Raw genomic sequence first — 83,898 nt, 5'->3', positions numbered from 1 at the left:
CGGCGCCCTCCAGCCCCAGGTACTTGCGCCAGTGCCGCGGCACTGGCGCAACCCCCATGGACGCCCGCCGGCGCACGCCTCGTTGAGCTACCGCCACCACAGGCCCAGGGTGAGGACCCGGCGGACCCAGCGCCGCAGTTCGCGCCGGGCCCGCTCCGTCTGGAGGTCCGCCAGCGCCCGCCGCCGCCAGCGCAGGTAGCCCTCGCGCTCGGACGGATGTATCGGATACGTATCCGGCGGCAGGGTCAACGCGTACTCCCCGATCAGGGCGATCTCCAACGCCATGATCCGCTCGCGGGTCTTCACCTGGTCGAGCGTCGTGCCCTCCTCGCGCCGCTGGTTCAGCCGCCGCCACTCCACGACCGCCGGCAATCCCCGACCGTAGGAGGCTTCCTCGCCCGGGCGCGGGTCGGCGGTCACCACGCCGAGCCGGCTCGGATCGTCGACCGCCCATGGCGGCTCGGGCGCCGTGGCCTCGGCACCGGCGGCCGTCGCCGTGCCGTGGCCCCGCTCCAGCCGCGCCACCCGGCGGGTCAGCGCCTGCAGCCCCTGCAGCGCCTGCGCGGCGGCGTCCGCCTGGCGGACCGCCGCCCGCAGCTCGTCCGCAGCCGCGTCGTCACCGCGCCGCGCCTGCGCCATCGCGGTCTGCTGGGTCTCCAGTCGCTCGACCCGCTGAGCCAGGGCCTGCATCTCGTCCCGCTGCCGGGTTGCCGCCGCCTCGCCCTCGGCCAGCAGCCGCCGCTCCACCGTCACCCGCATCAACGGGGACAACGCGCCCCGCCGCAGGCTCGCCGCCAGCGTCCGGGGGTCCACCCCCAGATCCGCCGCCGCGCCCTTCAGTTTCCGCTCCCGCACCAGGTCGTGGAGCAGCGCCATCAGCCGCAACTCGTGCACGTCCTCCACGCTCGGGCGCTTGCCCCCGACCGTTGTCCCGCGTTGCATCGATCTCGCCTCCCCGGACAAACCTGTCGTTTTCACCGAGGCCATGGCTCGTCTCCCGTCCGTGCGCCGTTGGCAAACGTGCGTGTCCGATAGGAGGCGCATGCGCTCCGCCGTGCAACCGAGCCTTATGTCGGAGTGCTCGCGGCGATGCAGCCCGCCGCTCGCACTCCTTCCTATCGCACCAGTTCCACAACGCCCGTGCATGTGTGCACGCCACGGCCGTTCTCTGTACACCCCCAGGACATCACATTCGGTCCGCCACCGTGCAGACCCTGGAGGGAGGCCTGTGGACAGGCCCTCCCAATAAGCCATTACGGCGCGACGCGCGGCTGTTCACACTCGCTGGGCACGACCGACGACCCCATCACCGCAAAGGCCCCGCAGTGGAACGATCCGCGCCCACGCCGTCCGGTAGGGCGAGCCGGTGGCGCGCCCTGGCCCGTGCGCTGCTGCTGGCGGCGCTGCTGACGATCCCGTCAAGCACCCCCGCCCTGGCGCAGGACCCGGCCGGCCCTGGCCTGACCCTCGTCAACGCCGACCAGGACCCGATCGAGCGCAAGGACGACGGGCGCTTCATCGCGCGGCCCCTCTTCAATCAGGCGGTCGACGGTCTCCACTACGGCGTGCGCCACCCCGACACCGGCGCCTGGATCACGAGCGTGTATCAGGTGCATGGCGGAGCCACGCGGCGCGCCGACGGCTGGGAGGTCAGCTTCGAGTACCCCGGGCTGGACGAGCAGCCCGAGCTCGACCCGGAGCAGACCTACCTCCTGGTCCTGCTGGTGGCCGGCGGTAGCGGGACGCCCCACGCCTTCCACGCCGTGATTCCGGTCTATCAGCCCACCGGGCTGTGGGACCAGGTGCTCGGCGCCCTGGACCCGGAGCGCTGGGCCCGGGCCTTCGCGCACTGGGTCATCGAGGGGGTCCACGGGACCCTCTGCGGCGTGGTGGAGCGCGCCAGCGACGCGGACGCCGCCGTCTGCGGGGGCGGATGACGCCGGGATGAGCGACATCTTCACCGGCACGCCGCCGGGGCTGACCTACGGGCACCCCCTGGTGATCCAGGCCTGGACGGTCGTCTGGGCCGTGGCCTCCGGCGCGTTGGTCGTCATCCTGGGCTGGCTGGGGCTGAGCCTCATCATGAGCGAGCATCTGGGCCAGGCCCAGGCGGGCTGGCGTGACGCGGTGCCCCGCCTGGTCCTCGGACTGGTGGCCGCCGCCACGTCGCTGTGGTGGTGCGCCCTGATCATTGACATGGCCGACGCCATCGCCGGCTTCGTCGCCACGTCGCTCGACATCACCCCCGGCGACCTGCTCCGAGCCTCGGCCGAGACGTTGCTCACCGCGGTTGCGGCCGGAAGCGTGGGCCTGGCCGTCCTCCTGGCGCTGCTCTACTTGATCTACGGCCTGTTCGTCCTCTACGTCGTGGTGCAGATGCTCCTGCGGCTGGCCCTCATCGACCTCCTGCTGGCGCTGGCGCCCATCACGTGGGGGTTGTGGATCCTGCCGCACACCGCGGGCTGGGCGCGGCACTGGGTGCGCACCTTCATGACGACGGTATTCCAGCAGGCGGTGCAGCTGATCGCCCTGGCGTTGGCCTTCGGATTCCTGCAGGAGTTTGCGGGCATCGCCACCTTCGAGCCGGTCCAGGACCTCATCTGGAAGCTGCTGCTGTCGCTGGCCTTCGTGTACCTGGCGACGCGCGTGCCGTCGTTGCTGGGTCAAGCGGGAACCTTCGACGCCTGGCTGCGCACGCTCCACTACGGCATGGCCCTGCCCGGGTCCCTGGCCCGCTCCGCCCGGGCCGTCGGGATGCTGGCGGGTGGCGCCGCCGGCGGCCCCGCCGGGATGGCGGCGGGCGCCGCGGCTGCCGGATCGGGGCTGGCGTCAGGCGCGACCGGCGGCGCCCGGTCGGCGGCGGACACCGCCACGCCATCGGGCCGTGGCGCGGGTGGCGGCGGAGCGCCCCGGAGCGCCAGCGAGTGATCACCCACGACATCCACCGGCAGGCGCGGGCTCGTGCCGATCACCCGAGGACGCGAGGAGGCGCGATGGGCCAGTAACGCGGCGGCGCCCGCACGCAACGCGAACACGCGAACAACGAAACAGCGAGTGAGGGAATCACTCAACCATGACAAGGAGACACACGAATGGCACAACTGACCCAGACCATCTCGAACTTGGTCGGCATCCTGCTGGGATTGGTCGGCGCGGTGGGCGTCGGCTTCTTCATCTACGGGGCCTACCTGTACCTGACGGCCTCGGGCGCGCCCCACCAGATGGAACGCGGCAAGAGCGCCATGTTGACCGCCGTCGCCGGCATCGTGCTCGCGATGGTGGCCTACGGCATCGTCGGATTGGTGATGAACGCCGTGGTGAGCCCGGCGGTGACGCCCAGCCTCCCCACCCCCATCACGCCCGCGCCCCCCAGCACCGGCGGCTAGGCGGCCACCGGGACGGAGGAAAGGCAACCAGGAGGACACACTCATGCACGAGCACGAAGTGCCGACCCACGTGCAGGCCGAAGACCGCGTCCTGTTGTGGTTCACGTTCCCGCAGATCGTGGCGCTGACGGCGGTGGGCGCCCTCGCCTACGGCGCCTTCCGCGTCCTGCCCATCGGCTCATCCGAGCTGCGGCTCGCCATCGCCGTCGGCCTGGGCCTGCTCGGCCTGGCGGCCGTCGTGGGCCGGATCGGGGGCCGGCGGCTGCCGCTGGTCGTCGCCGACCTGCTGCGGTTCCGGCTGGGACCGCGACGCTACGCCGGGACCCAGGCCGAGCTGCTGCGGCACCAGGCGCCCCCGCCGACGCCGACCGCGGCGGAGCGGCTCCGGCTGCTGCCGCGGCGCGTCCGGCGGCGCCTCCGCCGTCGGCGCCCGCGCAAGGGACGCCGCCGCGAACGGCGGCGCGTGCGGCCCCTCGGATGGTTCGGCAAGCGCTGGCGCACGCGGCGGCGGAAGCCCGGGAACGGCCGGCCACCGGCGACCCGGAAACCGAAGCGTGGCACGGGCTGGGGCATCGCCCTGGCCATCGCCGCCCTGGCGACGGTTCCGATCGCCGTCCCGCCCGCGGCCCTGGCCGACGAGCCCTGGCAGGACGAGATCGAGTTCGAGATGCCCGCGCCGGTCCCCGGCCGGCGGCTCTTCGTTGAGGAGCTGGCGGTGGCGGGTGATCGCGCCACGGTCACCCTGCGCGCGGCCACCGACCTGGACCTGCAGGTGCGAGTCTACGGTGACCGCCGGCAGCCGTCGTTCACCGGCACGGCATCCCTCGCCCAGGGCCAGCGCGTCGTCTACCGCCTGCCCCTCGTCGGCGTCGCGCCGTCCCTCGCCTTCGCCTGGAAAGACGCGCGGGGACAGGCGGGGGCCGTGACCCTGCAAGGGCCGCAGCTGCCCTATCCCCTCCCTGTGGTCGAGGGCGAGATCTGCGACGCCCGCGTCGTCGCCCTCAGCTGGAAACCGGACCGCATCGAGGGCGTGCTGGCCGCCGACTGCGTGTCCGACATTGCAGCGGTGGTGGACCTCCCCACGACCGACGGTCACCATGCCCAGCGCGTGACGGCGGTGCGAGAGGCCGAGGTCACCGCCATCACGGGGACGGTCGCCCTCGTGAGCGGCGGGGCGCGCGCCAGCGCGTCGTTCGTCCCCAACGGCGAGACAAGAGTCCAGCTGCCGGTGGCGGCGGGCCGAACCGTGCACCGCGTGACGCTGGCGGCCGACGTGCGGGCGACGCTGGAGATGGCCCTGCCGCCGCTGATCCACCTCACCCACCACCCCGAACGCATCGAAGCCCGGACCGCAACGGTGCGCCTTGAGCGGCCGGGCACCAGCAAGACCGTCAGCGAGATTGTGACGGTGACCCATGCCGGCGGAACCACGACGCAGCACACGGTCGCGGCGAACCTCGAAATCCCCAGCACGGTCGTCGACCGCGACGTCATCCTGACCATCGTCCACCCCGAGCACGTGCGGGCGGAGGTGGTGGAGCGCGAGCCCATCACGCGCGACCAACGCGAGGCGCTGGCCCTGACGCTGCGCGTCGGGTCCGACGCCCCCTATCGAGTCCTCAACCTGCCGCCACTCCCGCCGGGCCCCGAGCCCGCGGCGCAGACGCGTCTCAGTGATGAGCAGGTGCACGATCTCTTCACCCTCCTCGGCTGGCGGTGGCCGTGGTGAGTCGTCTCATACGCGTTCAGCTCAACCCCAGCCGTGCCCTCGCCGTGCTGAATGCGGCGCAAGCCGAGGAGCAGTCGATGCTGCATGCCTTCGACCAGGTGCTGACCGCGATGGCCTACGCCGCCAGCGGCTGCTGCCTGTTCGCCATCGTCTGGGCGGGCGTCGTCCTGATGGTCGAGGGCGGGGAGGGGCGCGGCGCCGGCAAGGCCCGGAGCGCCGTCCTGGGGGCCGTCATGGGGTTGGTGCTCGTGCTCTCGGCCAAAGGCGTGGCGCTGGCCCTGCTGCGCGGCATGGTCCCCATTCCATGACGCCGAGGAGGCGACGACTGTGAACCCCCTGCGTACGAACCTGCACCGGCTGACCGCCCGCGTCCACCGCCGGAACCCCGCGGCGGCCCCACCCACGCCGCCGCTTCCCCTGCCCGAGGGCTTCCTGCTCTCCCACGTGGAGGAGGACGGCCTGGTGCGGGCCGACGGGGTGAAGGTCGGCGTGCTGGAGGTGCTGGGGCTGGAGCCGGATGAGCCCAAGCTGGGCGCCTTCGCCGGGACCCTCAACGCCCTGGACTTCTCCACGCAGCTGCTCGTGCGCCAGCATCCGCCGCTGCTGGGCGGGTTGCGGACGGCGTTGCGGGACGCCCAACCGGCGAACCTGTCCGACCAGGCCAGGGCCGCCGCCGACTCGCTGCACCGGCTCCTTGAGGACCTGGAGACGCGGGACGGCGTCCTGGACCGGCGCTTTTACGCCATCTGCCAGGTCGAGCGGGCGGACGACCTGCGGGGGCTGCTGGCGCGCGCCGGCCTGACGGTCCATCCCCTGACGGGCCGTCCCTTGCGGATGGTGCTCGTCGCCTCGGCGCTGGGCGGGTCCCCCACCCAGCCGGACGCGGACGCGCCCGCGGCGGTCACGATCAACCGGCGCGACATCCGCGTCGGGGACCACCTGACCCGCTCGCTGCATCTGGGCCACTGGCCCCGGTCGCTCTCGCCAGGGTTCCTCCGAGGCCTCATGGCGACCGGGACGCCCATGGACCTGGCCCTCCACCTGGGGCCGATCCCCGCCGCGCAGGCGGCCCGGACCCTGGAGTGGCAGAAGGTGCGCTTCGAGTCGGCGCAGTCATGGTCGCTGCGCCGGGGCCGCACCATGGCCCCCGAGGCGGCGATTGCCCTGGAGGACGTCACCCGGCTGCGCGACGCGGTGCAGCGCGGCCGGGAGCGACTCTTTCATGCGTCGCTGGCCATCACCCTGCACGCGCCGGACGCGACGTCCCTCGAGGAGGCGACCCAGCGGGCCCGGGCCCACGTCGCCGCCACGCTGGGCATGCTGGACGGGCTGAGCTTCCGCCAGCGCGAGGGTCGCCTGTCCACGCTGCCCCTGGGCCTCAACGCCATCGGCGCGTGGCGCACCCTGGACACCTCGTCCCTGGCCCGCTGCTATCCCTTCGCGCCGCCCGATCTGGACACCCGGCGGGGGACGCTGGTCGGCATCGACCTGCGGGCCGGCGCGCCGGTGGTCTACGACCCCTTCGACGGCACGCATCTCAACGCCAACACCGCCGTGCTGGCCCGCTCCGGCAGCGGCAAGTCGTTCGCCACCAAGCTGGGCGTGCTGCGGGGCCTCGCCCGCGGCGTCGTCGCCTACGTGATCGACCCCGAGGGCGAGTACGCCGATCTGGCCCGCGCCGCGGGCGGGCGGGTGCTGTCGCCCGGCGTCCCCGGCCAGGGCATGAACCCCTTCGTCATCGAGCGGGGCGACAGCGAGGAACTGCTCCAGCGCGTCGGCAGCCTGCGCCGCCTCATCGAGGTGATGATCGGCGAACGGCTGGGCGCCGAGCGGCGGGCCGCCCTGGACCACGCCCTGGCCGCCTACTACGCCGAGTTCCGCACCCGCACAGGCTTCAAGGACTTCTACGCCCATTTGGAACGCAGCGGGGAGGATGGCCTCACCAAGCTCCTGCGGCCCTTCGCCACCGGCAGCCTGCGGCATCTGCTCGCCGACGAGGGCGAGGACCTGCTCGCCACCGAGGCGCTGGTCACCGTCTTCGACCTGCGCCTCTTGGAGCCGGAGTTGCGGCCCGCCGCCGCCATGGTCTGCACCGAGACGGTCTGGGCCGCGGCCGCCCAGAACCCCAAACCTCGCCTGCTGGTCGTGGACGAGGTGTGGTCGATCATGCAGCACCCCGAGGGGGCCGCCTTCATGGTCTCGATGGCCAAGCGGGCCCGGAAGCACCGCCTGGGCTTGCAGTTCATCACCCAGGACGTCCAGGACCTCCTGAGCGAGGATCCGTCCCAGCTCATCACCGGGCATTCGGGCCGCGCCCTGCTGCAGAACGCGGCCTTCAAGCTGTTGCTCCAGCAGGACGCGGCGGCCATCGCCACGGTCGGCGACGCCTTCGACCTGCCGGAGGACCTGCAACGCTGGCTGTTGTCCTGCCCCAGGGGCGACGGCTTGCTCCTGGCCCGCGGGGGGCGCTTCCCCATCCGCGTCGAGGCCACGCCCGAGGAGTGCGAGGTGATCGAGTGGCGGCCCGACCGCCACGGCTAGGCCGACCATCGCGCATCCCAATGCCCGTGGCGATCGACGCGCGCCGTGCCCACCCGCGGCGGCCACCAGCCGCGCGGCGCGGCCCGCCATCCCACTGAAGCGCCGACCACGAAAGGCAGGCATCTCGACATGCCACCCAATCCCCTGGCCACCCTGTGCCGTCGCCAGCACACCGAGCCGGCGCCCGTCCTGCTGGCGGTGACGCCGCCGCGTACCGGGGAACGCACCCTGCTGGGCGTGGAGAACTTCCTCCAGTCCATCGCGGTGCCCGAACCCTTTGCCCTGGAGCTGGCGGGGGATGCCGACGGCGTGACGCTCATGGCCCGCTGCCGCGACGACGCGGTGGTGCGGGGCCAGATCGCGGCCCACTATCCCCAGGCGCGCGTCCACGAGGTGCCGCCGGCGGCGGATCCCCTGCGCCTCGACGCCGGCGAGCAGGCGTGGTCCACGACCCTCCGGTCCAGCGGCCCCGAGTACGTGCCGCTGCGGGTCTTCCGCGACGACGACCTGCTGGACCCCGGCTCGGATCCGCTCATCGCCCTGCTGGGTGCGCTGTCGGCCCTGCGCCCCGGCGAGCGCGTCGTGGCCCGACTCCTGCTGCGCTCCCTGGGTCCCGACTGGTCGGAGCCGCACCTGGCCAAAGCCCAGGCGCGCCCGAGCGCCGCGCGCGACGACCCGACCTATACCTACCAGACCAAGCCCCTGCACACCGACGGTGTGACCATGGCCGTGATCGGCGTGGTGGCGCTGGCGGCCTATCGGGGCTACCTCTGGGTGCAGGCCGGGGACACGTGGACGGCCATCGGGCTGGGGCTCGGCGTCGTGGGTGGCGTGGCCCTGGCGGGCTGGGTCCGGCAGCGGTGGCAGCGGGCGCGCACCCGTCCCGACGACCCGCGGCTGATCCAGGAAAAAGTCTCGCGCGTCGCCTTTGAGGCCGAGGTCCAGATCGTCGCCATCCTCCCGCAGGGCGACCACCGCCAGCGCGCGCAGGAGGTGGTGGCGCCGGTGATCGCCGCCTATGGGCACTACGACCACCCGGCCGGCGCGTGCTTCATGGCGAGCGACGTTCGGCCCGTCGCGCCCGGCCCGTCGCGGCTGCATCCCGCCGGTCCGGGGCTCTTCGGCCGGCGCAGCGTCTTGGGCGTGCGGGAGGCGGCGTGTCTGTGGCACCCGCCGAGCGCCGGCGATGAGACGCCCCTCGTGGAGCGGTCGGGCGCCCGGGCGCTCATCCCCACGGCGCGCGGCGTCAGGGGCGGCGCCCACATGGGCGCCACCACCGCGGGCAGCCCCCGTCCGATCCGCTTCCCCGCTGACCTGCTGCGCCGGCACCACCTCTACGTGGCCCGCACCCGCATGGGCAAGTCCACCCTCATGCACCACCTCGTCGCCCACAAGCTGGGCGAGAAGGCCGCCGGGCGCGACGGCGACGCCATCGTCGTGGTCGATCCCCACGCCGACCTGGTGGACGCCCTGGCGGCGCAGGTCCCCGCGGAGCTCGTGGATACGGTGCGCCTCATTGATCTGGCCGACGCTTCGGGCGCGCCTGGCATCAACCTCCTCGACACCCGCATCTTTGCCGACCGCGATCGCACGGCGGACTCGGTGGTGCGCATCGCCCGCGGCCTCTGGGACCAGTGGGGACCCCGGATGCAGTCCATCCTGGAGCAGATGGTCAAGAGCCTGCACGAGGCCAACGCGCACCCCGACACGGACGCGGGCGACCAGTACACGATCCTCGACGGCCTGCGGCTGCTCGCGGACGGCAAGTTTCGAGGCCGCGTGCTGGGCAAGGTCAGCGACCCCTACCTGCTGGAGTGGTGGGCGCGGGACTTTGCCTCCTGGCACCGCCAATATCGCGCCGAGGCGCTGGCGCCGGTCCAGACCCGCCTCTCCTACTACGCGTCCTCGAAGCGCGCCCGCGCCATCCTGGGCCAGTCCCGCTCCACGATCAACCTGCGCCGCGTCATCCTGGACGGCGGGGTGTTGTTGGTCTCGACCGCGCAGGGCGAGGCGGGCCGCGACGTGGCCGCCCTGGTGGGCGCGTCCCTGCTCAACCTGGTGGACGCCGTGATCCGCGAGCAGGGCAGCCGGCCGCCCGAGCAGCGGCGCGGTGTGCTGGTCGTCGTGGACGAATTGCAGGCCATGCCCGGCGTGGACTATGAGTCGATGCTCAGCGAGCTGGGCAAGTTCGGGGCCAGTTTCGTGCTGGCCACCCAGAGCCTGGCCAAGCTGGACGACCTCTCCCCCACGCTGCGGGACACGCTGCTGGCCAACGTGGGCTGCCTGGCGGTGTTCCAGGTGGCCGGCGCCGACGCCCGCCAGTTGGTCTGGGAGTTGGGCAAGGACCGGGTGTCCGAAGACGACATCACGTCGCTGCCGGTGCACCACTGCTACGTGCGGGCCACCGTGGGCACGGAGCGCATGCCCGCCTTCTCCATGCTGGTGCGCAAGCCCGAGCCCGGCGACGCCGCGATCGCCGCCCGCATCCGGGCCGCCGCGGCGGGGTACACCACCAGCGCCACGGAGATCGCCGCCGGGGAGCTGGCGTCGCAGCAGCGGGTGGAGATGTTCCGCAAGGAACTCACGGCCATCACGGCCGGCGAGGCTCCGGCAAAGGCGCCGGCTGCACCCCAAGCCCCGCGGCGGCGCACGCGACGCGTCCGCACCCGGCGGCAGCCGAAGGCGGACGGCGCCGCTGCGCCCGGCCGCACCGAACCGTGAGTCCAGGCGACCGCCGGGTCCAGACGCTGCGGCGACTTGTCGCGATGCCGTTTCTCGACCGGTTGGAACTGGCCGCCGTCTCGGGAATGGCCGACCGCGCCGCCTATCACGCCGTCGCCGATCTGGAACAACGGGGCCTGGCCGCGTCGGTCGCCCACGCCACCGATCTGCTGCGGACGACGCGGCGCTGCGTTCCCACCGTCGCCGGCCTGCGCCTGGCGGCCCGAGCGGACGGCCTCAGCCTGGACGACTTGCTCCGGAGCCGTCCCGTCTCCGCCCAATGGCGGCGGATCCTGCTGGCACGCCTCGACGCCGTGGCGGTCGTCTACCGCCTCGCGGCGTCCATCGCGGCGCTCAAGGGCCCCGTGGAGGTTCGCTGGTACCGGGCCCAGCCCCTCGATGCCGCCATCATCCTCCCCGGCGGGTGCACTGTCGGCGTGGTCCGGCAGGGCCGCACCGCCGACCGCACCGGCTTCGCCAAGCGCCTCTGGCGACTCCGGGAGGACCCGCGCCCCGGCGGCGTCCTGCTGCTCATGCCCGACGAGGTGCGGCTGCGCCACGCCCGCCGTCGGCTGGCGGACGCCCCGCTGGCGGCCTTTCTGGCCCTGGAGCGGGATGCGATCTGGGGCGGTCCCGACCATCGCGCGTGGCGCCCGCGCACGATCAACGCGATCGTTGACCTGCCGTCGGCGCTCGCTGCCCTGGATCCGGGCGGCACGCTGCCCGCGGAGCCGACGCCGGCGCGGGCGACCCTGCCTGAGGCGATCAACGTCGACGCGCCGCGACACGACACGCCCGACTGGCTGTTGCCCGTCCGGCTGCGGCCCGCCGAGACGCGCGCCCTCGACCTGCTCGCCGACTGGCCCTGGATCAGCCGGGACGACCTGCGCGGGCTGCTGGGGGTCTCGCAGGCGCGCGTGTCGCAGCTGCTGACCAGACTTGAAGGGTTCGGCTTGGCGACCCACGTCTCCGCCGCCGGCCGCCGCCTCGTCCTTACCGAGCGGGGGCTGGCGCTGCTGGCCCGGCGGGACCGCGCAGCCGTGGGCGCCGCCAAGACGCGCTGGAGCGCCGCGCCGCGGGACGCGGCTCGCCCCCTGACCTGGCGCAACGTCGCCGGCGCGCGCAGCCGCCAGTTGCTCCGCAACGTCGCGCACACGGCCGCCGTGCACGCCTTCATCGCGGCCTTGGCCCGGCAGGCGCACGCCCTGGGCTGGGAACTCGCACAGATCGACCCACCCCACCGGGCGTCACGATATTTCTGGCACGGTCATACGCGGCGCGCTGTGCATCCCGACGCCTTCGGCGTCCTGCGTCGCGGGACGACGACCTGGGCCTTTTTCCTCGAATGGGAGCGCCGCGCGGTACGGCCAGCCACGATGGCGGCGCGCCTGGCGCCCTACCTGCGCTACTACGCCTCCTCCCGACCCACCGACGACCATGGGGCGCCGCCCGCCATACTCATCGTCGCCCATGACGATCTGGCGGCCATCCACTTCCTCCGCGTGGCTCGGACGGAGATCGACCGGTCCGGGGTCAACGTCCCCCTGTGGGTCACCCACGCGCCGGCGCTGGCGACGCACGGACCGCTCGGGCAGGTCTGGCGCACGCCGGGCTGCTGGAAGGTCGTCAGCGCCATTCCCGACGGCTGACGGCGGCCGAGTCGGGGACGGAGCGCGCGCGGCTGATGGTCAGCCGCTGATCGGGCCATCCGGCCCCGCCAACCTGAACAGGCGAAAGAGCCTCCACGCTGAGGATCGACCTAGACCTGCAGTCAGGCACTCGTCCAACCCTCGTGGCGACAAGCCCGTCACGCATCGCAATCCCGCTAAAGTTCGCCGCACAAGATAGGCTGTCCACCGCAGCAGCTCAGCGAGCGGCCAGCATTCTGAGAATTGCCATCCGCCTGTGGACGGGGCTGACCTGGGTAGTGGGTCACTCTGATGTTGCACTGCGGTATGGTGACCAGTGGTCCGCTGGCGCAGGTGGGACCCCCTCGATTCGGAAGCTGACGGATGGGGATGGATTCCCGCGCGCGCGAGAATCCAGGGGCAAACTGACCTACCACCCTGACCTGATCTGGTGAAACAATTCACTTTATCTGTGCTACCGTCTGGTCAGGCACACGGCCCGCAGGAGTTTCCTTCATGGGTGATATCGGCGTATGGGCGGTTGTAGTCGTCATTCTCAGTGCGATGTTCTGGCTCTCCGTTGCCAGTCTGACGCACTATATCGCCCAAGCCAAAGGGCGTGGGTCGATTCTGTGGTTCATCTTTGGGTTGTTCTTCCCCGTGCTGTCCCTGATTGTGGTCGTGCTCATGCCAGCGCGAAACTCCATCGTACGTGTGCAGCTGGATGATGGCCAAACGGTTGAAGGCAAAGTTATCGATGTAAAGAGCGGCAACACGTAACATTCCCCCAAGTATTCGGCCTATCGTGTGACCTTTACAGGCGTTTGCGTTTCGCCTGAAGAAATTGCGTCGCTTGCCACAGGAAACTAATCAGCAAGATCATCACCGTAATCGTGATGATAGTTCGCAGGACATTCAGTAAACCACTATCGCCAGCCCCTATCTCCTCAGCGGGTTGCTCCGCTGCGATGGCGGCGCTGGAGGCAATGGGCGTACGATCTGTCGATTGTTCGGATGTTTGTGTTTCAGTAGTTGGTTCAGGACAGACGCATTCGTCACTTTGAAATACAGCCACAAAGACCGACATGGCGGTAATCACTGCCATGAGGGTGAACAGGACTGTCCAAACTGTCTTCATCTGGCACCTCCCTCTGCGAGAGAATATAGGGTCGGAAGCGGACAGACATTCGCAAGCGCCTAAGCACAGCCCGCTTCAGGCGTAGTATAGTAGCTTTGGGTCGTGGATCGCGTTGACTTGTGATCTGCTATTGCCATGCTGGTACAGGATCGGTGACCGGTGTCGAGTTGACGTGACCGAGCCGCTGGGGTTGACCGCCCAGCGGCTCGGTATGCGCCAATGAAAGTGAGAACGCCACGAGACACAGGAGAGCGCATGGTGCGCATTCTCGTCCCGCTGACCGCCGTCGTGATCGCCGGAGCCCTGTCCGTGACGGCGGCTGTCGCCGTGCTCGACCACCGCCGAACCGCCGAATGGAACACCTTCATCTCGAACGCCATGCGTGCGGACTCGTCTGGACCTATGGTGACTTCGGAGATCGTTCGGGAAGTACCAGTCCATGGGTCGCACCTGAGGTCAGACGCCCCACAGGAATTCCTCTATGTCAACGGTGTCGGCCCTGAGCCGACGTCCCCCATCAACCTGGTGTCCGAGGGGTTGTGGCTTGTCCGGATTCGCTTCGCGGACGACGAGCCGCCGGATGTTGACACGATCCCGAGCGTGAGCCTTACCAGCGTCAGCGGTTCCGGCGGCATCGCGTGGTCGGGAGACTGGTGGAATCACATCTACGTCACGGCTGACAGCGATTGGGCGCTGATCCTGGGCGAGCGGATGGCCGTATTCGCGCCTGGTGAGGTCGTGATGCACATCTCGGACCTCCCCGACGACGTCGCCTGGTGGGCGGAGTTTGAGCGGCTTGGCGAGCTCAAGCCGCCGTAGGCACGTCCGGTCCTCGTCCACCACAGGTCGTAACCGACCGTCGCAGCCCGGCACTTGACGTGCTGGGCCTGGAGGCCTTTCAGCAGCTGCACCTGCTTCGCCGTGTGGCTGGCCAGCGTGCGCATCTTGCTGGGACTCTGGGTCCCGTGGCACGACATGCGGGGAGGTTGCGTGCTGGCGATGCTGGTCGGCGGGCAAGCACGCTCGCCGGCTCGGGTCGTCTACACCATCCGGCCATCGTCACAATCGTCAGAAGCTTAGGAGTTGCACTGAACTCCGTAGGGTACACGGCTGCTCGGACCATGCACAGGGGGTAGGCAGGACGACGGTGATGACGCAGACCACTGCAGAATTTGTCATTCTCAAGGTGGCGGGTGACGCTGCGCCAGGCAATGGGAGTCACCACCCGGCTATAATATGGCATGACTGTACAAGGGGATATGGCTGGTAAGGGCAGGATGAAGACGACGATTGACATCCAGGACGAGTTGCTGGCGCGCGCCAAGCGGCACGCGCAACGGACCGGACGCCCGTTGCGTGCCGTGGTTGAAGACGGCCTTCGCCGGGTGCTCTCGACGGCAGCTCCGCGTCAACGCTACTGTCTGCCCGACTACAGCGTAGGCGAAGCCGGGGTGAGTGATCCCTTGGAGGCGTAGTCTTGGCAGGACCTCCGAGAGGTCATTTACTCGGAGCCTGAACGCCGATGATCGCCGTGGACACAAACCGGCTAGTTTATGCGCACCGGCGCGAATCGAGGCACCACGAGGCGGCCTCCTCGTTGCTGCGCGAGTTGGTGCAGGGTGACGATGCTTGGGCCATTCCCTGGCCCTGCTGCTACGAGTTTCTCAACGTGGTGACCAACCCCCGCATCTGGAGGGACAACGCCACCAGCCCGGAGCAGTCGTGGCGTCAACTCGCCGCTTGGACAGCGTCCCCTTCACTGCGGCTGATAGGGGAGACCGAGGACTTTCCGGAGGTATTGGAGAGGTTCGTGCGACGGCCCCGAGTGATAGCCGGAGTTGTCCACGACGCCAGGATCGCGGCCATATGCCTGGCCCATGGAGCCGAAGCGCTACTGACCCGGGACCGCGACGTCTCGCTATTCCCGGAACTCAAGACGCGGGACCCAATCGCCGGGTGAACCCTCGATAGATTGCCGAGAGCAACCTGTAGGGCTGAAACTCTCGAAGAGAACGGACGCACGCCAAGTCCGCGGAGCAACCGTGTTGGGGTGGCAACTCCTAGGCCGACATGGGGATCCAGGTGCTTGTTCGCGACTGGACTTTGCTTGAGGACGAGCAGTTTGCGCAGGCTGGCCACGAGGGCGACCTTGGGCCGCTTGCCCGCCGCGAGAAGCCGCGGTCGTGGTCAACGAACCGATGACGTATTCGCAGCTTATCGGGAGAGCCGCCGAGATGTGGTTGGACCGGCTTGTCTCCGGTCTTCCCCTTCTCATCCTCGCCCTCGTCACCATCGACTGGTGGCTTTCCATCGCCTTCGTTAGTCTGAGTGCGGTAGTCATTGGATCAATTCTCTGCCGGGCATTCCTCAACATCATGGAGCGCCACTACAACGGCCGGAGGTGGTAGTTATATGAATACCGCAGAACTCGCCTGTGCGATTCGGAGCGTCCTTGGGCGCGAGATGCCAACTCGTGACGTGCGGCAATTGCTCCGAGCGCTATTTCCTGCAAGCCGGCCCGGGCGCGGACGGCCCTGGATGCTGAGTAAGCGACAAGTCGACATCGTACTAGCGTGCATGAAGCAGCTCAGAAACTACGAAGACGAAGTGCTGCGCCGCGGGTAGGCGCACTCGACGATGATGGCTACACGGTACGGCATCGGTATCGTGCCCTTGCCGTGTACCGACGGGTTGTTGCCGAACACGTAGCTGACACTTCCGTACACCGTGCTCGCTCCACATCGCCGTCTGACCGGTGTCGTCTCGAAACAGGATGCGATAGGCCGTATCCAACTCGACGACGTGATGCACGGGCTCGCCAGTGAACACCACATCCGTCAACTCGCCCGGCCTGAGGGGCAACGCGTTCCATTCTGGCTCGCCACCTTCGTCGCCATCGGGTGAAACTTCGCCATAGCGCATGAGGATGCCGAATGCCCACACTTGGACGGCAGGGATCCGCTGCCACGGATCCCGGACCATCCCCAGCACGACCAGCAGGCCGATCAGCAGCGCGTTCTCGATCACCTGAAATAGTCGCTCCAGCAAGAAGCCTCCGAGAAGCGCAAAGCTATAGCCCGTTGCTTCCTACATCCAAAGCAGGAGCCGGTCAACCACGCGGGGTTTCGCCTTCACACCACGAATCTATCCCATTGAATCAAGTATGCAGCTGCCGATCGAACTGGGGTTCTTCGCCGATATCCGATCGACCGCGGATGGCGAATTCTCGGTCAAACCAGAGTTTTTCGACGTACCGCTTGCCGAGGCGGTCGTTGTCCCGGTCACTGAGGCTGATCCACGAGTTGTCGTACCCCCTTCGACATTCGGTAGCGACGCTCGTGCGGCGAACTTGGCTTTATTTCAGATGCCAGATTGGCGCGTTTCACCGTCTCTCACAATGGCCCAATATGCCACTTTGACAATAAACGAATCCGATGCTAAATCGGAAATGGCGAGCATGCAATCAAGCTGGACATCGACATCCGTGGTATGTAAGAAATCCGTCAACTTGGAATACGAACGCGCATCAAGTCCGTCCTCACGTCGCTGCGCATCGGTGGGCTTCCCGGTCGTTGCGTTGAGTTCCTCCGGGTGGGTGTTAATCCGGGTAAGGACGCCACTCGCACGCCCACGCTCGCTATTGAACGAGTCACCGAGCGTGACTGTGGTCCGCTTCCGCGTCGCCGGCTTGAATCGGCTGTAGGTGTCGCGGCACGGGATCGCAGTGACGTCTCGCAATGACATCGAGTCCGTGGACGCCGGAGCGCCGTGTTTCGACAGAACGTCCGGGTTCTCGCGGTGCTTGGCTCGGCCGGGAAATCGTCGCGCGAGTTTGATCCGGTCCACGACAATGGACCTAAGCATCCCCTTGCCCGTTTCGAGCGAAGCCTTGAATCGGCCTTCCGGTTCCCCGCAAGCGCGGGGATAACCCCATGATCAGCTCGGCCCAGTTGATGTCCGGCGAAGTTCCCCCGAAGGCGCGGGGTAGACGCCGCCCTGCCGCGCCGTCCCCGGAGACTGACCATAAGCGAGACGGCGCATCCGGCGGACACTGCCGATGGTCAGGGAGCCGGCGGCCCGCCCGGCTCCATCCCGGGGTCTGGCAAGTCCCGCTCGGGACACATCAGCACCTCTATGAGCCCCAACTGGTCGGCAAGGGTCAGCAGGACGAAGAGATGCGGTGCACTCGGCACCGTGCCGCGCCGCCATTCTCGGATCCGGTAGGGGCTCACGCCGAGGCGGCGAGCCAGGGAACGCCAGGAGAATCCACCGGCCGCCTTGAATCGCTCCAGCCGTGTGGGGAAGTCCGGCGGAAAGACAGGGGTGATGGGACGGTGGATCCGACGCTGGCGGCCCATATCCTTAGCTATCCAATGGCTGGCTGGCGTCGTCCCCGAGCAGCAGGTCGAGGCCGCCGGGCACACGATCCGCCAGCCGAAAGAGCGCGAACAGCGCGCCGCCGCAGGGCTCCGTGCCCCGCCGCCAGCGCTGCACTTGGCGCACGTCCACGCCGAGGCACATCGCCACGCCCTCCCACGAGAGGCCCGTGGCCTGCTTGAGACGGTCGAGGCGCTGGGGAAAGTTCTCCGGCAGGAAGGGCCAGCCCAACACGAGGTGGGACGGCGGGACGGGCCTAGATCGCATCGCCACGCTCCACGATGAACAGGTCATCGAAGCGATCGATGTCGAGGGCCCGCTGGAGCCGCCGTCGCATCCGGGGCGAGGGGTGCCGCTGTCCGGTGATCAACTGCGAGAGGTAGCCCGAACTGATGCCCATCTGGCGGGCGAGCTCGTTCTGGGAGAGGTTGGTCCGGTCGAGCCGACGCCAGACCGCATAGGGGTTGAGCCGGACCTTGGGTCGGGGGCGCTTACCGGGCACGGCGGTCGGCCTCCCGCGACGACGCTGGCTCGACGTCGGATGGTGCGGCATCACGACCAGGCCCGGTGGCGGCCGTGCGATCCTTCAGGTAGGCGCGGACGATCAGACGCGCCAGGAGACGCAGCCCCTGGCGCCGGAGCGCCTCTTGCGCCTGGGGGAGCCGCAGCTGGCCGGTGGTCGTGGGCAATGGTGCGACCTTCCGCGGAGACGCCACGGTGCAGGCGGAGGCCGGGCACACGGACGCCGGGTAGAGGACTGGTTCTGATACTATGCAGAAGTATAGCAACAGGATAGGGATTTGGTCGGATCAATGGGCTTATATCGAGGGCGTCAGGCGGCATATGCTTGCTATCGTCCAGCAAAACGTCGTATGCTGGAGATATGACGAATGGCGAGCGGACCGACACAGGCATTGGCGCTTACCTGCGCGAACTGCGTGGGACTCGGAGCCTGCGCGAGGTCTACCGCCGCACCGGCATCTCCGACCCCTACCTCTCCAACATCGAGAAGGGGCACCGGCGTCCCGGTCCGCGGGTCCTTCAGAAGCTGGCTGCCTTCTATGGAGTTTCGCTGCAGGACTTGCTCAAGCGTGCCGGGCACCTGGACGCCGGGGACGACGCGGGCGCCGAGGCGGAGGCGAACGTCGACCGGGCCTTCGACTTCGTCCTGGCCGACCCCAAGTTCCGGTTCGGTACCCGACCCGACGGACCACTGAGCCTGGCCGCCAAGCGCTTCATCGTGGAGATGTACGAGATGCTCACCGGGAAGCGGCTGCTGGAATGACGCGCACGCTCGACGACTTCTGCGACAGTCTCGTGGACCAGGGCCCCGACCAGTGGCGGCCGGCCCCGGCCGCGCTGGCCGACGCCTTCGTCAGGTACTTCCGCCTCTCGGGGGCGTCCAACCCTCGACGAGGTGACCCGGGTCCTGCGAGACGCCGGGATCGCCGCCGTCGTCGGCACCCACTTGCCCGGCGGCCTGCGGGGCTTCCACTGCGGCCTGGCACCCGGCGCGTACGCCATTCACTACTCGACCGATCAGTGGGCGGGCGCCTGGGAACACACGGTGCTTCACGAGACCTACGAGATCATTGACGAGATGCTCCAAGACCGCGCCGCGGACCCCGCCCCCGTCCGGAATCTCTGTCGCGAAGCCGACCAGTTTGCCGCGGCGGTCCTCATGCAGCCGGCAGCGTTCACCGGGCTGGCCGTGGCGACCGGGCTCGACGTGCTGGCCTTGCGGCAGCGCTACCGCCGGTCCTATGCCTCGGTGACCCTGCGGCTCGCCGAAGTGCTGCGCCAGCAGCCGTTGCTGGCGGTGCTGTATGAGCGCAGGGAATCCGGCGTACCCGCCGCGTGGACTGAGCGGCCGGCGCCCGGCGCGTTTCGAGCCACGGTCGTGGCGCGCACGCCCGGGTTTGGGGCGCGCAACGCCGGCCTCCTCAGCGGCACGCGGGGCGGCATGCCCCGGCGGGGCCGCCCGCCAGCCGCGGACGCGTTGGTGGCGCAGGTCGTGCGGAGCGGCCGGGCGAGCTATGCCGAGGAAGAGCCGGCGGGCAATGATCTTGGCACGGGCGACGTCGCCGTCGTCGTAAGGCCCGTCGTCTGGCACCGACGACTGGCCAAGATCGCGCTCGTCGCCGTGCCGTATCGCGACCGAAGCGCCCTTCAGCCACAGCTCGCCAGCGCCGATTTCGCTGATACGAGTGGCCGCAACCTCGCGACAGCGCAGCACGAAAGGACATCCGCATGACGCAGCCGCCTGACGTCCGACTGGTGGCCCTCTACGCCCGCGTCTCCAGCGACCGTCAGGACGTGGACCTGTCCGTCGCGGCCCAACTTCGGGCGCTCCGCGACTACGCCGCGAAACACGGCTACGTCGTGGCGCGGGAGTACGTCGACGAGGCCGAGAGCGGCCGCGTCGCCGATCGGCCGCAGTTTCGCCGGATGCTGGAAGCGGCCAGCCAGCCGGACGCCCCGTTCCAGGAAATCCTGGTCTGGAAGTTCTCCCGCTTCACCCGCAAGCGCGAGCACGCCGTCGCCTTCAAGTCGATGCTGCGCCGCAGGGGCGTGCGCGTCGTCTCCATCACCGAGCACGCCGACGACTCCCCCACCGGCAAACTCATGGAGGCCATCATCGAGAGCGTGGACGAGTTCTACAGCGAGAACCTGGCGCAGGAGGTCACCCGCGGGATGCGGGAGGCCGCCGCCCGGGGCTTCTGGATACCCACCTACGCGCCCTACGGCTACCGCAAGGTCTATGTCCAGGACGGCGCCAAGCAGCGCCCGAAGCTCGCGCTGGCCCCGCCCGCCGACGCCGTGGTTCGGCGCATCTTCGAGCTGGCGCGCAGCGGCCAGAGCGTGCTTGGCATTACCCGGATCCTCAACGCGGAGGGCATCCCAACCACGAACGGCAAGCGCTGGCTAAAGACCACGATCCACCAGATGCTGACCAATGAGGCCTACGCTGGCACGTTGATCTGGGGGCGCAACGCCAAGGACGGCGGACCGCCAATCCGGGTCGAGGCCGCCGTTCCCGCCATTGTGTCCCGCGCAGCGTTCGACCACGTCCAGCGGCTGCTCAAGTCGCGGGCGCCCAAGCAGGTGAATCCGCGCCGCATCGCCAGCCGCTACCTCCTCAGCGGGTTGGTCCGCTGCGCGCCCTGCGGCACGTCGCTCACCGCCTCGGAGGCGAAGAGTGGCAGGTACACCTACTACGTCTGCCAATCGAAGATCAAACGAGGTGCCGAGACCTGCACGACGCCGAGGCTCAACGCGCCCAGGTTCGAGCAGTTGATCGTCGAGCAGCTGCGCGATCACATTCTCACCGAGCGCAACATCCGCGCGTTGGTCGCGCTCGTCGACGAGGAGATGGATGGGCTCGCCCGCGAGCAGCGCGACAAGCTGGCGACGATCGAGCAGGAACTCGATGAGCTCAACCGCGCGCTCGACCGTATCTGGCGAGTGATCGAGACCACCGACCTAGAGGTTGCCGTCGCCGCCGAGCGGACCCGTGAACACCAGCAGCGCAAGGATCAGCTGGAGCTGGCGGCTGACGACACTCGCCGAGCGCTCGCCGAGCGGCGGCAGCTGCTGGACAGTGCCGACGTGATCGCCGAGTTCGCCAAGGACATGAGCCGGTTCCTCCTGACCAGCGACATCATGGAGACGAAGGCGTTCATCCGCTCCTTTGTGAAGCGCATCACGGTGCGACCTGGCCGGGCCGTCATCCGCTACACCATCCCGATGCCAGACGACAGTCCAGTCGGGCGCACAGACGCCTCCGAGGTGGCCCTCGACGGCGACTTTATGAGTTCGGTACGTGCTGGTGGGCGCGAGGGGACTCGAACCTCTGACCTCCACGATGTCAACGTGGCGCTCCAGCTAGTTGCGGTCTGCGCCCGCGGCGCAACCCGCCCGCCGCTTAGATTGCGAGGGCGCTCATCCCGCCTTCAAGCGAAGCTGAGAATGCGCTTCGGATTCTCGATCAGGATGGTGTCGATCTGCTCTTGGTCAAAGCCTCGTTGCCGCATCATCGGCACCACATAGTTCAAGATGTGGGGAAAGCCCCAGCCGCCGTAGCGAACCCGCGTCGACTTGCGGCAAATGTCCTGTGAGACCAGGATCTGCTCGAGGTGGCCCGCCTCCATCAGCGCCTGGATTTCGTAGATGCGCTGGGTATCGTTGGGGATATCCATGTAATCGTCGGCGGTCCAGTAGGAGGGGAAGTGGCCCTCCCAACCAAAGACGTCGTACTCGAGGTAGCACCCGGACCGCGCCAGCCGCAGGCGCTCCTCGGGAGTGCGCAGGCGGACGTCGATATGGCACATGATGACGCGGCTCAGATCGGCGCCGGCGGCGGCGATGATATCCACTATTTCGAAGGGTGCGGCGCGGTTGCGGCCCGGATGAATGCTGAGGCATGCGCCGGTGTGCTGCTGCGCCCGGGCGGCGGCGCGTAGCACCTTGCGCTCGTTGTCCTCCAGCGGCCAGGAGCAACCGATCTCGCCGACGATGCCGGCCTTGACGCCGCTGTCGCCGACGCCGATTTCGATGTCCCGGACGATCTCCGCATAGACCTCGTCCTCGCTCTTCGCGGCAAGCACGGGGGGATGACTCGGGGCGGTGTAATAGCCGGATCCCATGACAATGTTGAGCCCGGTGGAGCGGGCGATCCGCGCCAGGCCTTCCGGGTCGCGGCCGACGCCGTTGATGGTGCAGTCGACGATGCTATTGCCGCCCGCCACTTTGAAGAGCAGGGCTTCGTCGATGGCTTCGCGCTCGTCCAGCAGGCGCAGGTTGTCCAGATTCTCGAAGGAGTGGTAGCGCAACCAGCCCAGATTCTCGATGCCGACCGGCTCGTAGGCTCGCCCCCGCTGGCTTGCCGCGGCGGGCAGCGCAAAGGCGCAGGACAGATCGACGAGCAGGTGCTCGTGAGGCAAGGTAATGCCCAGCTCGCCGCCGCATATCAAGCCCAGGACAGTCTGGACTCTTCCAACTCGTGAGGCATTGGCCATATCTGCACGCCTCCGCTATGTGTCCGCGAACTTCGCGAAGCCGGCGCGAAATACCGCCTTCATAGCCGACGTTTTCAGGGTATTGGGTCTGTCAAAGGTGGTGGGCCTGAGTTGACGGTAGGCAGAACTTTCTTCGAGTTGTGGCTTGGGGACTGTAGTATCTCGTAAGCTGTCGCGGCACAATTGCGGCTAGCCTACTGCGTCCACCGAGCAAGACTAGTCTACCACTCAATGCCCATCGCTGGCCCACCACCCTTGCCGGATTCGTGGGCCAGCCAACGGGCGATAGCGCCATTGAGCACCCCCGTGAATTCGGGTGCGGGTCCACCCCAGGCGGATTGACATACATAACCACAAGGGTTATATTCGTGCAATGTATCCAGTGGTCTTCCATAAGCGGCGCAACGGTGCCATCCCCTATGAGGAGTACGTACGGAGCGTCTATCACGCGGGGCAGAAGACGGAGGCGGCGAGAATCAGGGCATTCGTTGAACGCCTCGGGCAGGAAGGTTCACAGCGTCTCGTTGCGAGGCGATGGGCAGAGAAGATGAACGACGTATGGCAGCTTCGCGCCGGCCAGCACCGGATATTCTACTTCTGGCATTCAGAGGCCGAGCGGTACGTCATTTTGAATGGCTTTCGAAAGAGGTCGCGAAGGACTCCACGCTCGGAACTGGCAAGAGCCGAGAGCTTACGAGATGAGCATCTTGGAGGATGAGGAGAAGACCATGAGACGGCATGAGGTTGAGGACAGTCACGCCGAGTGGCTGGAAGACATTGAGTATCGACAGGAGTTCGGTTCGGAGGCCGCCAAGCTTGAGGTAGCGGCGGCGCTTGCAGACGCAAGGGAGGCCGCCGGGATGACTCAATCGGCCCTGGCGGAGCGAGCAAGGGTGTCCCAGGCGTACATCGCAAAACTGGAAAGGGGCGACGCCAATCCCACCATCGGCCACATCGGACGACTGTTGGCCTGCATGGGGTTGAAGCCCTCCGTTAGCGTCGCTCCCATGGCACCTGCCGCTTCCTCCGAGCCGGTTCATGTAAAGAGCGAAGGAGCTTCCAAGCTTGAAGCTGTCTCCTCCAACGGCCCTCTGGCTGAAGTCGCCGGTTCTTCCGTCGAGCAACCGTCGCCAGCAGTCTGAAGTCCCGACGCGGGTATGGGCAGTACATGACTACAGAACGAGTTCCACACATCACCGCGGAAGACCCTCGCGGCGCTCAGGCCGCCGCAGAAATACTGCGCCGACACGCAGATGGCGAGCTTGAGGCGAACATCACCAGTGCCGTGCGGAACTTCCTCACCATCACCGGACTGGTACAGGACGAAGAAGTAGTCGAGGAAGCTCCGCCAGCGGAGGGCTTGCGCCAGGCCGTGGACCTGACGGCGCTGGACACCTTTGTCGAGTTCAGTTGAAAGCGATAGCCAAGATTGTCGGGGCACGTCTGACGACTGAGTAATCTCCTACAAAGCACTTGAGACAAGTGACCACAGCGGAAGGAGAACAATGGGGAGTAAGAAGACGGGAGAGGGCCTAGAGAAGGTATACGTAGCGGCGGCTATATGGGTCAATCGTGCACTTCGGGCCGACGATTCGCTATTCACACCGGGTAGACCAATCTGGTCGAGCCAGTGGCTTGGGGAACTGCGGAAGCGGTTCCTGGACAGACCGGATGAGGGAGAAGGCGGCTTCTATGACAAGCTGAAGACTCAGTTGGAAGACAGTCCACCGGAGGTCTACCAACTGATGGCAGAGGCGCTTTTTGCCCAGTTCCTCGTTATCTGGAAAGGAGGAATGGGAGGAGAGACTAAGAAGAGCCAGGTTGAACAGGTGCTGAGTTGGGGGGCACCAGTCTCGACTATTCCTGACGAACTCGTGGGTGGCCTATCGCCAGGCATCGCCCGGAGCCAAGCCCTCACACAACATCGCCCTTATCAGGTGGCATTCGTCATTGAATTCGTTGAGCAATGGAAGGAACAGGCGCCGAGCGAGCGCGATAGTCGGTTGTGCGATCCGTGGGCCTTCAAGGAATTCGCGACGGGTGTCAGCTTTCGCAGTCAACTCCTCCGCGGTCACCCAGACCGTCCGAGTGCCCAGCGGGAGGCTTTGCTCCATCTGGTACACCCCGACACTTTCGAAGGGACCGTTTCCGTCAAGCAAAAGGAGGACATTGCCAAGGCAGGGGCATTTGCACACTTCACCTCAGATGAAACGGCAGACGTTGACCGAAGGCTGGTGCAGATTCGCCGAGGCCTTGAGGCCGGCCTTGGGAAAGATCTGGATTTCTACGATCCGGACATACGTCGCCGATGGGAACGCTCGACGCCCGATCCTTGGGATGAGTACCTCAGACACGCCTCGGAGTATCTGGACACCGGGAGGCTCGAAAGCTGGGAACTGAGCTACAAATTCGAAATAGGTCGAAAACTTGCGGGCGCCCGAGAAGCTGTTCTCGCCGGTGGCGACGACTGGGGCGACTTGGTAAAGAGAGGCATCTCTGGCAACATCATCCACTTCACACAGCAAGACAACTTCCGTCGTTGGATAGATGGGTCTCCAGACGACGCACAGCGAGCGCTTCTGGCTCTGTGGACGAGGGATGCTTCATCCCTTGAAGACCGCGTGCGCGCCTTTAGCACGCTTTTCCCCAAATCAGTGACAAGCGGGGCGGGGACCCGCATGAACGTCATTTCCCAGTTGCTGATGGGGTTGGATGCTGAGCAGTATCCACCGTTCAGGGTCACCACATTCGCGAATGCGTACGCTCGTACTGGATACGACCAATCTGAACACAACGCGGACGAGGCAACCCTGTACGAACATGCCCTTCAATTTCTTGATCGGTTCATAAGCGAGGCGCAGATACGTGGACTGCCTGTCCGCCACCGGCTCGACGCTCAGTCACTCGTCTGGGTAATCCCCGACCACAAATCCGAGACAGGCGGACCAAATGGTCGGTCTGAGAACCTGCACGAGCTTGCACAAGAATTGTTGCTTGCCGACCCCGATGATTTCCTCGACAAGATCGAGGCGCTGCTCTACGACAAAGGGCAAGTCATCTTCCAGGGGCCGCCGGGCACGGGAAAGACCTATGTCGCGCGGAAGCTAGCTGAGCATCTTGCGGGATCGGAGGAGCGGGTTTCGCTGGTGCAGCTACATCCATCCTATGCCTACGAGGACTTCGTGCAGGGCTTCCGCCCCACTCTGAAAGGTGGGGTTGCTGGCTTCGAACTGAGAGACGGGCCGCTCCTACGAGCTGCCAAGCTCGCACGTCAGGAAGAAAACGAGAAGCACTTCTTGGTCATAGACGAGATCAACCGGGGCAACATCGCCAAGGTGTTTGGAGAACTTTACTTCCTGTTGGAGTACCGCGACCAAAAGATACGCCTCCAGTACCAGAGGGATGATGAAGAGGATTTCTCGCTGCCTCCCAACCTATACATCATCGGGACGATGAACACCGCAGACCGGTCCATTGCGTTGGTGGACCTGGCGCTGCGCCGCCGTTTCTACTTCGTCGAATTTCACCCAGACGACGAGCCGATAAGGGGCGTACTCCGTCGCTGGCTCCAGCTGAAGGCACCTGGCATGGAGTGGGTGGCCGACGTCGTCGACCGCGCAAACCAGAAGCTAAGCGATGACCGGCACGCGGCCATAGGGCCGAGCTACTTCATGAAGGCTGACCTCAATGAAGAAAGAGTCGAGCGCATATGGATTCACAGCATCCTCCCTTACATTGAGGAACGCCTCTTCGGAGAAGGCGACCGCCTCGGCGAGTTCGATCTCGGCGACTTGCGCGGATCAGACGGTTCAGACTCGATAGTGGATGACGGCGAGGTGCAGGAAGCAAGCCGCGAGGAGGACGAGGGCGGTACTGAGAACGGGGACAGGGACTTGTAGCGATGCGGGAGATCAACCTAAAGGAGTACGCCACTAGCGAGCATGCGCTTTCGGCCACCGAACGTGATGCGCTCCAAGAAACCCTGCCATCGCTCGTGTTCCAGCCTGTTATTGGGACGGACCGCACGTACCGAATTACGTCCGGCTCAATTGTTGGAGCTGTGGATATTGGCGACTTGTCGGTGCTCATCGAGCCGAAGATCCCCATCCCCCAGTTGCTTTCGCTTGTGTGCTACGCGATGGGCGCGTTCAGGCCCCAGCGGCAACTGTTCGACTACCCACACGAATACGCACTGCCGGATGTACTGGCTCTCTCGCTTGCCTCGGCCGCCCGGCGGGCGTTTTCTCGCGGGCTGCTGCATGGATACCTTGAAGAGGAGGAGGCTTTGCAGACCGTGCGTGGTCGCGTCAGGTTCGGCGAGCAGATGCGGAGAAGGTTCGGCACCGCCCTGCCGGTCGAGGTCCGGTACGACGAGTTCACGGACGACATTCTGGCGAATCGACTGGTCAAGGCAGCAACTGCGAAACTTGGTGGGATGCGGCTGCGATGGAAGGCTGCACGGAGTGAGTTGGGGCGGATTGTGGGGACGCTCGACAACGTATCACTGGTTGAGTTCTCGCCGCTCTCCGTGCCGGATGTCCGTTTTGATCGGCTGAACGAGCATTATCGTGAGGTAGTCGCGCTGTCGCGGCTGGTCCTACGTCACAGTGCGTTCGAGTCTCGCCGGGGAGAAGTGCGGGCGTCCGGGTTTCTAGTTGATATGAACGTCGTCTTCCAGGAGTTCGTGACTCAAGCACTGCGGGAGCAGCTTAGTGTCTCAAGGAGCTTGTTCCTCGAAAGATACATTCCAAGCCTTGATAGGAGAGGCAATGTGAAACTCAGACCTGACCTCACTTGGTGGCATGGTAGGGACTGCCTGTTCGTGGGTGACGCCAAATACAAGGTGGCTGAGGGGCGAGTACACCACGATGATCTGTATCAGTTGCTCGCCTACGTAACGGCCCTTGATCTGCCAGGAGGGATGCTTATCTACGCGCAGGGCGAGACTAAGCCAGTGGTCCACGAGGTCAGACGTTTCCACAAGCGGCTCGAGATTGCCGCTCTCGACCTGTCCGGGACACTCGATGTGGTGCTCAATCGCGTGGTCGGAGTGGCTCGCAGGGTGGAGGAACTCCGGGACGAGGCGAAAGCACTGCGCCGTAGTAGGTCCGCAGCTTGATGGCCCGCAACGTGGTGATATCAGTTCAATGATAAGGGGCACGAAGCATGAGAGTCGTAGATTCTAGGTGTCAAAGGATATCAAGCATAGATCAGTGGCGAAGTCGAATCTTTGATGGGACTTCGAAGATCAGGCATTGGAAGAGGGGACGGAGCGCCTATTCACTCGCCGAGTTCATTATGGACCGGAATGGTGCTGCATATCTGGAAGAGCGTATGTCTCAAGTCCTATCACGGCACATAAAGTTGGAGAAGGCCAAACCGGAGTATCTGGCAAAGTTCGACCCCTATCCAGGAAACCCTAGCAACTTGGATCTTGGAGTCACGGGTGAGGTAGGTCAACTGAACCTCAGGGAAAGCCTGTTTGTGGGAATAGAATCCAAGGTAGACGAATCCTTTGGGAATACGGTGGGGAGCAGGTTCTCATCGGCAATGAAGTCACGGGAGGCAGGGAGGAACACCAACGCGCCAGAGCGGGTGAGGGACCTGTTAGCGAAATATTTTTCGGCTAAAGGTTCGCCGAACTCTTCTCGGTTTGCAGATGTTCGCTATCAACTCTTGACCGGAACCGCTGGAACGGTTGCCGCACCGGGAAAGGTCTCCGTGTTCTATATCTTGGTCTTCAAGACTTCAATGTACGATGCAGGGAAAGGCTCGGCGAATCAACAGGACTATGCCGAGTTCATAGAAGCCGCCCGCGGTAGAACTCTCTTGCGCGAAAGCGAGAGCTTTAGGGCTGACGAGCTCGTGCTCGACGGCAAGAAGTTGGTCTGCGTCTATGACCATGTGAGCCTATGATGCCACCTTTCTGCGTCAGAAAGAAGTTTCTCGCTAGCAACTAGGAGGATTGACCAATGTCCAACCAGTTAGTCGTGGGGAGGAAGACTTGAGCACAAAGGCCCGCCGGGAGTTAAACCACGCGGGTGTATACGTCTCACCGCTTAGATAATGTTGCTCACTATCACGACGACGCATCAACCTGCGACCGACCTGGGATTCCTGGTGCACAAGAATCCCAGCCGGTTCCAGTCCTTCAGGCTGCCCTTCGGGAGGGCCGATGTCTTCTACCCCGAAGCTGACGTCCACCGCTGCACGGTCCTATCATAATGAGTCCAATTCCGCGCAGTGAGTGAGTGGTTGGGCGGTACATAGGAGATTTCTTCGTGTCTTACGGCAAGAAACTGGGATTGGGACGGCGGACCGAATTCACGCCCCGGATCATCATGGGTGGACTGGTACTGCTGCTATTGGCGGCCACGGGAGGATGCTCCGACGCTCAGCCCAGTACTGGCAACGAGCCCACCGTTTCCACATCAGCACAAGCCGCCACTCCCCAGCCTTCCGTTGCTGCACCTCCCTCGCCGCTGCCTGTCGACGCTAAGGACGTTGAGGTCGTCTATGCGTCTCCTTCATATAGATATCCCATTCGCTGGGACAAGGGAAAACATGACCCTCTGTGGGGGGACCTGGACGCCCACGCACCGACCATCGACCAATTGCTCCGTGCGATAGAAGGTGGCGCTCTTGTGGACGTGGTGCAGATGAATGAGGATGGCGAATCCACATGGACCTCGTATTCCGGGCTGGTCATAAACCTCAGGTTTCTCAACGGCACGACTTGGTCGGTACAGCAGTTGCTAAAATGTGACCTCACGTCGGAAGGGAGGGAGACGAACTGCCTGCCTGTACCGGACCACTGGGAGCTGCTCCACCGCAACGAGGTAGTCGTGTCCACGGCGCTAACCGAGTGGTTCCAGCGGGTCGAAGAATACATGCCCAGTGTCGAGTATTACGCGTTACCCGAACAGATACGCTTGGGTGAGCCGTTCTCCATCTCCGGGGCAGGCTATCACGACGGCGATAGAGTCGAACTGGGCATCGAGTTCGTCGACCAAAGTAAGCTGCCTCTCGGCGAGGTGTCGCTGGACCACGGGGCCTTCCGTTGGGATGGGGAGTTGTTTCAGACAGCCCCCACTGGCTACGCTATCGTTTCCATGGTGGTCTTCGAGGGCACCGAACGCGTTGGGGGCCTGACCGTGTCGACCACCGTCGCAAGATCGACTGCTGCAACTGCCACGACTCCGTTACCTGCGTCGGCAGAGGAGGAATACAGTGCGGCCGACCTGACCAGGTGGTATGAGCGACTCGTAGATGTCAAGAATGTCCCCGGCCTTGCGTGGACCGACCTGAACGAAGTCGAGAACCGCATTGAAATAGGTGTGTACCCTCTGCGCGGGGCTCGTGAGGAGTGGGAGACTGCCCTGTCGACACTGGATGTCCCGCGGGAGGCTATTGTGATCCACGTTGGATGCGCAGGCATTAGTCAATGGCCTCTCGACCCTGGTGAGCCTGCGGACGAAGCGTTCCTCAGCGCCATCGACTATTCGCTGGAGGTGGTGCCCCAGACCCCATACGGCGAGACGGTGTGGATGAAGCTGAGATTGCGAAACATTAGTGACAAGCCTGTGAGCTTTTCTCTCGGTGGCAGACCCCCCCATGACTTCGTGGTCTCCACATCTGGCGGAATGCAAGTATGGCACTGGAAGTGTGCCAAGATAACCCTCCAGCCACTGGACAGCAGAACTCTGGAACCCGGTGAGGAGCTGGAGTTCGTCGGGGAGTGGGAGCAGGTGGACAACCGTGGGGAGCCAGTTTCCCCAGGCACCTATCTGGTGCGTAGTATGCTGAATCTGGACTCATTCAAGAAGCTTGTAACCGAAGCCCATGCGTTGGAGGTGGTCAAGTGAGGTCTACCGTCCCAATTGGGCCGCTGATCATTCTCTTGTTCCTCGTGGCTGCCTGCGGCGGCGGCGATCCCGACCCAGACCTGGCTGGAGAAGGCACATGGGTCCTCGAATCGTTGGACGGTCGACCGGTCATAGAAGAATCTACGATAACGCTGAGGATTGGCGACAACTCGATCAACGGCATCGACGGATGCAACTCTTACGGCGGGCGGTCCGAGGAGGGTACGCTTGTCGCCGGAACGGATGGCGTGCTCTCGATCCCACCCTTCGGGGCCACCGAGATGTTGTGCCAGGAGCCCGAGGGCGTCATGGCCCAGGCCGATGCATACGTGGCGGCCCTGTTGCAGGGGGAGAGGTTCCGCATTGCGGACGATCGGCTTGAGATCCTGGACAGCGGCGGCGCGACCAGGCTCATCTTCGTCAAGCGGGCGCCGCTGCCGGGGAGTCCCATCGACCTTAAGGGCACGGCGTGGCGGCTCCTCATGGAGGGCGATGCGATGGACGGCGTTGGCGCGCCAACCCTGGCCTTCCTGGACCACCGCCTGGTCACCGGAGCGACCGCCTGTCGCAGCTTCGCAGCGACGTACGGAACATCCGAGGGTGCTCTGAGGTTTCGGGGGACAGGAATGTTAGGGAGCTCTCAGTCATGGCAGTCGTGCGCAAAGAACGAGCGGATTCTGGAGGGCGAGTTCACCGACTCCCTGACGTGGGCGAGGGAGTACTCGATTGACCAGGAAGGGGGATCGAGCCGCCTCACAATCTGGAGCATCAGGGGCAATACGCTGACCTTCGAGCCGCTGCCGCAGGCCGTCGAGGACATCACCGACACTGATTGGTCCCTCACGGCCTTCGTCGAGCTCAGACTCGACTCCGGGATGTGGCACCACCGGACCACCGAGGTGGCCCAGGGAACCGAGGTGACGATAGAGTTCGACGGCCACGGCATCAGCGGGTTCATGGGGTGCAACTCTTACGGGGGTTCGGCAAAGGTCGAAGACGGAACGGTCACGGTGGATCGACAGTCCTTCTTCTCTACGGCGAAGCTATGTGAGGAGCCGGATGGCCTGATAGGGCAGGAGAAGCGCCACTTCTCTCTGGTGCAGCAGGCAACGCGGTACGGCATCTACGGCGACGGTCTCTTCATGCAGACGGACGACGACGTTTTCCTGCTGTTCCAGTCCCGTCCGCCGTAAGAGGCGTCACCTCCACCTGAGCCGAGTGCAACTCAGGCTCGCCTTCGCGGGCCTCCGCCCACAATCTTCGGACAAGGGTGGAAGGCAGATATGAGTCTCATAGTGCCCGGGGAGCCGGTCACAGTCACCCTGGATCTTACATGAAGGCGTACTCGGCTCCCCCCGGCCTGCTGGAGAAGTTCCAGAATGTCATCGTGCACGCGGTGGACAACCGGGACTTCTTCGAGTGGAGCTTCCCCGCCAACGGCATGATCTCGCCCCTTGAGCGCATCTATCTGCGGCAGTCGCAGTGAGCGGATTGGGAACCTGCGAAGGAGTACCGGAATGCCCGCCTGCGCCCGTCAAGCGATGAAATCGCGGCGGCCCGTCGTGGCTGCTGACCCGCATGGCGTGGTACTGCGGCAGAAGCGGGAAGAGGTGAATTGATGTGGGGCATGGAATCCGCCGAAGTGGAAGCCTTGAGGGTAAACCTGTTCTTCTATTTTGTCTTCGGTCTCGCGCCGACCATGACCATGCTCACCAGTCTGGCAGCCGGATGGTTCCGCAGGAATATGGGTTTGGGGTGGATGTGGGGTCTCGGAACGGCTCTGGTAAGTTCTCCTGCGGGGCTTTTGGTGCTCATTCTCTTCATGGCGACGACGGCAGGCAAAGACGTCTCAATCCCGTCATGGGGCGCGTGGGCTATCTGGGTGGTTCCATTCGTCTTGAACGGCCTGATGTTCTCCGCCTTCGCTGCGCTAATGATTGGGAAATGGGCCAAGAATGACAAGTCCTCAACGGGGACTCAACACGCGAGTGACTAAACTGAAGAAAGATGCGATGGCGATGCTCAGAGCACTCGCTTAACCGTTCCGCATCCACACGGTGTTCCCTTTCTCACCAACCCGCCCGTCGTCCGCAAACTTGCTGCTCTCCGCTGGCGCGCTTGCAGCCGGATGTTCGATTCTGCCTACAAACTTGTGGGTTTCACCTAGCGGCTTTGCTCCTTCCGTCGCAACCAGCCCCTGACACAAAGCGTTCGCTGTTTTAAGTTCGGTAGAGAATTCCTGCCCTTCCCGCTCCAGCTTTGAAACGGCGTGAAGGTGCAGCTTGCAGCGAGCTTCCTTCCGTGTACTGCTCCTTGGCATCGCGGAGGACCCTCGCGGGGTCATGTGCTGACGCATCAAGCGCCTAGCAGTCCCATATTACATCGATGTAGTCCCTCGAAAGGGATTACAGGCGCGTAGTCCTCTCCGAGGGATACCGCTCGCTCTCCTAGGCCCGCAGACTGGTCTAACGACGCCCGAGATTCGGCGTCAACGGCGGAGAGATCAGCTTGCATCCCGCCGAGACCGGCACGGAGGAGCGGGATGAGAAGGGCCGATAGAAAGAGACCGTCAAAGAGCGTCACCACGTCCGCGAACGCATCGGCGGCGTACACCCCCAAGCAGCGGGAACAGATGCGACACGGGCTGCGCATCCTGGCTCGCATGATCGTCCGCGCTCACCTGCGGCGAGAGGCATTCCAGGCCGTCTCAGCATCGCCGGAGACGCCGCCCGAAGGGTAGGCTCGCGGATGAGCCGCTCATGGGCGGCGGGCAATGGGGATAGTGTCGTACGCGTCACCCGTTATGGAGCGTTGGCAAACCCTCCCCACTTCCCCAGACTCGACGGAGCGGCGATGACCGGCGGCACCAGGGAAGCCAAGGCAAGGACGCAAGAGAGGCCGCTACGCCGCCTGGAGAACCTTTCAGAGCCCTCTCCGAGTGCATCGCCATCTACCACAAATCTCGTCCCATAACAACGTCCTGCGAGGCATTACATGCGAGCAATTTCCCGTTCAAGATGAGATGTTGGGACGTTAGCGAGTTGGAGCATCCGATTGGCAGCCACGAATCCACAAGCACAAGCATCGAACGGCGCGGCGCAGGCCGGAGCAGACCTGGACGAGGCGGTCCGGGACTACGTGCGCACCTACGCCGTGCTGCACGGCAAGCCCAAGGCGGCCAAGGCCCTCGGCGTCTCCCGCCACACCCTGTGGCGTTTTCTCCATCGAGGCCAAGCGGGGCGAGCCATCCCACGTGCGGTGCTGGAGCGTGTTGGCGGCAGCGCAGAGGCGCTGGAGGAGGCCGAGGAGCGGTTGATACTCCAGGCGCAGGCCAGGCGACGGCTGAAGGACGGCGGAACGGCGGCAAGCTCGGTAACCGCTTCCAAGCGGCTCTCCGAGGCTCTTGAGGACGCCCTCCGGCTGCTGTGCGCCGCGCCCCTGGCCACCGTGGACGAGCTGGCCCGCTTCGGGCGCGTCCCTGCTTCCACCCTCCGCGCCCGGTTGGGAAAGCTCGCCAAACGGGGCTTGGTGGACTCCGTGCCGCACCACCTGAGCGTTCTCGGCTCCCGCCCCCAGCGCCGCTACTTCCCCACAAAACAGGGCATCCTCACCGGAGGGCGGATCGAGCACGGCACGGACCACTTCCTCAGCGAGTACCCGGTGTCCAGGCAGTGGTTCCGGCTGCTGGCCGAGCGCATGGACGCCGTGGCCGTGCACTACCGCGTGGCCGCCATGATCGCCGATGCTGACCCGCATGAGAAGCCCGTGCGCGTGGACCACTACCGCAGCGGCCCCTACGACATGCTGGTCACCATGTCCGGTGGACGCTCCATCGGCGTCATCCGCCAGGGAGCGACCCTGCCCACCTCCAACCTGCGCTACCGCCTCAGGAGCGTCGAGCGCCTCCCCAGCCGCGAGAGGCCATTCGCCACCCTGGTGCTGACCCATGCAGACCAGGCCACCCGCAGGGCCATCCGGTCATTGAGCGACCCCTCGGAGCACCGCAGGACCTTCGCGGCGACGGAAGGGGAGCTTCTGGCCGTTGCCCACACCGGCGCCGTCTGGCAGCAGTGCGGCAGCGGCCTGGGCAACGACCCTCCCGTGCGCATCGACCCCAGCGCATCCCTGAGGAGCATCCTGGCCTGGATGGACCGGCTGCTGGACTCGTCCCACTCCTTCTTCCGCGACAACCCGAGGCCCGACCTGGAAGACCTCTACTCCTCCCGTGTGAAGGCCGCCATGCCGGAGCCCACAAAGCAGATCACCTACTCCCTTGCAGTCCAACTCACCCGCGCCGAGAAGGACGCCCTGGATCTGCTGGCCGCCTGGCCCCTGTGCACCCGTGAGCAGCTCGCGGGGTTCATGGGCGGCGTCACCCTGCGCAGAGTCAATCAGGTGCTCCGCTCCCTCCGTGAGCGCGGTCTCATGCGGGAGGACGGCTCCCTGCTCATGCTCACCGACGAGGGGCTGACGTATCTGGCCCGCCGGGACCGGGCCGCTGTCGGCCTCACCCTCGACCGCTGGAGCCCTGAACCAACGGACGCAAACCCTCCGGTCTACGCAGGGACCGCCCTGCGCGCCCTGAAGTCCCAGCTGCGCCACCACGCCGGCGTCGTAGGATTCGCTTCCATGCTCTCAGCCGAGGTCGCCAACTCCCCGGACCACGACCTGTTCGACCTGCTGCCCACCCACCGCTCCAGCATCGGCTACCGGCACGACCAGACCACCTACGCGATCCACCCCGACGCCTCCTTCACCCTGGAGTACAAGGGCGAGTGGCGTCCCTTCCTGCTGGAGTTCGAGCGGAGGGCCACCACGCCGAAGCGCATCCCCAAACGCCTGCGGTCCTACCGCCGGTACTTCCTGAGTGGATGGGCGAAGCGTGACCACGAGGGACATCTGCCCTATGTGCTCTTCGTCTTCGAGTCCCATGACAACGAGGCCGCCTTCCTCGACATCGCCGACGGAGAGGACGACGTGCCCATCATCACCAGCAACGCAGAGGCCATCGCCGAGCATGGCGTCCTGGGCGACGCATGGATGTTGCCCCCGCCGTACTCCCTCGACAGACGACCCCTGGCCCTGACGTACCAGGTGCAACAGTGACCACACCCGCCGAATTCCCTCCACAGAAGGCCCCTGACCCTGATGCATCAGGTACAACAATGACCGTCTTTTCGGTTCCCGACGCTTCCAATAGGGGTCGTCCCAGCAGCTTTGCTGGGACAACTTGCAGACGCGACCGGTCACGCATCTCCGCTACCGCCTGCAAAAGTACAATCGTTGCAGAACCGACCGGTCAGCCCGTTTTCGCCGCCACGTCACGCACCCCCGCTTCCCTCGCTTCTCAGCTACGGCTTATAGCTACGCAGCCCTGCCCGCAACCCTCAACCTACCGACGCCGAAGCTCTCGCAACTTGCTGCCAACTTGTCGCCAAAGCCGTTCCCGACACTTCCTATAGGGGACAAAAGGGCATTCCCCTTACTTACCGTGTCAGCCCCCAACAGCTCCCAAAAGTACAATTCGTTGCAGAACTGGCGGGACCGCCGATCATCCCATACTCGACCTGTTGGACGCTCTGGACGGGGTGACCGGTCAACAATCTCTCTGTCGCAGTCTCAGAGTGCGTCGGCATCGCTTGCTCCGATGTGGCTCCCATGTGGCTGTCTTGCCGACTTGCATTTCTGCAACTCCGCCCTCATGCCGTGGAACACGCCCCGACCAAACATTGCTTGCTCACCTGCCAACCTCCCCTCCCGTTCATCCGGTTTCAGGTTCAAAACAGCCCCAACTTGCATTTCTGCAACTGACGCCGATCCCTGTACACCCCCACGACATCGAGACAGACCGGGAGCAGCCTGTACCCGAAGCTCTGGCACGCCTCCCTTGACGGCGAGGTTGCGGTTGCGAGATGATAAGAGTAAGACTCAGTGCGGTAAAGGCAGGCCGTGGACCCATGCCCACCAAATCCAGAAACACTGATACTGTGACTTTCTCCTTGCCGCCGGAGACGGCGAAAGAGCTTAGGGAAGTGGCGACAGAGGAGCAGCGTACCGTGAGCGAGTTGCTCCGTGAGGCCATACGACTCTACATGGAGGAGCGGGAGTGGCGAATACAGGAACGGATGCAGCGGCGGCGCTCACGCCAAGAGAGACAGACCGAAACCAAGGGAGGATAGAGATGAACGAAAGGACTGACATGACCCCCGTCGCCCTCTACGCCAGGGTGTCCAGCGACCGGCAGGACGTGGACCTGTCCGTGGCCGCCCAGCTGCGGGCATTGCGGGACTACGCCGACAAGAACGGCTACGTCGTGGCAAGGGAGTACATCGACGAGGCCGAAAGCGGCAGGATCGCCGACAGGCCGGAGTTCCGCAAGATGCTGGACGAGGCCAGCAAGCCGGAAGCCCCGTTTGCGGAGATTCTTGTCTGGAAATTCAGTCGATTCACCCGCAAGCGGGAGCACGCCGTCGCCTTCAAGTCCATGCTGAGAAGGAAGGGAGTCCGCGTCGTCTCAATCACCGAGCACGCCGACGACTCCGCCACCGGCAGGCTCATGGAGGCCATCATTGAGTCGGTGGACGAATTTTACTCGGAGAATCTTGCCGAGGAGGTTCGCCGGGGGATGCGGGAGGCCGCATCAAGAGGCTTCTGGGTCGCCAGCAGGGTGCCCTACGGCTACGCCAAGCGCATGGTGCAGGACGGGGCCAAGAAGCGCCCTACCCTGGAACCCGATCCCGCCACTGCTCCCGTGGTGCGTCGCATCTTCGACATGGCCGAGTCGGGCAGGGGCATCCTGGACATCGCCCAGACCCTCAACGCCGAGGGCATCGCCAACCCCACGGGCAGGCTCTGGTCTAAGAACGGCGTCCACATCATCCTCCGCAACGAAGCCTACACGGGAACCCTCCTCTGGGGCGTCGGCGGGAAGGGCAAGGATGAGCCGGTCAGAGTGGAGAAGGCGTTTCCCGGCATCGTCACCAAGGCCCAGTTCAAGAGAGTCAACGGGCGGATGCGCCGACGCGCCCCCAAGAAGACGCATCCGCGCAGGGTGGGGAGCAGCTACCTGCTGAGCGGGATGGTCAAGTGCCGGACGTGCGACGGGGCGCTCTCCGGCCAAGACGCCAAGAGCGGAAAGTACGCCTACTACGTCTGCCAGTCCATCATGAAGCGGGGCAGGCACGCCTGCGAGACCCCCAGGCTCAACGCCCGTCGCTTCGAGGAGATGGTGGTGGGGAAGATACGGGAGAACGTGCTCACCGAGTCCAACATCCGGGAGCTGGTTCGGCTGGTGGACGAGGAGATGGACGGCATCGCCAAGGAGCAGCGCCAGAAACTTCAGACCATCGAGTCGGAGCTTGAGGACGTGAAGCGCAGGCTGGGACGACTCTACGACCTGGCGGAGACCACGGACCTGGACATCGAGGACTTCAAGCCCCGCATCAGGGACCACCGGGAGCGGCAGGAGAGGCTGGAGGCGTCGGCGCAGGAGGCCAGGGGCATCCTCTCCCAGCGCAGGGAGGTCTTGGACGACGTGGAGACCATCACGGCCTACGCCCGGGACCTGAGCGTGTTCCTCAACGAGAGCGAGCTGACGGAGCGTAGGGCCTTCATCGAGAGCTTCGTGAAGGAGATCGTCGTCATGCCCGGCAACGCTCTGCTGCGTTACAGCATCCCCATGCCGGAGGATGCTCCCATAGGGGGAAGGGACGCCGAGGAGGTGGCTCTCCACGCCCCGGTTCTGTCTACCGTCAAGTCTGGTGGGCGCGAGGGGACTCGAACCTCTGACCTCCACGATGTCAACGTGGCGCTCTAACCAGCTGAGCTACGCGCCCGCGGCCCAATCCGCCCGGCGGGTGCGCGTAGCATACTCCATCAGTTTCAGGCGCCCGAGATGCGCGCGGCGCATACTTGGGGTCTGCGAAATCGGGATACTCCACCCATGAACACCCGCGACCCGGTGCCGGTGTCGGTGGCCGACCTGCGACGGCGGATTGCCGCATTGCCGCGCTTTCACCTCACCGATCTGCCCACGCCGTTCGAGGAGCTGACCAATCTCCGCCAGGCCATCGGCGGGCCGCGGGTCTTCATCAAGCGCGACGACTTGACGCACAGCGCCCTGGGCGGCAACAAGAACCGCAAGTTCGAGTTCGAGGTGGCCGACGCCCTGCAGCAGGGCTGCGACGTGATCGTCTGGGGCGGCGGCGTGCGCCAGTCCAACCATGCGCGCCAGTGCGCGGCGGCCGCGCGCAAGGCCGGGCTGGACGTGGTGCTGGTGCTGAATCGCGGCATCCACGGCGACGACCGGCAGGGCAACCGCCTGCTCACCGAGCTGCTGGGCGCCGACGTGCGGCAGGTGGACAGCGACGAGATGTTTGGCGTGGAGGACGAGATGCAGCGGGTCGAGCGGGAGCTGCGGGACCAGGGTCGTCGTCCCTACATCGTGGGTTACGGGCCGCTCACCGCCGTCGGATACGTCGAGTGCCTCATTGAAACCGTGGAGCAGGCGACCGAACGCGGCGTCTCCCTCAGCCACGTCTACGTCGCGTCCGGCGGGGGCACGCAGGCCGGGCTGGAGCTTGGAGTACGCGCGCTTGGTCTGGACCTCCAGATCCGGGGGTTCACGCCGCTAAGAGTGCCCGGCGGCCGCACCCCCGAGCAGGCCCGGATGGCAAACATGACGGCCGAGCTGCTGGGGCTGGACCTGACGCTCGACGCCGCCGAGATTTCGAATACCGACGCCTACATGGGACCGGTCTATGCGGGCGCCACGCCCGACGGCATCGAGGCCATCAAGCTGCTCGCGCGAATCGAGGGCGTCTTCCTGGAGCCGGTCTACACGGCCAAAGCCTTCGCCGCGCTGCTGGACGACGTGCGCAGCGGCGCGCTGAGCGAGCAGGACGCCGTAGCCTTCATGCACACCGGCGGCACGCCGTTGATCTTCGCCTACGCGGAGGAGTTGACCTCCGAATAGCGCCGCCGGGCTCAGCCCTACAGCCGCTCGGTGAACTCGATGACGTTGCCCTCGGGATCCTTGGCGTAGACGACGCGCTTCCAAGTGTCGGGCCAGTCCTGCGGCGATCCCCAGTAGTCCAGACCCAGGCCCTCGAGCGCCGCGAGAATCGGATCCAGGTCGTCGACGATGAAGTGAATGTGGTTCATGCCGTGGCCATTGGGCCCCTTGGGCACGATGGCCGAGGGGTGATTCGGATACTTGATCAGCTCGACGCCGTTGGGATGCTCGGGCGTGCCCAGGATCACGGCCTGCAACACAACGCCGGTGAGACCCGTGATGCCGTCGATGAACGGTCCCTCGCGGACGACGCGACGAGTTTCCTGCAAGCCCAAGATCTCGCCGTAAAACCGCTCCATGAGCGGCAGATCGCGCACGACGACTCCGGTATGCCCTATCGTGATTGCCACAGCGTTCCTCCTGCGCCCGTCTGTCGACCATCGCTCCGGTGATTTCCGGCTACCCGAATAGCAGCTCTTCACACGCCGCGACGGACGGATCACCCTCGATCTCGATCTCAATCTCCCGGGTCACGACGTCGGGTTTCACCGGGATCGGTGGCTCACCAACCCACAGGCGCCAGTCACCGACGGCGGCGACCTCAAACACGTAGTCCCCAGCCATTGGGGCGCGGAACGTAAAGGCCCCGCTGTGGTGCACGGGGCCGTCGTGAACCACCACCGGCGACCCATCGTGTCCCGTGGCCGTCACCATCACGTCACCGAGGTGCCAGCCTTCAAACTCAAACGCCACGGTGTGTATCCCCGGCAACAGGTCGAGTGTGCCACGGTCCTGGCCATACCCGGCCGTCGCCTGGTAGGTGATGGCCGAGGGGGCGACGACCGCCAACGTTGGTTCCGGCGGTTCCGGCCAGGCAAATTCTCCAGGGCCGAACACCGTGTAGCCCAACTCCCGCAGCCCGCGCACGGCGGAATAGCGTTGGTCAAGCGCCCACAGGTCACAGGGGTCGCGCCCAACCTCGGCCGCATAGCCCCGGTAGACATCGACGTGGAAAGGATGCATCTGGCCGAGATACGAGCCGCTGGGCCAAGACTGCGCATGCTGGCAGAAGCTCTCGCCCTCGTACGCGACAGCGAAAACGGCGCTGGTCGTTACCCCGGCGAGCACCACCAAGCCAAAGATCGGCAGTAAGACACGAGCCATCGAACTTCCATCCCGTGCCTCCCTTTGGCAGCCCAACACGATGCTGGGAATATTGGATTCGCGGGTACTGTAACAGGGAATGCCTAATGGCCCTTTCGCGCGCGCACTTGCAGCTTGCCGTCGAGGCGGCGGACCGCGCGAGCGGCCGCCTGCGCCGGGTCATCGACGCGCAGTTCAGCCAATTCTGCGTCGGCGCTGTGGCGCCCGACGCGCGCGAACGCAACGAGACGGGTCGGGCGGCCACCCACTTCTTTGAGTTTCGCGAGCCCGGAACGTGGGGACGCGCGACGACGGAGCTATTCGCGGCCCGGCCCGCGCTGGCTCGCCCGGACGCCGTGTCGGACCCGCAGGCCGCCTACGTGGCGGGCTACCTGGCGCACCTGGCCGTGGACGAAGTCTTCGTCCTCGTCTGCGGTGAGCATGCACGGCGCGCGGACCGGGCAGCGACGGTGGGACTCACCTACGCGCTGGAGCATGGCTGGAACGATCCATCGGGGGCGCTGGCGCGCGCGGCGGCGGCGGTGCATCCGTTCGATCCGGGCGGGATGGACCTGATCGTTGCGGCGGAGCCGCTGGGCAGACTGACGCGGTGGGTGCATCTGCTGGCGCTTGCGACCAGCCCGGCGGAGATCGTGGGCGTGTTCGCCCGCGCCGACGGGCGACCGGACGACCCGGCCGAAGCCGAGCGAATCGCCGCGGAGCGCGTGGCCGCCGGGCGGACGCTGTTCGGCGATGACGTGGCCGAGCGCTTCGCGACGCTTGCCGCCGATGAAATCGATCGCCGACTCGCGGCCTACGAGCGCGGCGACGGGGCGCGCTACGATTCGCCATCCCTCCGGGCCGGTTTCGAGACCGCGCCACCAGCCGCATCCGGAGATGCCTGTGCATGACCTGGTGATCCGCAACGCGAGCATCGTCGACGGCACGGGCGCGCCCGGCCACCGCGGCAGCGTCGCCATCGATGGCACGCGAATCGCCGCCGTCGGGCTGGTCCCGGATCAGGGCGCACGAGAGATCGAGGCCGACGGCCGCGTGGTCTGTCCGGGATTCATTGACGTGCACACGCACTCGGACCTGATGCTGCTGGCCGAGCCGGCGCATGAGCCCAAGGTGCGCCAGGGCGTCACGACGGACCTGCTGGGGCTGGACGGGATCGGCTACGCGCCGCTGGCCGACGAGTTGCAGCCCGCGTTTCGCGATTATTTCGCCGCCCTCAACGGCGACCCGCCCATCAGCCACGACTGGTCCACCGTCGCCGGCTGGCTGGACACGTTCGAGGGCGCGGCGGCCTGCAACGCGGCGCATCACGTGCCGCACGGCTGCGTGCGGGCGGCCCTGATCGGATGGGAGGACCGTCGCGCGACGCCCGAGGAGCTGCGGGCCATGCAGCAGATCACGCACGAGGCGTTCCGGGACGGGGCGATCGCGCTCTCGACCGGCCTCGACTACAAGCCGTGCGCCTTTGCCGACACCGATGAGCTCGTGGCCCTGAGCGAGGTTGCCGCCGAATTCGACGCGCCGTACGTGCCGCACATGCGCTACATCCTCGGCATGCGCGACGCCATTCGTGAAACCATGGCCATCGGGCGGCGCGCGGGCTGCCCGGTCCACATCTCGCACTACATCAGCAGCGGTCAGCGCTGGTGGGAGAACCTGGACGAGGCGGACCGCGGCATTCGCGCCGGCGTGTCGCTGTCGTTCGACACCTATGCCTATCCCGCGGGCAGCTCACTGCTGCACTTCTCGTTTCCCGATTGGGCGCTCGAGGGCGGGCCGCAGGAAATGCTGCGTCGCCTGGAAGACGCGGATACGCGGGCGCGGATCGCGACGGAAATGGCCAACCGCGCCGGCGACAACGCGCTTGAAGTCGACCGCGCGCTGCTGTCGAGCATGCCGATCGGTCCCAACCGCCACCTGGAGGGCCGCATGCTCGGCGAGGTGGCCGACGAGCGGGATCTGGAGCCGCATGCATTCCTGGTCGATCTGGTGCGGGAGGAGCGCGGGCGGGCCGCGTCGGTGTTCTTCAACGACCAGACGGACGACGACTTTGCGCAGATCATGCGTCACCCAAGCCACATGGTGGGCAGCGACGCCATCCTGCTGGGCGACGCGCCGCACCCGCGCACCTACGGCACCTATCCGCGCTTTCTGGGCCGCTGGGTGCGTGAGCTCGGGGTCGTTCCGCTGGAGGCGATGGTGCGGCGCATGACGGGCATGCCGGCGGCGCGCTTTGGGCTGGTGGACCGCGGAGTCCTTGCCCCCGGCATGGCGGCCGACGTGGTGGTGTTCGATGCGGACACCGTGATCGACAACGCTACCTTCGAACAGCCGCGGCGCCTGCCGACCGGCATCGACCACGTGATCGTGAACGGTACCGCCGTGATCGACGACAGCCGGCACACGGGCGCAACGCCGGGTCGGGGCTTGCGTCGGGGCCGTCCCGCCGAGTGAACGACTCCGCGCCGGGATATAAGGGCGGCGGTTGGTTCATGGGCCTGTGGTGGGCCGTGTGGCGGCGGCTGCTTTCGCGCCGCTGTTCCGTCTGCGACGGAGGGGGTCTTGAGGCCGGCCATACCGGCCCGCTGCCCAGCGGGCGTCCCCACCGCTGCCCCCGCTGCTACGGCACGGGACGCGTCGCCTGGCCCTAGATCGCCCCGGTTGCCGGCGACCGCCGGCGATGCGTGCGGGTTCGGCGCGCGGGCCGGTTTGAAACCGGCCCCTACCGGCCATCCAGGCAGCCTGACCACAGTAGGGGCGGGTCTCCGACCCGCCCGTCCGGCTCTACGCCAAGCGTAGGGGCGACGCATGCGTCGCCCGGCCGTAGACCCCAGATTGCGGGATCGTCACGGCCTGGGTGTCCGTTAACGTTGTTCAAGCGACCCATCGGACGGTATAGTTGACATAACCGCGCCTGCTGGCGTGGCTTCCCTGGAGCATGCGGATGTGCGGCATCGTCGGGTATCTCGGCCACGAGCCCGCCTCCGGCCACATTCTCACCGGCCTGCGCGCCCTCGAGTACCGGGGCTACGACTCGGCCGGACTTGCCGTGCTGGGTCCGGACGGCGTCAGCGTGCGTCGGCGGGCGGGGCGCCTGCACGACCTCGAGGCCCTGGTCGAGGCCCAGCCCGTCGAGGGGACCATGGGCATCGGCCACACGCGCTGGGCGACCCACGGCGCGGCGACCGACGCCAACGCGCATCCGCACCGCGACGGGTCCGGGCGCGTGGTCATCGTCCACAACGGCATCACCGACAACTTTGCCGATCTCCGCGACGGGCTGCTCGCGTCCGGCCACGCGTTCACCTCGGAGACCGACACCGAGGTCATCGCCCACCTGATCGGACTTGAGCTGGATGCGGGCGCCGATTTGGCCAGCGCCGTCGGAGCCGCCGTGGAGCAGCTCGAAGGGGCCCACGCCATCGTGGCGCTTTCGCCCGACGTGCCCGACTTGCTCGTCGCGGCACGCCGGGGCGCGGCCGGGGGACTCGTCGTGGGACGCAACGGGGAAACTACCTGCATCGCCTCGGACCTGGTGGCCGTCATTCGCCACACGCACAAAGTCCAAGTCCTCGAGGCCGACGAGATGGCGGTGGTGCACGCCGACCGAGCGGCGCAATTCACCGACCTGCGGCTGCGGCCGCGCACGCGATCCACGATCGACATTCCCTGGGACCCGCTCTCGATCGCCAAGGCGGGCCACAAGCACTTCCTCGCCAAGGAGATCCACGAGCAGCCGACCACCCTGGCGTCCGTGATTCGCCCACGCATCACGCTCGATCCCATCGAGTTGAGGTTTCCGTCCTTCCGGCTGCCCATGCCCGCCGCCGAAATCGAGCGCGTGGTGTTGGTTGGCAGCGGCACGGCCTGGCACGCCGGTTTGATTGGGCGGGACTACATCGAGGACTTTGCCGGCCTGCCGGCGACCTGTGAGATCGCCTCGGAGTTCGCCTATCGCGCCGGCCCGCTGAGCCCGCGCACCCTGGTCATCGCGATCACGCAGTCCGGTGAGACCGCGGACGTGCTGGCCGCCATTGGGCGCGCCAAGCGGGGCGGGGCGACGGTGGTGGGCATCGTCAACGTGGTGGGCAGTGAGGCGACGCGTCAGGCGGACGCGGTGATGTATATGCACGCGGGTCCTGAAGTCAGCGTGGCCGCGACGAAGACCTTCACCTCTCAGCTGGCGTCGCTGCATTTGCTGGCGTGCCAGCTGGGCCTCGCCCGCGGCGTGCTCAGCCGCGAGCAGCTGCGGCACCATCTCGCCTCGTTGGCGCACGTGCCGGAGCACGTCGAGCGCGCGCTGACCTGCGAGCCGCAGATCGAGGCCCTGGCCCGCCGCTTCCACCGCTTCTGCGACTTCCTCTACATCGGGCGCGGTCAGGCGTTCCCGCTGGCGCTGGAAGGCGCGCTGAAACTCAAGGAAATCTCATACATCCACGCCGAGGGCTACGCCGCCGGCGAGCTCAAGCACGGCCCTATCGCCCTGGCCGAATCCGACGTGCCGGTGGTCGCCGTCGCCACCGCGGGTCCCCTGCGGGACAAGACGCTCAACGCCGTCGAGCAGGTCCGGGCGCGCGGCGCCCCGGTGATCCTGATTGCCACGGAGGGCGACGAGCAGGCGGGCGCGACGGCCGACGAGGTGGTGTACGTTCCCAAGACGGCGGAGGCGGTGGCGCCGATCGTGACCGCGATTCCGCTCCAGTTGCTGGCCTATCACGTGGCCGTATGGCTTGGAGCGGACATCGACCAGCCGCGCAATCTCGCCAAGTCCGTGACGGTCGAGTAGCCGCCGTGCGAACGCAATGCACCCGGACCCGCGTCCGGCCCCCTTTCCCCTGGCGGGAGAGGGCTGGGGTGAGGGGGCAGTCCCCGTGCGTCCATGGCAGATCAACCCACGGCCGAACGTCGCCGGTCGGGCCGTACGCCGAGCTGGATCGGCGGGCCTGAGTGGCCTCTCGAACGCAATTCCTGCTCCGGTCGCTGGCGATGCTGGCGCTGATCGCCGTCCTGGTGGTGATCATCCAGGAGGCCAGCGGTTCATCCACCCAACAGGTGGCGCAGCAGCGCGTCGAAGAGTTGCGGCAGCGGATCAGCGCCGCCGAGCTTGAGAATCAACGCCTCGACGAGCAGTTGCAATACGCCCGCTCGCTGCCGGCGTTGCGGGAGATGGCCAAGCGCGAGCTTGGGCTGGTGAACCCCGGGGACCAGGCCGTCGTGCTGCAGGGCCAGGTGGAGGACCGCCCCAGACCGGCGCCGTTGCCGATACCGACGGTTCCGCCGCCAGAGCCGGAACCCATTGAGATCGGATATCTCAGCGGCTGGATCGCCCTCCTATCCGGCGGCGATTGAGCGGGGCAGCCCCGCTAGACTGACCGACTATGCGCGTGCCCATTGCGCGGGTCGATCCGACGCTTCCCCTGCCCCGCTACGCCACCGAAGGTTCCGTCGGCTTCGACTTGATCACCCGCGAGACCACGCGCATTGAGCCCGGGGCGATCGGCCTCATCCCCGGCAACGTCATCATCGCCGCGCCCCCCGGATGCATGATCCTGGTGGTCGCCCGCAGCAGCACGGCCCGGCGCACCGGGCTGGTCGCGGCTCACGGCGTCGGCATCATCGACCGCGACTATTGCGGGCCCGAGGACGAGATTCAGGTCCAATTCTGGAACCCCACCGACAACCCGATAGAAGTCGAGCGCGGGGCGCGCATCGCCCAGGCCATACTGGTCCGGGTTGAGACGGCGGAGTGGGTGGAAGGCGAACCGGAGGGTACGACGAGCCGTGGAGGATTTGGCAGCACGGGCGAGTAACAGGTCCCCGGAGCCCGCGATTCATCCCCGCCGAGACGTTCGCCAACTGCAGGATCGGGTGTTCCGTGCCTTGGGGCGCGCCGGACTGCATTCGGACGACGTGGTCGTCGCGGCCGTTTCCGGCGGGCCGGATTCAATGGTGCTGCTCGACAGTCTAGTGGCCGCGCGGCGCCGAGGCGGACCGGCCGTGCACGTGGCGCACTTGAACCACGGACTGCGCGCCGAAGCCGGGCAGGTGGCGGAACGCGTGGTCCGGCACGCACGCAACGCCGGCCTTCCGGTGACCGCCGGCACGCCCCGCGACTATCCGGTCGGCGGGACGGAGGACGCACCGTCCGAAGACGCCGCCCGCCGCGCCCGGTGGACGTTCCTCAGAGACGTTGCGCGGCGCGAGAGGGCCGCGCGCATCGCCACCGGCCACACCCGCAACGACCAGGCCGAGACCGTGATCATGAATCTGGCTCGCGGATCCGGGCTGCGCGGGCTTGCGGGGATGCGGGCGGACGACGGCGAGATTCTGCGGCCGTTGCTCCCGGTCTCGCGCGACGACATCGCGGCCTACGTGCGGGCCCGTGAACTCGTCGTCGACCGTGACCCGCTGAACGAGACGCCGCAGTTCCGGCGAAATCGCGTCCGACACGAAGCCCTGCCGCTGCTGGACGACATCTATCCCGGGGCGGTGAACGCCATCGCTCGCGGCGCCGAGGTTCTCGCCGGCGAGGTCGACGGGCTTCCGCTCTACGTGCAGCCCGCCGACGGCCTTCGCATGCCGCTGCATCCGGAGCGCGCGGCGGTGCCGGAGGGATTGTTCCCCACGACGTTCGTCGCCGCCGTTCGTGCCCTGGGCGGCAGGCGACAGCTTGGGGCGGCGCAGCTCGGCGCCGTGGCCCGCGCGCTGCGCGACGACACGCATGGGCGATGGGTCGATCTGACTGACGGAACGCACGCCTTTGTGCGGGATGGGGCGGTGGTGCTGTACCCGGAGCGCGTGCGCGATCCGACATGGCGGCCGCCTGTTTCGGTGACCGTACCGGGCGAGGCGCGAGTGCCCGGCGGATCGGTCATCGCCGAGTTGATCGAGGGCGGCTCGCCTGTGGGGCATGGCGTGGCGCTGGACGGATGCGCGCTCGACCATGAGCGGCTGCAGGGCCGCACGCTCACCCTGCGCGCCCCGGCGCCGCGTGAGCGCGTTCGCCTGGCTCGCGGCCAGGACACGCGCGACCTCGCACGGCTGCTCCGCAGCCGCGGGGTGGCCGCCGACATCGCCTCGAGCATGCCGGTGCTCGACGTCGACGGCTCGGCCGTCTGCGTGCCCGGCGTATGGCGGGACGAGGGCTTTGCGCCGCGTCCAAACGCACGCATGGTCGTGGCGCTGCATGCGCGCTGGGATGCGATCCGCCCGCCGGATGCACGGGCGTGAATCCTACGGATTGCAGCCCTGGACTGCGCGAGACTCGAACCGTGGTGACCGCGCCGGGCACAATGCCGCGAGGCCCTACCTTGATATACTGGCCGTTCCGCCGGCAACTCGCGTCTTTATCGCGGCCCGTCGCACTCCCGCACGAAAGATCCTCGATTCATGAATAACCGGCTCGTGCGCAACGGGTTCATGTATCTCGTACTGGCCGTGGCGATTCTGGTTGTGCTGTTCGTCATGTTCAACCCCGGACAGCCGAATCAGCAGGTCGTGCCGATTAGCGAGCTGCTGAGCCGGGTCGAAGCCGCGGCCGACAGTGGCTCTCAGCCCGAGATCTTGGTGAGCGCCAACCGCATCGTGGCCAGAGTCGGCGGCTCCGCCGTCAGCGCCGTGGTCAACGATCGCTTTGACATCGACCAGGCGCTCGCCAACCGGGGGCTCAACGTCAATGGCCAGCAGGTCGCCGTCCAATTCGAGGCGCCCAGTCCCGCCCCAACCATTATCAGCATCCTGACCTCGATCTTGCCGCTGCTGATTTTCGTTGGGTTGCTGGTGTTCATGATGCGGCAAGCCCAAGGCTCCAATTCGCAGGCGCTGAGCTTCGGCAAGAGCCGCCCCCGCATGGTGACGGGCAACCGCCCGCGCGTGACGTTCAAGGACGTGCAGGGCGTGGACGAGGCCAAGCAGGAGCTGGCCGAGGTGGTGGAGTTCCTCAAGTACCCCGAGAAGTTCACCAAGATCGGCGCGGAAATCCCGCGCGGGGTGCTGCTGGTGGGCCCGCCGGGCACCGGGAAGACGCACTTGTCGAAAGCCGTCGCCGGGGAGGCCGGGGTGCCGTTCTTCAACATCAGCGGCTCCGAGTTCGTGGAAATGTTCGTGGGCGTGGGCGCCTCGCGGGTGCGCGACTTGTTCGAGAAAGCCAAGCAGAACTCGCCGAGCCTGGTGTTCGTGGATGAGATCGACGCCGTTGGCCGGCAGCGGGGCGCGGGCCTGGGCGGCAGCCACGACGAACGCGAGCAGACGCTGAACCAAATCCTCGTCGAGATGGACGGCTTTGACACGGATCAAACGGTGATCGTGCTGGCCGCGACCAACCGCCCGGACGTGCTGGACCCCGCCCTCCTGCGGCCCGGCCGTTTCGACCGCCGCGTGGTGCTGGATCTGCCGGACATTCGCGGACGCGAAGCGATCTTGCGCGTGCATGCGCGCGAGAAGCCTATCGAGCAGGACGTGGACCTGGGAACCATTGCGCGGCAGACGCCCGGCTTCTCGGGCGCCGACCTGAAGAACTTGCTCAACGAGGCGGCCATTCTGGCCGCCCGCCGCAACCGCACGACCGTGGGCATGTTCGAGCTGGAGGAGGCCATCGACCGAGTGATCGCCGGTCCCCAGCGCAAGAGCCGGGTGATGAGCGAACACGAGAAGCGCGTCACGGCCTTCCATGAGATCGGGCACGCCTTGGTGGCCCATCTGCTACGGCGCGCCGACCCCGTCTACAAGGTCACGATCCTGCCTCGCGGCCAGATGGGGGGCTATACCCGGTTCTTGCCCTCGCAGGATCGCCACCTGTTGTCCAAGTCGGAGTTCGAGGACCAGCTGGCGGTGGCGATGGGCGGCCACGCCGCCGAATTGCTGGTGTTCGGGGAGATGACCACCGGGCCCAGCAACGACATTCAGATGGCGACCGAGATCGCGCGCCGCATGGTCACGCAGTACGGCATGAGCACCAAGCTCGGTCCCCGGGCGTTTGGTCGCCGGGAGGAGTTGGTGTTCCTGGGGCGGGACATCGCGGAGCAGCGCAACTACAGCGAAGCGGTTGCCGAGACGATTGACCGTGAGGTTTCGCATCTGATCGATGACGCACATCACCGCGCCCAGGACATGCTGGCGCGAAATCGTGGCCTGCTTGAGAAGCTCTCGGAGACCCTGATCGAGGTCGAGACTCTCGATGCGGAGGCCTTTGAGCGCTACGTCGACGAATACCAGGGGCGTACGCCCGCGGCGCAAAGCGATCCACAGCCCGCGCCGCCAGGTCCGACGACGGCGCCGGCAGCGCCCACGACCAGCCCGAACCCGCCGACGGAGCCCACTCCCGCGCCCAAGCAGCGGCCGGCGGAGGGCGCCGCCGGCTAGCCGCCCGGCATCGGGGCACGGGCAGGCGGCCCGCGCCGGACTACGCCGCGCTTGCTCGACGGCGCCAGAGCAGCCACATCAACCCGTTGGCCAGCGCGTAGCAGGCGGCGGTGACCATGACGGCGACCGCCAGCGCCAGTTGCTCGGCCAGCACGCCGCCGACGGCGGCCGCGCCGGCCCAGGCTAGGTTCCACGCTAGCAGCAGGCAGGCGTTGGTGGCCGGACGCGCGGCCTCGGTGACCCGCTCCATGTACAGGGCGCCGCGCACTGGGGCCGTCATGTTCATGAGTGCGCCACGAGCAAGAAACGCGAGGGAGCTTCCCAGCGGCCACGGCAGCAAGCCCATGGCCAGCAGCAGCGGAATCGAGGCCGACTGGGCAACCACGATGGCCGTCACCTTGCCCAGATGCCGCGCCGCGATAGGGCCGAACACCGACGCGCCCAGCCGGGTCATGAGTCCGGCGCCCGCGAGCAGTCCGAACTGGGCTTCGCTCAAGCCCAGCTGTCGGGTGAAGTACACGTTCAGGAACGGAATGGTGAGGCCGGCCCCGACGGCGATGACGACGTGCACGATGAGCAGGCGGGCGATCGCGTTGACCTGGCCGCGCAGGGCGCCGAACGCCGATCGATCGATCCGAGCCGACGGCGCGCGCAGCCCCAACAGCGGAAAGAACCCCAGCCCGCCGTAGAGCGCCGCCGCGCTGAGCACGGCGAAGAACCCCACCCACACCGGCCAGCCCGTCGCGTCCGCCAGCGCGCGCGGCGCCCACCCGCCGACGGCGTTCCCGGCAAAGCTCATGCCGAGGAACACAATCGCCGCCACGGTGAACAGATAGCTCCGACCCTCGTCGTCGGCGCTGCCCGCGTATAGCGGGGCGATGACGACGTTCCACAGCGCGCCGCCCAAGCCTCCGAGAGCCGCGCCCGCCACCAGGTAGCCGTAGCCGAACGGCGTCACCTGCAGCGCCGTCCCGACGCCAAGGAGCACGGCGCCGCCGAGGATTACCGGCTTCGCGCCCACCCGAAGCGCCAGGAGTCCGGCCGGAATCGCCGCCAGCCCGGCGGCCAGGCTGGCGCTCGTGACCAGACGACCGGCATCCGCGGCGGTGAAGCCCAGCTCCAGCACATAGAGGTTGTAGGCCACGCGGAAGACGCCGGCGCTGAATGCCCCAAGCAGGGTGCTCAGCAGCAGGAGCCGCGCGTTGCGTGAGAAGCGGCGCATCTCCCGCGCGTACACCGCGCCGTCCGCGGCCAGGGCGCGCCAGGAGCGCCCGACGTGCGCCGCCAGCCGCCGGGGCGGCGGCGGTGAGGCTAAGGGCCCGTTCCGCGGCGCTGACGCCATAGCGTGCGGGCGCGCATGACCGGCAGCTTGACCAGGCTCCGGAATTGATTGCGCCCGTGGTCGGCCAACGCCGGGCGTGGGTACTGCAGGCCGCCGCGCGCGGGCAGCGTGGCGCGTTCGCCGATCGCCGCGCGAAGCTCGGCCGCCGTGTGGCCGGGAAAGAGGGTCAGCGCCCGGCCGAGATCTCCGAAGTGGGCATCGGTGGCGCCCACGGCCGCGCCCACCCGCTCGGCGTGCGTCTCCTGAAACCGGCGCGCGTCGGCGCGGGTGCGTTCCCGAAAGTACTGGTTCTCGGTCTCGATGCCGTCAAACCGCACTCGTGCGAGCGCGCGCAGGAGTCTCTTGGCGGAGATGGACGTGGGCACGCCCAGAAACGGGTGCGCCACGATGGCCAACCCGCCCTGCGCCTGAATGGCCTCCACCGTCTCGACCAGCGGGCGGAAGATCGGCACCGGATGCTCCAGAAACAGCCCCACCACGTGATCCTGCCGCCGAGTGGTGACCTCCATCCCCACGATGACCTCGACCCGCGCGTCGGTGGCCGCCGCGATGTCGCGCGCTCGCAGCGCGCCGTCGATCGTGTCGTGGTCGGTGACCGCCAGCACGTCCAAGCCAAGCTCGTCGGCCCGGCGGACCAGGGCGCCCGGGGACGGCACACCGTCGCTGGCGGAGGTGTGCGCATGCAGCTCGGCGAGTCCCCAGCCCCGAGAGGGGGAAGGGGGCGCGTCCCGCGGGAAGATGGGCCGCGGATCGGCAGGACGTGAGTTACCGGCCACTAACGTACGATCCCCATGTCGCGTTTCGCCCAGGTCGCCGCCCTTCTCATGACCACCATGGAGCCCGGACCCCCTTGGAACGTCGAGGATTGTCCCGGCGCATATAACGGCACGCCCATTGCGTGGGATCCGGAACGGTATGACACCGCGGCGATGCCCTTCATTGTGGCGATCAAGCAGCATTTCTGGTCGTGGCGCATCCGACAATTCGCGGTTCGCACCGGCGTGCTCGAAGTCGAGGTGGACCTGCCCAGCGTAGCGCCGGATGGGATGACGATGATCGCCTTCGAGGCGGGCGACGCCACCCCGGCGGATGTGAGTCAGGAATTCGCGAAGGTCGTGGAAGCCATTGGCGGAGTGCTGCTCGACCATGTGTGGAGATTTCGACTCATCTTTTCGGACGGGACGCGCACGGACGAGTTCAACTGGCGTGTCGGTGGGTGAGCCGCCCATAGCCACAAACTAGCCGCCCGGGTTTCTCGCGAGCGAGTACGATGCCCTTGCTCGCATCGTGCGGGTGATGCCTCGTGCGGGGCCGGGTGAAGGCACGTCGCGCGCCGTCGGCGCCCTTGGGTCGTGTTACCGCCAGGGTTGGGCGCGCGCCGCTGCGCCTGCCGGGCATCGCCGAGTTGAACGCGGGGCTGGCCCCGGACGTGCGGCGCAATTTCCGCGCCACCCTCATTCACTGGTTGCTGGCGGGAGTCTTCGTCGGCAGCGTCGGAAGCTACATGGCGGTCGTCGTCCGCCGCATCGGCGGCGACGAAGTCACCGTGGCACTGACCGTCGCGGTGCAATTCATCGGCGGCATCGTGGCAATCGCCGGTCCCTATGTCCTCCGAGCCGTCCAACCGGAACGAGCGGTGGCTGCGCTCTGGACCATCGGGCGGCTGGTGCTGGTCGCCGCGCTGTTTATTGACGAGGCAGGACCGTTTTTGATCATGCTCCTGGTGTGGTCGATCATCGCCATGATGGGCGTCCCGATCTACGTGGGGGTGACGCAGTCGGCGTTCCCTCGGCGCGTGCGGGGCAGGCTCATTGGCGCGGCGCAGGCCGCCATGGCGGTGGTGGTGTTGCTGGTGTCGCCGCTCGCCGGGGGCCTGATGGACGCGGTGGGCTACGGCCCCGTGTTCGCCGGCGGCGCCGTTGCCGGCGCGTTGGGGGCCCTGGCGCTGTTTCGAATCAGGGCGCCGCCCCGTGCCCCGAAGGTCCGCCCACCGCCGTGGCGCATGTTTCGGCAGACCCTGGCGAACCGACGGTTTCGCAGCTATACCGCGAGTTCGAACGTCGCCTTGTTTGGCGACTTGCTCATCCAGCCAACCATCGCGGTGGTGCTGGTGGACACGTTTGACGCCTCCTTCACCATCGTCGGCGTGCTGGCGCTGATCCAGAGCGTCACCTGGGCGGCGGGATATCTCCTCTGGGGCGCCGTGAGCGACCGGCGTTCCGGGCCATTCGTCGTCTGGATGTCCAATCTGCTCAAGCTGGTGGTCGCGGCGCTGTTCATCGTGGCCATCCAGGCGGACAGCCTGTGGCTGCTGGCACCAGCGTATGCGGCCATCGGGTTGAATTTCGCGGCCGGGGACGTGGGCTGGCAGACGTCACTGGCGTCGCTGGCTCGACCCGAGGATGTGGATGCGTTCGCAACCAGCTTCTGGCTCATTCTCGGCATCCTGGGCATCGCCGGCCCGCTCGTTGGAGCCGCCGTTCTGGTGGCCGGCGGACCGGTGGCGGCGTTTGCCACGGCGCTGGGTCTGGCCGCGGTGGGCAGCATGCTGATGGCTCGCGTGGCACGTGGGTTCGTGCCTGTCGACGAGCCGCCGTGCGAGGCGGCCGCCAGCGCCGAGGATTCGCGGCTGGCACACTGAATCGGCCCGCTGCTCAGCCCAACAGCCAGGCCCCGGAGGCGCCATGACCACCATCACAGACCTGAAGCAACGCGTGGCGGACGCGATCGACGACCGACAAGACGAGATCATCGCGATCGGCGAAACCATCATGGGGCGGCCCGAGTTGGGCTTCAAAGAGTTCGAGACCGCGGCGCTCGTGGCGCAGACGTTTGCCGAACTCGAGCTGGACCACCGCACGGGCCTGGCGATCACCGGCGTATCCGCGCGAATCGAGACCGGGCGTCCGGGTCCCACGTTGGCGCTCATTGGCGAGCTTGACGCGCTGACGGTACCGGGACACCCGCGAGAAGATCCGGCCACCCACGCCGCGCACGCCTGCGGGCACAACGCGCAGATCGCGGGGCTCATGGGCGCCGCCGCGGCGCTGAGCGACCCGCGGGTTCAGCGTGAGTTGAGCGGCACGATCGTCCTGATGGCCGTGCCGGCGGAGGAGTATGTCGAAGTCGAATACCGCTACGGCCTTCAACTCGCGGGCGAGTTGGAGTTCTTGGGCGGCAAGCCCGAGCTGATCGCCCGCGGCGAGTTCGACGATGTCGATCTCGCGATGATGATTCACACCCACGCCCAGCCCGACGCAAACGGCATGGCCGCCGTGACGGCCTCGAACAACGGCTGCGTGGTCAAGCAGATTCGCTATGTCGGGGTGGCGTCGCACGCCGGCGCCGCGCCGGAACGGGGTGTGAACGCGCTCTACGCCGCCCAACTTGGCATGGCCGGCATCAACGCGCTGCGCGAGACATTTCGCGATGAGGACGCGGTGCGCGTGCACCCAATCATCACGCACGGCGGCGACCTCGTGAACGTCATTCCCGCCGACGTTCGGCTGGAAACCTATGTTCGCGGCAAGACGACCGACGTCATCGACGCCGCCTCGGCCACGGTCGACCGCGCCCTCAGAGCGGGGGCGATGGCCCTAGGCGCCGAAGTCGAGATCCGAAACTTGCCCGGCTATCTGCCGCTGGTGAACAACAGCGCCATGGCCGACCTGTTTCTCGCCAACCAGCGAGATGTTCACGGCGATGACGGGATCAAGCGGCTGGGCCACCGCACCGGATCGACGGACATGGGCGACGTGTCGCACATCATGCCGGCCTTGCATCCCAGCATGGCGGGCGCCACCGGCACCAATCACGCCACCGATTGGGACATCGTCGATTCGCACATGGCCTACGTGGAGCCGGCCAAGGCATTGGCGTGGATGGCCGTGGATCTGCTGGGCGACGGCGCGCGCACCGCGCGGCGCATTGTGGACGACTTCGAACCGCTCATGACGCGCGACGAATACCTCGCGTACCAGCGTGGCGTGATGCGCGAGGAGCACTGGGCCCACCACGCATAGCCACCCGCCCGGCCCCGCGCCCGCAGGCGCGGGGCCGGCGAGGGCTGATCCCCTCACTCGCCGACCGCTGCCGGCTCGTTAGGTCTTGTGGAAGGTGATGCGGTGCAACACGTTCCCGTTCGTCCAAATCACCCAGAAGCCGTCGCTTTTGGCCAGGCCGGGATAGTGCACGGCGCGCAGATTGAACGACGGGCACTCGAACCTCGCCCGGTAGTAGCCGTCAACCTCTTTCCACTTACTACTCGTGCTACAGCCGGACGCGGGCACGTCGACTTCCGCGAGTTCGTCGACTGTCGACGCGGCCTCAACGCCGACCCAGAGCCGCCAAGCGCCCTGCGCGTCGACCTGAATACCGTGAACTCCAGCCTGCGCAACACTAATCGGCACATTCGTCCGATACCCAACCCGTGCACCGTCAAGCGGGCGGGTCTGCGCGCCGTTGGGCGAGTTGATGACCAACGTGATCGGAGCCTCGGACCAGTTGCCGTACTCGATCATGATGGTGACGTTGCCCACGGGCAAGCTCAGCTCGCCGGCGCCGCCGTTGTATCCCCTGAGGATTTGAAACGGAATCGACGCATCAGTAGCCGTGAAACTGGCTCCCGTCGACGTCACGGCAAAGAATTTCTTGTCGCGGAACCAAACCGCCCAGAATTTGTCTTTGGTGTTGATGTCGGAATATGACGTGCCGTCCACCTGGGAACTGCCACAGCTGAAGCTGGCACGGTGAATGCCATTGCCGGCCCGGTGCCACTGCACCGTTGTCCGACAGCCTTGCATCGGCAGGGGCACGGATGGGAGTCCGGGCTCAAGGCCAACCCAGACTCGCCAGTCTCGGGGGGCGGTCACTCGAAAGGCGTAGGTGCCGGCCTGCGGCACGTTGATGTCTATTTCGCTGTAGTAGGGCACTCGAGCGTTATTGAGCAAGTGGGTCGTCGCGCCGCCCTCGAGCCCATAGGTCACCGTCACCGGGCCAACGCCCCAGCCGCCGAACTGGAGCCTGAGCGTGACCGTGCCCTGCGGCAGGTTCATGGTTCCAGCTCCGACGTCGAAGCCGTTGATGCGCTGGTAGGGCAAGGCGGACGACGCTGGGACCGTGGGCGTCGTGGGCGTCGTCGGCGTCGTGGGCATCGTGCCGGCGCCAGGCACGGCCGCCGGCAACTCTGCTCGCTGGAGGCTGGCCACGGACATGCCGTACCGCGCCTCCCAGGTCGGAACGTCGAGGACGAACTTGCCATAGTTCGACTCATTGATGCCAAAGATCTCCACGTCGGCGATGGACTGGATGTGGAGTAGGCGCGGCTGCGGCCATTCGGTCTCCCATTTGACCAGATAGATCGGATCGCCCTGTTTCAACAGACCGGCCGAAAGCCACGGATCGCCCTTGGGCAGCGCGCGCAATCCCGCCAAGCTGACCTCGGTGCGGGCATTCCAGTTGATATGCCTGCCGGACAAGGCGCGGGTGTCGCCGCCCAAGTGCAAGACGCCCTGGTCGTCGGCAATCCACAGATGCGGCGTGCCCTCCAGCGCCACCACGGCGCCGGACACAAACACTTGCTGCGCGTGCGCGACCGGCAGCGCCATGAAAGCGCCGACCGAAATTGCCAGGACAATAAGGCTCCTGCGCCACCACCTTGGCTTCCGCATGCCAATCTCCTTTTCGCTCGGGTTCGAAAGAGCAAAGCCGCGCGCTGGCCCACGATCAGACTGATGGTGGAAATGCATCAGGTCGCTTCTCACTCGCACGGCACCGCCCTCGCCGCTTCAGTAAACGCGAGGACACCTTGGTAACGTTCTAAGGCAACAGTTTATACAGCAGTCAAACTACCACACGGAAAACGCGACGCCGCGAGACCCAAGTCTTCAGAAGCGACGTCCTGACAGGTCCGGGCAGCCCAGCACAAACGGCTAGAATCGCCGGAGTGAACCGAAGGCTGCGGAGGGCCCGTGAGGAGCATCGTCCGCAGCCTGCTGGCGCTTGGAGTGCTCGCCGCAGCAGCCTGCGGCCAGGCCGAGGCGCCGCCCGCGGGCGACTCCGAACCGTTGCCCGAAACCCAGGAGCGCGTGTTGACCTACGACGCCTATCCAGAGATCCAGATCGATTCCGAAGAGTCGTACACGGCCGTCGTGACGACCAATCTGGGCGAGATGACCTTTGAATTGCTGCCGGCGGAAGCCCCGCTGGCCGTCAACAATTTCGTGGTCTTGGCGCGCAACCAGTACTACGACGGTGTGGTGTTCCACCGGCTGATACCGCGGTTCATGGCGCAGAGCGGGGACCCCACCGGCATCGGAACCGGCGGGCCCGGGTACACGTTTGCCATTGAGCCGCCCCAGCGCCCCTATGTCCGCGGGAGCCTCGCGATGGCCAACACGGGTCGGCCAAATTCGAACGGCTCCCAGTTCTTCATCGTGTTTGACGATCTCACGGCCCTGGATCGCCTTTCGCCGGACTATTCGCTGTTCGGGCAGATGGTGGAGGGCGAGGACACGCTGGCCAAGATCGAGGCGGTCCCCGTTGGCGTGGCCGGCACCGGCGAACGATCCAGGCCGCAGGAGACCATCACCATCACGTCCATCGAGATTCGCGAAGGCTAGGGCGGCCGCGCTGGCATCGATTGCCGCCAGATGCCCGGGTCGCCAGCCGCACCCTCACGAGAGACCAGCGGCGCCGCCGATGGACGATGACGAGCGAAGGACGGTACTCGGGCTGGAATCGCCGCGCGGCGACGCAGCGGAGGGACCGAATGGCTAGTCGCGCCTACGCGAGGCGTGCACGCCTGGCGACATTCGGCCTGGGTCTTGTCGTGACCGGCGTGGATCAGGCCATCAAGCTCATCGTGGACGCCGTGCTCCCGCGCGGTGGGGCCACGATCTGGCCGGTGTTCACCCTGCAGCGAGTGAGCAATCCCGGCGTCAACTTCGGGCTGTTCAGCGACCATCCCGCGCCTATCCTGATCCTCACCGTGGCGATTGGCGTGGGCTTCGCCGCCTACGTCGCCGCACGCCCGCCGCGGCGGTGGTGGCTGGTTGCCGCCTTTGCGCTGCTGCTCGGCGGTGCATTCGGGAATGTGATTGACCGTCTGCGCTTAGGCGCGGTCTTTGACTATCTCAACATTGCGCCGTTCGTCGGCTTCTTGAACTTCGCGGACCTGGCCATTGGCGCGGGACTGATCGTGCTGGTGGCGGATAGCCTGCGCGAACGCCGGCCGACGGCACGCCCCCCGGGCGACGACGACGGCGCGGCCCCACCCGGCTAGGCTGTGGGTACCCCCGGCGCGATTCGAACGCGCGCGCCCGGCTCCGGAGGCCGGCGCTCTATCCACTGAGCTACGGGGGCTGCGCTGTCATTCTAGACGGCGCGACTCGTGACGAAAGGGTCCGGAGGGCATGGAGACGTGGCGGCTGCTCGCTGACCCGGCGGCGACCGGTGCGCGGAACATGGCGGTCGACCAAGCCATCGCGGAGGCCGTGCAGCGCGGCGACGCTCCACCCACGCTGCGCTTCTACAGTTGGCGGCCGCGTGCGCTTTCCCTCGGCTATCACCAGCCGCTGCACCTCGTGGACCGCTCGCTGGCGCGGCGTCGCGGCATCGATGTCGTGCGCCGGATTACCGGCGGCGCGGCCCTGCTGCACAGCGACGAGCTCACCTATGCGATGGCCGTGCCGCGGCGGCATCGATTGGTGCGAGGCGGGGTGCGGGCATCCTATGCGGCACTGACGCAGGGGCTTGCCGCCGGACTGGAAGCCTTGGGGCTGGCGCCAGAGACCGGCGCCCCCGCACAAGCGGCCGAGGAGACGCTGCCGGGCCTCTGCTTTTGGTCACCGAGCGGACACGAGCTGTGGGTTGGCGAACACAAGATGGTTGCCAGCGCCCAGGGCCGCGTGCACGGCGGCGTGCTGCAGCACGGCAGCCTGGTGATGTCCCACGATTTGGACATTCACCCGCTCACCCACACGTCCGCGCCCAACGCTTGCCCGCCGGGCCTGCGCGACGTCTTGCCGCAGCCCGCGACGATTGGCGAACTGGTGCAGGCCCTCACGCAGGGCGTTGCCGAGCGGCTGCGCATTGCGCCGCAGCCGGGCGCGCTTTCGCCCGCCGAGCGCAATCGCAGCGACGAGCTGGTCAAGGTACGGTACGCGCACGATGCCTGGCTCGCCCGCTGCTGATTCGGGATCTCAAGTGTCGGTGCTCGCCCGCGGGATGGCGGTGCTCCGCCCGGCGCGTCTCATTCTGGATGCGGGCTGCGGCGCCGGTCGCGCCTCCGTCGAGCTAGCCGCCGGTGCTCAGGTGATTGCCATGGATCGCGACGCCCAGGCGCTGGCGCATGCGCCGCGGCATCCCAACATCTGGTACGTGCGGGCTGACGCCGACCGGGTGCCGATCGCCACCGACGCGTTGGACGCCGTCTTCAGCTTCGGGCTGCTGCAAGTGCTCGGCGTCGATGGCAACGAAGACATCCGGCGCGCGCTGCGGGAGTTTCAGCGCCTGCTGCGACCCGCGGGCGTGGCGGTGATGGGCACGCTGGCGGACTTTAGAACCCATGACTCCCCATTTCGCAGCCTCACCGGCGCCGAGGTGTCGCAGGTCATGCGCAACACCTTCAACCTGCGCGAGCTCATCGGCCTGATGGATAGCGACGCCGCGGGGGTTCGCTCGCGCTATTGGTACATCCACGCCGTACCGATCACCGACCCGGCGCCCCGACGGCGGCCGGCGAGTCCGCATCGGGTCCGCGCTGCCGCCAAACGGCGCCAGTAACCGCGTCGCAGATCCACAACCGGCCGTGCCGCATCGTGAGCCCGTGCGGCTCGAATGACTCGCCATCGAGATCCAAGCGCTCGAGCACGGCGCCATCCTGCTCGCTGAGCCCCAGCACCATTCGATCGGAGGTGAAGGCGCACCACAGCGCGTGCCCGTCCCACCCCAGCCCGTGGGCGCGGTCCATGGGCACGGGAATGGTGCGGCGCGGTGCCAGCGATTCGGCGTCAACCAGCGTCAGGGCGCGCTGATCCAGCGTCGTGAGCCACAGGCCCTCGGAAGTCCACTCCAGGCCGTGCACGTCGCTATCGCCGGGCGCGCGGAATTGGGCCAGAATTGCCCCCGTATGAGGATCGGTCTTGACGATCCGCGTGCGCACCGTGTCCGTGGCTGTCGGCGGGCGCGTTGTCGGCAGTCCGTTGGAGCACATCCACAGCGCGCCGTGGCCGAAGGTCACCCCGCTCGACTTCCCGGCTCCCGTGGCGAATGACCGGATGACCGCACCGTCGTCGGGCGCGACGAGAAAGGCGCGGCCCTCGTCCTGATCGGCGATCCACAGGCCCTCGTCGGTGGCCTGCAGCCCGTTGGGGTGCGCCACCGGCGCCTGGAACGCGTGGTCGAAACGCCCGGTCACGGCGAAGCTTCGGCGGCCAGCGCCTGGATGGCGCGGCGTCCGAGGATGCGCACGTCGTCGCTGATGTGGCTGGCCCCAAGATCCTTGGACGAGAACCAGCGCTGCTCGCTGTGCTCCGCCGCGGCCAATCGAGGCTCGCCGCCCACGGCGTGACCGAAATAGATCAGGTCGATGTGAAAGTGCCCGGGTTCGATGGTTTCCAACAGGATCGTTTCGGGTCGCGGCAGGCCTCGCACGTCGTCGTCGTCCACAGGCAGGGCGTCCCCCACGATTTCGATGTCGAGGCCGACTTCCTCGCGCACCTCGCGGCGCAGGGCCTGCGTGGGGTCTTCTCCGGCCTCGATGTGGCCACCGACCGGGAGCCACCGTTTGAGCTTGCGGTGGTTGACCAGCAGCACCTTGCCGTCGCGCACCAGGAATCCGGTGGCGGTGAAGTGCTTGTCCGGACGGGCAGGGCGGCTCACGCCGCGATTGTAGGCAGCCGCCGCCCCGCCATGGTGGAGATGGGGGCGAGTCGAACGCCCCGTCCAGAGGCCGTCACCCCGCCGCGTCTACAGGCTTAGCCGATCGCTATGGTTCTCGCCGGCTTGCCCACCGCTCGGCCGCGGGCAACCCGACCAGTCCGCGTGTCTTAGCCGGCATATGCGGACGCCTCTGCCGGCGCAGCCTAGGGTGTTGGCGCCTGGTCCGGCCCGCTAGGCACGAGCCGGGCAGACGTCGCGGCGCTTAGGCCGCGAGTGGGAGCGCTTCTTGCTCGCCAGTTACTAGGTTGCCGTCTCTTTTTTCGAGCGTGACGGCGTGCTCGACCTGCAGCAGCGGACCTCGGACTTCTGTCGAAACCCGGCATCCCCAGAGATTCAATGCTAGCGCATGCGCCGCGCGATCTCACGCGCATCGTCGCGGGCGCGAATCTTCTCTCGCTTGTCATAGGCGCGCCGGCCACGCACCAGGCCAATCTCGACCTTGGCCCACCCCTTGTCGAGGTACAGCCGCAACGGCACGGCGGTGTAGCCCGCCTGGTTGGTGTGGCGCGCAAGCTCGTCGATCTCCGCCCGGTGGAGCAGCAGCTTTCGGGGACGATCGGGATCGTGATTGGCGTCGGCGGCCGGCTTGTAGCGCGCGATGTGCACGTCGCGCAGGAAGGCCTCGCCATCCTGCAGTCCAACATAGCCCTCGCGCAGCGAGACCGATCCGGTGCGCAAACTCTTGATTTCGGTGCCGCGGAGCTCCAGGCCGGCATCAAAGGTGTCCAGCACCACGTAGTCATAGCGGGCGCGCCGGTTCACGGCGAGGGTGCGATTCCGGCTGGTTGGGGGCGGCGTCGCCTGTCGTCGCCGGCGTTTGCGCGCCACGCTAGCCCGTGCCGGACCGCGCGCGGACGTCGCCCCGCGGCGGGCTGGGCGCCGGGTTAGCCGGCCGCCGAGGCGCTTCCGACCGGGACCATGCCCTCGAGTAACTTCTCGAGCGCCATGGTGTGGCTGCACGTCTGCCAAACCATGAAGAACTCGCAGTCACAACTCCACGCACCGTCGGCCAGCCTGATCACATGATCGTTGTTGTCGCCATCGAACCGCACGGTCAACGCCTCGAAATGGATGCGATGCGGCTCTTGCGCGTACTTCTGGGCTTTCTGGACCTTGCTGATCAGACTCGACTGCACGCGAGACCTCCTTAAGCCGCCCCACTCCAATGAAAAAGCGCCCGGACGTGACCGGGCGCCCAAGGCTCAGCGGCTCGGTGCGTTGGCAAACCCACGCAAACCAAGCGTTGCTGATGCATGAATCATTATAGCGCCGAGCCTTCGCGCCGTGCCTGCTACCACCCATATTGCAGGCGAATGGATAGCCGCTCCGGCAGGCCAAGGGCCTCCATGCGGCGCTGGACCTGGGCGACGTCGTAGGTCGCGCGTTCGACCTGGAGGGTGCGGGCCTCGGGATCGAAGAGGGCAAAGGCCGCCCGCGGATCGCCGTCCCGCGGCTGACCCACGCTGCCGGGATTGACGATTAGTCGATCGTCGTCAACCACGATGCGTTGCCCCGGCGTCGGGACCTCGGTGGTGAAGGCCTCGCTGCCGGTGGCTCCGCTGCGCCAACGAAAGACCAATGGCACGTGCGTGTGCCCCACGAGGCAGATGTCGCTGGCGAAATAGCCGAAATTGGCAATCGCGATGCGCGCGTTGGTGATGTATTCCCACACCGGGTCCTGGGGGCTGCCGTGGGCAACCGCCACGTCGCCGAACATTCCGGCGGGCTCGAGGTCGGCGAGATACTGCCGGTTGACCGGCATGAGCACGCCGCCGGTCCACTCGCAGGCCGTGCGGGCGTCGGCGTTGAACCTGACCAAGTCGGCCTTGCCGATGGACCCCCAATCGTGATTCCCGACCAGCGACCGCAGGGGAAGCTCCCGCAGGCGCTCGACGACCTCGTTCGGCGAAGGCCCATAGCCCACCAGATCGCCCAGGCACCAGACCTCGTCAACGCTGCCGGCCGCACGGAGCACGGCGTCGAGGGCCGTGAGGTTGCCATGCACGTCGGCAATGACCAGGATCGTCAGGAGCGCGCTCCGTCATTCGGTGCGCCCGAGGCGGCGCTGGGGCCATTATGCGCGGGGCTCCCCGGTGTGCACGGCGCACGGCAGATGGCCCATACTGACGGCGCTGCCGTCACGCGCGGCAGCCCGCGTGGAGGTGGCGCCGTGCGACGCAATTCAGGGCAAGTCCTCATCGGGCTGGTCATCATCGCGGTTGGGCTGGCCCTGCTGCTCGACAACCTCGACGTTGGCGGCAGCCCCTGGCGATTCTTTCCCTCGGTCATTGTCGTGATTGGGCTGTGGGCGCTCGCGCGCACCGGCTTTCGCCAGCCCGTCGCCCCGCTCCTGCTGATCGCGGTCGGCGTGACCGTGCAGCTTTCCATTTTGGACGAAGTGCCGGACGGGGTGCGATCGGCAATCTGGCCGGTCCTGGTCATCCTCTTCGGTCTGTTGCTCATCTTCTGGCGCACGTCGCGCAGAAGTGCCGTCACCGGCGACGGTAGTAGCGGGAGCTATGTCGCCATTTTCCACGGAGTGCAAGACCGGGTGAACGGTCCCCTTGGACAGCTTCAGGCCACGGCGGCATTTGGCAGCGTGGAACTCGACCTGCGCGAGGCCCGCATCGAAAACCCGCCGGCGATCATCGACGTCTCGTGCCTCTTCGGCGGCATCGAAATCCGCCTGCCGCCGGATGCGGCCGTGCAAAACGACGTGCTGGCGCTGTTTGGCGGCGTCGAGGATCAGCGTCCGGCCGGCGCCGCCGATGTCGTCTCTTTCAACCTGCGGGGGGCCGCCATTTTCGGCGGGCTGCGGATACTCGACTAGTCGCCTGCCGCCTGGACGAGCCCTGGCTCCGAGCCGGAGGCGTGAGTCCGCGGGCCTCCACCGCCGCAATGAACTGCGCCCCGCGGTCGAACTCGTGGGCGAATATTCCAAACGAGGCGCACGCCGGTGAAAGCAGCAGCGCGTCGCCGGGCTCGGCGATGTCGAGCGCGGCGGCGACGGCGGCGTCCATGTCGTCAACCGCCACCGGCGCCAATGACCCCAACTGCGGCATCAAGCGGTCGGTGCCGGCGCCCGGAAGCAGCACCACGCCGCGTAGGCCGGCGTCGCCCTCCAGGCGCCGCGCCAGCGCGCTGAAATCGAGCCGCTTGTCCGATCCGCCGGCGATAAGCACCCAGGGACCCGGAATGGTGTCGAGGGCCGCCAGGGTCGCGTCCGGAATGGTGGCCGTGGTGTCGTTGTAGACGCGGACGGAGCCGATCGTCCCGAGGAAGTCCTGACGGTGCGCCACGCCTGTGAAGCCGGCGACGGCTTGGCGCACCGCCGCCTCGGGCACGCCGAGCTCGTGGGCGGCCAGCGCCGCCGCCGCCAGGTTCGCGCGGTTGTGCGCGCCGCGCAGCACGGCCTCGCTCCAGCCCGTCGGCTCGGCCCCGGCGGGCACGCGGACGACGCGTCCCCGCGCGCGGTCGGCGAACCAATCGCCCCAGCCCGGGCCGGCGGGCAGCACGGCCCAATCGCCCGGCTGCTGGGCGCGGAGCAGCTCGGCCTTGGCGGCGGCATAGGCCTCCATTGAGTCATAGCGATTGAGGTGATCGGGGAGCAGGTTGGTGACGATGGCGCCCGACGAGCGCACGCCGGCCCCCGCCAGACCCTCGGTCTGCCAGCTCGACATCTCGAGCACCACCACCTCGTCCGGCTCAATCTCGTCGAGTTGGGTCAGTGCCGAGACGCCCATGTTCCCCGCGAGCCGCGTGGGACGTCCGGCGGCGTGCAGCATGGCGTGCAAGGCGGCGGCGGTAGTCGTCTTGCCGCGGGTGCCGGTCACGGCCACCACCCGCGACGCGGGACACCAGCGCAAGAACATGGTGAGCTCCATCTCGATGCGCGCGCCGGCCGCTCGCGCCACGGCCAGCGCCGGTGCATCCAGCGGGACCGCGGGGTTGCGCACCACGATCTCGGCGTCGCGAAAGTCCTGGAGGTCGTGGCGCCCGAGGACGTAGCGCACGCCCTGCGTGCCGAGCTGCTCCAGGCTTGGCGCCAGTTGGGACGCGTCGCGCAGGTCCGTCACCACCAGCGACGCGCCATGGCGCCGCAGAAACCGGGCCACGCCAAGCCCTCCGCCGTGCAGCCCCAAGCCCATGACGACGACCCGCCGACCGGCCAGCAGGCGCGGGCTGTCGATCGCCGGCGGTTTCGGCTGGTCGGTCATGACGCACGTCCGACCGGACGAAGTCCATAGCCGGACGGCAGCCTCGAATTCGGGCTGTCACGACAAACGCTTATGACAAGTCGCGCGGCGCCTATCTGAAACGGTAGGGACGGGGAGCATGCACGGCGGACAATGGTCGAACAGTTTGACGTATTTTGATCCTTCAAAATAGATCGACGTCCTTGATGTCTGACTCGCGAGCCGCCAACTTTTGACCTTTCGCGAAGGTGAACTATTGACATTGGCGTAGTAAGGCTTACAGTTGAAGCAGCTTACGGCCCCGGCCGTAACGTTGCTGCATTTTCGGGCTTGGGGAGGCTCGCTCGTGGTCCGCCATTCCGACCGCTTCGAATAAGGCACCGCCGTCGCCCATCCATTTTGGATGGGCGATTGTCTTTATGTGGGCAGTCGGCCAGGGCGAGGTCCGCGGGCACAAGTTGTCAGGGGGAGGCAATCGATGGCAGCTGAGTGCACGAGTTTTGGGACCGCCCTCGCATGGTATACGGAGCAGCTCAGTCGGCGTCGGCGCCTGCCCGCGCGCGACGTGCGGCGCCAGATCGGGTGGATTGACGACTTTCGCACCTGCCTGCCCCGACGAACCAGTCCCATCGAGGTCAGCGTGCGGGACATCGTGCTCTACTTCGCCGACCACTGCGACTCGTTCGACGACCCGGTCGAGTGGTTCCATCGCTACAAGGCCATTGAGTCGTTCTACGAGGAAATGACCCGCGAGTTCAACCTGCCATCCAATCAGATTCGCGGCCTCTACGACGAGTCGGACCTCGATCCCGAGCTGCTGACCCGCATGCCAACCAGGCCGAGCTTCGCGCCGGTGGATTGGTCGCGCGAGGAGCGCTACGCCTACTAGCGACCGCGGCCCCTGCCAAGGGCGTACCATCAACTCATGGCGCACGAGGCAACTTCGAGTGAGCCGCCGCTAACCGCAAGCGGTTTCCGAGCCCGCAAGGGCGGGGCCCCGCTTGTGTGCGTCACGGCCTACGACGCCCCGTTTGCCCGTCTCGCCGAACAGGCCGGCGTCGACGGAATTCTCGTCGGCGACAGCTTGGGACCCAACGTGCTGGGTCACGCGCGAGAGTTGCACGTGACCGTCGATGACATCGTGCACCACGCCGCCGCGGTCACCCGCGCCGTTGCCGCCACCCTGGTCATCGGCGACCTGCCGTTCATGTCCTACGCCACACTCGACGACGCCCTGCACAACGCCGCGCGGCTGGTGCGCGACGGCGGCGCGACGGCGGTGAAGCTGGAAGGCGGGGCCGAAGTCGCCGGCATCACCGAAGGGTTGACGGCCCGCGGCATCCCCGTCATGGCGCACGTGGGCCTCACCCCGCAGTCCGTGCTCGCAACCGGCGGTTATGTGGCGCAGGGCGTCAACCTGGCGGGAGCGCAGCGCGTGGTGGACGGCGCGCGAGCCCAAGAGGCCGCGGGCGCGTTCGGCGTGGTCCTGGAAGCCATTCCGGCGCGTCTGGCCGCCGTCGTGACGGAAAAACTGGCGATTCCGACGATCGGCATCGGCGCGGGCCCAAACTGCGACGGCCAGATTCAGGTCCTGCACGATCTGCTGGGGCTGACCAGCCGAACGCTCCCGCGCCACGCGCGGCGCTACGCCGACCTGGCCGGTGCCGCGCGGGAGGCGTTGACGCAATACCGCGACGAGGTCACGCAGGGCGCGTTCCCGAACGCCGAGCACGGATTCAAGATCCGCCGCGGAGTAATCGACCGCCTGTCGTTCGACTAAGCCGGCTCAGCCGGCCAGCAGAATCCCGGCGTCGCGAGCAATCCGACGCCGCAGCCCGCGCACCCACGGACCATAGGACGCCGCGTCGGCCACCACCGCGTTCGAGGTGACGATCATCACCGCCGCGCTGGCCGCATAGCGCAAGGCCGCGCGCACCACGGCGACCGGGTCCACGATGCCGGCCGCCAGCGGGTCGACATACTCGCCGGTGGTGACGTCAAACACGCGCGCCGGATCGGCCGCCGCCACGGCATCGGCCACGACGGCGCCCTCGAATCCGGCGTTGCGGGCGATCGTCGCCACCGGCGCCGCCAGCGCGCGCTGCACCACGCGCCAGCCGTCGGCCTCGTCCGGGTGCGCGTCGGGCGGCGCGGTAAGGTCCCGCGCGGCGCGGGCCAGCGCGGCCCCGCCGCCGGCCACGATTCCCTCCTCCAGGGCCGCGCGGGTTGCGGCCACGGCATCCTCGGCGCGCTGCCGCGATTCCTGGCGCTCGGCATCCGTCGGCGCGGCGACCTGAATCTCCGAAACCGCTCCGGAAAGATTCCGAATGCGCTCTTCCAGCTTCTCGCGGTCGAACTGATTCTTCGCGCGGTCGCGGTAGAGCCACAGCAGCTCGGCGCGATCAGCGACGGCCTGCGGCTCGCCCGCGCCGCCCATGACCAAGGTTTCGCTGGTATCGCTGCGCACCCGGGCGGCGCGTCCCAGGACGCTCACAGGCACCGATCCCCATGGGTCGCCCGACTCGTGCGCCACCAGCGTGGCCCCGGTGAAGATCGCCAGGTCTTCGAGCATGGCGCGCTGGCGTTCGCCGAAGACCGGCGCGCGCACGGCGATCACGGACATTCGTCCGAGACGGTGGTTCTCGACGAGCGTGGCCAGAGTCTCGCCGCCGATGGATTTCGCCACGACGAGCAGGCGCTGTCCGCCGCCGGCGACATAGTCTTCCAGGAACGGGAGGATGGGCCCCACGCCCCCGAGCTCCCGGTCGGTCACGAGCACGTCACAGTCTTCGAGCTCGGCGCGCATGCCGGCGCCGGCCGTGGCCAGCTGGCGCGAGGCCAGCCCGCGCTCCAACCGCATCCCCTCGACGGTGCGCGCCTCGGTATTGAGACCCTGGCCAAGCTCGACGGTGATCGCCGCCCCCAGCCCAAATCTGTGGAAGATGCCGGCAATGATCTCCCCGAGATCGGCATCGTGCGACGCCAGCCCGGCCACCCAGGCCGTCTCGCGCATGGTGGTGATCGGCCTGGACTGCTCGCGCACAGCCTGGTCGACGCTCAGGACCGCCGCCGCAAGCCCCCGCCGCAAGCGCATTGGGTCCGCGCCCGCGGCCACCAGCCGCTGAGCTTCATGCGTCAAGGCCTGCGTGAGCACGGCGGCCGTCGTCGTGCCGTCGCCGGCGGCGGTGTTGGTGAGCCGGCACGCCTCCGTGACGATCGCCGCGCCGGTCTGTAGGAATCCGTTGCGAAGCTGGATGTCCCGCGCGACGGATACCCCGTCATGCGTGATCTTGGGAGGGCCAAGCTCGCCCCGGTAGGCCACGTTGCGCCCTCGCGGGCCCATGGTGCACTTGACGGTGTTGGCGACGATATCGACCCCGGCCGTGAGCGCCAGCCGCGCCTCGAGGTCGTGGAGGATCGCGACGTCGCTCACGGGAGCGCCTCGGTGGCAGCGTCGGGCCGGTCGAGATCGAACTCGGCCAACTGCCGACGCTGCGTATCCGTAAGGTCGCGTTCGGACAGCAGATCGGGCCGCCGGTCGAGCGTGCGCCGGAGGGCGTGCGCCCGCCGCCAATCCGCCACGCGCCCGTGGTCGCCGCTAAGCAGCGTCGCCGGCACGCGCCGACCGCGGAACTCCTCCGGGCGGGTGTACTGCGGATGCTCCAGCAAGCCCGCGGCATGGGACTCGTCCCGCACCGAGTCTTCGCATCCGACGACGCCCGGAATCAGCCGCGAGGTTGCCTCGATGAGCACCAGGGCCGGCACCTCGCCGCCGGCAACGATGTAGTCGCCGATGCTGATTTCTTCATCGATGACCAGGTCGCGCACCCGGTCATCGACGCCCTCGTAGCGCCCGCAGACGAGGATCAGGTGTGGCCGCTCGGCCAGGCGCCGCGCGGCCGGCTGCGTGAGGGGCGGAGCCTGTGGCGAGAGCAGCACGGTCCATGAGTTCTCGGTACGCAGTTCCTCGACGGCGCGCACGATCGGCTCGGGCTTCATGAGCATTCCGGGCCCGCCGCCATAGGCATAGTCGTCAACCTGTCGGTGGGGCGGGTCCGCCCAGCGCCGCAGGTCGTGAACGTGGATGTCGATCAACCCGCGTTCGCGCGCCTTGCCCAGCAGGCTTGCCTGCAGCACAGGCTCCAGCATGCCGGGAAAGATGGTGACGACGTCGAATCGCACGGACGCTCTCCGGCTTTCTGACCGAGCGGCGGTCGGTCAAGCGTACGCCGGAATCCGGTTGCGCCGCGACGCGCCTCGGGCGGGCGTCCCAGCGCCGACGACGCTCGCGGCTAGCTGGCTTCCTGGATATCGAGCGCCAGCCGTCGTCCCTGGCTGATGGGCGCCGCCTGCATGACGGCCCGGATCGCGATGGCCACCCGGCCCTGCCGCCCGATCACGCGTCCCATGTCTTGCGGGTCGACAAACAGCTTGTAGACGTGCAGGTGGTGGCGCCGAAAGCGCTCCACGCGCACCTCGTCGGGCACCGTGGCCAGGTTCCGGCCGATGAATTCGATCAGCTCGTCCACCGGTCCGGTCTATTCGCCGTTGCCGGCAGGCGCGGCGGCCGCAGCCTCGCGCGCAATCGCCAGCAACTTGCGCACGCGCTCGGTGGGCTGGGCGCCCTTGCGGATCCACTCCTCGGTGCGCGGCACGTCCAGCACCACGGTGGATGGCTCGGTGAGGGGGTCATAGTGGCCAAGCTCGTCGACGCGGCGGCCGTCGCGACCCGAGCGGCGTTCGGCCACGACCACCCGATAGTGCGGGCGGTTTCTCCGACCAAGCCGCGCCAGGCGGATTCGCAACATACGACCGTGCTCCAAACGTGAAGGCGAGAAAAATCGAGCAGCCGCAAGGCTGCCCTCGGCCGCCATTATGCTACACGGCGGCTAAGACTGGGCGGACGACTCTCCATTGTCGGCCGGCGCCTCGCCGTCGTCCGGCGTCTCGCCTCCGGGCGGCACGTAGTCGGGAATCTGGCTCGTGTCCAGGGTGCCGTCCTCGTTCGGTCCGACCTCCCACCGCTCGGGCCAGGCTCTGAAGAGCGACGCGAACTGGTCCTTGAACAGCACCTGGTTGCCGAGCGCCACGTGGCGGTAAATCACCGTCTTCATGCCCTCGCGGGCTGAGTCCGTTTGCTTGACCTCGCCAGGTTCCAGCTCAGGGTTGGCCACGACCACCGGCGGCGGCGGCTCGGCGATCTCCCCGCGTGCCGAATCGAGCGTGACTTTGCGCCCGATGGGCGCGCCGGAAATCTTGAATCGCAGGATCAGGTTCACCGGGTCGAACTCGCGTCGAATCAAGAGGTAGTGGGGCGTGTCGTTCGTCGCCCGCAAGTCCTGTCGCGGTTGCCAAATCGCGGCGTCGAATCCGGGCGGGCTGTCTTCGCCCAATTCATAATACCCAACCCGATAGACGTGCTGCCAGCGCTCGTCGATGGGCAGCCCGGCCCAAAACAGCGCCCGGAAGAGCGTGGTGGATACCTGGCAGATGCCGCCACCGACGCCGGGCTCGGTGCGCGTGGGCGCGATGATCAGGCCCTCCACGAATCCGTTGTCAATCGTGATCGGCCCGACCGTTTCGTTGAGGGAGAAAGACTCGCCGGGCGCGATGATGGCGCCGTCGATGAGCCGGGATCCGTGGTCGATGTTGTGGATCCGGTTTTCCTCGGAGCCCCAGAAGATCGACTCGCCGACGGCGATGACGTTGTCGAACTGCAGCTCCTTGGCCGTCAGCCGACTGACGTCAGGCTTGACGATGACGATTGGCGCCTGCACCGCGGATTCGCCGCTGGCGAATGCGGTCTGCACGCGCGTCCAGAGATTTTCGACGTCGACATGCCGGCCCGCGCGGCCCTCGTCGAGCGGGACGACTTTGCCCGACGCGCTCATGCGGATGCGCGGGTCGGCCGGAGTGACACAGAGACGATCTGCAATCTGCCGCGCGAGGCGCTCGAAGGACGCATAGTCCAGCAAGATCTTGATTTCCGGATCGGCGGCGGGGCCGTCAATCGCGACATTGGCGACCAGCGAGTCCCGAGCGACCTTCCAGCTCGCCCACGGCGTATTGATCCCGATGTTCCCGTCGAGCAAGCCGGCGGCATCGGTGGCGATTGGTTCGAGCTGATCTTCAACCACGGCCGGCGCGACGACCTCGGACGCCAAGTCGACGACCAACCGCGTCGGCGGCCGCAGATTGGCGGCGACGCTCTCCGCATAGCCAGCGGGCGCGAGCTGTCGGCCCTCGCGCGACGGGTCGACGACCAGGCGGCGCCGGCCGGCCTGCTCCTCGATCCGCAGCACACTGTCCACCGGGTCGAGGTGCACGGAGACGGCGATGCGCTCCACGTACGCCTGGAATACCGTCGGGTCAAAGTTGACGACCGTGTGCCCGGCATAAGCAGCCGGCCCCCCGGCCGCGCGGCCGAGCACCTGGTCGGTCAGCGCCGCCTCGCGACGCCAGGCGTAGGCCTCGCGAAGGGGCGTCATGAAGTCCACCGAAATGCCGATCTGGTCGGCAGTCGGCGTCCAGGTGCGCCCGCCAAGCCGCAGGACGATGGGACTCTCGATGTACGGCGCCCACCGAGCCCGCGCGCGCGCCACCGCCTCGTCGAACGTCAGGCCGGCCAGATCCTCGCCGTCAACAACCGCGCCCGGGCGAAACTGGCCCGCGAGCTTCGCCTCGCGCACGGCCACAAACGCGGTCCAGCCCGAGGCGGCAGCGGCGGCGGCGCCAATGCCACCGGCAGCGGTGGTGATGAGCATCTGGCGACGGGTCATTGAGCAAGCAAGCTCACAGCGCCATGGATGAATTCAGTATAGGAACGATATCGGCGTTTGCGGCGTGATTGAGGTCATGGATCCTCCAGTGGATGCGCGCTCCTGTGGCTCGGTCCGGCCCCCTCTCCCTCGAGGGAGAGGGCTGGGGTGAGGGGGATCCGGCCGGTGACCCACGCTGCGTGCAACGTGGGACTCGCCGCGAATGAATCGCCCCGGCACATCGTCTTCTCCGACCAGGGTCCGGCTCTCTCTCCCTGGAGGAGACTTTTGCAATATCCAGCCGGGCTTGGGGATGACCGGGCGCATCCTGTCCGCCCCCAGGTTCAGGGGTGAGTGGATTCCCGCCTTCTCGGGAATGACGAAAGGACACGCCAAATTCTTCTGGGGGGAGCGGGTCGGGGTAAAGGCGTCCATCCGTCGGCCCTGGACCCCGGCCTCCGCCGGGGTGACGAGTTGGTCCGGCTCCCTCTCCCACGGGGAGAGGGTCGGGGTGAGGGGATCCGGCCACCGCCCAAGTCACCGCCACTAGCCCGCCTTGTGGTAACGTGGCGTCCCGCGCCCACCATGGGCGCAGCGGGTTTTTGCGCTATCTCCCCGGTGGGCAGATGGCGTCCCGGCGAGTAGCAATCGCATGGCAAGCCTCATCGACGAGTTCGAACGCGCCCAACTGCGGGACGAGACTCCCGAATTCCAGGTCGGGGATACGGTCCGCGTCCACGTCACGGTGCGCGAAGGCGATAACGAGCGCGTGCAGGTCTTCGAGGGCACGGTGATTCGCCGACGCGGCGGCGGGGTGAACGAAAATTTCACCGTGCGTCGCGTGACGCACGGCCTCGGCGTCGAGCGCACGTTCCTGCTGCACTCGCCGATCGTGCGGGACATCGAAGTAACGCGCCGGGGCAAGGTGCGCCGGGCCAAGCTGTACTATCTGCGCGACCGCGTCGGTCGCGCCGCTCGGGTCAAGGAGCGGCGCGCCTAGCAACGTCCGAGGGGGTGAGTGGTTCCCGCCTCCTCCCAGCCTCGGATCCACGACCTTCCCCACGAGCGTGCGCTGTTGCAGCGCGGCCTCCGGCGCATTGCCGGGGTCGACGAGGCCGGGCGCGGGGCCTGGGCGGGGCCGGTGACGGCGGCCGCGGTGATCCTGCCGCCAACCGCCTACGCCGACCGCCGCCTGCTGTGGGGCCTGACCGACTCCAAGCAGCTGAGCGCAGCCGAACGTCGCCGCTGGAGCGCCCGCGTGCACGCCACCGCCATCGCCGCCCGCGTGGCCTACGCCTCACCGCGCCTGATCGACCGCATCGGCATCGCCGCGGCCTCGCGCCTGGCCATGCTGCGAGCGCTGGACGCGCTGCCGGTGGCGCCCGACCACGTCATCGTGGACGCCTTTCCCTTGCCCGCCGATTGCCGCTACGCGAACGCGCAAGACGCCATCGTTCGCGCCGACGCCACCTGCCTGGCGGTCGCCGCCGCCTCGGTGTGCGCCAAGGTCGCCCGCGACGAGCTGATGCGGCGCCTGGGCATGCAGCATCCGGCCTACGGCTTCGGTCGGCACAAGGGCTACGGCACGGCGGCGCACCGCCAGGCGCTGGCCGCCGAGGGGCCGTCGCCGCTGCACCGGGCCAGCTTCCGCCCGGTGGCCGAATGTCGGCGCGTCGCCCCGGCCGCATAGCCGACGTCGCGCCCCCGTGAACGCCTGGGCCGCCCGTCTATTCGCCAAGCTGCGTCGCGTCTTGCCGGCCCGCCGGGCGCCCGTCGAGGACCGTGCTGCGCTGGGCCGCTGGGGCGAAGACCTCGCCGCGCGCGAGCTCCGGCGACGCGGGTATCGGGTGCTCGCGCGCAACCAACGCGTCGGCCGAGGCGAGGTGGACCTGGTGGCGCGCCAAGGCGAGACCGTGGTCCTCGTCGAGGTCAAGACCCGCCGAACGGGCGCGTTCGGCGAGGCGCAGGACGCCATCTCGACCGCCAAGGCCCGCCGGCTCGTGGCCCTAGGGCAGCGCTATGCCCAGTCCGTCGGCGCGACCGATTGGCGGATCGACGTGGTCGCCATCGACGTCGCGCCCGACGGCAGCCATACGGTGGAGGTGATTGAGAACGCGGTCGGCGACTAGCCCGAAAGGGCGGTTCGCGAACCGCCCCTACGTTTCGGCCGCTCGCCTGGCGGCTCCTCAGGGTTAGGGGCGGCCCTTGTGGCCGCCCGCGGCACGGCCGGGCCAAGCACCCGCCGCCTGCGGCCTGATCGAATCATACTTCGGAGTCGAAGTTAAACGCCGAACATGCCAAAAAACTCGCCCGCCCACAGGCAAGTCGCCGCCGTTGTACACGCCTCGTTTACGATCCGGTCGTTACCATCGCGGCATGGTCCGGGCGAGAGTTGCGCGCTGGTGGCGTTTGGGGGCCGTGATCCTGGGCCTCGCGGTCTGGGACACGGTCGGCCCGGCGCTTGCCCAGGACGCGGACTACGCGGTGCCCGGCGGTCACGTCTACACCCAGGCCGCGGGCGACGCCCCGCCGGGCGCCGGCTACCTGGTGAGCGACGCCGACGGCATTCCCTTCTGGACACGCTTCCAGGAACTGGGCGGCCCGCACGTCGTGGGTTACCCCGTGAGCCAGCGCTTCGAGTGGCTCGGCTTCACCGTCCAGGTGATGCAGAAGCTGGTGTTCCAGTGGCATCCGGCCACGTCCGAGGTGATGTTCATCAACATCTTTGACGAGCTCCATCGCGCGGGCCTCGACGACGAGTTGGCTCGGCTGCTCGTGCCCCGGCACCAGACTTTTCCCGAGGAGCAGGGGCTGTCCTGGAACGAGGTCATCGGCCGCCGCTGGGGCTTCATGGATGCCAGCCCGCCGATACGGGATGCGTACTTCGGACCCGACGACCCCCTGCGCTGGTTTGGCCTGCCGACGTCCGAAATCGTGCACTACGACGGCATGAGCGCCATCCGCGCGCAGCGGGCCGTGATCCAGCTCTGGCACATCGACACTCCCTGGGCGCGGGCGGGCGAGGTGACCATCGCCAACGGCGGCGATCTGGCAAAACAACTTGGCCTGTTCCCGGAATCGGTCTTGCAGACGCGACGCGAGGGGAGTGCTGAACCCACCCCAATGGCGACGCCCGCCCCAACAGCGACACCTACCCCAACGGCCACACCTGCTCCAACGGCCTCACCTACGCCAACAGCCTCGCCCGCCCCAACGGTCAGTGTCAGCGGCGACGCGGTCGTGGACCGCATGAACGAGGTGCGCGCCGACCTGGGGCTGCCGCCGCTGACGGCGCACCCGGCGCTGATGCAGGCCGCCCAGGCCCACGCCGACTACTACGTGATCAACCGCAACGACCCCAACTCCGGCGGCCTGCACACGGAAGTGGCCGGAAAGCCCGGATTCACCGGACGCACCATCGGCGACCGCGCGGACGCCGCCGGATATCCGCTGGGCTGGGTGGATGAGACGTTCGGCTTCCTGCCGCCCGCGCGCACGCTGGAATGGGCCTTGATCACCGTCTTCCACCGCTACATGTTCGTGCACCCGTCGGCGGTCCACGTCGGCTACGGCTGGGCCTCCGCCGAGGGCACCCGCGCCGCCGTGTTCAACGTGGGGCTATCGCCGCGTCACACCGCCGACGTGCCCCTGCCGTCGGTGATGCCGCGCAGCGCCGCCGTCGGCGTGCCCCACACGTGGGATGGGGCCGAATGGCCCGACCCCGCGCCCGGCGTGCCCCGACCGGTTGGGCCGCCCATCACCCTCATCTTCGGCCTCGGCGACCGCGTCGCGTGGGGCGACGCCACGGTGACGCCGGACGGCGGCGCGCCGGTCGCGGTGACGCGCTCGATCAGCGAGTGGCGGCGCGCCCTGGCCCTCATTCCCAACGACCCGCTGGCCCCAAACACCCTCTATCATGTGCGGGTCACCGGCCAGCGCAACGGCGAACCGTTTGTCGTTGCGACGCACTTCACCACCACGTCCTGAGGACCGCGCCATGCCCTGCCTCCGCCATCCGGCACGCCCATGCAGCTGATTTCCGACCTCGGCCATTGGGTGCTGGACTGGGCGGACACGCCCTGGGGCGCGCTGGCGCTGCTGGTGCTGGCGTTCTGGGAGTCGAGCTTCTTCCCCATTCCTCCCGACGGCCTGATGATCGCGCTGATGGTGGGCAATCTGCCGTTCACGTTCGGCTTTGCCGCCATTGCCACCGTCGGCTCGCTCACCGGCGCGATGCTGGGCTATTGGATCGGACTCCGGGGCGGGCGGCCAATCCTGAATCGGCTGTTCGCGCAGGACCGCATTCTCTACGTCGAGCGCCAATTTCAGCGGCGCGACGTGTGGGCGGTATCCATCGCGGCGTTTACGCCCATTCCCTACAAGGTCTTTGCCATTGGGGCCGGTGCGTTCCGGCTGGACTTCAAGCGGTTTCTGCTGGCCTCGCTGATCGGACGCGCCGGCCGGTTCTTTCTCGTGGGCGGGCTGATCACCCTTTTCGGCGACCCCATCGAGGCCGCGATCGATGAGTATTTCGACGTGCTGGCCCTGGCCTTCGTCGTGGTGCTGTTCGCCGGCATCATCGTGCTGCGCCTGGTCACACGGCGAAGCAGCACGGCTTCAGGCCGCGCCGAGTAGCGCCGTGCCGCCGCCGCCCCGCTATCCCGTCGGCGCCGACGCAGTGATCATCGCGCCGTTCGAAGACGGCGATCGCGTGCTCCTGGTGCGGCGCGGCACTCCACCGCCGGGATGGGCTATTCCGGGCGGGTTCGTGGAGCCGCACGAGGACCTGCCGGACGCCGCGCGCCGCGAGCTGCGCGAGGAGACCGGCATTGCGCTGGACTCGCTGGTGCATATCGGCGCTTACGGCCACCCGGACCGCGATCCCCGCGGACGCATCATCGGCATCGTGTTCGGCGCCCGGCTGGACGCGCCGCCCGCGGTCACGGCCGGCGACGACGCCGCCGACGCGCGCTGGTTTCCGATCAACCAACTGCCCGACGACATCGCCTTCGACCACCGCGACGCGCTGCTGGACGCGATCGAGCAGCTCGGCTGCGAGTGCTGCGGCCCCTAGTCCGCCGGCTGCTCCCCCGGGGCGTCCACGTGCGCCAGGAAGGCCTCGCGCACTCGAATTCGGCGCGTGGCATCCGTGTCGGCGTCGCCGGATCGCAGGACGTAAAGCCGAGCGAGGCGTTCGGGCTGGCCGGCCGCCCCCTGCAGCGCCGAGCCGGGCGCCTCCGTAATCGGTCGTAGATTTCCGCCCGGGTCGCCCACGAGCGGCGGCTCGCCGCCCGACAGGCCGGTGACGACCTGGTCGGTGAGGAAGATGTCCGCGGCCTCCACGCCGGCGTCGCGGGCAATCGCGCGCCTGGTCGCATTGAACGTCTCCAGCAAACCTGATTGCGCCTGCAGACCGCGAGCGCGCTGCTCCCAGACCAGCAGTGGGGGCTGCCGATCGACGAGGGCCGTGGCGATGCGCGCGGTCATGCCGCGGCCGGCCGGATCGGCGCGGCGGGCGGCTTCATTCCAGAGCCAGTGATCGTCGAAGCTCCGGAACGTTCCGTCGTCGAGTGCCTGGTGGAGGCCGGCCAGTGAGGTGAACGGCGATCGGTCGCGAACGGCCAGCGATATCCAAAACGCGGCGACGAGCACCGAAAACGCGGTGACGGTCTTGTGAAAGATCACCTGGCTGTACATGAAGCGCCGGGCCAGCAGGTAGTGCTCGAGCGCCGGCTGGCCTCGCGTCTCGACAAAGACCACGTGGTTCCCCGCGCCGTCAGGCCCCAGCCGCATGCGGCGAATCAGGTGCTCGAGCTCGACCCCGCCGTAGCGCACGCCGGCGTTGTGCGCGTCGCGCAGCAGATAGTCGAGGCGGTCGACGTCGAAGTGCGACGCGACGAGCTGGCGGCGGTAGCGCGGCCTGCTGCAACCTTGCAGGAGCGCCCGCACCTCCGCGGCGGCGCCGGGCCGGCCCACATACGTGTCGATGCCGCGCTGCAGCGCAGGATCGCGCCTGATGATCTCGGCGGCCAGGCGCTCGTGGTGCATGTCGGTCATCGGGGTCGGGTGTGAGGCGGCTGCCGCCGCCAGCTGCAGCCAGTCCGACTCGCAATCGGAATCCAATCCGAGTTCAAGGTCGGGGGACGCTGACTGGTGCAGCCGCGCCGCGATCGGCTCGACGACGTGCGATAGCGGGTAGTGCCCCAGGTCGTGCAGCAGGGCCGCCGCGCGGAGCAGCCGGCCTTCGGCGTCGAGGTCAACGCCCGGCGGTGGCTCCGTGGCCTCCAGCCGCCGCCACACACGGCGCATGATCTCCTGCGCCCCGATCGAATGCGCCAGGCGCGTATGCCGCGCGCCGGGGAAGACCAGCGACGCCGTGCCCAGCTGCTCCAGCCGCCGGAGGCGCTGCACCGCCGGGTGATCCACCAGCGCCAGCAACGGCGCCTCGAGCTCGATTGTTCCGAGCACGTTGTCGTGAATGACCGTCGCCATCGCGTGCAGCAAATCCCCAGCCGGTACCGCGTCCGCGCCAGGATATCGGCTGCAACCCCTGTGCCCAGCCCCAGCCTCGCGATCCCGCGTTGGGCAATGGATCGCTCTGCTTGCTTCGGCATGGGTATGGGGAAAGCGATTGTCGCCGGCACCCTCACCCTCACCCTCTCCCGTCAAGGGAGAGGGGACCGGACCGCTGCCGGGAAGCGGCAATCCCCGACTACCAACCAAGGTGACCCACTGCTAAGCGTTGCGGGCCGGGCCGGGTGGTCGTAGCGTAGGGGAACCATGGCCACCGCGACTTCGACCTTCAGCGTGGGCCGGATTGCCCTTGCCGGCGCCTTGCGTCGCGCCCTCGGCGACGACTGGGTCATGTCCGAGCCCGACGAGGTGGCGATTTACGCCTACGACGGCTCGGTGGAGCACGCGCTGCCCGACGCGGTCGTCTTCCCGCGGGACACGGCCGATGTTCAGGCGGTGGTGCGCATCGCCCACGAGCTTGGCGTGCCCATCATTGGCCGCGGGGCGGGCACCGGGCTGAGCGGCGGGGCGATCGCCGCGTGCGGCGGAATCGTGGTGAGCACCTCGCGCATGAACCGCATTCTCGAGGTGGACTACCGCAACATGCGCGCGGTGGTGGAGGCCGGCGTGGTGAACGCGGACCTGAGCGCGCACACCTCGGGCTACGGGTTTCACTACGCGCCTGATCCGTCGAGCCAGGCGGCCTGCACCATCGGCGGCAACATCGCCACCAACGCCGGCGGCCCGCACACGCTGCTCCATGGCGTGACCACCAACCACGTGCTGGGGGTCGAGTTCGTGACCCTCGATGGGCGAATCGTCACGGCCGGCGGCGGGGCGCTGGATCATCCCGGCTACGACCTGGCGGGGCTCTTCTGCGGCAGCGAGGGCACGCTGGGCGTCGCCACCAAGGCCGTCGTGCGCCTGGTTCGCACGCCGGACCAGGTGCGCACCATGCTGGCGTCCTTCGACGAGGTCGCCCAGTCCAGCGCCGCGGTTTCCGGGATCATCGCCGCGGGCATCGTGCCGGCGGCCATGGAGATGATGGACCAGATATCGCTGGAGGCCATCGCCCAGTACGTGCCGGCGGCAAACCTGCCCATCGACAAGGCCGCCGTGCTGCTGATCGAGCTGGAAGGCGTGGCCGCCGAGCTGGAGCCGCAGGAAGCGGCGATCCGCGGCGTGTTCGCCGAGCACGGCGCGCACGAGGTGCGCGTGGCCGCCGACGCGCGCGAGCGCGCGCTGCTCTGGCTGGGGCGCAAGAGCGCGTTCGGGGCCATGGGACGAATCTCGCCGAACTACTACGTGCAGGACGGCGTGATTCCGCGCACGACCATTACCGACGTGCTGGCGCAGATCGCGGCCGTGAGCGATTTCTTCAAGATCACCATCGCCAACGTGTTTCACGCCGGCGACGGGAATCTGCACCCGCTGCTGCTGTTCGACGACCGCGAAAACGGCGCCCTGGACCGCGTGATCGAGTGCGGCACGTCCGTGCTGAAAGTGTGCGCCGACGCAGGCGGCATGCTGAGCGGCGAGCACGGCATCGGGATGGAGAAGCACCGCAACATGGGGCTCGTGTACAGCGACGCCGACCTGGAGCGCATGCAGTGCCTGCGGCAGGTCTTCAATCCGCGCAACCTGTTCAACCCGGGCAAAATCTTCCCCACCGCGGTCTCGTGCGCCGAGGTGAACAACCTGCGCCGCGGCGGCTCCGCCGACGCCCACCCATAGGCACTCCGCCCGCGCCCAGGAGACCCTTGCATAAGTGGTCGACACCCCACGTCCGAGCCTCGGATCCCCCTCACCCCAACCCTCTCCCTCCAGGGGAGAGGGGGCCGGACCTGCGCTCCAGGCTCCACGGGAGGGATTACGCGAGGGTCTCCCAAGGCTCTGCGCGGTGGTGCTGGCCGCCGGGCGCTCGGAGCGCTTCGGCTCGCCCAAGCCGCTGATCCGGTGGGGCGACGTCACGCTGGTGGCGCACCAGGTGCGGACGCTCGCGGCGCTCGATGAGGTCGCTGAGGTGCTCGTCGTCACCGGCCATCGCGCCGAGGACGTGCGAGCGGCGCTGGACGGCCTGCCCGCGCGGACGCTGCACAACCCGGACTACGCGCAAGGCCGGGCAACGTCCGTGGCCTGCGCGGCGCGCGCCCTGCCGCCGGACTGCGACGGCATCCTGCTAGTCAGCGTCGACCAGCCGCTGCATTCGCTCGCGCTCGCCGACCTGGTCGCCGGCTGGCGCGCCGCGTCCGGCGACATCGTGCGGCCTGTTCACGAGGGCCGGCACGGGCATCCAGTCATTTTCCCCGGCGACCTGCGCGACGAGCTGGCCGCCGTGGACGACTCCACCGAAGGCCCCCGCGCCGTGGTCCGCCGTCACGCCGCCCGCCTGCGGGACGCGCCCACCGCTTACCCACACGTCCTGCTCAACCTGAACACCCGCGCGGCCTACGACGCCGCCCTGGACGCGTTCGGGTTGCGGTAGTGGGTGAGTTTGCTTTCGTCGGTGTGTGAGGCGCAATGCGCTTCTCACCCGACCCCTCACCCCGACCCTCTCCCGACGGGAGAGGGAGACGGACTCGCCCATCGAGGAGGCCTTTCCAGAGTCGGGTAGGGGCGGGTCTCAGACCCGCCCGACGCCTAGCGTCCGGCGCGCGCCCCAGGTTCAGTGAAGGTAAATTCCCGCTCCCCGCCTGCGCGGGGACGTGCTTCGCGGGAATGACGGAGGGTTGCGCAAGTGTCTCAATTCCTAGGAGAGTGAACCCGCCGCCCGATTTGCCAAATCCCGACGCATCGCCCGGCAGCGGGGCATAATGTCGGCCCCGGGGCCCATAGCTCAGTTGGAAGAGCGCCTCAATGGCATTGAGGAGGTCGTCGGTTCGAGTCCGACTGGGTCCACCACACCGGCGAAGTCAGGAGCCTTTCCTTTGAGATGCAAGCTGGCGGTGTTGCCTGAAACGGTGCGCCGCAAGCTTCAATCCGCCGCCTCGGCCTCCGAATGGGCCTGGTGAGACTCTTGAGACAGACGAGCGTCTGGTTGTTGCTGCTGTTTGCAACGGCGGCTGCGCTTGTGGTCGCGGCGGCCTGTGACAGCGCTGATGAACAGATGGAGACTGCACCGGTCGCACCGACCACTGCGCCTGACGTCCCCACGCCCCCATCCGACGCGCCCACGCCGACTGACAACGAGCCCACAACTGGAGAAGCACCGAGCGAAATCGAGGTTGCGGCTCGGCGGCTCCTGGCGGAAGAAGTGGGCGAGGGAGACTACACGCTCACCAGCTCCGAGGCGGTGGATTGGTCGGACGCCAGCCTCGGTTGCCCGAAAGAGGGCTTCGGCTACGCCCAGGTCATCACTCCGGGCTACAAGCTGGTCTTCAATCTGGCGGGTGCGTCCCATGCGGTGCACTCGAACGCCGACGGCTCCCACATGCTGTTCTGCCCGGACGCACCTGCTCGCTAGCTGATCCGCCCCGCGCCGGGCATCAGCGAGCCTGTGACCAGAAGACCGAGGGCACTGCCGTGGCCCGCCAGCCAACGGGGCCTAGTGTTGGCCCCGGGGCCCTCAGCTCGAAGAGCGCCTCGATCGCATTGAGGCCGTCGTCGGTTCGAGTCCGACTGGATCCACCACACGTGACGGCAGACCGTACCGAGCCGTCAAGCGCCAACTCCCCGGCGGTGCTCTCCAGTGATGTGCGACTGGAAGCCGCTAGATGTCCCGGATGGTCGTACTACAAGGTCGCCTAGCCTGCGACCCCACTCGATGGTCCGATCATCTCGATGTTTCTTCACTTTGTAGGCGGCATGACCGCTTCGCCGGCAATTCCAATTGTGAGTTTCTTTCCATAAAAGTCATTGCCCGTGGTATTCTCTGCCGCTCTCGGGCGCCGAGAAGCCGCATGGCACACGTCTGTGTGACTAGGGCTGCGCAGTCGTTCCCGCGCCGGCGGCCGATGGTCGGCCACACCTTCACCCAGACCATGGTCGAATCCAACCTGTCCGCCCAGAGCGTTGCCGTGCTGGCGAACAGCCTCGAACTCAACGGCGCCCGGACTAGAGCGATTTGGCCGATCCATGACGCCGGGCCGTCGCATTCGGGGCTAAACCGCAACCCGGTCCACAGAGTCGAGGGAATGGAGAAGTAGGCAAGATGGACCACCAATCTCACCCGTACGCACCCAGGCCTGTGGGCCTATCGGCGCCAGCCTCATTGCGTTGGGTCCCGTCGCTGCTTTTCCTGATTGCGCTGGTCACAGCGACGCTTGCGGCTTGCGGCGAAGACCCTGGCGTCCCCGCGACCGGACAAGCTGCAAATGCGGGGGCTACGGACGGTGCTCCCGAGCCTGCTCCGGATGTTCAGGCGCCGATGGGCGGGGAGCTCACGACCGAGGCATACGCGGAAGCCATGGAGGCGATCGCTGCCGCCCGTGAGGAGAAGATTGAAGCTGCGGCTGAAGGTGTCCTGTTCGGCGCCCTCTTTTCTGCGGACACGGTCGAGCGGCTAGATTCACTTGAGACCAGCGAGTCCTGGTCGGATGAAGACGCGGAGTTCGCGAGCGATGTCGCGGAAACCATGCTGCGGGCGCTCACCGGCCTTTATGGTGACCTCCTTAGGATCACGAGAGACTCTTTCGACGAGATTTCAAGCCTGCAACCCCCGGAACATCTATCCGACCTGCACGGCGACTACGTAGCGACATCCAGGGAAGTCCTTCAACACGTACAGGAGTTCGTGGATCGCGTACAGGACACAGACACCACCGTAGAGAACCAGGAACAACTTGCCAGCTTCTATGAGGCTGTCAACTCCCTGGAATTCGGCCCGTCGAATGCGGAGAATCTGGAAGAGCGGGCTGAGAGGGCATGCCTGGAGCTTGAGGGCCAGCTGGCAGCGGAGTTGGAGCGCGGCGTCAGCATCTGCGATGCGGAGCCGGCGGACGCGACCTCCACAGGACCGGCTCTTGAGCCCGCGCCCGCCGAGAGTTCGCCCACCGAGACGCCGACCGCCCCCGCCCAGGGGACGACGAAGGCCTCTACTGAGGAGTTCATCTCCGTCAGCGCCGGCTCGTACCACACGTGCGGTGTGCGAGCCGACGGATCGGTCGTGTGCTGGGGCTATGACTACACGTGCCAGGACGTGGCCCGCGGAGGCGTTGTCTGCGTAGGCGCGCGAGACAAGCCGCCGCCGCCGGCCGGCGAGTTCCTCTCCG

At 67.3% G+C, this 83,898-nt stretch carries 82 protein-coding genes, 4 tRNA genes, 1 other RNA gene and 1 pseudogene; 56 read left to right on the top strand and 32 right to left on the bottom strand.

What is annotated here, in order from left to right; all coding sequences use genetic code 11:
- Window positions 1-87: 87 nt before the first annotated feature.
- Entirely contained in the window at window positions 88-942 is an 855-nt protein-coding gene (locus OXG33_11955; GenBank protein ID MCY4114628.1) for a hypothetical protein, read from the bottom strand.
- A gap of 383 nt (window positions 943-1,325) precedes the next feature.
- On the opposite strand from OXG33_11955, the gene OXG33_11950 reads away from it, so the two are divergent.
- The 9 genes from OXG33_11950 (at window position 1,326) to OXG33_11910 (ending at window position 12,785) form a co-directional block, all read left to right on the top strand.
- On the top strand, window positions 1,326-1,937 hold the full coding sequence (locus OXG33_11950; protein ID MCY4114627.1) for a hypothetical protein: 612 nt from the start codon (window positions 1,326-1,328) through the stop codon (window positions 1,935-1,937).
- 7 nt (window positions 1,938-1,944) lie between these two features.
- Entirely contained in the window at window positions 1,945-2,928 is a 984-nt protein-coding gene (locus OXG33_11945; protein ID MCY4114626.1) for a hypothetical protein, read from the top strand.
- Between the two features lie 164 nt (window positions 2,929-3,092).
- A complete protein-coding gene (locus tag OXG33_11940; protein ID MCY4114625.1) occupies window positions 3,093-3,386 on the top strand; it encodes a pilin in 294 nt (97 codons plus the stop codon).
- A 43-nt stretch (window positions 3,387-3,429) separates the two neighbouring features.
- Entirely contained in the window at window positions 3,430-5,115 is a 1,686-nt protein-coding gene (locus tag OXG33_11935) for a hypothetical protein (GenBank protein ID MCY4114624.1), read from the top strand.
- Complete coding sequence (locus OXG33_11930; protein MCY4114623.1) at window positions 5,112-5,423, top strand: hypothetical protein; 312 nt, start codon at window positions 5,112-5,114, stop codon at window positions 5,421-5,423. Before OXG33_11935 ends, OXG33_11930 begins: the two co-directional genes overlap by 4 nt.
- 19 nt (window positions 5,424-5,442) lie before the next feature.
- Window positions 5,443-7,656, top strand: a complete 2,214-nt coding sequence (locus OXG33_11925) for a hypothetical protein (protein MCY4114622.1) — start codon at window positions 5,443-5,445, stop codon at window positions 7,654-7,656.
- Window positions 7,657-7,785: 129 nt separating this feature from the next.
- Window positions 7,786-10,377, top strand: a complete 2,592-nt coding sequence (locus tag OXG33_11920; protein ID MCY4114621.1) for a type IV secretion system DNA-binding domain-containing protein — start codon at window positions 7,786-7,788, stop codon at window positions 10,375-10,377.
- On the top strand, window positions 10,374-12,026 hold the full coding sequence (locus OXG33_11915) for a MarR family winged helix-turn-helix transcriptional regulator (protein ID MCY4114620.1): 1,653 nt from the start codon (window positions 10,374-10,376) through the stop codon (window positions 12,024-12,026). The genes OXG33_11920 and OXG33_11915 overlap by 4 nt, the downstream gene beginning before the upstream one ends.
- 495 nt (window positions 12,027-12,521) lie before the next feature.
- The gene (locus OXG33_11910) at window positions 12,522-12,785 is read left to right on the top strand and encodes a hypothetical protein (protein ID MCY4114619.1); all 264 of its coding nucleotides are present in this window, start codon (window positions 12,522-12,524) and stop codon (window positions 12,783-12,785) included.
- A gap of 34 nt (window positions 12,786-12,819) precedes the next feature.
- On the opposite strand, the gene OXG33_11905 is transcribed toward OXG33_11910, so the two are convergent.
- A complete protein-coding gene (locus tag OXG33_11905; GenBank protein ID MCY4114618.1) occupies window positions 12,820-13,143 on the bottom strand; it encodes a hypothetical protein in 324 nt (107 codons plus the stop codon).
- 258 nt (window positions 13,144-13,401) lie between these two features.
- Here OXG33_11905 and OXG33_11900 point away from each other — a divergent pair, with 258 nt between their 5' ends.
- The 4 genes from OXG33_11900 (at window position 13,402) to OXG33_11885 (ending at window position 15,551) form a co-directional block, all read left to right on the top strand.
- Window positions 13,402-13,962: a hypothetical protein gene (locus OXG33_11900; protein MCY4114617.1), complete on the top strand. Its 561-nt coding sequence runs from the start codon at window positions 13,402-13,404 to the stop codon at window positions 13,960-13,962.
- A gap of 458 nt (window positions 13,963-14,420) precedes the next feature.
- The gene (locus tag OXG33_11895) at window positions 14,421-14,618 is read left to right on the top strand and encodes a type II toxin-antitoxin system VapB family antitoxin (protein MCY4114616.1); all 198 of its coding nucleotides are present in this window, start codon (window positions 14,421-14,423) and stop codon (window positions 14,616-14,618) included.
- A 47-nt stretch (window positions 14,619-14,665) separates the two neighbouring features.
- Entirely contained in the window at window positions 14,666-15,103 is a 438-nt protein-coding gene (locus OXG33_11890) for a PIN domain-containing protein (protein ID MCY4114615.1), read from the top strand.
- 238 nt (window positions 15,104-15,341) lie between these two features.
- Window positions 15,342-15,551, top strand: a complete 210-nt coding sequence (locus OXG33_11885; protein ID MCY4114614.1) for a hypothetical protein — start codon at window positions 15,342-15,344, stop codon at window positions 15,549-15,551.
- A gap of 160 nt (window positions 15,552-15,711) precedes the next feature.
- Here OXG33_11885 and OXG33_11880 read toward each other — a convergent pair whose 3' ends face one another.
- From OXG33_11880 to OXG33_11860, 5 genes are all read right to left on the bottom strand, one after another.
- A complete protein-coding gene (locus OXG33_11880) occupies window positions 15,712-16,191 on the bottom strand; it encodes a hypothetical protein (protein ID MCY4114613.1) in 480 nt (159 codons plus the stop codon).
- A gap of 312 nt (window positions 16,192-16,503) precedes the next feature.
- Window positions 16,504-16,989 carry a hypothetical protein gene (locus OXG33_11875; GenBank protein ID MCY4114612.1) on the bottom strand — a complete coding sequence of 162 codons (486 nt, stop codon included), beginning with the start codon at window positions 16,987-16,989 and terminating at the stop codon, window positions 16,504-16,506.
- A gap of 215 nt (window positions 16,990-17,204) precedes the next feature.
- Complete coding sequence (locus OXG33_11870) at window positions 17,205-17,501, bottom strand: helix-turn-helix transcriptional regulator (GenBank protein MCY4114611.1); 297 nt, start codon at window positions 17,499-17,501, stop codon at window positions 17,205-17,207.
- Between the two features lie 4 nt (window positions 17,502-17,505).
- Entirely contained in the window at window positions 17,506-17,787 is a 282-nt protein-coding gene (locus tag OXG33_11865; protein MCY4114610.1) for a hypothetical protein, read from the bottom strand.
- The gene (locus OXG33_11860; protein ID MCY4114609.1) at window positions 17,777-18,022 is read right to left on the bottom strand and encodes a helix-turn-helix transcriptional regulator; all 246 of its coding nucleotides are present in this window, start codon (window positions 18,020-18,022) and stop codon (window positions 17,777-17,779) included. The genes OXG33_11865 and OXG33_11860 overlap by 11 nt, the downstream gene beginning before the upstream one ends.
- Window positions 18,023-18,403: 381 nt before the next feature.
- Between OXG33_11860 and OXG33_11855 the strand changes: the two genes are divergently transcribed.
- Both OXG33_11855 and OXG33_11850 read left to right on the top strand, forming a co-directional pair.
- On the top strand, window positions 18,404-18,805 hold the full coding sequence (locus OXG33_11855) for a helix-turn-helix transcriptional regulator (GenBank protein MCY4114608.1): 402 nt from the start codon (window positions 18,404-18,406) through the stop codon (window positions 18,803-18,805).
- A gap of 132 nt (window positions 18,806-18,937) precedes the next feature.
- Window positions 18,938-19,774 carry a hypothetical protein gene (locus OXG33_11850; protein MCY4114607.1) on the top strand — a complete coding sequence of 279 codons (837 nt, stop codon included), beginning with the start codon at window positions 18,938-18,940 and terminating at the stop codon, window positions 19,772-19,774.
- A gap of 121 nt (window positions 19,775-19,895) precedes the next feature.
- Here OXG33_11850 and OXG33_11845 read toward each other — a convergent pair whose 3' ends face one another.
- From OXG33_11845 to OXG33_11835, 3 genes are all read right to left on the bottom strand, one after another.
- Window positions 19,896-20,147: a hypothetical protein gene (locus OXG33_11845; protein MCY4114606.1), complete on the bottom strand. Its 252-nt coding sequence runs from the start codon at window positions 20,145-20,147 to the stop codon at window positions 19,896-19,898.
- Between the two features lie 1,200 nt (window positions 20,148-21,347).
- Window positions 21,348-21,440 (bottom strand) — tRNA-Val (locus OXG33_11840).
- Between the two features lie 33 nt (window positions 21,441-21,473).
- Complete coding sequence (locus OXG33_11835; protein ID MCY4114605.1) at window positions 21,474-22,493, bottom strand: aryldialkylphosphatase; 1,020 nt, start codon at window positions 22,491-22,493, stop codon at window positions 21,474-21,476.
- Window positions 22,494-23,236: 743 nt separating this feature from the next.
- On the opposite strand from OXG33_11835, the gene OXG33_11830 reads away from it, so the two are divergent.
- From OXG33_11830 to OXG33_11780, 11 genes and pseudogenes are all read left to right on the top strand, one after another.
- Window positions 23,237-23,680 (top strand): helix-turn-helix transcriptional regulator, encoded by a 444-nt coding sequence (locus tag OXG33_11830; protein ID MCY4114604.1) that lies wholly within the window; start codon window positions 23,237-23,239, stop codon window positions 23,678-23,680.
- A gap of 26 nt (window positions 23,681-23,706) precedes the next feature.
- Complete coding sequence (locus OXG33_11825; GenBank protein MCY4114603.1) at window positions 23,707-23,952, top strand: hypothetical protein; 246 nt, start codon at window positions 23,707-23,709, stop codon at window positions 23,950-23,952.
- A 91-nt stretch (window positions 23,953-24,043) separates the two neighbouring features.
- Entirely contained in the window at window positions 24,044-26,437 is a 2,394-nt protein-coding gene (locus OXG33_11820; protein ID MCY4114602.1) for an AAA family ATPase, read from the top strand.
- A gap of 2 nt (window positions 26,438-26,439) precedes the next feature.
- Window positions 26,440-27,657 (top strand): hypothetical protein, encoded by a 1,218-nt coding sequence (locus OXG33_11815; protein MCY4114601.1) that lies wholly within the window; start codon window positions 26,440-26,442, stop codon window positions 27,655-27,657.
- A gap of 179 nt (window positions 27,658-27,836) precedes the next feature.
- Window positions 27,837-28,454, top strand: a complete 618-nt coding sequence (locus tag OXG33_11810; GenBank protein MCY4114600.1) for a hypothetical protein — start codon at window positions 27,837-27,839, stop codon at window positions 28,452-28,454.
- Window positions 28,455-28,604: 150 nt separating this feature from the next.
- A pseudogene (locus tag OXG33_11805) lies at window positions 28,605-28,751 on the top strand (3' terminal RNA ribose 2'-O-methyltransferase Hen1).
- 431 nt (window positions 28,752-29,182) lie between these two features.
- Window positions 29,183-30,403, top strand: coding sequence for a BsuPI-related putative proteinase inhibitor (locus OXG33_11800; GenBank protein ID MCY4114599.1), 1,221 nt, complete (start codon window positions 29,183-29,185; stop codon window positions 30,401-30,403).
- Window positions 30,400-31,596, top strand: coding sequence for an META domain-containing protein (locus OXG33_11795; protein ID MCY4114598.1), 1,197 nt, complete (start codon window positions 30,400-30,402; stop codon window positions 31,594-31,596). The genes OXG33_11800 and OXG33_11795 overlap by 4 nt, the downstream gene beginning before the upstream one ends.
- 140 nt (window positions 31,597-31,736) lie before the next feature.
- Entirely contained in the window at window positions 31,737-31,889 is a 153-nt protein-coding gene (locus OXG33_11790; GenBank protein ID MCY4114597.1) for a hypothetical protein, read from the top strand.
- A 141-nt stretch (window positions 31,890-32,030) separates the two neighbouring features.
- Window positions 32,031-32,399 carry a hypothetical protein gene (locus OXG33_11785; protein ID MCY4114596.1) on the top strand — a complete coding sequence of 123 codons (369 nt, stop codon included), beginning with the start codon at window positions 32,031-32,033 and terminating at the stop codon, window positions 32,397-32,399.
- Window positions 32,400-33,457: 1,058 nt separating this feature from the next.
- Entirely contained in the window at window positions 33,458-35,509 is a 2,052-nt protein-coding gene (locus OXG33_11780; protein ID MCY4114595.1) for a replication-relaxation family protein, read from the top strand.
- Between the two features lie 1,200 nt (window positions 35,510-36,709).
- On the opposite strand, the gene OXG33_11775 is transcribed toward OXG33_11780, so the two are convergent.
- From OXG33_11775 to OXG33_11765, 3 genes are all read right to left on the bottom strand, one after another.
- Window positions 36,710-36,961 (bottom strand): hypothetical protein, encoded by a 252-nt coding sequence (locus OXG33_11775; protein ID MCY4114594.1) that lies wholly within the window; start codon window positions 36,959-36,961, stop codon window positions 36,710-36,712.
- 82 nt (window positions 36,962-37,043) lie between these two features.
- Window positions 37,044-38,135, bottom strand: coding sequence for a hypothetical protein (locus tag OXG33_11770; GenBank protein MCY4114593.1), 1,092 nt, complete (start codon window positions 38,133-38,135; stop codon window positions 37,044-37,046).
- Between the two features lie 26 nt (window positions 38,136-38,161).
- Window positions 38,162-38,238 (bottom strand) — tRNA-Val (locus OXG33_11765).
- 107 nt (window positions 38,239-38,345) lie between these two features.
- Here OXG33_11765 and OXG33_11760 point away from each other — a divergent pair.
- Window positions 38,346-39,377 carry a D-cysteine desulfhydrase family protein gene (locus OXG33_11760; protein MCY4114592.1) on the top strand — a complete coding sequence of 344 codons (1,032 nt, stop codon included), beginning with the start codon at window positions 38,346-38,348 and terminating at the stop codon, window positions 39,375-39,377.
- A 17-nt stretch (window positions 39,378-39,394) separates the two neighbouring features.
- Here OXG33_11760 and OXG33_11755 read toward each other — a convergent pair whose 3' ends face one another.
- Both OXG33_11755 and OXG33_11750 read right to left on the bottom strand, forming a co-directional pair.
- Complete coding sequence (locus tag OXG33_11755; protein MCY4114591.1) at window positions 39,395-39,826, bottom strand: VOC family protein; 432 nt, start codon at window positions 39,824-39,826, stop codon at window positions 39,395-39,397.
- 49 nt (window positions 39,827-39,875) lie between these two features.
- On the bottom strand, window positions 39,876-40,580 hold the full coding sequence (locus OXG33_11750) for a hypothetical protein (protein ID MCY4114590.1): 705 nt from the start codon (window positions 40,578-40,580) through the stop codon (window positions 39,876-39,878).
- A gap of 86 nt (window positions 40,581-40,666) precedes the next feature.
- Between OXG33_11750 and OXG33_11745 the strand changes: the two genes are divergently transcribed.
- The 7 genes from OXG33_11745 (at window position 40,667) to ftsH (ending at window position 49,937) form a co-directional block, all read left to right on the top strand.
- Entirely contained in the window at window positions 40,667-41,470 is an 804-nt protein-coding gene (locus tag OXG33_11745; GenBank protein ID MCY4114589.1) for a zinc dependent phospholipase C family protein, read from the top strand.
- Window positions 41,457-43,031 carry a D-aminoacylase gene (locus OXG33_11740; GenBank protein MCY4114588.1) on the top strand — a complete coding sequence of 525 codons (1,575 nt, stop codon included), beginning with the start codon at window positions 41,457-41,459 and terminating at the stop codon, window positions 43,029-43,031. Before OXG33_11745 ends, OXG33_11740 begins: the two co-directional genes overlap by 14 nt.
- Window positions 43,032-43,521: 490 nt before the next feature.
- The gene (gene glmS, locus OXG33_11735) at window positions 43,522-45,363 is read left to right on the top strand and encodes a glutamine--fructose-6-phosphate transaminase (isomerizing) (protein MCY4114587.1); all 1,842 of its coding nucleotides are present in this window, start codon (window positions 43,522-43,524) and stop codon (window positions 45,361-45,363) included.
- A 161-nt stretch (window positions 45,364-45,524) separates the two neighbouring features.
- Entirely contained in the window at window positions 45,525-45,926 is a 402-nt protein-coding gene (locus tag OXG33_11730) for a septum formation initiator family protein (protein ID MCY4114586.1), read from the top strand.
- Window positions 45,927-45,955: 29 nt separating this feature from the next.
- The gene (gene dut / locus OXG33_11725; protein ID MCY4114585.1) at window positions 45,956-46,387 is read left to right on the top strand and encodes a dUTP diphosphatase; all 432 of its coding nucleotides are present in this window, start codon (window positions 45,956-45,958) and stop codon (window positions 46,385-46,387) included.
- 58 nt (window positions 46,388-46,445) lie between these two features.
- The gene (gene tilS / locus OXG33_11720; GenBank protein MCY4114584.1) at window positions 46,446-47,807 is read left to right on the top strand and encodes a tRNA lysidine(34) synthetase TilS; all 1,362 of its coding nucleotides are present in this window, start codon (window positions 46,446-46,448) and stop codon (window positions 47,805-47,807) included.
- 159 nt (window positions 47,808-47,966) lie between these two features.
- Window positions 47,967-49,937 carry an ATP-dependent zinc metalloprotease FtsH gene (gene ftsH / locus OXG33_11715; protein ID MCY4114583.1) on the top strand — a complete coding sequence of 657 codons (1,971 nt, stop codon included), beginning with the start codon at window positions 47,967-47,969 and terminating at the stop codon, window positions 49,935-49,937.
- A gap of 40 nt (window positions 49,938-49,977) precedes the next feature.
- Here the strand turns inward: ftsH and OXG33_11710 are convergent, their stop codons facing one another.
- Window positions 49,978-51,279: an MFS transporter gene (locus OXG33_11710; GenBank protein ID MCY4114582.1), complete on the bottom strand. Its 1,302-nt coding sequence runs from the start codon at window positions 51,277-51,279 to the stop codon at window positions 49,978-49,980.
- The gene (locus OXG33_11705) at window positions 51,249-52,055 is read right to left on the bottom strand and encodes a PHP domain-containing protein (protein ID MCY4114581.1); all 807 of its coding nucleotides are present in this window, start codon (window positions 52,053-52,055) and stop codon (window positions 51,249-51,251) included. The genes OXG33_11710 and OXG33_11705 overlap by 31 nt, the downstream gene beginning before the upstream one ends.
- 15 nt (window positions 52,056-52,070) lie before the next feature.
- On the opposite strand from OXG33_11705, the gene OXG33_11700 reads away from it, so the two are divergent.
- The 3 genes from OXG33_11700 to OXG33_11690 all read left to right on the top strand — a co-directional run bounded on the left by OXG33_11700 (window position 52,071) and on the right by OXG33_11690 (window position 55,301).
- The gene (locus OXG33_11700; protein MCY4114580.1) at window positions 52,071-52,499 is read left to right on the top strand and encodes a hypothetical protein; all 429 of its coding nucleotides are present in this window, start codon (window positions 52,071-52,073) and stop codon (window positions 52,497-52,499) included.
- Between the two features lie 95 nt (window positions 52,500-52,594).
- Window positions 52,595-53,920 carry a hypothetical protein gene (locus OXG33_11695; GenBank protein ID MCY4114579.1) on the top strand — a complete coding sequence of 442 codons (1,326 nt, stop codon included), beginning with the start codon at window positions 52,595-52,597 and terminating at the stop codon, window positions 53,918-53,920.
- Between the two features lie 43 nt (window positions 53,921-53,963).
- The gene (locus OXG33_11690) at window positions 53,964-55,301 is read left to right on the top strand and encodes an amidohydrolase (protein MCY4114578.1); all 1,338 of its coding nucleotides are present in this window, start codon (window positions 53,964-53,966) and stop codon (window positions 55,299-55,301) included.
- A gap of 78 nt (window positions 55,302-55,379) precedes the next feature.
- Here the strand turns inward: OXG33_11690 and OXG33_11685 are convergent, their stop codons facing one another.
- Window positions 55,380-56,885 carry a hypothetical protein gene (locus tag OXG33_11685; GenBank protein MCY4114577.1) on the bottom strand — a complete coding sequence of 502 codons (1,506 nt, stop codon included), beginning with the start codon at window positions 56,883-56,885 and terminating at the stop codon, window positions 55,380-55,382.
- Window positions 56,886-57,248: 363 nt separating this feature from the next.
- Here OXG33_11685 and OXG33_11680 point away from each other — a divergent pair, with 363 nt between their 5' ends.
- Both OXG33_11680 and lspA read left to right on the top strand, forming a co-directional pair.
- Entirely contained in the window at window positions 57,249-57,899 is a 651-nt protein-coding gene (locus OXG33_11680; GenBank protein ID MCY4114576.1) for a peptidylprolyl isomerase, read from the top strand.
- A 149-nt stretch (window positions 57,900-58,048) separates the two neighbouring features.
- Entirely contained in the window at window positions 58,049-58,561 is a 513-nt protein-coding gene (gene lspA / locus OXG33_11675; GenBank protein ID MCY4114575.1) for a signal peptidase II, read from the top strand.
- An 8-nt stretch (window positions 58,562-58,569) separates the two neighbouring features.
- Here lspA and OXG33_11670 read toward each other — a convergent pair.
- A tRNA-Arg gene (locus OXG33_11670) sits at window positions 58,570-58,641 on the bottom strand.
- A 101-nt stretch (window positions 58,642-58,742) separates the two neighbouring features.
- On the opposite strand from OXG33_11670, the gene OXG33_11665 reads away from it, so the two are divergent.
- Both OXG33_11665 and OXG33_11660 read left to right on the top strand, forming a co-directional pair.
- Complete coding sequence (locus OXG33_11665; protein ID MCY4114574.1) at window positions 58,743-59,471, top strand: biotin/lipoate A/B protein ligase family protein; 729 nt, start codon at window positions 58,743-58,745, stop codon at window positions 59,469-59,471.
- 13 nt (window positions 59,472-59,484) lie between these two features.
- Entirely contained in the window at window positions 59,485-60,063 is a 579-nt protein-coding gene (locus OXG33_11660; GenBank protein ID MCY4114573.1) for a class I SAM-dependent methyltransferase, read from the top strand.
- Here the strand turns inward: OXG33_11660 and OXG33_11655 are convergent.
- The 6 genes from OXG33_11655 to OXG33_11630 all read right to left on the bottom strand — a co-directional run bounded on the left by OXG33_11655 (window position 59,990) and on the right by OXG33_11630 (window position 63,241).
- Window positions 59,990-60,697 carry a hypothetical protein gene (locus tag OXG33_11655; GenBank protein ID MCY4114572.1) on the bottom strand — a complete coding sequence of 236 codons (708 nt, stop codon included), beginning with the start codon at window positions 60,695-60,697 and terminating at the stop codon, window positions 59,990-59,992. The genes OXG33_11660 and OXG33_11655 overlap by 74 nt on opposite strands.
- The gene (locus OXG33_11650; protein ID MCY4114571.1) at window positions 60,694-61,161 is read right to left on the bottom strand and encodes an NUDIX domain-containing protein; all 468 of its coding nucleotides are present in this window, start codon (window positions 61,159-61,161) and stop codon (window positions 60,694-60,696) included. Before OXG33_11650 ends, OXG33_11655 begins: the two co-directional genes overlap by 4 nt.
- 31 nt (window positions 61,162-61,192) lie before the next feature.
- Window positions 61,193-61,548: a transfer-messenger RNA gene (gene ssrA, locus OXG33_11645) on the bottom strand.
- Between the two features lie 12 nt (window positions 61,549-61,560).
- On the bottom strand, window positions 61,561-62,049 hold the full coding sequence (gene smpB / locus OXG33_11640; GenBank protein ID MCY4114570.1) for an SsrA-binding protein SmpB: 489 nt from the start codon (window positions 62,047-62,049) through the stop codon (window positions 61,561-61,563).
- Window positions 62,050-62,105: 56 nt separating this feature from the next.
- Window positions 62,106-62,357: a hypothetical protein gene (locus OXG33_11635; protein MCY4114569.1), complete on the bottom strand. Its 252-nt coding sequence runs from the start codon at window positions 62,355-62,357 to the stop codon at window positions 62,106-62,108.
- A 155-nt stretch (window positions 62,358-62,512) separates the two neighbouring features.
- Window positions 62,513-63,241: a metallophosphoesterase family protein gene (locus OXG33_11630; GenBank protein ID MCY4114568.1), complete on the bottom strand. Its 729-nt coding sequence runs from the start codon at window positions 63,239-63,241 to the stop codon at window positions 62,513-62,515.
- A 150-nt stretch (window positions 63,242-63,391) separates the two neighbouring features.
- Here OXG33_11630 and OXG33_11625 point away from each other — a divergent pair, with 150 nt between their 5' ends.
- Window positions 63,392-64,051 (top strand): LiaF-related protein, encoded by a 660-nt coding sequence (locus OXG33_11625; protein ID MCY4114567.1) that lies wholly within the window; start codon window positions 63,392-63,394, stop codon window positions 64,049-64,051.
- Here the strand turns inward: OXG33_11625 and OXG33_11620 are convergent.
- A complete protein-coding gene (locus OXG33_11620) occupies window positions 64,002-65,438 on the bottom strand; it encodes a Mur ligase family protein (protein MCY4114566.1) in 1,437 nt (478 codons plus the stop codon). The genes OXG33_11625 and OXG33_11620 overlap by 50 nt on opposite strands.
- A gap of 457 nt (window positions 65,439-65,895) precedes the next feature.
- Between OXG33_11620 and OXG33_11615 the strand changes: the two genes are divergently transcribed.
- Together OXG33_11615 and panB are read left to right on the top strand one after the other, a co-directional pair.
- On the top strand, window positions 65,896-66,306 hold the full coding sequence (locus tag OXG33_11615; protein MCY4114565.1) for a hypothetical protein: 411 nt from the start codon (window positions 65,896-65,898) through the stop codon (window positions 66,304-66,306).
- Between the two features lie 36 nt (window positions 66,307-66,342).
- Window positions 66,343-67,197, top strand: a complete 855-nt coding sequence (panB, locus tag OXG33_11610) for a 3-methyl-2-oxobutanoate hydroxymethyltransferase (protein ID MCY4114564.1) — start codon at window positions 66,343-66,345, stop codon at window positions 67,195-67,197.
- Window positions 67,198-67,203: 6 nt separating this feature from the next.
- Here the strand turns inward: panB and groEL are convergent, their stop codons facing one another.
- From groEL to OXG33_11585, 5 genes are all read right to left on the bottom strand, one after another.
- Entirely contained in the window at window positions 67,204-68,850 is a 1,647-nt protein-coding gene (groEL, locus tag OXG33_11605; protein ID MCY4114563.1) for a chaperonin GroEL, read from the bottom strand.
- Window positions 68,847-69,599 (bottom strand): tRNA (guanosine(37)-N1)-methyltransferase TrmD, encoded by a 753-nt coding sequence (gene trmD, locus OXG33_11600; protein ID MCY4114562.1) that lies wholly within the window; start codon window positions 69,597-69,599, stop codon window positions 68,847-68,849. Before trmD ends, groEL begins: the two co-directional genes overlap by 4 nt.
- 110 nt (window positions 69,600-69,709) lie before the next feature.
- Window positions 69,710-69,946 carry a KH domain-containing protein gene (locus OXG33_11595; protein MCY4114561.1) on the bottom strand — a complete coding sequence of 79 codons (237 nt, stop codon included), beginning with the start codon at window positions 69,944-69,946 and terminating at the stop codon, window positions 69,710-69,712.
- Between the two features lie 9 nt (window positions 69,947-69,955).
- Window positions 69,956-70,225 carry a 30S ribosomal protein S16 gene (rpsP, locus tag OXG33_11590; protein MCY4114560.1) on the bottom strand — a complete coding sequence of 90 codons (270 nt, stop codon included), beginning with the start codon at window positions 70,223-70,225 and terminating at the stop codon, window positions 69,956-69,958.
- A gap of 81 nt (window positions 70,226-70,306) precedes the next feature.
- The gene (locus OXG33_11585; protein ID MCY4114559.1) at window positions 70,307-72,196 is read right to left on the bottom strand and encodes a VanW family protein; all 1,890 of its coding nucleotides are present in this window, start codon (window positions 72,194-72,196) and stop codon (window positions 70,307-70,309) included.
- A gap of 631 nt (window positions 72,197-72,827) precedes the next feature.
- Here OXG33_11585 and rplS point away from each other — a divergent pair.
- From rplS to OXG33_11555, 6 genes are all read left to right on the top strand, one after another.
- Window positions 72,828-73,175 (top strand): 50S ribosomal protein L19, encoded by a 348-nt coding sequence (gene rplS / locus OXG33_11580; protein MCY4114558.1) that lies wholly within the window; start codon window positions 72,828-72,830, stop codon window positions 73,173-73,175.
- An 18-nt stretch (window positions 73,176-73,193) separates the two neighbouring features.
- Window positions 73,194-73,865 (top strand): ribonuclease HII, encoded by a 672-nt coding sequence (locus OXG33_11575; GenBank protein ID MCY4114557.1) that lies wholly within the window; start codon window positions 73,194-73,196, stop codon window positions 73,863-73,865.
- A gap of 16 nt (window positions 73,866-73,881) precedes the next feature.
- Complete coding sequence (locus OXG33_11570) at window positions 73,882-74,304, top strand: YraN family protein (GenBank protein ID MCY4114556.1); 423 nt, start codon at window positions 73,882-73,884, stop codon at window positions 74,302-74,304.
- A gap of 289 nt (window positions 74,305-74,593) precedes the next feature.
- On the top strand, window positions 74,594-76,162 hold the full coding sequence (locus OXG33_11565; protein MCY4114555.1) for a CAP domain-containing protein: 1,569 nt from the start codon (window positions 74,594-74,596) through the stop codon (window positions 76,160-76,162).
- Between the two features lie 39 nt (window positions 76,163-76,201).
- Window positions 76,202-76,810: a VTT domain-containing protein gene (locus OXG33_11560; protein MCY4114554.1), complete on the top strand. Its 609-nt coding sequence runs from the start codon at window positions 76,202-76,204 to the stop codon at window positions 76,808-76,810.
- A 4-nt stretch (window positions 76,811-76,814) separates the two neighbouring features.
- On the top strand, window positions 76,815-77,249 hold the full coding sequence (locus OXG33_11555) for an NUDIX hydrolase (protein MCY4114553.1): 435 nt from the start codon (window positions 76,815-76,817) through the stop codon (window positions 77,247-77,249).
- Here the strand turns inward: OXG33_11555 and OXG33_11550 are convergent.
- Window positions 77,246-78,667: an HD domain-containing protein gene (locus OXG33_11550; protein ID MCY4114552.1), complete on the bottom strand. Its 1,422-nt coding sequence runs from the start codon at window positions 78,665-78,667 to the stop codon at window positions 77,246-77,248. The two genes, OXG33_11555 and OXG33_11550, sit on opposite strands and share 4 nt — an antisense overlap.
- 288 nt (window positions 78,668-78,955) lie before the next feature.
- Between OXG33_11550 and OXG33_11545 the strand changes: the two genes are divergently transcribed.
- From OXG33_11545 to OXG33_11520, 6 genes are all read left to right on the top strand, one after another.
- Window positions 78,956-80,422 carry an FAD-binding protein gene (locus tag OXG33_11545; protein MCY4114551.1) on the top strand — a complete coding sequence of 489 codons (1,467 nt, stop codon included), beginning with the start codon at window positions 78,956-78,958 and terminating at the stop codon, window positions 80,420-80,422.
- Between the two features lie 166 nt (window positions 80,423-80,588).
- Window positions 80,589-81,173: a nucleotidyltransferase family protein gene (locus OXG33_11540; protein ID MCY4114550.1), complete on the top strand. Its 585-nt coding sequence runs from the start codon at window positions 80,589-80,591 to the stop codon at window positions 81,171-81,173.
- Window positions 81,174-81,513: 340 nt separating this feature from the next.
- Window positions 81,514-81,589: transfer RNA gene (locus OXG33_11535), tRNA-Ala, on the top strand.
- Window positions 81,590-81,728: 139 nt separating this feature from the next.
- Window positions 81,729-82,151, top strand: a complete 423-nt coding sequence (locus tag OXG33_11530) for a hypothetical protein (GenBank protein ID MCY4114549.1) — start codon at window positions 81,729-81,731, stop codon at window positions 82,149-82,151.
- A gap of 436 nt (window positions 82,152-82,587) precedes the next feature.
- The gene (locus OXG33_11525; protein ID MCY4114548.1) at window positions 82,588-82,833 is read left to right on the top strand and encodes a hypothetical protein; all 246 of its coding nucleotides are present in this window, start codon (window positions 82,588-82,590) and stop codon (window positions 82,831-82,833) included.
- A gap of 221 nt (window positions 82,834-83,054) precedes the next feature.
- The coding region (locus OXG33_11520) for an RCC1 domain-containing protein (GenBank protein ID MCY4114547.1) at window positions 83,055-83,898 on the top strand (844 nt) is incomplete at its 3' end.

The organism is Chloroflexota bacterium, from assembly GCA_026708035.1.
GTDB lineage: Bacteria > Chloroflexota > UBA11872 > UBA11872 > UBA11872 > JAJECS01.
The sequence above is the reverse complement of the archived record's forward strand: the minus strand, read 5'-3'. Positions and strand labels throughout refer to the sequence as shown.

Coding starts and splice junctions, on each gene's coding strand:
- OXG33_11955 (MCY4114628.1), bottom strand. CDS start 942: ATGCAACGCGGGACAACGGTCGGGGGCAAGCGCCCGAGCGTGGAGGAC.
- OXG33_11945 (MCY4114626.1), top strand. CDS start 1,945: ATGAGCGACATCTTCACCGGCACGCCGCCGGGGCTGACCTACGGGCAC.
- OXG33_11940 (MCY4114625.1), top strand. CDS start 3,093: ATGGCACAACTGACCCAGACCATCTCGAACTTGGTCGGCATCCTGCTG.
- OXG33_11935 (MCY4114624.1), top strand. CDS start 3,430: ATGCACGAGCACGAAGTGCCGACCCACGTGCAGGCCGAAGACCGCGTC.
- OXG33_11920 (MCY4114621.1), top strand. CDS start 7,786: ATGCCACCCAATCCCCTGGCCACCCTGTGCCGTCGCCAGCACACCGAG.
- OXG33_11910 (MCY4114619.1), top strand. CDS start 12,522: ATGGGTGATATCGGCGTATGGGCGGTTGTAGTCGTCATTCTCAGTGCG.
- OXG33_11905 (MCY4114618.1), bottom strand. CDS start 13,143: ATGAAGACAGTTTGGACAGTCCTGTTCACCCTCATGGCAGTGATTACC.
- OXG33_11895 (MCY4114616.1), top strand. CDS start 14,421: ATGAAGACGACGATTGACATCCAGGACGAGTTGCTGGCGCGCGCCAAG.
- OXG33_11890 (MCY4114615.1), top strand. CDS start 14,666: ATGATCGCCGTGGACACAAACCGGCTAGTTTATGCGCACCGGCGCGAA.
- OXG33_11885 (MCY4114614.1), top strand. CDS start 15,342: ATGACGTATTCGCAGCTTATCGGGAGAGCCGCCGAGATGTGGTTGGAC.
- OXG33_11870 (MCY4114611.1), bottom strand. CDS start 17,501: ATGGGCCGCCAGCGTCGGATCCACCGTCCCATCACCCCTGTCTTTCCG.
- OXG33_11865 (MCY4114610.1), bottom strand. CDS start 17,787: ATGCGATCTAGGCCCGTCCCGCCGTCCCACCTCGTGTTGGGCTGGCCC.
- OXG33_11855 (MCY4114608.1), top strand. CDS start 18,404: ATGACGAATGGCGAGCGGACCGACACAGGCATTGGCGCTTACCTGCGC.
- OXG33_11845 (MCY4114606.1), bottom strand. CDS start 20,147: ATGAGTTTGCCGGTGGGGGAGTCGTCGGCGTGCTCGGTGATGGAGACG.
- OXG33_11830 (MCY4114604.1), top strand. CDS start 23,237: ATGAGCATCTTGGAGGATGAGGAGAAGACCATGAGACGGCATGAGGTT.
- OXG33_11825 (MCY4114603.1), top strand. CDS start 23,707: ATGACTACAGAACGAGTTCCACACATCACCGCGGAAGACCCTCGCGGC.
- OXG33_11820 (MCY4114602.1), top strand. CDS start 24,044: ATGGGGAGTAAGAAGACGGGAGAGGGCCTAGAGAAGGTATACGTAGCG.
- OXG33_11815 (MCY4114601.1), top strand. CDS start 26,440: ATGCGGGAGATCAACCTAAAGGAGTACGCCACTAGCGAGCATGCGCTT.
- OXG33_11810 (MCY4114600.1), top strand. CDS start 27,837: ATGGACCGGAATGGTGCTGCATATCTGGAAGAGCGTATGTCTCAAGTC.
- OXG33_11790 (MCY4114597.1), top strand. CDS start 31,737: ATGAAGGCGTACTCGGCTCCCCCCGGCCTGCTGGAGAAGTTCCAGAAT.
- OXG33_11785 (MCY4114596.1), top strand. CDS start 32,031: ATGGAATCCGCCGAAGTGGAAGCCTTGAGGGTAAACCTGTTCTTCTAT.
- OXG33_11775 (MCY4114594.1), bottom strand. CDS start 36,961: ATGAGCCTGCCGGTGGCGGAGTCGTCGGCGTGCTCGGTGATTGAGACG.
- OXG33_11760 (MCY4114592.1), top strand. CDS start 38,346: ATGAACACCCGCGACCCGGTGCCGGTGTCGGTGGCCGACCTGCGACGG.
- OXG33_11750 (MCY4114590.1), bottom strand. CDS start 40,580: ATGGCTCGTGTCTTACTGCCGATCTTTGGCTTGGTGGTGCTCGCCGGG.
- OXG33_11745 (MCY4114589.1), top strand. CDS start 40,667: ATGGCCCTTTCGCGCGCGCACTTGCAGCTTGCCGTCGAGGCGGCGGAC.
- OXG33_11740 (MCY4114588.1), top strand. CDS start 41,457: ATGCCTGTGCATGACCTGGTGATCCGCAACGCGAGCATCGTCGACGGC.
- glmS (MCY4114587.1), top strand. CDS start 43,522: ATGTGCGGCATCGTCGGGTATCTCGGCCACGAGCCCGCCTCCGGCCAC.
- dut (MCY4114585.1), top strand. CDS start 45,956: ATGCGCGTGCCCATTGCGCGGGTCGATCCGACGCTTCCCCTGCCCCGC.
- ftsH (MCY4114583.1), top strand. CDS start 47,967: ATGAATAACCGGCTCGTGCGCAACGGGTTCATGTATCTCGTACTGGCC.
- OXG33_11710 (MCY4114582.1), bottom strand. CDS start 51,279: ATGGCGTCAGCGCCGCGGAACGGGCCCTTAGCCTCACCGCCGCCGCCC.
- OXG33_11700 (MCY4114580.1), top strand. CDS start 52,071: ATGTCGCGTTTCGCCCAGGTCGCCGCCCTTCTCATGACCACCATGGAG.
- OXG33_11690 (MCY4114578.1), top strand. CDS start 53,964: ATGACCACCATCACAGACCTGAAGCAACGCGTGGCGGACGCGATCGAC.
- OXG33_11685 (MCY4114577.1), bottom strand. CDS start 56,885: ATGGCGCTGCCGGTCGCGCACGCGCAGCAAGTGTTTGTGTCCGGCGCC.
- lspA (MCY4114575.1), top strand. CDS start 58,049: ATGGCTAGTCGCGCCTACGCGAGGCGTGCACGCCTGGCGACATTCGGC.
- OXG33_11665 (MCY4114574.1), top strand. CDS start 58,743: ATGGCGGTCGACCAAGCCATCGCGGAGGCCGTGCAGCGCGGCGACGCT.
- OXG33_11620 (MCY4114566.1), bottom strand. CDS start 65,438: ATGACCGACCAGCCGAAACCGCCGGCGATCGACAGCCCGCGCCTGCTG.
- OXG33_11615 (MCY4114565.1), top strand. CDS start 65,896: ATGGCAGCTGAGTGCACGAGTTTTGGGACCGCCCTCGCATGGTATACG.
- panB (MCY4114564.1), top strand. CDS start 66,343: ATGGCGCACGAGGCAACTTCGAGTGAGCCGCCGCTAACCGCAAGCGGT.
- rpsP (MCY4114560.1), bottom strand. CDS start 70,225: ATGTTGCGAATCCGCCTGGCGCGGCTTGGTCGGAGAAACCGCCCGCAC.
- OXG33_11585 (MCY4114559.1), bottom strand. CDS start 72,196: ATGACCCGTCGCCAGATGCTCATCACCACCGCTGCCGGTGGCATTGGC.
- rplS (MCY4114558.1), top strand. CDS start 72,828: ATGGCAAGCCTCATCGACGAGTTCGAACGCGCCCAACTGCGGGACGAG.
- OXG33_11560 (MCY4114554.1), top strand. CDS start 76,202: ATGCAGCTGATTTCCGACCTCGGCCATTGGGTGCTGGACTGGGCGGAC.
- OXG33_11550 (MCY4114552.1), bottom strand. CDS start 78,667: ATGGCGACGGTCATTCACGACAACGTGCTCGGAACAATCGAGCTCGAG.
- OXG33_11545 (MCY4114551.1), top strand. CDS start 78,956: ATGGCCACCGCGACTTCGACCTTCAGCGTGGGCCGGATTGCCCTTGCC.
- OXG33_11525 (MCY4114548.1), top strand. CDS start 82,588: ATGGCACACGTCTGTGTGACTAGGGCTGCGCAGTCGTTCCCGCGCCGG.